133 protein-coding genes, 1 tRNA gene, 2 riboswitches and 1 other annotated feature (2 of these 137 cut by a window edge) are annotated in these 115,343 nt (G+C 44.7%); of the genes, 14 read left to right on the forward strand and 120 right to left on the reverse strand.

Going from position 1 to position 115,343, the window contains the following annotated elements; genetic code table 11:
* From trpA to GC098_RS12120, 48 genes are all read right to left on the reverse strand, one after another.
* Positions 1-644 carry the 5' portion of a tryptophan synthase subunit alpha gene (gene trpA, locus GC098_RS11885; protein WP_171643375.1) on the reverse strand. 172 nt of this gene lie to the left of the window's left edge, so 644 of the gene's 816 nt are visible here — the first part of the coding sequence; its start codon is at positions 642-644; its stop codon lies beyond the left edge, outside the window.
* 3 nt (positions 645-647) lie between these two features.
* Positions 648-1,844: a tryptophan synthase subunit beta gene (gene trpB, locus GC098_RS11890; protein ID WP_057301798.1), complete on the reverse strand. Its 1,197-nt coding sequence runs from the start codon at positions 1,842-1,844 to the stop codon at positions 648-650.
* Positions 1,841-2,539 (reverse strand): phosphoribosylanthranilate isomerase, encoded by a 699-nt coding sequence (locus tag GC098_RS11895; RefSeq protein WP_171643548.1) that lies wholly within the window; start codon positions 2,537-2,539, stop codon positions 1,841-1,843. The genes trpB and GC098_RS11895 overlap by 4 nt, the downstream gene beginning before the upstream one ends.
* 24 nt (positions 2,540-2,563) lie before the next feature.
* A complete protein-coding gene (gene trpC, locus GC098_RS11900) occupies positions 2,564-3,361 on the reverse strand; it encodes an indole-3-glycerol phosphate synthase TrpC (RefSeq protein ID WP_171643376.1) in 798 nt (265 codons plus the stop codon).
* Complete coding sequence (gene trpD, locus GC098_RS11905) at positions 3,351-4,391, reverse strand: anthranilate phosphoribosyltransferase (protein WP_171643377.1); 1,041 nt, start codon at positions 4,389-4,391, stop codon at positions 3,351-3,353. The genes trpC and trpD overlap by 11 nt, the downstream gene beginning before the upstream one ends.
* 27 nt (positions 4,392-4,418) lie before the next feature.
* Positions 4,419-5,966, reverse strand: coding sequence for an anthranilate synthase component I (gene trpE, locus GC098_RS11910; protein WP_171643378.1), 1,548 nt, complete (start codon positions 5,964-5,966; stop codon positions 4,419-4,421).
* A gap of 290 nt (positions 5,967-6,256) precedes the next feature.
* Positions 6,257-6,643 carry a chorismate mutase gene (gene aroH / locus GC098_RS11915; protein WP_171643379.1) on the reverse strand — a complete coding sequence of 129 codons (387 nt, stop codon included), beginning with the start codon at positions 6,641-6,643 and terminating at the stop codon, positions 6,257-6,259.
* A 3-nt stretch (positions 6,644-6,646) separates the two neighbouring features.
* Positions 6,647-7,741, reverse strand: coding sequence for a 3-dehydroquinate synthase (gene aroB, locus GC098_RS11920; RefSeq protein WP_171643380.1), 1,095 nt, complete (start codon positions 7,739-7,741; stop codon positions 6,647-6,649).
* 1 nt (position 7,742) lies between these two features.
* Entirely contained in the window at positions 7,743-8,906 is a 1,164-nt protein-coding gene (gene aroC, locus GC098_RS11925; RefSeq protein WP_171643381.1) for a chorismate synthase, read from the reverse strand.
* Between the two features lie 311 nt (positions 8,907-9,217).
* Positions 9,218-9,382: a hypothetical protein gene (locus GC098_RS11930; RefSeq protein WP_164826741.1), complete on the reverse strand. Its 165-nt coding sequence runs from the start codon at positions 9,380-9,382 to the stop codon at positions 9,218-9,220.
* Between the two features lie 132 nt (positions 9,383-9,514).
* Positions 9,515-10,297 carry a CheR family methyltransferase gene (locus GC098_RS11935; protein ID WP_171643382.1) on the reverse strand — a complete coding sequence of 261 codons (783 nt, stop codon included), beginning with the start codon at positions 10,295-10,297 and terminating at the stop codon, positions 9,515-9,517.
* A 217-nt stretch (positions 10,298-10,514) separates the two neighbouring features.
* Positions 10,515-10,958 carry a nucleoside-diphosphate kinase gene (gene ndk / locus GC098_RS11940; RefSeq protein ID WP_171643383.1) on the reverse strand — a complete coding sequence of 148 codons (444 nt, stop codon included), beginning with the start codon at positions 10,956-10,958 and terminating at the stop codon, positions 10,515-10,517.
* 124 nt (positions 10,959-11,082) lie between these two features.
* Positions 11,083-12,060, reverse strand: a complete 978-nt coding sequence (locus GC098_RS11945; protein ID WP_246358566.1) for a polyprenyl synthetase family protein — start codon at positions 12,058-12,060, stop codon at positions 11,083-11,085.
* A complete protein-coding gene (locus GC098_RS11950; protein WP_171643385.1) occupies positions 12,057-12,920 on the reverse strand; it encodes a menaquinone biosynthetic enzyme MqnA/MqnD family protein in 864 nt (287 codons plus the stop codon). The genes GC098_RS11945 and GC098_RS11950 overlap by 4 nt, the downstream gene beginning before the upstream one ends.
* Positions 12,901-13,512 (reverse strand): UbiX family flavin prenyltransferase, encoded by a 612-nt coding sequence (locus tag GC098_RS11955; RefSeq protein WP_171643386.1) that lies wholly within the window; start codon positions 13,510-13,512, stop codon positions 12,901-12,903. The genes GC098_RS11950 and GC098_RS11955 overlap by 20 nt, the downstream gene beginning before the upstream one ends.
* The gene (locus GC098_RS11960) at positions 13,509-14,384 is read right to left on the reverse strand and encodes a UbiA-like polyprenyltransferase (RefSeq protein WP_171643387.1); all 876 of its coding nucleotides are present in this window, start codon (positions 14,382-14,384) and stop codon (positions 13,509-13,511) included. Before GC098_RS11960 ends, GC098_RS11955 begins: the two co-directional genes overlap by 4 nt.
* Before the next feature lie 7 nt (positions 14,385-14,391).
* Positions 14,392-15,141: a demethylmenaquinone methyltransferase gene (locus GC098_RS11965; RefSeq protein WP_171643549.1), complete on the reverse strand. Its 750-nt coding sequence runs from the start codon at positions 15,139-15,141 to the stop codon at positions 14,392-14,394.
* A gap of 19 nt (positions 15,142-15,160) precedes the next feature.
* Complete coding sequence (locus GC098_RS11970; RefSeq protein WP_171643388.1) at positions 15,161-16,027, reverse strand: heptaprenyl diphosphate synthase component 1; 867 nt, start codon at positions 16,025-16,027, stop codon at positions 15,161-15,163.
* A 96-nt stretch (positions 16,028-16,123) separates the two neighbouring features.
* Positions 16,124-16,657 carry a hypothetical protein gene (locus GC098_RS11975; protein ID WP_171643389.1) on the reverse strand — a complete coding sequence of 178 codons (534 nt, stop codon included), beginning with the start codon at positions 16,655-16,657 and terminating at the stop codon, positions 16,124-16,126.
* A gap of 123 nt (positions 16,658-16,780) precedes the next feature.
* Entirely contained in the window at positions 16,781-17,029 is a 249-nt protein-coding gene (gene mtrB / locus GC098_RS11980; RefSeq protein WP_171643390.1) for a trp RNA-binding attenuation protein MtrB, read from the reverse strand.
* 78 nt (positions 17,030-17,107) lie between these two features.
* Positions 17,108-18,034: a phosphatase PAP2 family protein gene (locus GC098_RS11985; protein WP_246358567.1), complete on the reverse strand. Its 927-nt coding sequence runs from the start codon at positions 18,032-18,034 to the stop codon at positions 17,108-17,110.
* A 96-nt stretch (positions 18,035-18,130) separates the two neighbouring features.
* Positions 18,131-18,204, reverse strand: a tRNA-Pro gene (locus tag GC098_RS11990).
* A gap of 154 nt (positions 18,205-18,358) precedes the next feature.
* Complete coding sequence (hbs, locus tag GC098_RS11995) at positions 18,359-18,631, reverse strand: non-specific DNA-binding protein Hbs (RefSeq protein WP_029193008.1); 273 nt, start codon at positions 18,629-18,631, stop codon at positions 18,359-18,361.
* A gap of 246 nt (positions 18,632-18,877) precedes the next feature.
* Entirely contained in the window at positions 18,878-20,356 is a 1,479-nt protein-coding gene (spoIVA, locus tag GC098_RS12000) for a stage IV sporulation protein A (protein WP_056614411.1), read from the reverse strand.
* A gap of 304 nt (positions 20,357-20,660) precedes the next feature.
* Positions 20,661-21,410, reverse strand: a complete 750-nt coding sequence (locus GC098_RS12005) for a YphF family lipoprotein (RefSeq protein WP_312880071.1) — start codon at positions 21,408-21,410, stop codon at positions 20,661-20,663.
* 22 nt (positions 21,411-21,432) lie between these two features.
* Positions 21,433-21,780: a 2Fe-2S iron-sulfur cluster-binding protein gene (locus tag GC098_RS12010; protein WP_171643391.1), complete on the reverse strand. Its 348-nt coding sequence runs from the start codon at positions 21,778-21,780 to the stop codon at positions 21,433-21,435.
* A gap of 30 nt (positions 21,781-21,810) precedes the next feature.
* Positions 21,811-22,398: a nucleotidyltransferase family protein gene (locus GC098_RS12015; RefSeq protein WP_216625245.1), complete on the reverse strand. Its 588-nt coding sequence runs from the start codon at positions 22,396-22,398 to the stop codon at positions 21,811-21,813.
* Between the two features lie 27 nt (positions 22,399-22,425).
* Positions 22,426-22,719 (reverse strand): 2Fe-2S iron-sulfur cluster-binding protein, encoded by a 294-nt coding sequence (locus GC098_RS12020; RefSeq protein WP_171643393.1) that lies wholly within the window; start codon positions 22,717-22,719, stop codon positions 22,426-22,428.
* A 21-nt stretch (positions 22,720-22,740) separates the two neighbouring features.
* Positions 22,741-22,920: a DUF2768 family protein gene (locus GC098_RS12025; protein ID WP_047674167.1), complete on the reverse strand. Its 180-nt coding sequence runs from the start codon at positions 22,918-22,920 to the stop codon at positions 22,741-22,743.
* A 103-nt stretch (positions 22,921-23,023) separates the two neighbouring features.
* Entirely contained in the window at positions 23,024-23,305 is a 282-nt protein-coding gene (locus GC098_RS12030; protein ID WP_171643394.1) for a stage VI sporulation protein F, read from the reverse strand.
* 77 nt (positions 23,306-23,382) lie between these two features.
* A complete protein-coding gene (locus GC098_RS12035) occupies positions 23,383-24,426 on the reverse strand; it encodes an NAD(P)H-dependent glycerol-3-phosphate dehydrogenase (protein ID WP_171643395.1) in 1,044 nt (347 codons plus the stop codon).
* Between the two features lie 124 nt (positions 24,427-24,550).
* Entirely contained in the window at positions 24,551-25,153 is a 603-nt protein-coding gene (gene plsY / locus GC098_RS12040; protein ID WP_171643396.1) for a glycerol-3-phosphate 1-O-acyltransferase PlsY, read from the reverse strand.
* Positions 25,154-25,166: 13 nt separating this feature from the next.
* A complete protein-coding gene (gene der / locus GC098_RS12045) occupies positions 25,167-26,492 on the reverse strand; it encodes a ribosome biogenesis GTPase Der (RefSeq protein ID WP_171643397.1) in 1,326 nt (441 codons plus the stop codon).
* Between the two features lie 131 nt (positions 26,493-26,623).
* Positions 26,624-26,803 carry a capping complex subunit for YIEGIA gene (locus GC098_RS12050; RefSeq protein ID WP_171643398.1) on the reverse strand — a complete coding sequence of 60 codons (180 nt, stop codon included), beginning with the start codon at positions 26,801-26,803 and terminating at the stop codon, positions 26,624-26,626.
* Positions 26,804-26,809: 6 nt separating this feature from the next.
* Positions 26,810-27,715, reverse strand: a complete 906-nt coding sequence (locus GC098_RS12055; protein WP_171643399.1) for a YIEGIA family protein — start codon at positions 27,713-27,715, stop codon at positions 26,810-26,812.
* Positions 27,715-28,341: a YphA family membrane protein gene (locus GC098_RS12060; RefSeq protein ID WP_171643400.1), complete on the reverse strand. Its 627-nt coding sequence runs from the start codon at positions 28,339-28,341 to the stop codon at positions 27,715-27,717. The genes GC098_RS12055 and GC098_RS12060 overlap by 1 nt, the downstream gene beginning before the upstream one ends.
* A gap of 129 nt (positions 28,342-28,470) precedes the next feature.
* On the reverse strand, positions 28,471-29,529 hold the full coding sequence (gene fni / locus GC098_RS12065) for a type 2 isopentenyl-diphosphate Delta-isomerase (RefSeq protein ID WP_171643401.1): 1,059 nt from the start codon (positions 29,527-29,529) through the stop codon (positions 28,471-28,473).
* A 29-nt stretch (positions 29,530-29,558) separates the two neighbouring features.
* Positions 29,559-30,863: a 30S ribosomal protein S1 gene (gene rpsA, locus GC098_RS12070; protein ID WP_171643402.1), complete on the reverse strand. Its 1,305-nt coding sequence runs from the start codon at positions 30,861-30,863 to the stop codon at positions 29,559-29,561.
* A 151-nt stretch (positions 30,864-31,014) separates the two neighbouring features.
* Complete coding sequence (locus tag GC098_RS12075) at positions 31,015-31,596, reverse strand: lysophospholipid acyltransferase family protein (protein WP_171643403.1); 582 nt, start codon at positions 31,594-31,596, stop codon at positions 31,015-31,017.
* 1 nt (position 31,597) lies between these two features.
* Positions 31,598-32,281 carry a (d)CMP kinase gene (cmk, locus tag GC098_RS12080; protein WP_171643404.1) on the reverse strand — a complete coding sequence of 228 codons (684 nt, stop codon included), beginning with the start codon at positions 32,279-32,281 and terminating at the stop codon, positions 31,598-31,600.
* Between the two features lie 139 nt (positions 32,282-32,420).
* Entirely contained in the window at positions 32,421-32,645 is a 225-nt protein-coding gene (locus GC098_RS12085) for a hypothetical protein (protein ID WP_171643405.1), read from the reverse strand.
* Positions 32,646-32,714: 69 nt separating this feature from the next.
* Complete coding sequence (locus tag GC098_RS12090) at positions 32,715-33,377, reverse strand: flagellar brake protein (RefSeq protein ID WP_312880072.1); 663 nt, start codon at positions 33,375-33,377, stop codon at positions 32,715-32,717.
* Between the two features lie 95 nt (positions 33,378-33,472).
* Entirely contained in the window at positions 33,473-34,846 is a 1,374-nt protein-coding gene (gene ypeB / locus GC098_RS12095; RefSeq protein WP_171643407.1) for a germination protein YpeB, read from the reverse strand.
* A 109-nt stretch (positions 34,847-34,955) separates the two neighbouring features.
* Complete coding sequence (locus GC098_RS12100; RefSeq protein WP_162257309.1) at positions 34,956-35,111, reverse strand: hypothetical protein; 156 nt, start codon at positions 35,109-35,111, stop codon at positions 34,956-34,958.
* Between the two features lie 69 nt (positions 35,112-35,180).
* A complete protein-coding gene (gene prsW, locus GC098_RS12105) occupies positions 35,181-35,876 on the reverse strand; it encodes a glutamic-type intramembrane protease PrsW (protein ID WP_171643552.1) in 696 nt (231 codons plus the stop codon).
* A gap of 98 nt (positions 35,877-35,974) precedes the next feature.
* Entirely contained in the window at positions 35,975-37,477 is a 1,503-nt protein-coding gene (locus tag GC098_RS12110; protein ID WP_171643408.1) for a DnaB-like helicase C-terminal domain-containing protein, read from the reverse strand.
* A gap of 132 nt (positions 37,478-37,609) precedes the next feature.
* Positions 37,610-38,215, reverse strand: coding sequence for a genetic competence negative regulator (locus GC098_RS12115; protein WP_029192986.1), 606 nt, complete (start codon positions 38,213-38,215; stop codon positions 37,610-37,612).
* A 247-nt stretch (positions 38,216-38,462) separates the two neighbouring features.
* Positions 38,463-38,774 (reverse strand): hypothetical protein, encoded by a 312-nt coding sequence (locus GC098_RS12120; RefSeq protein ID WP_171643409.1) that lies wholly within the window; start codon positions 38,772-38,774, stop codon positions 38,463-38,465.
* Positions 38,775-38,940: 166 nt separating this feature from the next.
* Here GC098_RS12120 and GC098_RS12125 point away from each other — a divergent pair, with 166 nt between their 5' ends.
* Positions 38,941-39,786, forward strand: coding sequence for a polysaccharide deacetylase family protein (locus GC098_RS12125; protein WP_171643410.1), 846 nt, complete (start codon positions 38,941-38,943; stop codon positions 39,784-39,786).
* A gap of 58 nt (positions 39,787-39,844) precedes the next feature.
* Here the strand turns inward: GC098_RS12125 and GC098_RS12130 are convergent, their stop codons facing one another.
* Together GC098_RS12130 and GC098_RS12135 are read right to left on the reverse strand one after the other, a co-directional pair.
* The gene (locus GC098_RS12130; protein WP_171643411.1) at positions 39,845-41,500 is read right to left on the reverse strand and encodes a stalk domain-containing protein; all 1,656 of its coding nucleotides are present in this window, start codon (positions 41,498-41,500) and stop codon (positions 39,845-39,847) included.
* 431 nt (positions 41,501-41,931) lie between these two features.
* Complete coding sequence (locus GC098_RS12135; RefSeq protein ID WP_171643412.1) at positions 41,932-42,540, reverse strand: CPBP family intramembrane glutamic endopeptidase; 609 nt, start codon at positions 42,538-42,540, stop codon at positions 41,932-41,934.
* Between the two features lie 91 nt (positions 42,541-42,631).
* Here GC098_RS12135 and GC098_RS12140 point away from each other — a divergent pair, with 91 nt between their 5' ends.
* The gene (locus tag GC098_RS12140) at positions 42,632-43,552 is read left to right on the forward strand and encodes a hypothetical protein (RefSeq protein WP_171643413.1); all 921 of its coding nucleotides are present in this window, start codon (positions 42,632-42,634) and stop codon (positions 43,550-43,552) included.
* A 38-nt stretch (positions 43,553-43,590) separates the two neighbouring features.
* On the opposite strand, the gene GC098_RS12145 is transcribed toward GC098_RS12140, so the two are convergent.
* Entirely contained in the window at positions 43,591-43,872 is a 282-nt protein-coding gene (locus tag GC098_RS12145; RefSeq protein ID WP_216625246.1) for a rhodanese-like domain-containing protein, read from the reverse strand.
* 283 nt (positions 43,873-44,155) lie between these two features.
* Positions 44,156-44,387: a binding site (T-box leader), on the forward strand.
* Positions 44,388-44,461: 74 nt separating this feature from the next.
* Here GC098_RS12145 and serA point away from each other — a divergent pair.
* Positions 44,462-46,042, forward strand: a complete 1,581-nt coding sequence (gene serA, locus GC098_RS12150; RefSeq protein WP_171643414.1) for a phosphoglycerate dehydrogenase — start codon at positions 44,462-44,464, stop codon at positions 46,040-46,042.
* A gap of 134 nt (positions 46,043-46,176) precedes the next feature.
* Here the strand turns inward: serA and GC098_RS12155 are convergent, their stop codons facing one another.
* From GC098_RS12155 to GC098_RS12195, 9 genes are all read right to left on the reverse strand, one after another.
* Complete coding sequence (locus tag GC098_RS12155) at positions 46,177-48,063, reverse strand: HAMP domain-containing sensor histidine kinase (RefSeq protein ID WP_171643415.1); 1,887 nt, start codon at positions 48,061-48,063, stop codon at positions 46,177-46,179.
* Between the two features lies 1 nt (position 48,064).
* Positions 48,065-48,778, reverse strand: coding sequence for a response regulator transcription factor (locus tag GC098_RS12160; protein WP_171643416.1), 714 nt, complete (start codon positions 48,776-48,778; stop codon positions 48,065-48,067).
* 37 nt (positions 48,779-48,815) lie between these two features.
* Complete coding sequence (gene ccsA / locus GC098_RS12165; RefSeq protein WP_312880077.1) at positions 48,816-50,075, reverse strand: cytochrome c biogenesis protein CcsA; 1,260 nt, start codon at positions 50,073-50,075, stop codon at positions 48,816-48,818.
* Positions 50,072-51,733, reverse strand: coding sequence for a cytochrome c biogenesis protein ResB (resB, locus tag GC098_RS12170; protein ID WP_171643417.1), 1,662 nt, complete (start codon positions 51,731-51,733; stop codon positions 50,072-50,074). The genes ccsA and resB overlap by 4 nt, the downstream gene beginning before the upstream one ends.
* A gap of 35 nt (positions 51,734-51,768) precedes the next feature.
* Complete coding sequence (locus GC098_RS12175) at positions 51,769-52,302, reverse strand: redoxin domain-containing protein (protein ID WP_171643418.1); 534 nt, start codon at positions 52,300-52,302, stop codon at positions 51,769-51,771.
* An 85-nt stretch (positions 52,303-52,387) separates the two neighbouring features.
* Positions 52,388-53,134 carry a pseudouridine synthase gene (locus tag GC098_RS12180; protein ID WP_171643419.1) on the reverse strand — a complete coding sequence of 249 codons (747 nt, stop codon included), beginning with the start codon at positions 53,132-53,134 and terminating at the stop codon, positions 52,388-52,390.
* Between the two features lie 106 nt (positions 53,135-53,240).
* Positions 53,241-53,774 carry a spore maturation protein gene (locus tag GC098_RS12185; RefSeq protein ID WP_171643420.1) on the reverse strand — a complete coding sequence of 178 codons (534 nt, stop codon included), beginning with the start codon at positions 53,772-53,774 and terminating at the stop codon, positions 53,241-53,243.
* A gap of 6 nt (positions 53,775-53,780) precedes the next feature.
* Positions 53,781-54,380, reverse strand: coding sequence for a nucleoside recognition domain-containing protein (locus tag GC098_RS12190; protein WP_171643421.1), 600 nt, complete (start codon positions 54,378-54,380; stop codon positions 53,781-53,783).
* 102 nt (positions 54,381-54,482) lie between these two features.
* Positions 54,483-55,676, reverse strand: coding sequence for a D-alanyl-D-alanine carboxypeptidase family protein (locus tag GC098_RS12195; RefSeq protein ID WP_171643422.1), 1,194 nt, complete (start codon positions 55,674-55,676; stop codon positions 54,483-54,485).
* Between the two features lie 224 nt (positions 55,677-55,900).
* Here GC098_RS12195 and GC098_RS12200 point away from each other — a divergent pair, with 224 nt between their 5' ends.
* Positions 55,901-57,244 (forward strand): ArsB/NhaD family transporter, encoded by a 1,344-nt coding sequence (locus tag GC098_RS12200; RefSeq protein ID WP_376773864.1) that lies wholly within the window; start codon positions 55,901-55,903, stop codon positions 57,242-57,244.
* Between the two features lie 58 nt (positions 57,245-57,302).
* On the opposite strand, the gene ytfJ is transcribed toward GC098_RS12200, so the two are convergent.
* From ytfJ to GC098_RS12255, 11 genes are all read right to left on the reverse strand, one after another.
* Entirely contained in the window at positions 57,303-57,800 is a 498-nt protein-coding gene (gene ytfJ / locus GC098_RS12205; RefSeq protein ID WP_171643424.1) for a GerW family sporulation protein, read from the reverse strand.
* A 117-nt stretch (positions 57,801-57,917) separates the two neighbouring features.
* Complete coding sequence (locus GC098_RS12210) at positions 57,918-58,628, reverse strand: DUF2953 domain-containing protein (protein WP_171643425.1); 711 nt, start codon at positions 58,626-58,628, stop codon at positions 57,918-57,920.
* 143 nt (positions 58,629-58,771) lie between these two features.
* Positions 58,772-59,374, reverse strand: coding sequence for an SMC-Scp complex subunit ScpB (gene scpB / locus GC098_RS12215; protein ID WP_171643426.1), 603 nt, complete (start codon positions 59,372-59,374; stop codon positions 58,772-58,774).
* A complete protein-coding gene (locus GC098_RS12220) occupies positions 59,358-60,149 on the reverse strand; it encodes a segregation and condensation protein A (protein ID WP_171643427.1) in 792 nt (263 codons plus the stop codon). Before GC098_RS12220 ends, scpB begins: the two co-directional genes overlap by 17 nt.
* A gap of 16 nt (positions 60,150-60,165) precedes the next feature.
* The gene (locus GC098_RS12225) at positions 60,166-60,807 is read right to left on the reverse strand and encodes a site-2 protease family protein (protein WP_171643428.1); all 642 of its coding nucleotides are present in this window, start codon (positions 60,805-60,807) and stop codon (positions 60,166-60,168) included.
* Positions 60,807-61,277 carry a 6,7-dimethyl-8-ribityllumazine synthase gene (gene ribH / locus GC098_RS12230; RefSeq protein WP_029192962.1) on the reverse strand — a complete coding sequence of 157 codons (471 nt, stop codon included), beginning with the start codon at positions 61,275-61,277 and terminating at the stop codon, positions 60,807-60,809. The genes GC098_RS12225 and ribH overlap by 1 nt, the downstream gene beginning before the upstream one ends.
* 50 nt (positions 61,278-61,327) lie before the next feature.
* Positions 61,328-62,554 (reverse strand): bifunctional 3,4-dihydroxy-2-butanone-4-phosphate synthase/GTP cyclohydrolase II, encoded by a 1,227-nt coding sequence (locus tag GC098_RS12235; RefSeq protein ID WP_216625247.1) that lies wholly within the window; start codon positions 62,552-62,554, stop codon positions 61,328-61,330.
* Between the two features lie 129 nt (positions 62,555-62,683).
* Positions 62,684-63,355, reverse strand: a complete 672-nt coding sequence (gene ribE, locus GC098_RS12240) for a riboflavin synthase (protein WP_171643429.1) — start codon at positions 63,353-63,355, stop codon at positions 62,684-62,686.
* Between the two features lie 16 nt (positions 63,356-63,371).
* Entirely contained in the window at positions 63,372-64,481 is a 1,110-nt protein-coding gene (gene ribD, locus GC098_RS12245) for a bifunctional diaminohydroxyphosphoribosylaminopyrimidine deaminase/5-amino-6-(5-phosphoribosylamino)uracil reductase RibD (RefSeq protein WP_312880079.1), read from the reverse strand.
* 235 nt (positions 64,482-64,716) lie between these two features.
* A riboswitch (FMN riboswitch) is annotated at positions 64,717-64,899 on the reverse strand.
* 203 nt (positions 64,900-65,102) lie between these two features.
* Positions 65,103-65,534: a peptidylprolyl isomerase gene (locus GC098_RS12250; protein ID WP_171643430.1), complete on the reverse strand. Its 432-nt coding sequence runs from the start codon at positions 65,532-65,534 to the stop codon at positions 65,103-65,105.
* Positions 65,535-65,601: 67 nt separating this feature from the next.
* The gene (locus GC098_RS12255) at positions 65,602-66,534 is read right to left on the reverse strand and encodes an NADP-dependent oxidoreductase (protein ID WP_171643431.1); all 933 of its coding nucleotides are present in this window, start codon (positions 66,532-66,534) and stop codon (positions 65,602-65,604) included.
* Between the two features lie 144 nt (positions 66,535-66,678).
* Between GC098_RS12255 and GC098_RS12260 the strand changes: the two genes are divergently transcribed.
* The gene (locus tag GC098_RS12260; RefSeq protein ID WP_171643557.1) at positions 66,679-67,581 is read left to right on the forward strand and encodes a LysR family transcriptional regulator; all 903 of its coding nucleotides are present in this window, start codon (positions 66,679-66,681) and stop codon (positions 67,579-67,581) included.
* 77 nt (positions 67,582-67,658) lie between these two features.
* On the opposite strand, the gene lysA is transcribed toward GC098_RS12260, so the two are convergent.
* The 4 genes from lysA to GC098_RS12280 all read right to left on the reverse strand — a co-directional run bounded on the left by lysA (position 67,659) and on the right by GC098_RS12280 (position 71,897).
* Complete coding sequence (lysA, locus tag GC098_RS12265; protein ID WP_171643432.1) at positions 67,659-68,990, reverse strand: diaminopimelate decarboxylase; 1,332 nt, start codon at positions 68,988-68,990, stop codon at positions 67,659-67,661.
* Between the two features lie 161 nt (positions 68,991-69,151).
* Complete coding sequence (locus GC098_RS12270) at positions 69,152-70,861, reverse strand: spore germination protein (RefSeq protein ID WP_171643433.1); 1,710 nt, start codon at positions 70,859-70,861, stop codon at positions 69,152-69,154.
* On the reverse strand, positions 70,846-71,268 hold the full coding sequence (locus tag GC098_RS12275) for a stage V sporulation protein AB (RefSeq protein WP_312880081.1): 423 nt from the start codon (positions 71,266-71,268) through the stop codon (positions 70,846-70,848). Before GC098_RS12275 ends, GC098_RS12270 begins: the two co-directional genes overlap by 16 nt.
* Positions 71,265-71,897: a stage V sporulation protein AA gene (locus GC098_RS12280; RefSeq protein WP_171643434.1), complete on the reverse strand. Its 633-nt coding sequence runs from the start codon at positions 71,895-71,897 to the stop codon at positions 71,265-71,267. The genes GC098_RS12275 and GC098_RS12280 overlap by 4 nt, the downstream gene beginning before the upstream one ends.
* A gap of 178 nt (positions 71,898-72,075) precedes the next feature.
* Between GC098_RS12280 and GC098_RS12285 the strand changes: the two genes are divergently transcribed.
* Positions 72,076-72,285 carry a DUF378 domain-containing protein gene (locus GC098_RS12285; protein ID WP_171643435.1) on the forward strand — a complete coding sequence of 70 codons (210 nt, stop codon included), beginning with the start codon at positions 72,076-72,078 and terminating at the stop codon, positions 72,283-72,285.
* A 138-nt stretch (positions 72,286-72,423) separates the two neighbouring features.
* Here GC098_RS12285 and sigF read toward each other — a convergent pair whose 3' ends face one another.
* From sigF to GC098_RS12370, 17 genes are all read right to left on the reverse strand, one after another.
* Positions 72,424-73,179 carry an RNA polymerase sporulation sigma factor SigF gene (sigF, locus tag GC098_RS12290; RefSeq protein ID WP_029192952.1) on the reverse strand — a complete coding sequence of 252 codons (756 nt, stop codon included), beginning with the start codon at positions 73,177-73,179 and terminating at the stop codon, positions 72,424-72,426.
* Positions 73,180-73,190: 11 nt separating this feature from the next.
* Positions 73,191-73,637: an anti-sigma F factor gene (gene spoIIAB / locus GC098_RS12295; protein WP_171643436.1), complete on the reverse strand. Its 447-nt coding sequence runs from the start codon at positions 73,635-73,637 to the stop codon at positions 73,191-73,193.
* Positions 73,634-73,987 (reverse strand): anti-sigma F factor antagonist, encoded by a 354-nt coding sequence (spoIIAA, locus tag GC098_RS12300; RefSeq protein WP_047674049.1) that lies wholly within the window; start codon positions 73,985-73,987, stop codon positions 73,634-73,636. Before spoIIAA ends, spoIIAB begins: the two co-directional genes overlap by 4 nt.
* A 161-nt stretch (positions 73,988-74,148) precedes the next feature.
* Positions 74,149-75,324, reverse strand: coding sequence for a D-alanyl-D-alanine carboxypeptidase family protein (locus GC098_RS12305; RefSeq protein ID WP_171643437.1), 1,176 nt, complete (start codon positions 75,322-75,324; stop codon positions 74,149-74,151).
* A 160-nt stretch (positions 75,325-75,484) separates the two neighbouring features.
* Entirely contained in the window at positions 75,485-76,786 is a 1,302-nt protein-coding gene (locus GC098_RS12310) for a pyrimidine-nucleoside phosphorylase (protein WP_171643438.1), read from the reverse strand.
* Positions 76,787-76,904: 118 nt separating this feature from the next.
* Entirely contained in the window at positions 76,905-77,288 is a 384-nt protein-coding gene (locus GC098_RS12315; protein ID WP_029192947.1) for a cytochrome c oxidase subunit II, read from the reverse strand.
* A 179-nt stretch (positions 77,289-77,467) separates the two neighbouring features.
* Complete coding sequence (locus GC098_RS12320) at positions 77,468-77,905, reverse strand: flagellar protein (protein WP_171643439.1); 438 nt, start codon at positions 77,903-77,905, stop codon at positions 77,468-77,470.
* 152 nt (positions 77,906-78,057) lie between these two features.
* Positions 78,058-78,912 carry a purine-nucleoside phosphorylase gene (locus GC098_RS12325; protein ID WP_171643440.1) on the reverse strand — a complete coding sequence of 285 codons (855 nt, stop codon included), beginning with the start codon at positions 78,910-78,912 and terminating at the stop codon, positions 78,058-78,060.
* A gap of 18 nt (positions 78,913-78,930) precedes the next feature.
* A complete protein-coding gene (locus tag GC098_RS12330) occupies positions 78,931-79,758 on the reverse strand; it encodes a purine-nucleoside phosphorylase (protein WP_057306372.1) in 828 nt (275 codons plus the stop codon).
* A gap of 56 nt (positions 79,759-79,814) precedes the next feature.
* Entirely contained in the window at positions 79,815-80,990 is a 1,176-nt protein-coding gene (deoB, locus tag GC098_RS12335) for a phosphopentomutase (protein WP_171643441.1), read from the reverse strand.
* A 108-nt stretch (positions 80,991-81,098) separates the two neighbouring features.
* The gene (xerD, locus tag GC098_RS12340) at positions 81,099-81,995 is read right to left on the reverse strand and encodes a site-specific tyrosine recombinase XerD (RefSeq protein WP_171643559.1); all 897 of its coding nucleotides are present in this window, start codon (positions 81,993-81,995) and stop codon (positions 81,099-81,101) included.
* Positions 81,996-82,086: 91 nt separating this feature from the next.
* Positions 82,087-82,326 carry a DUF4227 family protein gene (locus tag GC098_RS12345; RefSeq protein WP_171643442.1) on the reverse strand — a complete coding sequence of 80 codons (240 nt, stop codon included), beginning with the start codon at positions 82,324-82,326 and terminating at the stop codon, positions 82,087-82,089.
* 57 nt (positions 82,327-82,383) lie between these two features.
* Positions 82,384-83,499, reverse strand: a complete 1,116-nt coding sequence (ald, locus tag GC098_RS12350) for an alanine dehydrogenase (protein WP_171643560.1) — start codon at positions 83,497-83,499, stop codon at positions 82,384-82,386.
* Positions 83,500-83,679: 180 nt separating this feature from the next.
* On the reverse strand, positions 83,680-84,165 hold the full coding sequence (gene fur / locus GC098_RS12355; protein WP_029192940.1) for a ferric iron uptake transcriptional regulator: 486 nt from the start codon (positions 84,163-84,165) through the stop codon (positions 83,680-83,682).
* A gap of 105 nt (positions 84,166-84,270) precedes the next feature.
* Positions 84,271-84,912: a stage II sporulation protein M gene (gene spoIIM, locus GC098_RS12360; protein WP_171643443.1), complete on the reverse strand. Its 642-nt coding sequence runs from the start codon at positions 84,910-84,912 to the stop codon at positions 84,271-84,273.
* 61 nt (positions 84,913-84,973) lie between these two features.
* Entirely contained in the window at positions 84,974-86,152 is a 1,179-nt protein-coding gene (locus tag GC098_RS12365; protein WP_171643444.1) for an endonuclease Q family protein, read from the reverse strand.
* A complete protein-coding gene (locus tag GC098_RS12370; protein WP_171643445.1) occupies positions 86,153-86,707 on the reverse strand; it encodes an NUDIX hydrolase in 555 nt (184 codons plus the stop codon).
* 90 nt (positions 86,708-86,797) lie between these two features.
* Here GC098_RS12370 and mciZ point away from each other — a divergent pair, with 90 nt between their 5' ends.
* Positions 86,798-87,004 carry a Z-ring formation inhibitor MciZ gene (mciZ, locus tag GC098_RS41550; protein WP_376773862.1) on the forward strand — a complete coding sequence of 69 codons (207 nt, stop codon included), beginning with the start codon at positions 86,798-86,800 and terminating at the stop codon, positions 87,002-87,004.
* Here the strand turns inward: mciZ and GC098_RS12375 are convergent.
* Together GC098_RS12375 and GC098_RS12380 are read right to left on the reverse strand one after the other, a co-directional pair.
* Positions 86,904-88,061, reverse strand: coding sequence for a DUF3866 family protein (locus GC098_RS12375; protein ID WP_171643446.1), 1,158 nt, complete (start codon positions 88,059-88,061; stop codon positions 86,904-86,906). The genes mciZ and GC098_RS12375 overlap by 101 nt on opposite strands.
* 111 nt (positions 88,062-88,172) lie before the next feature.
* Positions 88,173-89,303: a M20/M25/M40 family metallo-hydrolase gene (locus GC098_RS12380; protein ID WP_171643447.1), complete on the reverse strand. Its 1,131-nt coding sequence runs from the start codon at positions 89,301-89,303 to the stop codon at positions 88,173-88,175.
* Positions 89,304-89,368: 65 nt separating this feature from the next.
* Here GC098_RS12380 and prli42 point away from each other — a divergent pair, with 65 nt between their 5' ends.
* On the forward strand, positions 89,369-89,482 hold the full coding sequence (prli42, locus tag GC098_RS12385; RefSeq protein WP_312880083.1) for a stressosome-associated protein Prli42: 114 nt from the start codon (positions 89,369-89,371) through the stop codon (positions 89,480-89,482).
* Between the two features lies 1 nt (position 89,483).
* Here the strand turns inward: prli42 and GC098_RS12390 are convergent, their stop codons facing one another.
* The 4 genes from GC098_RS12390 to lpdA form a co-directional block, all read right to left on the reverse strand.
* Positions 89,484-90,839 (reverse strand): dihydrolipoamide acetyltransferase family protein, encoded by a 1,356-nt coding sequence (locus GC098_RS12390; RefSeq protein WP_171643449.1) that lies wholly within the window; start codon positions 90,837-90,839, stop codon positions 89,484-89,486.
* 55 nt (positions 90,840-90,894) lie between these two features.
* Entirely contained in the window at positions 90,895-91,875 is a 981-nt protein-coding gene (locus GC098_RS12395) for an alpha-ketoacid dehydrogenase subunit beta (protein ID WP_057306382.1), read from the reverse strand.
* A 3-nt stretch (positions 91,876-91,878) separates the two neighbouring features.
* Complete coding sequence (locus tag GC098_RS12400; RefSeq protein ID WP_171643450.1) at positions 91,879-92,889, reverse strand: thiamine pyrophosphate-dependent dehydrogenase E1 component subunit alpha; 1,011 nt, start codon at positions 92,887-92,889, stop codon at positions 91,879-91,881.
* Between the two features lie 108 nt (positions 92,890-92,997).
* Positions 92,998-94,422 (reverse strand): dihydrolipoyl dehydrogenase, encoded by a 1,425-nt coding sequence (gene lpdA, locus GC098_RS12405; RefSeq protein WP_171643451.1) that lies wholly within the window; start codon positions 94,420-94,422, stop codon positions 92,998-93,000.
* Between the two features lie 170 nt (positions 94,423-94,592).
* On the opposite strand from lpdA, the gene GC098_RS12410 reads away from it, so the two are divergent.
* Positions 94,593-94,850, forward strand: a complete 258-nt coding sequence (locus tag GC098_RS12410; protein ID WP_029192929.1) for a DUF2627 domain-containing protein — start codon at positions 94,593-94,595, stop codon at positions 94,848-94,850.
* A 9-nt stretch (positions 94,851-94,859) separates the two neighbouring features.
* Here GC098_RS12410 and GC098_RS12415 read toward each other — a convergent pair whose 3' ends face one another.
* Genes GC098_RS12415 through steA form a run of 3 tightly spaced genes read right to left on the reverse strand, consistent with a single transcriptional unit; the run spans position 94,860 to position 97,611 of the window.
* Complete coding sequence (locus tag GC098_RS12415; RefSeq protein ID WP_171643452.1) at positions 94,860-95,759, reverse strand: hypothetical protein; 900 nt, start codon at positions 95,757-95,759, stop codon at positions 94,860-94,862.
* Positions 95,729-96,460, reverse strand: a complete 732-nt coding sequence (locus tag GC098_RS12420; protein WP_171643453.1) for a glycosyltransferase family 2 protein — start codon at positions 96,458-96,460, stop codon at positions 95,729-95,731. Before GC098_RS12420 ends, GC098_RS12415 begins: the two co-directional genes overlap by 31 nt.
* Positions 96,457-97,611 carry a putative cytokinetic ring protein SteA gene (gene steA, locus GC098_RS12425; protein WP_171643454.1) on the reverse strand — a complete coding sequence of 385 codons (1,155 nt, stop codon included), beginning with the start codon at positions 97,609-97,611 and terminating at the stop codon, positions 96,457-96,459. The genes GC098_RS12420 and steA overlap by 4 nt, the downstream gene beginning before the upstream one ends.
* A 130-nt stretch (positions 97,612-97,741) precedes the next feature.
* On the opposite strand from steA, the gene GC098_RS12430 reads away from it, so the two are divergent.
* Positions 97,742-97,927, forward strand: a complete 186-nt coding sequence (locus tag GC098_RS12430) for a hypothetical protein (protein WP_171643455.1) — start codon at positions 97,742-97,744, stop codon at positions 97,925-97,927.
* Between the two features lie 82 nt (positions 97,928-98,009).
* On the opposite strand, the gene GC098_RS12435 is transcribed toward GC098_RS12430, so the two are convergent.
* Complete coding sequence (locus GC098_RS12435) at positions 98,010-98,195, reverse strand: hypothetical protein (protein ID WP_312880084.1); 186 nt, start codon at positions 98,193-98,195, stop codon at positions 98,010-98,012.
* A gap of 122 nt (positions 98,196-98,317) precedes the next feature.
* On the opposite strand from GC098_RS12435, the gene brfA reads away from it, so the two are divergent.
* Positions 98,318-98,566 (forward strand): ribosome rescue factor BrfA, encoded by a 249-nt coding sequence (brfA, locus tag GC098_RS42000; protein ID WP_512698996.1) that lies wholly within the window; start codon positions 98,318-98,320, stop codon positions 98,564-98,566.
* Here brfA and GC098_RS12440 read toward each other — a convergent pair.
* On the reverse strand, positions 98,518-98,772 hold the full coding sequence (locus GC098_RS12440) for a hypothetical protein (RefSeq protein WP_171643457.1): 255 nt from the start codon (positions 98,770-98,772) through the stop codon (positions 98,518-98,520). The two genes, brfA and GC098_RS12440, sit on opposite strands and share 49 nt — an antisense overlap.
* Before the next feature lie 180 nt (positions 98,773-98,952).
* On the opposite strand from GC098_RS12440, the gene GC098_RS12445 reads away from it, so the two are divergent.
* Positions 98,953-99,219, forward strand: a complete 267-nt coding sequence (locus tag GC098_RS12445) for a hypothetical protein (RefSeq protein ID WP_029192924.1) — start codon at positions 98,953-98,955, stop codon at positions 99,217-99,219.
* A 45-nt stretch (positions 99,220-99,264) separates the two neighbouring features.
* On the opposite strand, the gene GC098_RS12450 is transcribed toward GC098_RS12445, so the two are convergent.
* The 11 genes from GC098_RS12450 to GC098_RS12500 form a co-directional block, all read right to left on the reverse strand.
* Complete coding sequence (locus tag GC098_RS12450; protein ID WP_171643458.1) at positions 99,265-100,653, reverse strand: cobyrinic acid a,c-diamide synthase CobB; 1,389 nt, start codon at positions 100,651-100,653, stop codon at positions 99,265-99,267.
* Entirely contained in the window at positions 100,653-101,810 is a 1,158-nt protein-coding gene (locus GC098_RS12455) for a cobalt-precorrin 5A hydrolase (RefSeq protein WP_171643459.1), read from the reverse strand. Before GC098_RS12455 ends, GC098_RS12450 begins: the two co-directional genes overlap by 1 nt.
* Positions 101,807-102,583 carry a precorrin-4 C(11)-methyltransferase gene (cobM, locus tag GC098_RS12460; protein WP_171643460.1) on the reverse strand — a complete coding sequence of 259 codons (777 nt, stop codon included), beginning with the start codon at positions 102,581-102,583 and terminating at the stop codon, positions 101,807-101,809. Before cobM ends, GC098_RS12455 begins: the two co-directional genes overlap by 4 nt.
* Positions 102,584-103,294, reverse strand: coding sequence for a precorrin-2 C(20)-methyltransferase (cobI, locus tag GC098_RS12465; protein ID WP_171643461.1), 711 nt, complete (start codon positions 103,292-103,294; stop codon positions 102,584-102,586).
* Complete coding sequence (cbiE, locus tag GC098_RS12470; protein ID WP_171643462.1) at positions 103,287-104,522, reverse strand: precorrin-6y C5,15-methyltransferase (decarboxylating) subunit CbiE; 1,236 nt, start codon at positions 104,520-104,522, stop codon at positions 103,287-103,289. The genes cobI and cbiE overlap by 8 nt, the downstream gene beginning before the upstream one ends.
* Entirely contained in the window at positions 104,519-105,649 is a 1,131-nt protein-coding gene (locus GC098_RS12475; RefSeq protein WP_171643463.1) for a cobalt-precorrin-5B (C(1))-methyltransferase, read from the reverse strand. The genes cbiE and GC098_RS12475 overlap by 4 nt, the downstream gene beginning before the upstream one ends.
* A 5-nt stretch (positions 105,650-105,654) precedes the next feature.
* Positions 105,655-106,305, reverse strand: coding sequence for a precorrin-8X methylmutase (locus tag GC098_RS12480; protein ID WP_171643464.1), 651 nt, complete (start codon positions 106,303-106,305; stop codon positions 105,655-105,657).
* 4 nt (positions 106,306-106,309) lie between these two features.
* A complete protein-coding gene (cobK, locus tag GC098_RS12485; RefSeq protein ID WP_171643465.1) occupies positions 106,310-107,092 on the reverse strand; it encodes a precorrin-6A reductase in 783 nt (260 codons plus the stop codon).
* Positions 107,089-108,039, reverse strand: a complete 951-nt coding sequence (locus GC098_RS12490; protein WP_171643466.1) for a sirohydrochlorin chelatase — start codon at positions 108,037-108,039, stop codon at positions 107,089-107,091. The genes cobK and GC098_RS12490 overlap by 4 nt, the downstream gene beginning before the upstream one ends.
* Positions 108,040-108,058: 19 nt before the next feature.
* Positions 108,059-109,759: a precorrin-3B C(17)-methyltransferase gene (cobJ, locus tag GC098_RS12495; protein WP_171643467.1), complete on the reverse strand. Its 1,701-nt coding sequence runs from the start codon at positions 109,757-109,759 to the stop codon at positions 108,059-108,061.
* 141 nt (positions 109,760-109,900) lie between these two features.
* A riboswitch (cobalamin riboswitch) is annotated at positions 109,901-110,102 on the reverse strand.
* 42 nt (positions 110,103-110,144) lie between these two features.
* Positions 110,145-110,393 (reverse strand): hypothetical protein, encoded by a 249-nt coding sequence (locus tag GC098_RS12500; protein WP_171643468.1) that lies wholly within the window; start codon positions 110,391-110,393, stop codon positions 110,145-110,147.
* Positions 110,394-110,539: 146 nt separating this feature from the next.
* Here GC098_RS12500 and GC098_RS12505 point away from each other — a divergent pair, with 146 nt between their 5' ends.
* A complete protein-coding gene (locus GC098_RS12505; protein ID WP_171643469.1) occupies positions 110,540-111,118 on the forward strand; it encodes a guanylate kinase in 579 nt (192 codons plus the stop codon).
* Between the two features lie 66 nt (positions 111,119-111,184).
* Here GC098_RS12505 and GC098_RS12510 read toward each other — a convergent pair whose 3' ends face one another.
* The 3 genes from GC098_RS12510 to GC098_RS12520 form a co-directional block, all read right to left on the reverse strand.
* Positions 111,185-111,610, reverse strand: coding sequence for a hypothetical protein (locus GC098_RS12510; RefSeq protein WP_171643470.1), 426 nt, complete (start codon positions 111,608-111,610; stop codon positions 111,185-111,187).
* Positions 111,611-111,688: 78 nt separating this feature from the next.
* Positions 111,689-112,165, reverse strand: coding sequence for an SRPBCC family protein (locus GC098_RS12515; protein ID WP_171643471.1), 477 nt, complete (start codon positions 112,163-112,165; stop codon positions 111,689-111,691).
* An 8-nt stretch (positions 112,166-112,173) separates the two neighbouring features.
* Positions 112,174-113,130 carry an MBL fold metallo-hydrolase gene (locus tag GC098_RS12520; RefSeq protein ID WP_246358569.1) on the reverse strand — a complete coding sequence of 319 codons (957 nt, stop codon included), beginning with the start codon at positions 113,128-113,130 and terminating at the stop codon, positions 112,174-112,176.
* A gap of 382 nt (positions 113,131-113,512) precedes the next feature.
* On the opposite strand from GC098_RS12520, the gene GC098_RS12525 reads away from it, so the two are divergent.
* Positions 113,513-113,608 carry a YjcZ family sporulation protein gene (locus GC098_RS12525; RefSeq protein ID WP_171643473.1) on the forward strand — a complete coding sequence of 32 codons (96 nt, stop codon included), beginning with the start codon at positions 113,513-113,515 and terminating at the stop codon, positions 113,606-113,608.
* 154 nt (positions 113,609-113,762) lie between these two features.
* Here GC098_RS12525 and GC098_RS12530 read toward each other — a convergent pair whose 3' ends face one another.
* From GC098_RS12530 to spoIVB, 3 genes are all read right to left on the reverse strand, one after another.
* Positions 113,763-113,993, reverse strand: a complete 231-nt coding sequence (locus tag GC098_RS12530) for a helix-turn-helix domain-containing protein (protein WP_171643474.1) — start codon at positions 113,991-113,993, stop codon at positions 113,763-113,765.
* Positions 113,994-114,032: 39 nt separating this feature from the next.
* Positions 114,033-114,827 (reverse strand): sporulation transcription factor Spo0A, encoded by a 795-nt coding sequence (gene spo0A, locus GC098_RS12535; RefSeq protein ID WP_171643475.1) that lies wholly within the window; start codon positions 114,825-114,827, stop codon positions 114,033-114,035.
* Positions 114,828-115,060: 233 nt separating this feature from the next.
* A protein-coding gene (gene spoIVB / locus GC098_RS12540) for a SpoIVB peptidase (protein ID WP_171643477.1) crosses the window boundary here: on the reverse strand, positions 115,061-115,343 show its final stretch. The gene runs 1,058 nt beyond the window's last position; the window shows 283 of its 1,341 coding nt (coding positions 1,059-1,341); the start codon falls outside the window, past its right edge; the stop codon is at positions 115,061-115,063.

Below are 115,343 nucleotides of genomic sequence, written 5' to 3' on the forward strand. Positions count from 1 at the left end.
TTCGAAATACCGAAGCCGACGACAATCGGAACACTAGCAGCTTCCCGTACCGTTGCAAGGAAATCTTCGATGCCTCCGAAGAATTCGGCGCGCTCACCTGTTACACCTAATGATGATACACAATACACGAATCCGCGAGCTCCAGCTGCTATTCGCTTAACGCGCTCATTGGATGTTGGCGCAACTAACGGGATAAGATGGATACCATTAGCTTCAGCAATTGCTCTTGTCTCACTATCTTCTTCCAACGGAAGATCAGGAATAATAATTCCACTGATTTCATTCTCCTGCATCGCTTTGAAAATACGCTCCAGCCCAATTTGTAAAACTGGATTATAATACGTAAAAAGAATGAAAGGCAGCTTAGAGCCTCTGCTTCTAGCCTGACGAGCGACATCCATCACATCAAAGATTGAAATTTTGCGCTGTAAAGCACGTTCAGAGGAACGTTGAATCACAGGACCGTCAGCTAACGGATCAGAATAAGGAACACCTAGCTCGATCAAGTCGGCGCCTGCGCGTTCCATTTCCAGAATAAGCTCAAGGGATGCTTCAAGGGAAGGATCTCCGATGGTCAAGAAAGGAATCATCGCTGTTTCCCCGCGCTCTTTGAGCTCGGCAAATCGACTATCAATACGGTTCATCGCTTATTCCCTCCCCATGCCGAGATAGCTCATAATGGATTCAACATCTTTATCGCCACGTCCAGAAAGATTTACGATAATAATTTCATCTTTGGACATAGTAGGAGCTATTTTAACCGTTTGAGCAATGGCATGTGCACTCTCTAAGGCTGGAATTATTCCTTCTGTACGGCTAAGAAGTTGAAGAGCATCTAGTGCTTCCTGATCCGAGATCGGATAATACGTTGCTCGCTCAATATCTTTGAGGTAGGAATGCTCCGGTCCAATACCGGGATAATCCAAGCCTGCTGAAATGGAATGAGCCGGCAATACTTGACCATACTCATCCTGCAGCAAATAGCTAAGTGAGCCTTGGAAAACACCGGGAGTTCCCTTGGTCATTGTAGCCGCATGTTCCTCGGTATGAATACCGCGGCCAGCCGCTTCCACGCCAATGAGTTTCACTGATTCATCTTGGACGAAAGGGTAGAAAATACCCATGGCGTTACTGCCTCCGCCTACGCAAGCAATTACAGCATCAGGCAATCTGCCTTCGGTTTCAAGGATTTGCTCACGTGACTCATCGCCAATGACACGTTGAAAATCACGCACCATCATAGGGTAAGGATGCGGTCCTGTAACGGACCCTAGGATATAATAAGTATCCTGAACGTTGCTAACCCAGTAACGAAGCGTTTCATTACAAGCATCTTTCAACGTACGAGTACCAGACGTAACTGGAATGACATCAGATCCAAGCAATTTCATGCGGAAAACATTCAACTGCTGACGCTTCGTGTCTTCCTCACCCATGAATACTTTACACTCAAATCCCATTAAAGCAGCTACCGTTGCTGATGCAACACCATGCTGCCCAGCTCCTGTTTCCGCAATAATCTTCTTCTTCCCCATTCTTTTAGCGAGAACGGCTTGTCCAATGGTGTTATTAATTTTGTGAGCACCCGTATGGTTCAAATCCTCACGTTTCAAATAAATTTTGGCTCCACCCAAGAGTTCAGAAAGCCGCTCTGCATAATAAAGCGGTGTTGGCCGACCCGAATATTGCTTTTGTAGGTAGCGCACCTCGGCAATAAATTCAGGATCATCTTTATATTGTTCATAAGCTTCTTCAAGCTCAATTAGAGCATTCATCAACGTCTCAGGAACATAACGGCCGCCGAACTTGCCGAATCTGCCATGCTGGTCAGGTACTTGCGTCATTTTCGAGTCACCCTTTCCACAAATGCTGTAATTTTGGCTATATCTTTCACGCCATCGGTCTCAACGCCGCTGGAAACATCTACGCCATCGGGGTAATAGGCTGTTACTAATTGATCTACATTATCAGGTTGAAGCCCACCTGCTACAAGAAGCGCCACACCTGCTGAACGTGCCCACTCCTGATAAACAGGAATGCAGTCCCAAACAAAAGTTTTGCCTGATCCTCCCCCAAATATAGGGTCGAAGGTATCCAGTAAAACCGCATCGACAGTCCCTATATAAGGGTCAAGCTGAGCGGCTACATCCTCCATATTTGGGATTTTGTTTTCTGTTTTGGGAATCGAAACGGACTTGAACACCTTCACCTGAAAATGTTCGCGAACCCATCGGCAAAAGTCAGGTGTTTCCTGACTATGTAACTGTACGACATCAAGTGGAGCCACCGCTAGAATGTCGGTTAACTGCTCCTTGCTCGGATTAACGAATACCCCTACGGTTAATGGGATAGATATCCCTTTAGCCTCTTCTGATTTCAAAAAGGAAATCAGCTCTCCAGCCTTCTCTGCCGTAACTTGCCGCTTGCTCGGTGCAAAAACAAAACCGATATGTGCTATCGGCAAATGCACGATTGATTTTAACACTTCAACGCTTTGAAGTCCACAAATTTTTACCGTTGGAACCGTCCCCACAGCCATCAAATTCGCCTCTTTCTCCTCCAACTACTTCGCCCTTTGAACCCTCGTACCCATCAAATCATGAACGGCCTGCTCAACAATAGGCTGTCGCATGAAATGCTCGCCGATTAAAACGGCTTGAGCACCAACTTGGTGTAAATAAGCCATATCTTTGACGGTAGAAATGCCACTTTCACTGACGACAGTTTTCCCTGCGGGAATGAATTGAATCAGTTCTTCTGTCGTGCCTAAGTCGGTAACAAATGTTTTCAAATTCCGATTGTTGATGCCAATCAATTGCGTATCCAATTCAAGAGCACGTTCCAGTTCCTCGCGATCATGGACCTCAACGAGTGCATCTAGTCCAATATCACTAGCTAGCTTCAGGTACTGCTTCATTTGCTCTGTCGTTAAAATGGCAGCAATCAGCAAGATAGCATCGGCGCCAATCAAACGCGCTTCATAAATTTGCTTCGGATCAATTGTGAAATCCTTACGAAGCAATGGCACATTCACTGCTTTACGAACAGCCTTCAAGTACTCATTGCTGCCTTGGAAGTAGTCTACATCTGTCAGAACGGAGATACAATCTGCGCCTGCTCTTTCATACGCTTCCGCTAAAAGAACCGGTTCAAAATCATCGCGAATCAACCCTTTGGATGGGGAAGCCTTTTTCACCTCGGCAATTAAACCCATCGCACGATTTTTCCGTGTAGTTAACGCTTGTTCAAAGCCTAAACAAGGAGGCAGGTCCGAGATTAACTTCTCAGCATCCTTGATCGAAAAGCTGCTCATCGCTTCAACCTCTGCCCGCTTGGTGGCAACAATTTTATCAAGAAACATGGCATAATTCTCCTGTATATTGGATTAAATCGTTCAATTTTTGCTCAGCACGACCTGAATCAATGACATCAGCCGCTAATTTCACACCCTGTTGAAGGGTTCCGACTTGCCCTGTCACATAGAAGCAGGCCGCTGCGTTTGCAAGTACGATATCGCGATAAGGCCCCTTCTCACCAGCAAAAATATGACGAATGATTTCAGCGTTTAGAATTGCATCTCCACCCGCTACATCTTTGATGCTATGTGCGCGTAAACCAAGATCATCCGGAGTAATGGTGTAGGTGATTATGGTGTTTGCTTTCAATTCCGTTACTTTCGTAGGTGCTGAAATGCTGAATTCATCCAAACCATCCTCGCTTGCGATGACCAAAGCTCGTTTCAGTCCCAGAGCTTGCAGCGCTTGTGCGATCAGCTCAGTCTTCGTGCTGTCAAATACACCAAGCACTTGACGGTCTGCGCCAGCTGGATTGGTTAACGGCCCCAGCAGGTTGAATACGGTTCTGAAGCCCAGCTCGCGCCGAGGTGCAGCCACATGCTTCATGGATTGATGGTACGCTTGGGCAAACATGAAGCAGATGCCTGTTTTGTCTAAGCATTTAGCCGCTTGCTCACCGCTTAACGTAATCTTCACGCCAAGAGCTTCAAGGACGTCTGCGCTTCCGCTTTTGCTCGACATCGCCCGATTGCCATGTTTCGCTACGCGAATCCCCCCAGCAGATGCGACTATCGCTGCCGTTGTGGAGATATTGAACGTCTCTGCGCCATCTCCGCCAGTCCCGCATGTATCCAGCAGATCATTCTGGCGTACGTTGACCTGAACGGCTTTGTTCCGCATTGCTTCTGCGAAGCCCGTAATCTCCTCCAGCGTCTCTCCTTTGATGCGAAGTGCTGTAAGCAGGCTGCCGATTTGAGCGGGAGTCACCGCACCGTCCATGATTTCAGACATGACGCCGCGCGCTTCCTCACGCGACAAATGACTACCGCTAATGACTTTCCCGAGCGCTTGCTGTATTTGAATAAGTCCACTCATGACTAGAGTCTCCTCTCCTTCTCTCCCTTAAGAGTTAACAAAATAATCTTTGTTAATATCGCTAACTGGTCTAGGTTCAGGGCTGAACATGGCCTCTGCCATCCGAATTGATTTTAGCAAAGCTGTCGCTTTATTAACCGTCTCCTGGTATTCACTTTCAGGAACAGAATCCCATACAATACCGGCTCCGGCTTGCACATAGGCTTTGCCATTTTTGAAAATAATCGTACGGATTGTAATACAAGTGTCCAAATTCCCCGAAAATCCTAGATAACCAATCGCTCCGGCATAAGCACCGCGAGATTCTGGCTCCAACTCAGCAATAATCTCCATAGCTCTCAGCTTTGGCGCTCCAGACACCGTACCTGCAGGCATACAGGAAAGAAAAGCATCGAAGAAATCTTTGTCCTTTGCAATTTTACCAGAAACGTTAGAAACGATATGCATGACGTGTGAATACCGTTCAATGTCCATGAATGTATCGCACTTCACAGTTCCGAATTCCGATACACGCCCGATGTCATTGCGACCTAAGTCAACCAGCATCAAATGTTCAGCGCGTTCTTTCTCATCTGCGAGCAATTCTTTTTCCAGAGCAAGATCTTCTTCTGGCGTCTTCCCTCTAGGTCTTGTACCAGCAATTGGTCGCGTCTCTACCTTCTCTTCTTCAACGCGAACCAACAGCTCCGGCGATGTGCCAACGACGACTTCATCATCCATTTTGAGCACATACATATAGGGAGATGGATTCATCGTTCGCAGTACTCGATACACTTGCAAAGGCGAAACTGTCGTTTCCATTTCAAAACGCTGTGACAACACAACTTGGAAAATATCACCAGCTCGAATGTATTCCTTCGCTTTATTCACGTTTGCAATGTATTTTTCTTTCGTGATGTTGGATCGAATATCGCCGAGATCCGGTTCGGATACAATCGGATTGTGAGTCATTGTCTCGGAGCTAAGCGGACGCTTGATCTTCTCGATTGTGGCATCGATTTTCTCACAAGTCGCATGATACGCTTTTACAATGTCAGCATCTGTTGCAAAAGGTTGTACGTGCACATTGGCAATCACTTTGATTTGTTGTTTGAAATGATCGAAAACAATGACTTGATCGCAGAACATGAATTGAATGTCATTCATTTGCAAATCATCAATTTGATGAGCTGGGAGATTCTCGTAGTACTGAAGCAGATCGTATCCGAAGAATCCAACAGCACCGCCTGTAAAACGCGGCAAGTCCGCAAGCTGAGGACTGGAGTAGGATCTCAGATAGGCTTTCAACACATCGATTGGCTTCTCATCCAAAACCTTATTCTCGGATTGTGTTTCTACCATGGTTTTCCCATGCTTCGCTTTAATCATCAAGAAGGGATCGCTGCCTATAAAGGAATATCGGGCCCATTTCACGCCGCCCTCAACACTTTCTAAAAGGAACGCACGCGGTTCTTGGTAAAGATGTTGAAATACACGTATTGGGGTTTCAGTATCTGCTAACAAATGGCGCACAACAGGAATGAGATTATAATCTTTAGCCAAACGAATAACTTCTTGAATTTCAGGTGTATACATGGAAACATCCCCTCTCAGCTTGTGAGCAACTCGTGATCTCAGTGGTGCTCAAAACTCTATTCGAATGACAAAAAAACCTCTACCGAAGTAGAGGTTGACTTTAGTACAGTAGAAGTTCAAGAAGAATATGATAAAAGAAGCCATGGCTATGTATGAACAAACAGACGCCCTCGAATAGAGTCGCACTTATCTTCACACAAACCTATGTTACCTTTTCTCATCTCAACTGGGCTAAGCTCTACTCAACTAAATGCTTCTCTACTTACCTAAACTCATCTAATTACACTATACTACCGTGTTGCTTCATTTGTCAATTTAACAATATCAGGTCTCAGCGCTTTAGCTTCCTTCAAGTAAATATGGTTGATTTCTGCTTGGCTTTTGGTTGTGTTGACCTGCACCATTAATCGGATACACTTAGGCAATGAGTTCTCAACCGGAACTTCCAGTGAACACATTAGCGGGACTAGTTCCCAACCGATCATCGTGCGGATCGCCCGAGCCGGGAATGTAGCCGTAATATCCTCTGTGACTGTAATGAAAACGGAACAAATTTCTTCAGGACGAAAATCATTTGCCTCTACAATTGCTGCAAGCAGTTCACCAGTAGCGGTTAAAATCTCTTGAGCCTCATTATGTTCAACCGTCGTCGCTCCACGAATTCCCCTTAAGAACATCGGCTAACTCTCCCCTTTTAAAAGCTCAACAATTTGTCTTACTTGCTCTACCGTAACATCCTTACGAATTTCTACTTTACCGATTTCCGTCGGGATGATGTAGACCATTGTGCCTTCTTTGAATTTCTTATCGTGCATCATCGCGCCCAAGATACTATCCGTATCCAAATGAGAAGGAATGCTGACTGGCAATCCGTATTTCTCGAATAGCCCCTTCGTCACCGTATGGATGTCCTCAGCATAACCGAACTGCTGAGCTAACTTAGCAGCCCCTACCATACCAATTGCAATCGCTTCACCATGCAGCAGCTCGCCATATCCGGCGACTGCTTCCAAAGCGTGACCAATCGTATGACCGAGATTCAAGATGGCCCGTAAATCATTCTCGCGCTCATCCTGGGATACAACGATTGACTTGACTTTACAACCTATGTAAAGCGCATAACTGAGCGCTTCCGGATCTAAGGCCAGCAGCTTCTCCGCATTGTCGTCGCACCACTGCGTGAATTCAGCGTCCCAGATCAAGCCGTGCTTGATCACTTCCGAGAGGCCCGCCTTCACCTGACGGGGCGGCAATGTTAGAAGCAAGTCGATGTCGAAGAGAACGAGCTCGGGCTGGTGGAACGCCCCGATGATGTTCTTCGCTATCGGATGGTTGACCGCGACCTTGCCGCCGACGGAACTGTCGTGGGCAAGGATCGTTGTCGGGATCTGCACGAAGCGGATCCCGCGCATGAAGCTCGCCGCAGCGAAGCCGGCGAGATCGCCGACCACGCCTCCTCCAAGGGCGACGATCGCAGAACTGCGATCGAGGCCCGCCTGGAGGGCGGCGGTGACTATTCCCTCGAGCTGCGCGAGGGATTTGGAGGTTTCGCCTGCGGGCACGACGCAGGCTGTGGCGGCGAAGCCGCCCTCACGGAGCAGCGTCATGACGCGCTCCAGGTGCAGCGGAGCCACCGCGTCATCGGTGACTACGAGTAAAGGCGATTTGCGGCTAAGCTTCGCCCGGTCAAATAGAGCCGTGATATCGTTAAGAATGCCTTGGCCGATATAAATAGGATAAGACCGTTCTCCAAGATCTACGGTGAGCTCTCTCATATTAGTAGCTCTCCACTTGGGCTAAGAAGTTGGTTAAGTTCGCACGAATCTCCTCGATCGAGTCGCCGCCGAATTTATCCAAGAAAGCATTCGCTACTTCCCAAGCAATCACATTCTCCATAATTACGCCTGCAGCCGGGACCGCACAAGTGTCAGAACGCTCAACTTGAGCCGTGAATACTTCCTTCGTATCAATATCAACGCTTTGCAGCGGTTTGTAAAGTGTCGAGATGGGTTTCATCACACCGCGCACGATGATTTGCTCGCCCGTTGTCATACCGCCCTCAAAGCCGCCTGCGCGATTCGTTCTGCGACTAAAGCCATCTTCTTGCGTGTATAGAATTTCGTCATGAACATTGGAGCCTCTACGTTCTGCGGCTTCAAAGCCGATTCCGAACTCAACACCTTTGAAGGCTTGAATAGAGAGAACCGCCTGCGCAATTTTACCATCCAGCTTACGATCCCATTGGACATGGCTGCCAAGTCCTACAGGAACGCCTTCAATGATAACTTCAACGATCCCACCAAGCGTATCGCCATCTTCTTTGGCTGCGTCGATCGCGGCGATCATTTTGGCTTCAGCCTCTTTATCAACCACGCGTACCGGGGATTCCTCTGTGATGCGAATAAGCTCATCAACAGGAAGCTCTTGACGCTCTACTTCCACATCACCGATACGGATGACTTGTCCTGCCACTTTAATCCCGAACTCAGCCAACAATTGGCGCGCTACAGCACCAGTGGCAACACGCATCGTCGTTTCACGCGCACTTGAACGCTCAAGAATGTTACGTAAATCTTTTTGATTATATTTGAGTCCGCCATTTAAATCCGCATGTCCTGGACGAGGACGGTTAACACGACGCTTGCCTTCATTATCCTCTTCAACCGGCTCAACCCCCATTACCGATGTCCAGTGCTTCCAGTCGTTATTAACAACAACAAGCGCGATTGGAGCTCCTGTTGTTTTGCCATGGCGCACACCGCCTGCAATGGTCGCTGTATCTTTCTCAATCTGCATCCGACGACCGCGACCATACCCTTTTTGACGTCTATGTAATTGGAAGTTCAAATCTTCAAAGTTTAAAGTTACATTACTTGGAAACCCTTCAATAATCGCAGTGAGCTGTGGGCCGTGCGTTTCACCTGCTGTTAAATATCTCACAATCTGTTACCCCCTATGAGTTTTGCGAAGCATCACTAGCTTCGTAAGCATACACTTTTTGAGTATTACGAAATCATACTAACATCGTAAGTATTAACTATAAAGTATTGCTTAGCAATACTAACTTCATAAGCATCCGCTTTTGAATGGTTGCTTTTATCAAACACTTTAGCGCTTTGACGCGCGATTATCTTTTGTCATTATAGTATAGGTACTCGGGTTTGGCAACAGCACAAACGCAAAAACACGCTTCGCACGTAAGGGATAATCCCCTTAGCGAGAGCGTGTCTACATCTAGTCATGAGCAAAGATTACCCGTGCATAGGCTGCTTTTGGACGACTCGTGGGAGTTCGGAGAGCTGTGGATCATTCATGAGTCCCACGATTTGTGAGGAGTCGACTCCCAAAATCTGCGCACATTCCTGAATGGAGATCATTCCCCTGCGATATGCGGTAATCACTTTGCGTTTGTCCATAATTGCCTCCTAAGAGCTATTGCCTTAGCAATAACTTGCATCGTAAGCGTAACTGAGATTTCCGTAGCGTGAAAACTTGCATGATAAGCATATATTTCTGCTACATCTTAGTATTGGAAGATATGGAAGATCTTATACACCCTTTTTGCGATAAAAGAAAGTATCTGCTGGTTCTAGATCATACTGCCCTGGGGAGAAAATTTGCTCAGTAGAACCAACAAACAATAATCCACCTGGCTTCAGCGCTTTAGAAAATTTCTGGTACAGGACATGTTTTGCTTCTTCCGTAAAATAAATGATCACATTGCGGCAAACGATGAGATCATATCCCGTATCAAATGTATCGACAAGCAGGTTTTGCTTTTGAAATTTAATGGACTTTTTCAGATCGTCCGTAATATGATACATCATTTGTTCTTGTCGGAAATATTTCTTCGCGTACTTTTCAGGCACATCTCGCAAAGAACGATCGAGGTAGACTCCTTTGCGTGCTTTTTCCAAGGCGCCATCATCAATATCCGTCGCGTGTAAATGAGCTTCAATAAGCGCTCCTTGTTCGGCCAAAATCATCGCTAGCGTATAAGGCTCTTCTCCCGTTGAACAAGCCGCACTCCATACTTTTAAGCGTCTGTTCTTCTTCAACATCTCGGGTACAAATTTCTGCTCAACGAGCTCCCAACGATTCGGATTCCTCCAAAACTCAGAGACATTAATCGTCATGCGGTCCAAAAATTCATAGAATAGTTCTTTATCCTTCATCATCGCATCAAAAAAAGCGACGAACGTATTATAACCACGCTTCATCCGTAGAGTTGTTAGACGTCTTTTCATTTGCGCTTCTTTATAAAGAGCAAGATCAATGGACGTGTGTTCTTTTATTTTTTTAATAAATAACAAAAAATCTTGATCTTCCATGCTGTCCACCCACCTTGGTCAATTTCTGTTGATAAGAAAGTATACGTTTTATACTTTTGCTTCGCATCAACCTTGACAAACGCGCTCGTCCCTAGGACGACAAAGTCGTTTATCCTGAAGTAACATACATTCTGTAAGCAAATACCAAAATCCTTTATAATACGACAAAAAAAGAACCCGCATCCGGTAAGATGTCAGGTTCTTTGATTTCTGTGAACTAGATCCATTGTTGAATGACTTTATTGTATTCAAAAAGCTCGTCCGATTTAAAGAAATTGCTAATTTCGCGCTCAGCGCTTTCAGGTGAATCCGAACCATGAATCAGGTTTAAATGCGTATGTACGGCAAAGTCACCGCGTATTGTTCCCGGAGCGGCTTCAAGTGTATTCGTTTTCCCAATCATCGTTCGGGATAGAGGAATGACTTGTTCACCTTGCCACACCATCGCGAATACGGGTCCGGACGTAATAAACGTCACGAGTCTTTCGAAAAAATCTTTACCTTTATGCTCCGCATAGTGAAGTTCAGCTTGCTCCCTCGAAATAACAGTTAGCTTGCTGCCGATTAATTGAAAGCCCTTCTGTTCAAAGCGTTTTACTATTTCGCCTACAAGGCCACGTTGTACGCCATCCGGTTTAACCATCAAGAATGTTTTTTCCATGTAAGGACTTCCTCCTTATAGTTTCCATAAAAAAACTTGTGCATAAACTTACTCAGGTACAATCTATGTATTCTCCACTAGTTTACACTTATTGGCAGCTTTTCTCAAATCGAAGAACAATACATTAATAAGAACGATTTCCGATAAAATGTGCAATTTCAATGAGGTCTTTCTTGGCTTGACCATTTGGCAGCTTATCTAGAGAAGCTATAGCCTTATCAAGATACTTCTGAGAAAGTACCTCAGCTTTATCTATGCCTTCACTGCCACGGATCATATCCAAGAATCGACTTACATCTGTTTGTCCATCCAGCTTATGTATACGGTCTAATTCAGACAAAATGAGCGGCTTCAAGGATAGATCCTGCATAGCGAGCAGGACAGGTAACGTTATGTTTCCTTGTTTGACATCGCTGCCCGGCGGTTTCCCTATTTGCTTTTCCGTACCGATTAAATCCAGAATATCATCCCGTATTTGAAACACCATACCTATGTTATAGCCAAAAGCATATAGCTTTCTGCTTATCCAGTCGGGTGCATCTGCCGCCATCGCTCCTAATTGGCATGAAATGGCAATTAGGAGTGCCGTTTTACGTCTAATCCGTAATAAATAATCTCGAATTGTTTGCTCTGATTGGAAAAAGAAACGAATTTGTTCCATTTCCCCAATTGACATCTCTACGATGGCTTTAGACATAATTTGATGGACTGCTGGCTTATGAATTTGAGTAATGACTCCTAAAGCTTTGGCAAAAATATAATCTCCTGTGAACATAGCAATCCGATTATCCCATTTGGATCGGACCGTCAATTGTCCACGTCTTGTGTTTGCATCGTCAATCACATCATCATGAACAAGCGATGCCATATGAATGAGCTCGAGCGGTACCGCGACATGCTTCATCGTTTGGAGCTGATAGCTCCCAAACTCGCCTGAAAGCAGAACAAAGACGGGGCGAATCCGCTTCCCTCCCGCTTTCAGTAAGTGCATAGAAGTTTCTCGAAGCATCGCATGATCTGTATACACGCTTTCCTCGAGCTCTTTTTCAATTGCAGCTATATCCTTTTTCTTTCTTGTATAGATTTCCATTAAATTTTTCATTCCGTCACCCGTGCGTTCTTTTTCTCTGACCATAACCCAATGCTTACCGGCTTCGGAAGGAAACCAAGCTCATAGCAGTACTTGTAATACGTAGCAAGACCTTCCCACTGTTCCGATCCAAAATCATAACATAACGTATGAAAATAATGATGCCAATATTGAGATGTCCCACCAACCGTACTTTGTGCTTCGCGTATCATCTCTTCCGGATTTTGGTGTGCTTTGGCTTTACTAGCCATGAAGGCCTCAAAAGCCGCTGCAACTAATTCCGGATACTTCTGGGTCGTCTCCTTACGAATCGCCCATACGGCAAAAGACATCCATTGTCCTGTCCATTTGGCCCATTCTTGCCCAAGATCCGTAATCATATACGTTTTATTGCGCCAACTTTCTTTAATCGCATCGTCTCCGATCAATAAAGCTCCGTCCGCTTTCTCCATCATCTCTTCTAAATTGGGTTTCGCATATTCATAAGTCGGATTCCCATTATAAAATTTTTGGAGAATGACTTTGAGTAAATTCACCGACGTAGCTGAGGTAGTTGGCAGCACAATATGACCATTTGCAATTTCGCGTAACGGCTTTTCATGGAACAACAGAATGGAATTCACTTCTCCATAGGCGCTAACAGAAAGATCCGGGTAGAGTACATAATTTTCAAAGGATTCTCCGTAAGCAAAGGAAGAAATGGGCCCCATATCGATGTTCCCAGCAGCCATTTCTTGATTAAGTGAGGTAGGGACTTGTTCAATAATGTCAACCTCTAAGCTATTCATAAGTTCGGGAAAGTAATAGTAAATCGGCCAAACGTTTGTATAATTAATCCGGCCAATTCGTATTTTAGGGTCTAGGTTGCTCATTGTTATCTCCCCATCTTCGGTACAAGGAATGTTCAATGTCCATGCTATCTAGCACTTTACCCACCAAAAAATCGACCATCTCATCGATTGAGCGCGGACGATTATAAAAGGCCGGCATAGCCGGAAGCATGCGTACGCCCATTCTCGACAAGTTTAACATGTTCTCCAAATGTATGGCGTGTAAAGGCGTTTCCCTTGGAACCAGGATTAATTTTCTTCCTTCTTTGAGCATCACGTCCGCTGTTCGCTCCAATAAATTATCTGATGAACCATGAGCGATCCCTGATAAAGTTCCCATTGAGCAAGGAATAACAACCATGCCTTTGGTCCGAAAAGATCCACTGGCAACGGTTGCCCCAATATCAGCAATTGGATGATAGTTGAAGGAACCTGTTCGTCCGCCAAAATGTTCCTGCAGCATATCTTGGCGTTTGCTTACGTTCCAATCCAATTCATCATGCAGCACTCTCCAGCCTGCATCCGTAACGATTAGATGTACACTTAAACCTTGATCCAGCATTACTTGGCAGAGACGTACGCCGTAGATAGCACCACTAGCTCCAGTGATTCCTACTACCCAGTTCCCGCTCATGAATGCTGACTCACTATCACATCAAGTAACGTGAAGGCAAACATCACTAAGCTCAGTACACCGTTCATTGTGAAAAACGCTGTGTTTAATTTGGACAAGTCTTGCGGTGAAACAAGTCGATGTTCTTTATACAAAATAAAATAAGCGATAACGAGGCCAATTAAATAGAACCAGCTCAAATGTGTAATGAAAAACAAAGTGACTAAACCAACAGCTGTGAGCACATGCAGGACACGAGCCGTATTCAAAGCAGCCTTGATCCCAAATCGGCTTGGTAAGGAATGCAGACCTTCATTCCGATCAAACTCGGCATCTTGACAGGCATAAATCAGATCGAAACCTGCGCTCCAACATACTACCGTCAAGTAGAAAATGATAGAAGACCATGTAAATTGACCCGTTACGGCAACCCAGCCCCCAAGTGGAGCTAGTCCTAATGTCAAACCTAAGACAAAATGGCAAGTCCAAGTAAATCTTTTGGTGTACGAGTAAAAGACAAGAAAAAACACTGCAATAGGCAGCAGTTTCATGGATAAAGAGCTTAAATTAGAGGTTGCCCAGAAAAGCATTGCAAACGAAATAATAATATAAATAATAACCTGCTGAATGGAGATTAGCCCCGCGGGTATGGCTCGATTCTCCGTCCTTGGATTTCTTTTATCAATGGCTTTATCAATCACACGATTCAAGGCCATCGCTGCGGTTCTCGCTCCAACCATGGCTAGTGTTATCCAACCGATCTGAGCCCAGCTAGGCAAATGTCCATTTAATACGACTGAGCCTAGAATTGCTCCCATGAAAGCAAATGGCAATGCAAACACACTGTGTTCAAATTTAATCATTTCTAAAAATATTTTCAATTTAGTAAACATATGCTGACTACACTCCTGATTTCGTTTTCCCCTTGGTACCCATATGCAAAGCTGCAACCCCACCTGTTAATGGGTGTGCCTGTACATGTTCCAATCCTTGGTTCGTAAAAATAGCAGCCAACTGTTTATGATCCGGAAAATGGATTAATGATTCCGGCAGCCACTTGTACTGCTCGTACTTCTTTACAATTAGCTTGCCCAAAAAAGGCAGTACACGTTGGAAATAAAAATAATAAATAGACTTGAATGGCTGCCAAGTTGGTTTAGAGAGCTCTAAAGACACAACTAGCCCTCCTGGCTTAACGACACGCTGCATTTCACGGATGACTTGCTCCAAATCGGGAACATTACGAAGAGCAAATCCGATCGTTGCGTAATCAAACGTATTGTCGTCAAACGGAAGACTCATCGCATTACCTTGAATTAGCTGAATCTGCTGATCCAAGTGAAGCTGCTTGATTTTCTCTGCACCATAATCCAGCATGTTTTGGCTAAAATCCAGCCCAACCATCTTACCGCTTCCACTCGCCTGGGCAAGACTGATCGTCCAGTCGCAGGTACCGCAGCACAGGTCAATCGCAGTCTCCCCTGGCTTCACGTTCATTTTCTTCATAGTGAATTTGCGCCATGCTTTATGCCTACGGAAGCTTAGAATACTGTTCATAAGATCATATTTGGGTGCAATACTTTCAAAGACAGAGTGAACGAACTCTTCTTTGGTTTTGGTTGTTTTCGTGTTGCTATTTGTTTTTGTCATATTCATCTTTGATGTCACCTCAAATTTCTTCTAGCACTTTGGGCTGCTTTGCTGAGAATCGAAGAAACGGCTCTCCAATGTGAAACAGTTCACTTATTAGTTTATCCGATTCAAGCTGCTGTACTTTGGACTTTAGTTGCTTGGTGTGGGAGTCCAGCATCTGATAAAGCTGCGAAGTAATATTATATTTATGAATGAGTGTACGAAGTCTGGCTTGATCGGATTCTTCCGCATGCAGCTGCTTCCGTTCTTCTTTCGTACCATGCTGCAGAATATGCCAGAATCCCCAGCTGTCTCTGAAATTCACCGCAGATTCGACGCGGAAAATTTCTTCAAATATAACCTCACACCTTGCATAACTTCTCAGAATATCAGGCCATGCTTGATCATAGACCTCAGACATAAATTCAGAGAAAGACAAAAACAGCTGAGATTTAATTTCCACGGTTAGGTGGATGTAATCTTCTGCCGTCAATTTCAATTGCTTCATTTTCATGTAAATGTTCATCTTGAGACGGTTGACTTCACAAATTGCATTTGACAACTGTTTAATCATCTCGATCTGGCCTGCCTGAGCAAGGAGATTGTAAAATCGGGAACTGAAATAATCCCCAGCAAGAACTTTTAGCTGCCTTGATCTTGCCGCCTTTTTCTCTTTGATCTCATTGGAAGCTGTAACCAAATCATGGGTATCGAGCGCTAGTTGAACAAGCGACGTAGCTAGCGTATACAACTCGCTTGAAGAACTTAACTTACTGTTTCCGTTCAAGAATGCAAACAACAGACGTGTGCGAAGCTCCGGGAAATCGGGCAAGTCCGTGTGAATTTGAATCATATCATACTCTGTGTATTGCTTAGCGATCTCTGGGATCCGATAAGAATTCATGCAAAAGCCTCCGTAACCGTGTGCCAAATCATTTATGTTCAAAACATGCTCAATTCAAGTCATTATATCATAACACGTACATAGAAGCACAATTAATTATAAGGGATATCTTTGCTGCCATTTAGAGGTGTATGTGATACGAAAACGGTTTTGTAATTGCTGCTCAAGTTGAATAAGGCTGAGTTCATTCGCATTCTTCTCCATATCCTTCCCATTTTCACGCTGTGCAACCATCGCCAGCACAAGCTGTGTAGAAGTTGAATCTGTAACACCCGAATAATCAATGACACGAACCCATATTTGATTTACATTTTTCGTTTTCGTGATCATCGTTTGTGCGATTGTGTACAAATCTCGGTAGACGGCTGCAGAATCCGCGTTTTTCGGTAAGCTCAAATCAAGCGACATGCGGGAGTTGCTCAGCTCGACTTTGCGAATCCGCAGCTGAAGTGGCACTTGCACCAGTAAATCTACCATATTATTATCTGTGAGCTCCCCTGCGCGATTGCTTGACCAATTATAAGGCGAGCCTAACCCCGTGGATCGATCCATCTTTGGAAGTAAAGATAAACAAACGACCATAATAATAGATAGACCTAACGTCATCACAATACGCATCGACCACTTCATCGAACATGCACCTCCTACACTTTGCAAGCACAAAACGAATTGACTAAGCTTTCGATTGTTCCAAGCCCTATACACCATTCTACAAAGAAAAAAAGCAGGCTATGCCTGCTTTAAAAATTATAATTATTCTTCTGTGTCAATCGTACCGTACTTGGTCATAATAAGCGCCTTGCCTCTAACCTTTACTGCGGATGTATGCTCTGTGAACTGTGCAATCATGACTTCGCCCTTGTCCAGCTTTTCTGTATGATGAAAGCGAGTATCTTGACCACGAGTTAGACCGATAACATGTACACCATTATCCTTGGCTTTAACAACGAAATATTCATTGCCGTTCGTATTCGGATTATTTGATTTATTCGATTGTTCCATTTCCATCCTCCGTTCTTGCCCTAAACTACAATCCTATACTTCATCATGCCAAAAAAAGCATCGGGAAGTCAACCAGCCTCAAACTGTTAGTTCATTGGATGCTGTTTTCGTTCCTTTTTGGTAAAATTTCTTAAATGTGGTTGGCAGCATGTTTTTGGATCCTAAGCGAATGAGAAAATCAGATAGCTTGACTGTGCCATAAGCAAATAGCATACCAGCGAATACATCAATCAGCCAATGAATTTGTAAGTACAGGGTAGAGAAAATGATTGCCGCGCAGTATGTGACCATCATCGTTTTGAAAATACGGTCCTTTTCTCGCAGGGCCAGAAGAAGCATAGCAAAAGAGATAGATGTATGCATACTAGGGAAACAGTTCATTGTAGCGACAAGTAAAGAATTTTCATCCGCAAAAACTCGGTGTAATAAATCAGGCTGCTTATTCACATACCAAACTTCACGTAACAAAATTAAATTGTAAAAAGGCAAAATAAGTGGGAATTGCAGCATGTGACCCGATAATGCATAAGAAAGCATCTTTTTGATACTGCGTGTCCAGAAGCTCCGCACAATACAGATCCACAAAGATAAAACAAAGCCGTAATTATAAATCCAAACCATCGCTTTATCTAGAAAAGGAGATGCAATCCATCTCGCCCATCCGCCCGTATTCAACGGAATTGCGTTCATATAATCATCCCAATGCCACGGATGTCTGTTATTTTCAAACATCCAATTGGCGACTCTCCACCAGAAACCATTTCCCGTCCCGTAGAAGTAATAAAATACTCCAAGTAATGGAATACCAAATAGGAAGAATCGTTTCCAATCCACGTCAACCTGGTCTTTGCGGACACCTAGCAAACATATTAACAACAGGATCCAACATTCCTTACTCCAGTTCCCGACCGTACCGATGCGCCAAACCAAGTAAATAGAAGCGATAATGCCAAACATCGTCCAATCTTGCGATTTCACGAGCGCGTTCAGTTTCAACTTATACAAGACCGTTCCCCCTAAATCTTCTAAGAAGTTCTATCTGTTTTGGAACAAGCCTCTTCATGAGAAAAAGACATCGGACTTTCGATGTCTTTTTCATAATCGGAGTAACACGATTCGAACGTGCGACCTCACCCACCCCAAGGGTGCGCGCTACCAGGCTGCGCCATACCCCGTTTGTAGCTTAGGTTTACTTATTCACTTTTGTAATTATAGTAGGAGATTTTGGAATTGTAAAGGCATTTTCTATTAGCAATAAAGAAAGCCGCGACAGCTATTAGCGGTCACGGCTTTGTTGTTATATAACGTTCAATAGTATGTAAAACGCGATTATTGAATGCCATCTTTAAGTGCTTTACCAGGTTTGAAAGCTGGAATTTTGCTTGCTGGAATTTCGATCTCATCACCAGTCTGTGGATTACGTCCTTTACGAGCAGAACGTTCACGAACTTCAAAGTTACCGAATCCAACTAGTTGTACTTTATCTCCGCCTTGCAGCGCTTCGGAAATTGCATCAAAAACAGCATCAACTGCTTTAGTTGCATCTTTCTTGGAAAGCTCAGAGGTTTCAGCAACCTTGTTAATCAATTCAGATTTATTCATGCCATTCACCTCCCCCCAAGATTTCTCACTTCCGTTACTTCCTGTTTTCACCGTTTCTTCAGAAAATATACATTATCCATTGAAAAATCGTTGATTTTCTTAGTAAAAATGAACTTCGAAAGCAGACGAATAAATTTATAGTAATACACTCCGACAGCAATTTCAAGTATCGCTTTCCAATTTATGTGGGTATTTTGGCTATTAAACGACAAAAAACACTCTTTTGAGTGTTTTTTGTCTACATATTTACAAAATTATTGCAATTAAACCGCCAGATCCTTCGTTAATAATTCGGCCAAGCGTCTCTTGCAGTTTATAACGAGCATTGTCCGGCATCTGGGCAAGTTTCCCTTGAATCCCCTCACGAACAATCGAATGAAGCGATCTTCCGAATATATCGGACTCCCAAATTTTAAGCGGATTATCTTCGAAATCCTGCATGAGATAGCGGACAAGTTCTTCACTTTGCTTCTCCGTACCGATAATCGGTGAGAATTCCGACTCTACATCCACACGAATCATATGAATAGAAGGCGCTGTAGCCCGTAAACGGACACCGAACCTAGATCCTTGACGGATTAACTCCGGCTCATCCAAAGCCATCTCAGCGAGCGTCGGAGGCGCTATGCCGTAGCCTGTCGTTTTCACCATTTCGAGCGCCTCGGCGAATTGATCATATTCTCGTTTCGCATGCGTGAAATCCTGCATTAACTGAAGCAGATGATCTTTGCCGCGAATTTCTACCCCGACAACTTCGACCAGAATGCGGTCGTATAACTCATCGGGCGCAAACAGGTCGATCTCCGCTACACCTTGCCCCATATTAAGTCCAGCCAAAGCGGCTTTATCAATGAACTCATATTCGGCGAATTGACTGACGACACGATCAACGTCGCGCAAACGTCTAATATCTTGAACCGTATCACGTACGGAAGCTTCGAATTGAGTCCGCAGCCAATGATTCTCGTCCAGAACCATCACCCAGCTTGGTAAGTTCACGTTCACTTCATGAACAGGGAACTCGTAGAGCACTTCACGCAGCACAGAGACCATTTCTTCTTCGCCTGCGCTCGCTACACTCATCGTCACAACTGGGACGTCGTAGCGGCTTTGCAGCTCGCTTCGCAGCTCAAGCGCAGGTTCACTATTCGGTTTCTGTGAATTAATGATGACAATGAAAGGTTTGCCTACTTCTTTCAGCTCATTAATGACTCTTTCCTCTGCCAACACGTACGAAGACCTCGGAATATCAGAAATCGTACCATCGGTAGTTACAACAACACCGAGTGTCGAATGTTCCTGAATGACCTTACGTGTTCCAATTTCAGCTGCTTCCTGGAATGGAATCGGTTCATCGAACCAAGGTGTATTGATCATCCGCGGTCCGTTCTCGTCTTCATAGCCTTTGGCGCCATCGACTGCGTAACCTACACAATCAACAAGGCGAACATTCACATTCAGCCCTTCGGCCACCGAAATTTGGACCGCCGTATTCGGTACGAATTTCGGCTCCGTTGTCATAATCGTGCGGCCAGCAGCGCTCTGCGGGAGTTCATCGGTAGCCCGGATCCTATCCGCTTCACTTTGAATGTTTGGAAGCACTACAGATTCCACAAAACGCTTAATAAAGGTTGATTTTCCTGTCCGGACTGCTCCAACAACCCCCAGGTAAATGTCCCCTCCCGTTCGTTCTGCAATGTCCTTAAAGATATCCACTTTCTCCAAGAGAATCCCTCCTACAGTTTGGTCGTCAACTGACTCTTGTGACGGTAACAATTGACTACTCGTACATTCATTTGGACTAGTAAGAAATATATGTACTTTCGATAGAAATATGATAGATGCGTATAATCTTTTTTTGCCGCTCATATTTTATGAAGCACATACGGCTTTCCTTATAGAACCATATTTAGTGGACCTTTGACACTAGATCAAAGTCTCACCACATTGAAAAAATATATGATTGACTTGTATGGGTTATTCTGAAAATCCAAAAAAACCTCTTACAGATTTCTGTAAGAGGTCGCGTCTATTGTTTAATCTGAGGCATAGGCTGATTATTTTGCCATAAATACGGGTAGCTGCGTATAGGCACGAAATACGATTTATTCACGAGAATCTCTCGCAAATCCTGATCGGACTTCAATGTGCCTTCTAACGAATTGCTTTGGATTAGCTGCATAATGTCCATCGCATAATCAATCGCTACATCACCCGTTTGCTTGTTCACCAAATAGGATATGAAATTTTTGCGATTGTAAACGGACTTGATCTCGGGAGATTTCATGCCAAGCTTATCAAAATCAACATAATTAAAAGCTTCATTAATAGCAATGCCCGGAGGCAGGTTACCATCATGCTTCACCTTATAATCATTGATCTTTTTCTGGACATCCTCCACACTTTGATAAGCAGATAAATCCATCAACTTAACCACTGGCTTTGTTTCCACATCGACCAGCACGTAGATAAAAATGCCGCCGCTTTCGAACGCGTTTGCCGGAACTGTACTCAACAGATTGGTTTTTTTTAATTTGCCAAAATCAATCACGTATTTCTCATAGAGGGGCGTTGTCATATCACTATTCTTGATCGGAAGAACGCCGTTCTTTTCGTGGTAGAGATCAATGGCCTGCTGAACAACAGTAATGAACTCAGCTGGGTTAATTTGATTCTCTTTACGCATTTCCTTCGGGTAAGCACAACCACTGAGCAGCAGGACTATACAAAGAGTGATACATACCCATCTACCATGTAAAAGGTTTCGAGCTATTTTCACGACACAATCATCCTATCTTTTTCTAAAATAAATCGTCTTCCTGTGCCTGCCTCGCAAGTTGAGCACGTATGGCGGCCTTAAGAGGATCTTCTGGCACCGTTACCTGTACAGAGCCAATCACACGGGCCTGACAAGCAAGTCGATATCCCTCGTCAACCTGGGTGCCAAGCTTTAACCGTTCATTCACATTCATAGGTGCAAGACCACTAGGATCACTAACCTTCACCTTACACATAAGGCAAGCCGCCTTGCCATCGCAACGGGTACGTATGTGAACTTTAGCTTTTCGCCCTGCATCTAGCAAGGTCGTTCCTGGTCGAACACTTATTTTTTTGTCATCGGGCCAAAAATGCACTTCTGATCCATTCATCGCGTCCACCTTCTGATAGGCAATCTCCTGCTATTTGCTTGAATCTATCAACCGCTCCAGTTTCCGCTCAAACTCGCTTCCCCATCGATTTCTTTGCATTAAATCGCTTAACGCCTGCATATGCAGCTCTGGAAAAGCTTTCATGGTTTTCGCAATAGCCTCATAGCGATCAGGACGATTGCGAAGCAAATTAAAGAGGAGTTCATGGGCTAACGGCATCATTTTAACTTCCTGTTCGTTGATCGTGACCGAATGGCTATGATTTTCCCAAAGAAACGAAGCTTCCACCTGGTACAAAGAATGCAGGGCATTAACCCTGAAATCACCAACGACTTCCACGGCATTTCCATCGATAAGATAATGACTTAGGATTGAAGCATAGATGGGGGTTTCACTATATATCGGTGCATCCACCGAATAATCTACTAAGGAAGTATGTACAGCAGTTACATCGTTGTCATCTACATAGATGTCCAGATCTCTTGGACTTCTTCCAATATCTACGTTTTGTAAAAGCAGTCCGCAGCTTCCACCGATGAGCCATCGTACGTCTGGAACTTGCATTAATTGTGTATGGATGGTTGTAATCGTTGGTAGTAACGGCTCCAGCAGGACCAAGATGCCCACACCTTTCAGGCAGAAATTTTAGAAATAAGGCTTATGTGTAGCGGAAATATTTCCGGATTGCTTCACTACACACTGGCAAGCTAACCGATAGCCCTGCTCGATCTCCTCAGGCTCCAAACGGCTCTCTTCTTCATCCGAAGGCAATGACAGCAGTTCCCGGCCTGATGCAACATAACAACGACATCTGGCGCAAGTACCTCGTGTACACGAAAATCCCCAATCCAAATCTTCTTTGAGCGCGTGGTCCAGAATCGTTAATCCGGTAACCGGCTCTATCGTTTTCTGCGTTTTGCGTGTTTTTAATTCTAACATCGATATCTCGCCTCCAGGTTGCTAAAACAAAGATAGCAGCATGTAAAGTAAAATCGGAATAAAGAGGAAAAAAGCAATAACTGATAACACAACACGAAGAACTCCTGTGGTTCGAGTCCTTGCGTAAGAAATTAATAATGACGCGACTACCATGAGTCCGATCGCCACGAATGATGCCCACATTTTGTCTAAACTTGACATAATCTTAACTCCTTATGTATGAAACATTCAAATTGATCACCAGTAAGTATAGCATAGGATGAGAAAAAAAGCATAAAGGGGAACGATGTCCCCTTCATGCTTTTTATTTCTTACCCATCATCATGTTCATTAATTGCTGCATATTGTTGGAATCCAGTTTACTGCTTTTGACCGCTTGAACGATATCATTGATGGTTTCTTCGGATACCTTCACGTTCACTAAACCAGAAACTTGTTTGATTAGTTGGCGAAGTTGAACTTCACTTTGCAGGGTAGAAGGTTTCACACCGCTGGCCAGTTTCTCAATATCTTTAGCTGTTACGGATTTACCCGTTTTCTTTTTCACCACATTTAATACGTCTTTCGAAATATCCTTATTCGACAAATGTGCCGCCTCCCTATACCTTTGGATGACTGGATCTTCTAAGGTATAATATGAATGCGGATAGGATGTGGTGTAGGCTACTTCAATACATTTGTTACTGAGCCGCTGGCAACCTCTTCAATCTCATGGGTTCTGACGCGCCCCATCAGATCTTGTGCAGCTAGCTGAGGCGACTTCCCATCGAAGAGTACGTTGTATAACTCGTCTGTAATCGGCATGGTAACGTCAAATCTCCGGGACAACTCATAGGCAGCTTTCGTAGTCTTCACGCCTTCTACGACCATCCCCATCTCTTCAAGAACCTCGCCCAGGGGGATACCATTTGCTAATTTATTGCCAGCACGCCAATTCCTACTATGCTGACTCGTACAAGTCACGATCAGATCGCCAATCCCTGCTAAGCCGGAAAATGTAAGCGGATTAGCTCCCATTGCCGTGCCTAGACGAGCAATCTCGGCCAAACCTCTCGTCATTAGAGCAGCCTTTGCATTATCACCAAAGCCTAGACCATCTGTCAGACCTGCACCTAGCGCAATAATATTCTTAAGCGCCCCTCCAACCTCAACACCGGCAACATCCGGATTCGTATAGACGCGGAAGTAAGAATTAATCAGTAAATCCTGTGCGGCTTCAGCCGCTTCCAGGTCCTGGGCAGCGACTACGACAGTCGTCGGACATTTACGAATAACTTCCTCGGCATGACTTGGCCCGGAAAGTACGACGAGGCGCTTGGGATCTATTTCTGGAAGCTCATCAGTAAGAACCTCTGTCATACGCTTTAGTGTTCCCGTTTCAAAGCCTTTGGTCGCATGAACCACTAAAGTATCCTTCTTCAAAAAAGGGCGCATACGTGACGCTACTTCGCGCATGCCAGATGAAGGTACGACCATAATGATCGCATCTGCATCCTCTACAGCTTCCTGCAGCGAGTTTGTCGCTACGATTAACGGTGATAGCTCCACATCTTGAAGAAAGCGGCTGTTCCGATGCTTCTCATTTATTTCTTTAACCTGATCTTCATTCCGAGACCATAAAAGCACTTGTTTCCCATTATCCGCCAGTACCGAGGCAAGTGCCGTCCCCCAACTTCCAGCGACTAGGACCGATACTTTGTTTGACAAGGTTACCCCTCCTAAGAGTTTTGCTTTAGCAAAACTGGCTTCGTAAGCTTTACTGAGTTTTCATAGAAAACTTGCTTCGTACGAATTGCTGAGTTTTCGTAGAAAAATTGCATCGTGAGATTAGCTAAGCCCTTTTCTGACCCAGCTTGTTCTCTTTACCTTGAATAAGCTTCACAATATTCGTGCGATGACGCATAAAGGCAAATGCACACAGCAAAATGCTAATCCACAAAATTGGCAAAGGTCGGTCCATCCCCCAAATTAGAAAAGGTAAAAGTGCAGTTAGAATAAGGGAACCGAGCGATACGAATCTAGTGACCGCAATGATGACGATAGCTGTTAACCCAGCAATTAACGTTGGAATGAAGCAAAGCGTGGCCATAACACCGATGGTGGTTGCGATACCTTTACCACCTCGGAAGCCGAAGTAAACAGGCCAATTATGCCCGACGATGGCTGCGAGCCCACATAATACACGAATCCAGATGTCATCGGGTCCGGGAGCTGCCCATGTTCCAATCCACACAGCAGCAACTCCCTTCAAGGCATCAAGCAAGAGAACTAAGATGGCAGGTCCTTTACCCAGAACACGGAGCGTATTTGTCGCTCCCGCATTGCCACTCCCGTGTTTGCGGATATCAATGCCTTTGAACCATTTTCCGAATAAATAACTAAAGCTTATGGAGCCTAATAAATAACCCGCTACAATTGTTATTATCGAAAGCAATGCACAACATCTCCTATTCTTTGTCCGATGATTTCCTACGGCTTAAGATACGAATCGGGGTTCCTTCAAATCCGAAGGCAGCACGAATCTTGTTATCCAAGTACCGTTCATATGAAAAGTGCATGAGCTCAGGCTCATTCACGAAGAGCACAAAGACAGGAGGCTTAACTGCTACTTGTGTCACATAGTTAATACGTAGGCGTTTACCTTTATCCGTAGGAGGCGGATTGTAGGCTACAGCATCCGAAACAACATCATTGAGAAGATGTGTTTGTACACGAAGAGCATGATTCTCAGCAACTTGAACAATGACAGGCAACAGCTTGTGCAAGCGCTGCGTCGTTTTGGCTGAAACAAACACAATTGGAGCATAGCTTAGGAACAAGAAATGATCTCGTATGGTTTGTGTAAAATGCTGCATCGTTTTATCATCTTTATCGACGATATCCCATTTATTTACGACAATCACTATCGCTTTTCCTGCTTCATGCGCATAACCGGCAATATGCTTGTCCTGATCGATAATGCCCTCTTGACCGTCGATAACGACGAGCACAACATCAGCACGTTCAATCGCTTTCATCGCACGCATGACGCTATATTTTTCCGTGTTCTCGTAGACTTTACCTCGCTTACGCATTCCCGCCGTATCAATAATAACAAACTTTTGGCCATCCCGTTCAAATGGGGTATCGATCGCATCGCGTGTCGTTCCTGCCACGTCACTTACGATGACCCTTTCTTCTCCAAGAATGGCATTCGTCATTGAAGATTTCCCGACATTCGGGCGACCGATCAACGCAAATTTCACAACTTCCTCGCCGTATTCATCATCTTTTTTGTCAGGGAAAAGTGTACAAACGGCTTCAAGCAAATCTCCGATTCCGATACCGTGAGAGCCTGAGATTCCGATTGGATCACCGAACCCAAGAGAGTAAAATTCATAAATATCATCTTGACGCGCAAGGTTATCTACTTTGTTAACAGCAAGTACGATCGGCTTTTTGGAACGGAATAACAATTGGGCAACTTCTTCATCCGAAGGTGTTACGCCAGCTTTGGCATCCACCATAAAAACAATGACATCTGCCTCTTCAATAGCAAGCTCCGCTTGAATACGAACAGATTTGAGGATCGCATCCTCCCCATCAATTTCAATACCGCCTGTATCAATGACACTGAATGACGTATTGAGCCATTCTCCTACGCCATATAATCGATCACGTGTAACCCCAGGTTTATCTTCCACAATCGCAAGACGATCGCCTACGATCCGATTGAAAATGGTGGACTTGCCGACATTTGGTCGGCCAACAATTGCAAGTACAGGTCTAGCCACTACTCATTCACTCCTTCGAATTCCATGATCAGCCATGGAAAAATACGCAACTTACATCATAACAAAAAAGACACGACTTGGCTAATCTCATTTGAGACACCGCAAGTTATCATGCGGGCACACCAGCTATTTCAGGTATGCTTGACCAAAATCATCGTGCCATTTTTCAAATCGTGAGCATTAGCATCCAATATCTTTTCTAGAGAGAAAGAGACCTTTTGAAGCTCATCTTCCTTATCCACAACGAAGATTGGAGCACCTCCGCCTATTCGTTCCTTCGTCAAGGTTACAATAGCAAGGATTTGCGACATCCTGATTTAGGCCTCCTTCTTTTTGTTTACACCCGCTTCAGACGGCATACGAACTGCACTTTCCAACACGGGCACCCGATGAAGAGCAATATTCGTTTTCTCTACATCTTTCTCCTGCAGGAGGAGCAGAACGGCTAATGTGCCAGTATTCAAATCGAGCTTAGCCATCGGACGCAATGAAGGCTCTCCTTCATCTCGATAAGCACCAAACAGGGTTGAAATATCATGAAGAATAGCTTGTCTTTGGCCTAAATGAGCTAACGTTACGCGGGCATTGCGATTTTTGGGTTTAATTAAGAATCCTAGCCCGTGTTCAAGTATTTTGTCACGGGTGTCTGTGAGCCCAACGTTCATGATATAAACCGAGCCGACGAACAGATCCGGTCCATCCATCCGAATATCGGCAGGTTCAATGTCTGCAATTTTCGCTAGATTGTTACCTGATTTAAAGTAGTTAGCAATCCAAATGGACACAATCCCGGCAACGATCCCCCAATACCAAGCAAACAAAATACTGAATAATGAAGCAAGAAATGCTGAGAAAATAACAAGATAATTTCTTCCCTCAAACACCATTGCTATCCCTTCAATATATGCCGCTCCTCTTGGAACTAACTCTAATTCATCGACCTTGGATAGACTTTGTCTTTCCATATTGCGCACATCACGAAACTGTTGGGCAGCAAGCGACAAGAAAGTAACCGCCGTATAATTCTTGTCCAGCAAAGCAGGGACAGCCACGGCTCCTAGTGCTGCTGCGATGACACCAAGGGAGATATGTATAATCTTACCATGAGGATAGGTTGGATATTGCCTGTAGTCCGTTCTTAGCATATTCAGACGTGCCAGAATGCCAAAAACAACCCCCACGACAATACCTATCGTATAACGGTGCGAATAGAACCAATCCATTACTTCTTCCAGCCTCCTCTTCGGTCCATCCAGCTGCGAATGATACTTCGACAGCCATTATAAGCGGATTGAAGGATGATGGTCATCGTTCTTGCCGCAAAAACAGATAGCCACCATTGGTCTTGAAAAGTCGCCTTACCGACATAATGATAGCCATCTACTGGATGAATTCCCGCCTGATACATATCTCCTAGTAAGTAGCCAATCGATAGTGCTGCGATCTGCTCCCATGCGCTGCGCTGTAAAACGAGAGCTACAACGGCAAGCAATAAGGCCGTATCCCATTCCGAGTTACGAACGATAAGTATGGGGTCCATCTCAAGCAGCTGCTGCAACAAGAAATGAAGGGAACCTAATAATAGGCCGATGGAAAGTAAATGAAGCTTATGTATGAATCCTTTTGTCTTATAGAGAATACCCAGACTGATGAGCAGAACACAGACATAAACGAGCCCCACTTGAACATGCTGGATTGTTACGGTAAATCTTGAAAAAACAATCCATGAGACAAAAAAAAGAAGCATGCCCTTGTGCGATATACTTCTGATGTACAGTTCTTTCCATCCGCTGGCGAATAAGATCAACGTGATACAAAGGAGAATTAGAGACAAATAACCGGAGTTCATAATTGGACCACCCTACCATGCATAGGCGATCAGGTGACACACGCCACCGACCTGCCTGCGGATCTTCAGGCTTCCACTCCAACTTGACGAGGGAAGCACCGCCTGATCTTTAGTATGGCAATATTTCAATTATTTACTCCGACTGGCTCTTTCTGCATATGAAGTTAAGTTAATTCCTCTAGCCCGGCACCATTCTGCCGTTTCGCCCATAATGACAACTGGACAATTTCCCAATGCCTGAATCGTATTAGCGCCTAGCGCTGTCATAATAAGAATAAGTCCTTGATGAAGTTCATCAGCAAAATGGTGGAGTGCATCGACTCCCTCGCTGCGCAAAACCCTCAAGAATGCGCCAGCCATGCCGACCGCTGAAGCACCAAGGGTTAGCGCTTTAGCCGCTTCCAAAGCGTTCGTAATACCGCCAGAGGCAATAACTCCGCCTCGGGGATAAACCGAGAGTGCCTCTAACAAAGCAATGCTCGTTGGAGTGCCCCAATCGTTCAACCACTCCAAAGCCGCTGGACGTCTGGCATTCTCAATGGCAGCGAAATTCGTGCCACCCGAACCGCCGACATCCAAAAAGCGGACGCCGATGTTCTGCAATTGTTTGGCGTTATCCTTTAGGATACCAAAGCCAACTTCCTTCACGATGACAGGTACCTGTACATGCCGAACAATAGCTTCAATGCGGCTGAGCATGCCCACAAAGCTGCGATCCCCTTCCGGCATAATGAGCTCCTGCATGACATTCAAATGAATTTGAAGCGCATTCGCTTCAATCATATCGACGGCACGGACCGCTTGCTCGGTGGTCGCCTCGCTGCCCAAATTCGCGAACACGATCCCTTTGGGATTTTCGCGGCGAACAACTTGATAACTCGAAGCAACCTCACTGTTTTTAATTGCTGACATCTGGGAACCAACGGCCATAGCCATGCCCTTTTCCCTTGCCAAGATGGCCAAATCGCGATTAATACTTTCCGTCTCCTGAGCGCCGCCCGTCATTGCATTAATCAAAATCGGCGAACTCATAATGAGATCGCCGATTTCTGTAGTTAATGCTATATGATCCGTCGAAGTCTCAGGTAGACAGTTATGCACAAGCTTGATATCCGACAGCCCTTGCTGCCGTGATTGGCCAAGCTCCAGCGCGTAATGGACATGCTCCATTTTGCGTGAAATGCGCATCCTTATGCTCCCCCTAAGCGTCGTATCATTTACTTTTTAAATTTGGAAAGTTTATCGCCAAAACGCTCGCCAAGTGTCATGGACAGACCTTGATTGCTCAAGGACACGTTCTCATTACCAGCAATCTCTTTTTGGTGACTTGCGCTGTTTCCGCGGTCACGATCGCCTCTTGGTTGTCTTTCTCTGTCTGGTTTAGAAGCAGACGGAGCCGCTGCACCAGCCGGAGCTTCTGGAGCTTCCTCTGTATCTTTAATGCTTAAGCTAACGCGTTTCTCAGCCGTATTGATTTCCAAGATTTTCACTTGAACTTCTTGGCCTTCTTTCAATACTTCATGTGGAGTACCGATGTGACGGTGTGCAATTTGGGAAATATGCACAAGACCTTCAACACCAGGAGCCACTTCAACGAATGCACCGAAAGCTGCAAGACGTTTAACTGTACCTGTTACGATATCGCCTGCTTTGAATTCACGATCCACATTGGACCAAGGACCTTCTTGCGTTGCTTTGATGCTCAAGCTGATTTTATCATTGGAAGGATCAAGCTTAAGGATTTGCACCTTCACTTTATCGCCTTCTTTGACTACATCAGAAGCTTGTTCTACATGGTGCCAAGCTAACTCGGAGATGTGTACAAGACCGTCGATACCGCCGATATCAATAAACGCACCGAATTGTGTCAAGCGTTGAACAGTACCTTCTAGTACTTGACCCACTTGAAGACCCTCGATGATTTTCTTTTTGTTAGCTTCGAATTCTTCATCTAGAACATCTTTTTGAGACAAGATCACTTTGTTTTTCTCGCGATCGATTTCTTTCACACGAAGACGCAATGTGCGGCCTTTGTAAGAGGAGAAATCTTCAACGAATTGACGCTCAACCATGGAAGCAGGTACGAAACCACGTACGCCGATATCCACAACAAGTCCGCCTTTTACAACTTCAGCTACAGTAGCTTCAATGATTTCTTTGCTATCCAACTGACCTTGTAGTGACTCCCATACTTTGCTGTTGTCAACAACACGTTTGGAAAGAACCAATGTTTCTTTCGCATCATTGATTGAAACAACTTTCAATTCAACTTCTTGTCCAAGTAGTGTTGCTTCTGCATCGGAAGAAAGCTCACGAACTGGGATAACACCATCGTATTTGTAACCGATATCCACGAAGGCTTGATCTGCGTCTACCTTAACGATTTTACCTTTAACGGTAGCGCCTTTCTTCAGCACAGCAACGTTGTTAAGAGCGTGCTCAGCTTCTGCTTGCGATACGGCTGTTTCTTGTGCTTCTTGTACTTCTTGCGTTTGATCTTCAACTTTTACTTCATCTGACATGGGATTACCCTCCTCTAATTACAACCAACAATAAATAATTTATAAGTCACAAAGCAGTATTGTAAGCTTCTACTCTGTTTCAAACAAAACAATAACTTCCATTCGCTTTACAGATAGTATAATTCCAAGCTTTCGATTCCATACATTCTTGTTAACCTTTGCTATAAGCAGTATGTAATCGGCGAATTTCTTTCATAATAGCTTCCGTTGCCTGCTCCAAATCCTCGGAGCTTGCACCAGCAAATGGGCTTAGGTCAAGCGGCTTTCCATACACAATCGTCATGCGGCGGAATAAGGAATAATTGCCTATAATAGCCACAGGAACTACGGCAGCTCCAGATTTCAATGCAAGACTGGCTGCGCCCTTCTTGCCCATCCCCCCGGCGTTGTTCCGTGATCCTTCTGGGAAAACACCCAACATGTTACCATCGCGAAGCAATTGTACCGCGAGACGGATCGATTCTCTGCTAACACCACCGCGTTTCACAGGGAAAGCACCGACTCTAGAAATGATGGAACCCAACACAGGGATATCAAACAGCTCGGCCTTCGCCATGAAATGAACCATACGCTTAAGCGGAGTTCCTAACAATGGCGGATCCAATAAGCTGGTATGATTTCCGCAAAGTACGACTGCTCCATGTGTAGGGACATTCTCCATACCTAGGGCTCGCAAACGGAAAAACAAGATAAACATAAAACGAAATAAGGCCCTGCCGATGCGATAAAGCATCTTATTTGCCACCTCCGACTTTGTCTTTGCAAAGCCCAAGGATTTCGTCCACAACTTCCTCGATGGTCATTGAAGTACTGTCCATTAAAACAGCATCATGAGCTCGTCTTAGCGGTGAAATCTCTCTATCCTGATCCAGTTGATCGCGACGAGCGATGTCCTGTTCGAGTTCGGAGAGCGTTAGGGTGCAAGTCCCGCTGTTTTGCATCTCTTTGAATCGACGCTCTGCTCTTTCCTTTACGCTAGCTGTCAGAAAAACTTTGATTTCAGCATCTGGCATAACATGAGTACCGATGTCGCGGCCATCCATGACTACGCCTTTGGATATAGCCATTTGCTTCTGAAGTGTAACCAGGAGCTGGCGTATAGCTCCGTAGCTAGCGATTTGGGAGACATGATCCGTTATGGCAGTCGTACGGATTTCTTTGGTCACATCGACGCCATCTACGATAACCTGTTGTCCTTCTTCGCGAGGAATGAGCTCAATCTGCATGCGATTCGCCAAGGCAGCCACTTCTTGTTCTTGATCAGGTAGCAGCCCTTCTTGCTGTACTTTCCAGGTTACTGCCCGATACATGGCTCCTGTATCCACGTAAACGAATCCAAGTGCACCAGCAACTAGCCGTGCAATGGTGCTTTTACCGGCTCCAGCAGGACCATCTATGGCAATATTGAACTTTTCCAAGCTGCTGTTCCTCCTAACAATACCTCACAGTACCTTACGAACAAAAAAGCAGGCACTGCCTGCTAATTAATTGAAATTATAGCACATTAAATAGGCATATGCAAAACATGGACGTATATTGGATTGCGTTTAGATGTGGCTAAGAGCGCTCTCCATTCCCATTTTGAGGCCATACATAGGGCTTTCCCTCTAGTGGTTCAACACGGGTAAAATGCTTACGTATGTAGGGAATTTGAAGCATCGCTTGAACACAAATAAGTAAAACGAAAAATACGAGCGTTGTCCGAATGATCACCTTCTCTACCTTCGCAGAAAAGAGGATAAACAGCTGCTCGTATGACTTTTGCTCCTGATCTCTTGACATGAGATGCCCCACCTGCTCACATTGACATATTGCTTGGTAGTATGCCCATGCAGGTGAAATCTCATGCGTTTATCGCTTACGGAAATCCATTTGTCGCTCGAAGCAAAAGCGAATTAATTTCTGACGTTCACGATCGGCTATATCAATAAATCTAATCATTGCCAATTGCTTGCCAGTCTCGAGCTGTTTAACGCGGACAACCTCGCCAGTAAACGGAATATGCTCAATATTACCATTCTTGTAGGGTACAAGTACCCAACAAGAAATACTGGCATTCATTCCGATTGGGATATGTCCCTCACAGATAAACGAAATCCCGCCACCGCCGACATCTTCTGTCACGCCAATGAATTGAATTTGATCTGACAATTTAACGGCAATTTCAAGTTCAGCCAGAACCCTTAGAAAACTTCTCCGTTGAACTTGCGTAATGGCTTCTGGCTCTGGTTTACGCAGTTCCACTAAGCGAATCACATCATCTCTGAAGCCTGTAACCGAAGTTGTGAAATAGTGTTTTACTCCACCTTGACCTAAATAGAATGTGCTTAACTCATCACCTTGATAAAGCTTCTTGAGTCGGCCTGTTTTCTCATTCAGAGGGATCTCAATGGCAATCACACTATCCGTAACGTCAGCTATTCGCGACTTGTACTCAATTTTGGACTCTTCATCGTCGATGCTATTCACTTGCATATGTAATATCTGGTTGACTTTAGGAAGCAATTTCTGCACCTCCGAGACGTAATATATTTTAATTATACCAATGACCTATTAATTATGATAGCAAAAAAAAAGAAGCTAGGATTGAACCTGCTTCTTCTCTATGATTATTTCTTTACTTCAGCTGCTGCTTCTGCTTGTTCGGGGCGAATGGTCTCAATTTTCTCTTCCATCCCATTCTCACTATTCATATAAACACGATAAAGATTGTTATTCATCTTCCCGATAAATTCATGGCAAAGCACTTCTTCGTCTAATTCATTTTTGATAATCGCCAAAGACTCGCCAGTCACTTCCATTTTCGGGCTAAGCTGCTTACGCGCTTCGGCTGCAGTCATTTTGGGCTGACCAACCGTTCGCTGTTTTTGACCATATATATAGTCCGTTGCCTGCACGCCAATGACTTCAAGCGTGTCCAAAGCTACTTTAACACTAACCTGTTGGGGATAAATCGTAACATCCTTTTCTCGCTTAGCGAAAATAATGTTAGCGATATTTTGATATTGATCATAGCTAACAGCGCTCATATCTTTATATTCATGTTGATCTAAGAACTCATTAGCAATATCTCGCGCATGTCTAAGATCAAACTTGGATTCTTTTACGGTTCGCGGTTTCATAAAATAAATGAGATGACCGCCTTTTTTTGTAAAATCCATCTGAATATCATTTTCACTGCCATCACCGCCTGGAACTACAACACTAAAGCTTTGAAATTCTGGCGCACTGCCACCATTCTCAACTACTTTCATATTCGTTGTATCATTTACTCCCAGAAACTGCGCTGCTTTTTGTTTAATTTGATCAGCCGTCATATCGTTCCCTGACAAGGCGCTAACATCATTTTTGGAAAAAATACTTAAATTCCCAGGCCCCCAGTTTAGTTCCTCATAGGCTCCAACTTTTTTGTCAACGGTAGAAAAGCCATCAATGATCGCATTATCATGGGGTTCATTTTTAGAAGCTAGGGCGACCTCGACGTCCATCCATCGCAAGTTTTTGGACAACACCTTCTCCTGAACACCGCGTATTTCCTTCGTTATCTCGGAGGAATGATCGTAAAGAGCGTTCAACGTTTTTATTTCTTGCTCATTAAGAGGCTGCTTCGTCATGTCACGTACGGACATTCGGTATGAGAAATTAGCCATATTAGCTAAGAAATCTTCCGTTTTATTGAATGGAAGCAGTGTTAGCGGGAGCTGTGTAATATCGCTTTGCGCTTGGCTCGTTAGCCGCCACACATTCACCAGTCCCTTCCGGTAAGAAGGCTCCGAAGTTGCGTTAACAGCCAATGTATTACCAAGCTCTGTATGAAGCTTATCCACATGGAAAGAAAGATCATGGAACGCACGTTGATATTGATTCTCTGCTTTGATCAAGATCGTATTCTTCTCCTGGTGTTCCAAGTATCCCCACACTGAAGCACCTATCAAGGCAATCAAGAGGAATGGAAACATGACTATACTTAATCTTTTATACACGCGACTGCTCCTTTCGTACCCAAACTTGCGCTTAGTTTTTACGTGGGGAGACAGGTTTATACAAGATTGACAACAAAAAGAGGCCGATTCTTAAAAGAATGGCCTCACGCTAATCTTCGGTCTCTACTTCAAAGTCTTGTTCATTGCTACAAATACACTGACGGAATCCCGTTTCAATTTTCCCTTTTTCTTTCTTGCCCTTCAGCACAAACTTTTCGCCGCATAACCGGCAGCGGATCTTTACTTTGACTCTTGTCGTGGACATGTACACCCTCCCGGTAGTTCCGGGCTTACAGCCAGGAATCGCCATCTATACTGTCCATTATGACCTATTTTAGCTCACTTTAATCTTCTCATCTGCTCTCACGATGCGTAGTGGGGAATGAGCATTGGCACGGTCAACCCGCCAAATCGTGCGGATCCAGAGAAAAGACATGACTGGAATCATGATCCAAACCCAGTTCGTTTTGAAAATAAGCAAAATATAATCAAACAATCCATGCCACAAAATAGGCAGCAGCAAGGATATCCATAGATACCTTTGCGCTTTGTGTGGAATGAATTTAGCCTTACCCAAATAGTAGCCCATCATGACACCGAACAAAGCATGCGCTGAAACAGGCAGCAGAGCGCGAATCATTAGCGCAGAGAAAGACGACGCATTAAGGAAAGCATAGATGATATTTTCCAAAGTCGCATAACCTAAGCTTACTGCCACTGCATACACAATTCCGTCATAGGGTTCATCAAAGGCTTCATGCCTAAAGATTAAATGATAGAGGATGAACCATTTCAGAAACTCTTCAACGCCACCAGATAGGAAAAAGGCTGAGAAAAATGTACCCTTTCCAAACTCTTCAATCAACGCATTCTGCAGTACCATCGTAGGGTATACAAGCAGAACACCGAACAAGAACATTCGGATAACTAAATGAATCGGTTCCGTTTCATATCGGTCCTTCAAATAAAAGTACGTTAGCAATGAGAGACCTGGTGCTATGGCTGCCATAATAATTGGCAGAATTTGCAAATGCAGCTCCCCCTTTTCATTCAATACCATGTAGAACCACAAAGCGATTCCATGCTTAATATTAACATTATAGCATTTTCAAATGACTTTTCTATGTCTTATTCGGTGAACAACGCACGATCATTATGGAAAATGAGAGGGATATTCCCTGTTGTGCCATTTCGATTCTTCTTCAAAACAAGCGATATAGACTGCTGTTGATCCTCTTCTGTTTCATTAGGCTGCATAATCATGACCACATCTGCTGAAGCTTGCACATTGTCAGGCACGTTATCTTGGCCAAGCTCTAAAGCAGTAGCAGCGATAATCGGGCAATTCCATTCTCTGGACCATTGTTTAAGCGTATAGGCGATTGCAGCCTGCTGCTGTTCCCAGGTTAGCGGTGTTACCCCTTTAGCTGCAGGAATACGCTGCAAATGATCAATGAAAATTACGGGCTCTTTTCCGACCACAACCGCAATCCGTTCAATTGAAGCGGCTACTTGATCGAGCGTTGTATCCATCGTACACTCAAGCATCCAAAGCATTTTACTTATTTTTACGTACTGCTTGTTAGCCTCTGCTACCTGCTCGGGCTCAACTTTGCCCCCGAGTACTTTCTGAGGAGCTATCCCAATAATCCTTGCAATGCTGCGTGCCCATAGTTCGAAATTCGTCATATCCCATGACACAAAAATAACCGGATTCTGCTGAAAAGCAAGTTCATCAGCTATTTGCTTAAGCAGCATGCTCTTGCCAATGGAGCCTGAACCTGCTAGTAAATACAAACCATTTCCAAAGCCGCCGAAAAGTAAATGGTCCAGCTTAGCAAAGCCAGTGCGGATACTAGCAACTTGACCGCGGAACCGTTTCATATATTCTTCTAAATAAACGGTGCTATTTTTGATATCTGGAGCTACAGGGGCTAGCCTTGTTTCCTCAACGGTTTGATTTACTAGTGCAAGAAAAGTTTCAACCGGATTCTGAGCTCTAATGAACAAATCGTTAATATCCCGAATGGTTTCGGGCAAATTAATAATATACGTCTCATTGCCCTGTTCCCTTAGTAAGGCTTCTATACGTGTAGAATCCCTTCTTCCGGCCTCATCATTCCCCATGCAAATATAAACCCGTTTACCAGCAAATAATGACATATGTTGTTCTTTAAACATACCGTTATCTGGTACACAAACAGCTGGCATCTTGGCTTGAGTTAACGTTAGGACATCGAAAATCCCGTTGCAAAGAACAACTTCATCTGAATCTTCAAGTGCGGAATAATTAAATAGATACTGATCTAAACCGTACAAGGGTTTATATTTGGGTTCTCTATTGTCTATCGAGCGTCCGATTAAGTCGACAATTTCGCCGTCGTAGTTCCGAATAGGCACAATAACTCTATGCTCGAAGTAATCACCTAGCTGATTCTGATTTACATAGAATCCTATCTTGCCAATTTCAAAGCCGATGCGGTACTGTATAACCGTTTCTTCCGTTATCCCTCTTTTTTGTAAATAAAAATAAGCCTCCTCGCGGAGCTGTTTTTGGTAATAGGCCAATAACCCGTCCAAATCAACAGCAGCCAGAGCAGGCGCCAGTCGTTTGCGATCTATGCTAGTCATCTAGGTGTCCCCCATTATCTCTTCGCTAGGTTGATAAATGATCACGATTAACCAACAAAACAAGCATCCACAAAAACAATCGTTTTTGAAAATGCTTGTTTCATTCTACATCAAAAAGTAAGGAGGATGACCTTATTTGAAATGACGGCAGAGCACCTTAACTGCATCGTCTGCAATGATTGTCTTCCCATACTCTTCAAGCACAGCTTGTGTAACGGAAGCGGCTTCGCCGAATTCAGATAAGACAGCAATTAACGCCTGGTATTTCGTTTCTTCGAGGTCAACTGGCTCGAGTTGTAAAATATATTTCCCTTTGTATGAATAAAGGGTACCGCCTTCCATGAGAAGGGGATTAATTACTTTGGATACACGCACTAGGTCTTCAAAATCACGGAAAGCATAGGAGACTAAATCGCTTTGTTCAAGCGTTACTTCCATTTCATACACTTCTTCAGCTTCGTGATCGTCATATGCATCTGAGTTTGCATACAAATCAAGCTTACCTCTGGTCACAATAACAACCATTCCTTGTGCTGGAAGTGCAAACACCTCAACAGCAAGCGGGCCGGACGGGTCAAATCCGAGCTCTGAATAGGCTTGATCCATCATTTCACTAAATAATTCGTGTACTTTGGGAATTTCTCTCCACATGTCGTCCTTTTGAATACCGCGTTCAGTTAAGTCATCGAATGTTAGGAAAATCCGTATCTTATCCTGACTTAAGCGTTCTATTTTCATGATAGGATCCTCCTTTGAGCTTTCCGACTGGAAAGCTTGCATCGAAAGCATGGTCATCTTATTAAAACAGAATATGATAAAAAAACAAAAAGGTGAACCTTTGAGAACGAAAATGGACATGCATCTTGCTTTCGTTTTCACCTATCATGTTAACATTAATTGCGTGCAATTGCACGCGCAAGTTATGTATAAAAAGAAAAGCACAGCCTGCACCTTGGGTAGGCCAGACTGTGCTTAATACTTATGTTCATTGGATCGTCGATGAGCTTTCTTTATTTTCACGCATGATTTCGTTGACAGTTGCTTTCAAATGAGGATCTTCTTTCACAATTTTTTCAACTTGATTCAGACCATTCGAGTTTGATGTCGAGAAACTTTTGGCTGATGAATCTTGAAATGATTTGTTCACAAACGAGTCTTTTGCTTTATCAACCACTTTACCCATCGATTCACTGGACGAACTGAATGCTGAGAACAACATTGATTTACTTTTACGATTGAGATATATAACCGCCGCCGCACCGGCAATACCGCCGAGCATAAATGTACCTATCTTCATTGGGTCTCCCTCCATGTCAAGTAGTATGAATCCTTCATAGGTTATGCGAGTTTCTAAGAGGGCATACGTTAAGACGAGAGGAAAACAAAGGAGATATGTTATCTGCGAAATGTGGTACTATAGGAAATGACCTACAAGTATAAAGACCTGAGGAGAACGAAGGATAATGAACAAAAAAGCCAGTGTACTAATGATGAGTGTTATGATCTTATTAGCTGCCTGCAGTGCGAACCAAACAAAAGTAAGTCCTATCGCAACAACGAACTCTACACCAGTAGCTGTCGCCACAATTACACCGAGTCCTGTACCTATGGCAACACCCGTTTCAACTCCCGTCCCAGCAGCAACAACGCCAGCTCCAGAGGTCGTCAAAAAAGAATATCATATGAACAAAAACTATGATATTGTACCAAATGATCCCAATGGAAACAAAAAGATCGTCCTTTTAACTTTTGATGACGGTCCTAAGGAACAAGCCATGAATCAGGCGTTAATCGACATTCTAAAAAAACATAATGCCAAGGCAATCTTCTTCTTGAATGGTTATCGAATCAAACAAAAGCCCGAACTTGTCAAACTCATTCATAACAGCGGTAATCCTATTGGTAACCATGCCTGGGACCACGAAAACTTGAAAAGCATGACGAATGAAAAGATTGACCAACAAGTTGATGATGTCCAAAAAATAGTAAAAGAATTAACAGGCGAATCGCCTGTATTTTTCCGACCTCCTTTTGGTTCGGGTAATGATTATTTGAAAGCTAAAGTGAAAGACAATAAGATGCTTTATATGACATGGTCCAACGGCTCGTTAGACTGGGATATGACTAATAAAAATAACGATTCCGGTAAAGTGATCGAGAATGTGATGAAACAATTGCATGGCGGTAGCAATATTTTGATGCACGAGCTGCCTTGGACAGTGAAAGCCTTAGACACATTGCTTACCAAACTTGAGGAACAAGGATATTCTTTCGTAGATCCGAATGCCATTGAGCTAGAAATGAAATAAAAAAAAGAGCCTTGCATTTCCTACACGTTAGGTGTCGGTGCTGCAGGGCTCTTGTTTATTAATAACTAATATTCACTGTTCTTGTACTTTCCTCATAGGTCACTTTCGCTCCAAGAGTTTCAGAAAGCAGCCGGACCGGAATCATTGTTGTTTCATGGATGAGCTTTGCAGCAGATTCTGTCGTATGCTCTACACCATTCAAACTATACGCATTTCGGTTCGTATAAAAGATAATCGTCTTGTCTTTCTTTTTGTAAACAGCAGCTTTCTGGTTATCGTCCCATTCAACAGTTGCACCTAATGCCGCGGCCAGGTCTCTAATGTAAAGATACGAAGTCCCCTCTTGAATATATGGCTTTTGCTTCATTGGATACGGGATTAAATCAAGTAGATACTTGTCGTCATTTAATCCGAATGAAACCATGTGAGTGCGGTTTAGTCCGAAATTAGCCATTTGCAGTGTGTAAGCAACAGCATCCTTATGAAGTTTAAGTACACCAACACCAACCCGAGGTTCCGTGCGGAATGTCCATTCTTTCGAATAAGGTCTTGTACTTCCATCTTCCATGATAGCTGTCAATTTGATTTTGGCTTTATAGGTTGTATCCAATTCCAATGGTTTCGAAGGCATAATGATCACTTCGTTATCCAGATGATCATCTTTACCCGGCTCATTCTTCAGTAGTGTCACTGAATTACCGCTCTCATCTTTTAACTCCGCCTCAACCAAACTCACCTTTTTAACTCCGGGCCCGTTTAAGGAAGCCATGATCGGATAACCAACCGGATATTCAGCCTCTGAATGAAGGCGAATCGGATCCGGGGTCTCATGACCATCAAAAACGGTTGGTACGTACACATCATTGCTTCCTGGAGAAACGACTAGTTCTGGTGCAATCCCGTCTGAGAAACCAAATTCAATAACATGATAATCACCATCTCTAAATACACCGATTTCCACGAGTCCTGGCACCATGAATGGTGAACGATGGTAAGGAGCATCAAACAGACTATCTACTGCCTCAACAAGGGTAACCCGATTATAAGCTACATCCTCACTGCTTGAACGCGAGTAACCGATAAATTGTACCCGCTCTCTTAATGACTTACCGATGTAACCAGGCAGCGCTGGGTCCTCATCATGCAAAGAAACAGACGTCCGAATAGGATCTATTTTATTTTGGGATAAATACTGCGCATGCTTCTGGGCCGCTGTATTCAAAGCATTACTGAATTTGACCTTCGACAGTCCCAATTTAGCCCGATAATCATTGATCGCCCGAAGTCCATCCTCCTGCTCTTTGCTCGTTTCAGACGTTAACGAAACCGCACCTTTAATAATAGTAAATTTCCAACTAATTGTAATAGGTTGATAGCCATTAAAAGACAGCACTAAACGAGCATTATAGTCCCCAGGCAGTAAATCAGCCGTAGGACGATATACAAATTTAACGGAAACGGGATCGTAGCTAACATTTAATTCCTTATCGTTTAAATAAAAATGATAGCTTTCCGGCGTTTTTCCTTCACTAAGCTCAAGAGTCACTCCAATGTCTGGACGCAACAGCCCAACATCGCCTTGCGGATAAGATAAGGTTCCATAAGACAAAGCATATGACGGTTTCGCTGACCAAAAGATACTTGAAAATAATACAAATATAATAGCAATTAATTTCACTTTAAACATCCATCTTGATGCGTGGTTCACTTCCATATCGCTGCATCCTCCTGTTAAAAAGAAACTGTGATGAGAAAACCTCTACCCTCGGCCATTCAAAGATGAGCGACCGCGTTTAGATGTAGGTTTTATCGCCAATAAGAAAGCAGTTTTCGGGAACTAAAAAATTATACTTTCTTATGTGGTAAAAAATGAAAGAAACTATGAATCTATCATAGCTTCTCCACTTCTTTTACACAACTTAGGTTGATTGGTATATTAAGTCGTCTACGAGTAATATTTAATGCCCCAAACCGTTAAACTAACCACAAGAATAATGAATAACCACAGTAAAGTTAGATAGAATATACGCGTCCACTTTCCTCGCTCAGAGGGATGCACAGCATTACGCGGCGGTAAATATGTATCGTCCTCCTTTACCTCTATTGGCCTCCGATCAGACCGTAAAGGTGATCTTTCCCCTACACTCATGTGCCCTGTTCTTCCTCCTTGCTGTATCGAAGTATGCAGCCCATTACAAAATCAATGATAAAATGAGCGATTATCGGAGTCCATAGACTCCCGGTTTGAATGTAAATCCATCCCAGGCCATAGCTTATACTGAAAACCATTCCTGTCATTAACCAATGCTGCAAATACCGGATATGGATTGCTGCAAACAAGATACTAGTCCAATAAGGGCCCCATGCATGCTGAATCGCCCCTCGAAACAGCACTTCTTCACAAATCGCAACTATGAGTGAAATCAAAGCGATATGCCATACAGGTCGATTCCCGAATAACATTTGATTAATTCCACCGTCGTCAGACACTTCTTTGGGTACCCACCTAGAAATTAAAACGTCGATCCCAAGGACAAGTAGAGCAAACAAACTTCCCCATATGAGAATCTTCCAGCCCCCATGAATGGTGAACATGGAAAGAATCTTATGATTACTCTGAAAAAACAAGATGATAATACCGATAATAAGGGTAAGAAGTTGAGTTATGTAAAGATTAAGCAATAATGTCCGGTCATTTAATTCATTGACATCAACTTTCCCGAAGCGAATGTTCTTAAAATCGAATTTTTTCAAGGAAGCAGCCTCATTTCCTCACATATTCCCTTTTATAGCTATTTCCCCTATACTAAGTTAAAAGAAAAAGAGAGAATAAGGAGCTTTAATTATGGATAAACGTCTAACCCGCACTGATTATTTATTCGCCCTCATGTTTATCTTTATGCTTGTTTGTATACTTGGCGCCTTTTTCTACGGTTTAAGAGTCGGCCAGGAGAAATCAGATCAAAAATACGATAAAATCTTACACGCTGACAAGGCTGTCATTCAGGAAATTGGAGCCTACGACCAACAAGTACTCGTATCTTATTACCATACCATCTTTTTGCCCTTTAGGGAATTTCAGAATAAATGGTTTGAGTTGATGAGTCAAATCGAACTAGGCAACTCTACAGTAGATGCCTCTGCCGTTCTAAAAGAGTTGTACAAGCTCGCTGATGAGAAATATAGTGAATTGCAAAAAAAGAGCATGCCGGCTTCATCACCGCTGCTTGTGCAGTCTCACCAGGGTTATCTCAAAAGCCTGAAGCTTTTTGCTGACACGTTAAAAAGTTATCAGAGCAAGGCCAACGGTCTTACTAGCCCACAACTGCTCGATGTCATTCAAAAGGATGCTTACTTCCTAGAAGCGAAAACACAAGCGTTGACAGCTCAGAAAAATTATTTTGATTCCATCGTTGCTTGGAACGGAACGATCGATAACGATATTGAAAATTTTGATCCAAACAATAATGCCAATTTGGATCAATGGCGTGCGATGAACATTAACGTCAAAAATCATTACATAACAGCAAAATTACTTAAAAATAAAGCATTTGCTCCTTTTTACCCACAGGATTTGACGATACGTATTGATGAATTCATTGCCTCAGGTCAAGCTAAGAAAATGAACGTGAATGATGTTAATCAAACGATGGATCTGCTGCTAAGTACAAATGCCGTTCGTCCAGGAGACTTTGTCAAAGGGAAATCAAAGTGGTATGCCAACGAACTGCTTCCACAGCTTCCATTTTTCTCAGATGTGAATTAAATGAAAAAGCCGAGCGCAGATGCGCTCGGCCTTTTCATTTAATCATATTGGAAACCGCGAAGCATGGCGACCGCTGCCATCCCTCCATCTACATTAATGACTCGGTCAAATCCGTTCTCTAGCAAATACTCAGCAACGCGATAGCTGCGCACACCATGTGCACATACGAGATAAATATCCCGATCCTCTGGCAGCTCACCTAACCGATGAGGGATTTGCTGCATCGGTATAAGCTGTGCTTCTTCCAGATGATAATACTCCCACTCATGAAGTTCCCTTACGTCGATTATGATGCTATCTTTCAATTCCAGTTGATCCAATGCTTCTAGGAATTTATTGGGATGAATACTCGTTATGTCGATGTCGGCACTTCCTTCCTTACTTGCTGCAAGAGCAATATCTATTTAACGAGTACATTAGCGAAAATCAGGCTAAAATACAAGTGAAATAGCATTGCTTTCTAAGCGTCCTTGCTTTAAAATAAACGAAAAGCTTTGGAAAATCAGTCGTTCAAATATCAATTATGACTTTCATGTGAAATTGATTCGACATGTATTGACACGATTTCAAACGCATGGTAATCTAATGAAAATTCTATATCACAGTACAGCGTTGACGGAGCCAAGCAAGTAAAGTAGCTTTCAGAGAACCGATGGTAGGTGCGAATCGGTAGCGAACATTTTGCGGAGCACTCCAGAGTTATTGCATTGAATGAAGTAGATGCAATCGGGATAGGAACACGTTACAGTTCCAGGTCGCAAGACCAATTGAGGCTTCCCGTGCGAATGGGCAGCGAACTAGGGTGGTACCACGAAAGCAATCTCTCGTCCCTTTGGCTACAGACATACGTGTCTGTACCTGAGGGTTGGGAGTTTTTTTTATGTTCATATTCTAAGGAGGGTTCGAATTATGTACAAAGTTCTAGTATCCGATCCAATTAGTGACATGGGAATTCAAATGCTTTACGATGCAGCCGATGTTGAAGTGGTTAAGCAATCTGGTTTATCCGAAGATGAGCTCATTGCCATCATTGGCGACTATGACGCGCTTCTAGTTCGCAGCCAAACCAAAGTAACTGAGAAAATTATGAATGCGGGCACGAAGTTAAAAGTTATTGGCCGCGCAGGTGTCGGTGTTGACAATATTGATTTGGAAGCAGCAACTAAACGCGGAATTATCGTCATCAACGCACCGGACGGAAATACGATTGCTACTTGTGAGCTTACATTTGCCATGATGATGTCAACAGCACGTATGATCCCGCAAGCATACAAGAAAACAGTTGGCGGCGAATGGGATCGGAAATTTATCGGTGTTGAGCTTCGAAACAAAACGCTCGGTATTCTCGGTATGGGACGTATCGGCAGCGAAGTGGCCAAACGGGCTAAGGTGTTCGGCATGGAAGTTATCGGGTATGACCCTTTCTTGACGGAAGAACGCGCTGAGAAAATTGGCGTTAAGCTTGGTACTGTCAATGAAATTGTTGCAAAAGCAGATTTTATCACGGTTCATACACCACTTACACCAGAAACGCGCCACCTGATCTCCAAACCACAATTCGATATTATGAAAAAAGGTATGCGCCTTATCAACTGTGCACGCGGCGGTATTATTGATGAAATGGCAATGGTTGAAGCGATTGAACAAGGAATTGTAGCTGGAGCGGCTTTCGACGTGTTCGAAGTAGAGCCTCCTCAAAAGGATCATCCTTTCTTGAATAACCCTAAAGTCATTGTGACCCCTCATCTTGGTGCATCTACTATTGAAGCTCAAGAAAACGTAGCGATTGACGTTTCTGAAGAAGTTCTTCACATCCTGCGTAATGAACCGTTCAAAAATGCAGTTAACTTGCCGCCTGTACCAGCCAATGTATTGAACAAACTTCAACCGTACTTTGGACTCGGTGAAAAAATCGGCTCCATTCTTGGTCAAATCGCACAAGGCGCTGTTTATGAAATCGTTGTAAACTATGCAGGTGATTTGATTGATGTAGATACAAGTCCATTAACACGTTACATTGTAAAAGGTGTGTTCGAGAACCAACTAGAATCCATTAATATCGTGAATGCCATGCATTTGGCTAAATCACGTGATGTGAATATCGTTGTTCAAACGTCAAACACATCCAGCAGCTTTACAAATCTAGTTACCGTTACCGTAAAAACGAAGCAAGAAGAGAAAACACTTGCTGGCACTTTACTGGCTGGTTACGGAGAACGTATCGTTCGTATCGATCAATATCCAGTTGATTTCGCTGCTGAAGGTAACCTGTTGTTGATTTCTCATAACGACAAACCAGGTATTATCGGCCGCGTTGGTACGCTTCTAGGAAGCAATAATGTGAATATTGCAACGATGCAAGTAGGCCGTAAAGTCATTGGAGGCTCGGCGATCATGGTCCTAACCATTGATAAATCCGCTCCTGCTGAAGTATTGGCTGACCTTACAACACAAGCCGAAATCGTGAATGTTCGTGCGCTTACGGTATAACCTAATAACGATTTGGTAACAAAGTGTTTCACGAACAACAAGATTTTGTCTGAATATTCTACAAATTCAAAGGCGTTTGCTGTGAGTTTTCTCAGCAAACGCCTCTTCTTATGTCGAATTTCGTTATTTATAGCTTATTTAAGCTCACACGGTAAAAGTAAAGTAAAGGTTGTTCCCAGTCCTAAAGCACTTTGTACAGTTACACTGCCGTGATGCGCATCTACGATATTTTTCACGATGGCAAGTCCAAGCCCTGTACCACCCGAAGAACCGCGCGTTCGGGCCTTATCCGCCTTGTAGAAGCGTTCAAATATGAACGGCAGGTCGTCGGCAGGAATCCCCTGCCCCTCGTCGGAGACCTCAATGCGGATCGCCGGCTGATCCTTGTAGACGGCGGTCTCAGCCTTAATGGCAATACGTGCCCCAGAGGCCGTATGCCGAAAAGCATTGTCGAGCAGGTTCGTTAACACCTGCTCAAGCCGGTCCTCATCCCCCCGTCCAAGGATGAGGGGCTCCTCAGGCAGCGCAGCAGTTAGCGTGATGCCGCGCTCTTTGGCCATCACCGCGAATTTGCGATGCATGCGTCTCACCAGGGAGTCGAATTCAACCTCCCCGAAGATCAGCTCGAGATGACCGGCTTCCATCCGCGCCAGATCGAGCAGGTCTCGGACGAGGCGCCCCATGCGGAGCGACTCGTCGTGGATGACCTGCACCAGCTCCAAGCGCTCTTCCGGCGTGGAGGGGATGTCATCCAGCAGGGCTTCGCTGTAGCCCTGCAGCATCGAGATCGGCGTGCGCAGCTCGTGCGACACGTTCGCCACGAAATCCTTGCGCAGCTTATCGAGGCGCTCCTCCTCTGTGATATCACGGAGGACGGCCACAGCGCCGCGCACTTGATCGCTCGTGTATAACGGTGTCATCGCGACGGACCACACGCCGTTTTGCACGTGAAGTTTCGTAGCGGCTTCCGACGATTCGTCCACGACAGCTTCAAATAGCGGTATCAGCGGTACAGGGATCGGACTCGAGTAGGGATTGCTGTAGCTCATTAATCCCCAATCTCCGAGCGCCGTATCCGGCTTGCGGAATCGTCTCGTCTCCTCATCATCCTCTGACCACTCAATCGTGCTCCACTCTTGTACAATTCGCTCACCCTGCGGGTTGGTCAGCATAACAGATCCGTTCGCGTCGAGCGTGATCACGGCATCGGTCATACTTCGCAATATACTGGACAGCTGCTCTTTCTCTTGACTAAGAGCACGAATGCTCTCCTGCATCTTCTCCCCCATGTGGTTGAACGTTTTGGCCAGTTCGCCAATTTCATCCTTGGATTGAATCGGAACACGGGTTCCATACTCCCCCATTGTTATGAAATCTGCTGCTTTCTTCAACTGCTGTAGCGGCCGTGTAATGCGAGAGAACAAGAAAAATGCGAAGAAAGTTGTCATTAGAAAGCCGACAATAGATACATAGACAAACAATCTCAACATGTAAGACTGTGTCGCTTCGAGGGATTGCAATGATTGGTAGATGATCGTTGCGCCAACGATATTACCTTGAAGATTTTTTAAAGGCACAGCAACAACAAGGTACTCATCGCCAACCTTAAAGCGACTTATGCCAGACTTATTGATCTGTTTCTTTTGCATCTGGCCTGTAAAAACTTGACGAAGCTCAGCCTCCGTAAAGAAGTCAGTTGCATGGAAATCGACTAATTGACTAGCCTTTGTAGACGGAATGAGCATTTCTTTCAAGTCAGTAGAAATAACCAGCATCTTTGCATCCTGAAAGCTTAACACTTCATTACTCAATTGATAAAACTGTTCATTGTACATGTGATGCGATGCTTCATCGGAAAAGTTGAGCGCCAGCTTCACCATGTTTTCCTTTTGATCATTCGCTTGAGAAAAATAATTTTCCATATAATTCACAAGAAAAAGACCCAGTATGAGCAGTACAACCCCTACTAGGCCAATAATTGTTAACCAGAGCTTACCTACGATACTTCTGAAAATAAACACGTTATTTAGGCACCTCTAGCTTATAGCCTACTCCCCATACAGTCGTGATCATTGCCGCTGCATCAGGGGATACTTTGTTTAATTTTTCACGGAGTCTTTTTACATGGGTATCTACGGTACGTAGATCTCCAAAAAATTCATAATTCCAAACGTCCTTAAGTAGTTCTTCACGAGAGAACACTTTATCCGGAGATACAGCCAAATAGTGCAGAAGCTCATATTCTTTCGGAGTCAAAGCTACTTCCTGTCCACCAGCTGTTACCCGATGAGCATCATGTTCGATGATTAGGTTAGGAAATACAATATTGTTACTCGAACTCGCATCCTTAGACAAGTATGCAGTCGCTGAGGAACGACGCAGAATCGCTTTAACCCGGTAGATGACTTCACGGGGAGAGAACGGTTTGACGACATAGTCATCAGCTCCTACTTCAAATCCACTAACTCGGTTCGTCTCTTCTCCTTTGGCTGTCAGCATAATGACAGGCGTTGACTTCACTTGACGAAGCCGTGCACAAACTTCAATCCCATCAATACCTGGCAACATCACATCGAGCAGCACTAAGTCATAGTCCATTTCTGTGGCCATTCGCAGCGCTGTCTCACCGTCTTCTGCTTCTTCAATGATATAGCCCTCTTTTTCCAAATACATTCTAAGTAGTCGACGAATACGTTCCTCATCATCAACAACGAGTATGCTAGCTTTCATTTCCATGGAGCTTCACATCCTTATCTAATTAAGTTCGAATGATTTATACACCTGCATAGGAGTGAAGACCTGCTATGACAAGGTTCACACCAACTAACGTAAACATAACAACAATAAATCCAATAACAGTCAACCAAGCTGATTTCTTACCTTGCCAGCCCTTCGAGAGACGAAGATGTAAAAACACCGCATAGAACAACCAAGTAATTAAGGCCCAAACTTCTTTGGGATCCCAACCCCAGAAACGGCCCCATGCTTCTTGAGCCCAGATCATCGCAAATATCAATGCGCCTAATGTGAAAATCGGATAGCCGATCGCAATAGCACGATAGCTGATTTCATCCAGGTCTTCCGGGTCCATCCCTTTGACGATGGGTCCAATCGCTGCTCCTAATGGCTTTCGTGCAACAACACGTGCGAGTCCATAGAGCAGAAGACCTCCAAGTATCGACCAAATGACCGTATTCAACTTACGCCCTGCACTTGCACCCTCCATCCAAGAAGGAGCAGTGAATAAAGGCTCTGTCATACCCAAGAATGGCTTCATTTCTACAAGCTTCGTATCATAAGGCTTAACAATTGGAGGCAATACATAAGTTTCGTTATGAATGCTCGTTTCTTGTTGGCTTTGTGCATTGATCGTGATGACTTCTTTGGAGAAAACGGCTTTATAGCCAGAACCATTAAATGTAAAGATGGAAGCAATGAAGGCGATTAACATCAGAATGAAAAAGATCGTAAGTTCCACGCCTCTTTGTTCACGCTTATCCACTTTGGATGTGCCTTTGTAATCGACTGCTCGAAGCAGATACATCAGTCCGCCGGCAAAGCCAACTCCGAAGAAAGCTTCTCCTGTAGCTGCGGTTGTTACATGGATTTTGAGCCAGTAACTTTGCAACGCCGGAATTAAGGGTTGTACTTCACTCGGGAAAACAGAAGCATAAGCAATGATGATAAAGCCTATGGGTAATGCGAATACACCAAGGACAGGTGTGCGATAAATGAGATACACGATCAAGAAGGCAAACATGATCATCATACCAAGAAAGGTCATGAATTCGTACATATTCGATGTCGGGATATGATTACCTTCCGCCCATCTGGTAAAAAAGAAAGTCACGTGACACGCGAATCCAACTAATGAAGCAATGAAAGCAACAAAGCCCCATCGCTTCGTATGTTGTTCTGGGTCCCGGTTACTCCATTTCCTACCGGTTATAGAGAGGACAAACAATAAAAATGCAGCGAGGTAAACGAAAAAAGCTATAAGTAAAAAGGTGCTGCTCAGTGAGTTAACATTCACCCCTGGTCCCCTCCAATATCTAATGATTTCGGTGAAACTTCCATATTGTTCTTCTTGAGTGCTGCTGCTACTTCATTCCGAAGTCCAAACCAGTTCTTATTCGTATGACCGCCTAAAGTTAGCTTCCCGCTATCAATTCGAATCCAGATGCGGCGATGCTGCCAATAGAAGCCCATAATCACACCAATCATGAATATCGCAGATCCTACCCAAATATACGGCATAGCCTTGTCTACGCGAATATTCAGATAGGTTGTATAATTGGCAAATTGAACACCTTCCATGGAGCCGACAGAAAGCTTCAGCTTTTGGCTTATTGGGCCGTTAATTGTATCTTGTGAGAACGTTTCTTTATCTATTTGTCTTGGGAAGTACAGGTAAGGTACACCGTTTGCTGCTAGATCGGGACCTGTGATGCTAAATATAAATGCAGGTGCTTTGGGCTCATTCGACTTGCTGATGGGCTGTCCCTTTTCAAGACCAAACTCGGGGAAATACCCTTTCAGTGTCAGCTTGTAAGGACCTACTTGATATTCATCCTTAGGATTATTCATCGGCAAATCAAAGCTTCCATATGACTCACCTGTTGCAGGATTGCTAAGTGTAGGCTTCACGGAGATGAGCATTGGTGTAGATTTATAATCGAATTGATAAGCTTGAAGGCCTTTGTAATCAAGTGGATGATTCACGATAATGTTCTGTTTGTGCACTTCGGTAAGTACCGGTTCTTTGGATGAATCATCACAATTCGCAGAACAATGATACAAAACTGCCTGAGTTTCATAGGTTTTCGGGACAATTTGTCCCTTAGCCTTAATACTTTCTGGCAAATCTTTCTCGTCGTACAGCTCCAACGTGAACTTTTCATTTTTGATGAAATAGGAAGTGTGAGGGATTTGCTTGGTTTCCCCTTCCAGAATACCCATGTACTCATCCATATGCCAGCCTGGAATGCTTCTCATTAACACACCGATCAGAAAAATAATGAGACCAATATGATTGATATAGGGGCCCCAGCGGCTAAAACGGTATTTCTCAGCTAGAAGCGCGGTTCCATCTGTATGTACGCGGTAATTTTTTTTACGCAAAAGCGCACCAAGCTTATATGTCCATGCTTCCTCATCCGTACCCGTCGGCAGTTCGGCAACGAGCGTCACTTTCTGCCTCGTGAGAAAATTCAAGTGCTTGCGAATTTGCTGCTTAGATAGCGCGCGATATAGTGGCAATACCCGATCCAAACTACAAATAACTAGAGATGTTCCTATCATGAATAGCAGCGTGATGAACCACCATGAACTAAACGTGTGGGAGAAGCCCAGAAAGTGATAAATGGTCCCCAGTGTACCATAGTTTTGAGAATAATACTCGGCAGGATCCATATCTAAGAACGTATTTTCTTGAGGAAAAATAGTACCTACGGCAGAGGCAACGACCGTCCAAATAATGATCCATACCGCTATTTTAACCGAGGAAAAGAAATTCCAGACTTTATCCAGCAAAGAAGGGTTGGATTTCTGAGAGCGACGGGCCATACCGTCGTATCGCATTTCCAGTATATCTCTGCCCTCCGTGTCAATCAGCGGATTACCACAAGATTCACAAAGCGTAGTACCTGTGGGATTCTGATGCCCGCAATCGCATTTGGTGTTGTAGAACATGATGACCTCCTGAAAACTTTAAGCATTCGTTCATTTTAAGATTTGTTAACTAACTTCGCGATCGATTCATCGATAAAAGTTTCAGTCATCTGGCCGATTTTTTTGACGCTCACTTTGCCGTCTGCTCCAATAAAGAAGGTTGTCGGATAATCCATGACGCCATACTGCTTACGTACGACTTCTTTGGCATCCAGGAGCACTGGCATATTCAACTTATACTGATCCATGAAGCTTTGAACTGTTACTTTATTCTTATCAACGTTGACCTCTAAGAAAACCACGCCTTCTTTGCTCCATTTATCATATTGCTTTTGGAGAGCAGGCATTTCTTCTTTGCACGGCGGACAAAAAGTTCCCCAGAAATTAATCAAAACCGGTTTTCCTTTATAATCCGATAATTCATGCGTTTTACCATCCAATCCGACCAAGGAGAAATTCGTCGCTTTGTCGCCTGTTTGGGGATACTTCTTGCTGTCAGAAGCTGACAAATTCGTAATAATGGTAAACACGCCAATAATAAGCACGACCGCAAAAATCCCAATCTGTACCCATTTCTTATTTGGACCCACGTATAATCACCTTCGCTTTTTTTGACAATGTTAGTTTTTTCACATAGGTTTATACCTTATATTATAACGAAAAGAAGGCCAATTCTTATTGGCCTTTTTGAACGTTATGTGTCTTGAGAGCTTCGTTCCTAAGCTCCTCAACCTCTTTTGGCGTCAAGTGACGATACTTGGCTCTTGGCAGGCCAGTTAAAAAGATTGGACCGAATTTAATTCGTTTTAATTTGATCACAGGAAAGGAGATTGCCTCGAACATACGTCTGACTTGTCGATTCCTGCCCTCATAGATCGTAATTTGAATGATGGACTCATTCTTTTCCATATTCACATCCGCATATTCAACCTCAGCTGGAGCTGTCATGCCATCCTCTAACTGTATACCCATTTTTAGCTTGTCTAATAACGTTCCGTGCGGTACCCCTTTTACAGTGGCTTGATAGGTTTTAGGTACGTGATGTTTAGGATGCGTAAGTAAATGAGCAAATTCACCATCATTCGTCAGAAGGAGTAACCCTTCCGTATCATAATCCAGTCGTCCGACCGGATAAACGCGTTCTCTAATCCCAGGTAAGAAGTCAGTTACTACTTTACGTCCCTCTGGGTCCGTAGCACTTGTAATAACACCTTTGGGCTTATTCAAAATCACATAGATCTTCTTTTGTTGACCAATAGCACGTCCATCAACTCTAATTTCATCTTCTTCCGTGTTTACTTTCACGCCAAGCGTGGTGACGACTTCACCATTCACTTGAACACGCCCCGCTGTGATAATTTCCTCACATTTCCGACGGGATGCGATCCCCGCTTCGGCTAATACTTTTTGCAGTCTTTCCATGATCCGCTTTCACCTCAAGCTAATGATAACGGAGTTCCATGTAAATCTCAAGAGCGAAGACATATTGTGATTGTCACGGGTTGCAAAGCTCGATAAAATAATCATTCTATGTGAATACCAAAAAGCAGATGATGATAGAAGCTACAAAGCCGACAAAGTCAGAAATAAGTCCTACTTTTAGCGCATACCCAGCTTTCCGAATGCCGATAGCACCAAAATATACCGTAATCACATATAAAGTCGTATCCGTACTCCCTTGAACCGTCGAAGCGATGCGGCCAATCATGGAATCTGGACCAAACTGCTCGATAAGATCCGTTGTAAAAGCAAGCGAACCCGCTCCAGTAATCGGACGCAGAATGGCCAATGGCAGCACTTCAGTTGGAACGCCGATGCTTTCAAAGAATGGTCGCATCCAGCCGATTAATAAATCCATCGCACCGGAGGCACGGAAGACAGATATGGCTACCATCATCCCGACTAGATGGGGGATGATTTTGATAGCTGTATCAAAGCCCTCTTTTGCTCCGTCAACAAACGATTCGTAAACAGGTACCTTTCGGTAGGCCGCGAATAAAGGAATGAAGACGATCATGATAGGGATAGCCCATGCAGAGATGAGCGAAACGAAGGCATACATTCGAAATCATCCTTTCAAAGGAGGGATGGGGGAGCGTGACCTTCGATACCATCGATCCACAAAAATAGCCGCGGCCGTCGAAATGATAGTGGCAATGAGCGTTGTGCCGACGATTTCCGCAGGATTTAAAGAATTGTAATTCATCCGTATGGCGATTAACGTCGTAGGAATAAGTGTAATGCTTGAGGTGTTAAGCGCTAAAAGTGTACACATAGCCGTGCTAGCCGTATCTTTATCGGGATTCAACTTTTGCAGTTCCTGCATCGCCTTAATTCCCATAGGTGTAGCCGCGTTCCCAAGACCAAGGATATTGGCACTCATGTTGGACATGATGTAGCCGATGGCTGGGTGATTCTTAGGAACACTAGGAAATAAAAATCGAACCGCCGGCTGCAATAATCTCGCAAGTTTGCTAAGAAGACCAGCATCCTCGGCTATCCGCATCATTCCCATCCAAAAGACCAGCACACTAATTAATCCAAAGCAGACCGTTACTCCGCTCTTAGCACCATCGAAAGCTGCTTGTGTGACAGTTTCTATATTCCCATTAAATGCAGCCACGCCAAACCCAACGACAATAAAAAATAGCCAAATCCAATTCACCATATCGAATGGCCTCCTAAGAGTTTTGCTTTAGCAAAACTAGCATCGTAAGCATAACCTTGAGTTTTGCTTCAGCAAAACTGGCATCGTAAGCATAAGCTGAGTTTAATCCGCCCATTGTGATTCCGAGACTGTAAACAGGCTCTGTACTAACAATCTGCATATGTATCCGTAGTGTGAAAGCCATGTTTCTTGATACGCATTGCCTTCTTTAAAGGAGAATGTGGATTGACTGGTGGTTTGCATTAACGGACTTGTAGCATCATAGATGGGTACTGTTTGAATGGACTTCTGGTTGAGTGAAAATTGCAGCATCCCTCGTTCAGCTAACCGGTATTCCATAGATGCAGGATCGACTAGTGTTACTTTCCGAGTCAGTTGAGCAGCTTCACCTTCAGCTAATGGATAGGAGAATGTCCTCCCCACGACCCACGGAGTGCCCTCCACGAAATCACCCTTCTTGGCAATCGTTTGTAACGGATAATATTTAAAACCATATTGAAGTAACCGAGCATGATCCCCCCAATCATCCGGATCATTGAGCGTAACAACGGCGAGATGCTGGCCGTCTCTGGTGGCCGATGAGACCAAACAGCGCTTGGCAAGCTTCGTATAACCCGTTTTCACACCGTCGGCACCTTCAAAGAGAGACAACATCTTATTCTTGTTAAGCCATGAATAATCCCAAGCTTCATTCGGGTTCGGTACTTTCTTGATTTTCGTGGAAACAATGTCTTGAAATACGGAATTTTTTAGGGCATAAGCCGTCAGCTTAGCCATATCGTTCGGACTGGAGCGATGACCTTCTCCATCATCGAGGCCCGAGGGATTCGTGAAATGCGAATGATCCATACCGAGCATCTTCGCCTTCTCATTCATCAAATAGACGAAGCCTTCCACACTTCCTCCTATATGCTCAGCGATAGCGGTTGCTGCATCATTTCCGGAGCGCATCATCAGACCATACAGCATGTCGTGAAGACGCATTTCTTCCCCTAGCTTTAGATAAATGGAAGAACCCTCTTTGCCAAACGCATTTTTACTAACCTTGACTTTATCCGTCAATTTACCTTCTTCTATCGCGATGATAGCGGTCATAATTTTGGTCAAGCTGGCTATTCGCATAGGCGTGTCCCCTTTTTCACTATAGAGGATACGGCCTGACTCCACATCAATAAGGGAAGCACCCACAGCATTCGTATGGATACCAGGCGGTGCTGCCTCCACTTGTCCAAATGGTGCCCACAGTAAACTAATGATCGCACTCCATAATAGGATAGACCTGACTCTTATCTTCATCGTTTTCCCCCTACACAAAAGAACTTGTACCTTTTTGATTTGACAAAACTTTGTACAAGTATATGCTTATGGAATGGGGATATGTCCAAGTCTTCTTATTTACAAAACAGAAATCAGTCGGTATAATGAGAACTAATTTAATACGGAGATCACCGGAGGAGCCTGCCACTGCAGGCTTCTTTTTGCGTTTTTTGGGGTTCTCCTTGAATTTGGACATAATAATTATTACTTACAAAGTCAGTCAAGCAAAAGCTTACTGCGAGGAGGAAAACATGCTAACTTGGGTTGCCTTACTTATTTTTGTAGTGACTTATGCGCTTATTATTTCTGAGAAAGTTAATCGAGCGGTCATCGCCTTACTCGGTGCTGTGATCATGGTTTTTGCCGGTATTCTAGATGTTCACAAAGTGTTTCAACAGTATATTGAATGGGAGACCATCACTCTTCTTATTGGCATGATGATTCTCGTAGGAATTACGAATCAAACGGGTGTATTTCAGTTCGTCGCCATCCGTGCCGCGAAAGCTGTGAAGGGGGATCCCATGCGAATATTACTCGTACTGTCCGTTTTAACTGCTATTGGCTCAGCCCTCTTGGATAACGTAACAACCGTTTTATTGGTCGTCCCGGTCACCATTGCAATTACTCGGATCCTGGAAATTAATCCCGTCCCTTTCTTGATGTCCGAAATCATTGCTTCCAATATAGGAGGTACAGCTACACTCATTGGAGATCCTCCCAACATCATGATTGGATCTGCCAACCCGCATTTAACCTTTAATGCCTTTCTGCTCAATTTAGCACCTATTACGATCCTTATATTCGGTGTAGCTCTTTTCATGTTGTATATGATGTATAGAAAGCAGCTGCGACCTAATCCTGCTCTGCAAACTAAACTCTTAGAGCTGAATGAACGCGATTATATCAAGGATAAGCTGCTAATGAAAAAATCTTTACTAATTTTATCACTGACTATAATCGGATTTATGCTTCATGCCATTATTCATGTTGATGCCGCAGTTATCGCGATAACTGGCGCAATTTTACTCATGCTTTTCGGTCTCAAGGAACACGATGTCGAAAAAGCCTTTGATTCTATTGAGTGGGTAACGATATTCTTCTTTGCTGGCCTTTTTAGCTTAGTCGGAGGTTTACAAGAGGTTGGATTAATTAAATCTCTAGCCATGAAAGCTCTAGATGTAACGGAAGGAGACATCACCACCGCTTCATTATTGATTCTCTGGGGTTCTGGTCTTGCATCAGCGACCATTGACAACATTCCATTCGTTGCTACGATGATCCCCTTAATTAAAGACATGGCCGTGGGGCTTGGACTTGCCGTTGATTCAGAGCCTATCAATATCCTTTGGTGGTCGCTTGCTCTAGGGGCTTGTTTAGGAGGAAATGGCACAATTATTGGCGCTTCCGCCAATGTTATCGTTGCCGGACTCGCCGCCAAAGAGGGCAAAGGCTTCAGTTATATGGAATTTCTGAAGGTGGGGGCTCCTATAACCCTTGTGTCTCTGGCAATAGCCCATGTTTATATCTATCTCCGCTATCTACTGTAAGAGGATAAGACATAAAAAAAGCTGTCCACAAAGGACAGCTCTAACGAAGGCCAATCAGCTAAACAATGAAATTTTGATTCTCGATATTGGTTACATTTGTTCCGTTCGTGCCTACAGTGCTGGCAGGTGTCTTGGCTCCTAAGCCTTTGATCATGCTTTGAATTCTGTCAACCACTTGCGGTGCGGAGTCAATGAGGCGTTCAAGAATATGTGTTTGGTTGTCCAGTGGAACAACCTTCACACCATTTTTCCCTACGACGAGGAAAGCAATAGGTGTAATGGATACCCCTCCGCCGCTACCGCCACCGAAAGGAAGAACAACCTTTGCATTCAGCGCATCGCTTCTACCTGCAGAACCGCCTTCGATTTCAATTTCGGAATCTGTCACGAATTCGCTGCCTCCTGCGGCAAAACCGAAACCAACTTTGGATATCGGCATAATAACACTACCGTCCGGCGTTTCAACAGGATCACCGACAATCGTGTTAACGTCGACCATTTCTTTAATATTTTCCATGGCGACTTTCATGAGGCCTTGAATCGGGTGTTCGGACATGATCGTATTCCTCCTTAGAGTTTTTAGCCAGATAAACTGGCATCAAAAGCACAAGCGTCAAAAAGCAATAATGGTTCATTTGTAGAATGCCCTTAGTGGAATATCGTTATGTACAGTTCAAGAAGCCGTTTTAACTCGCGACCTTATCTTCAGTGTCTTCAAAACGATTTGAATCCATGTACGAATACCACCTTTTACTTTGGCCGCTCTGCTAATCAAACGCACTCCTGCAACTACTACAAACCAAATACGGATACGTCCTGCAAAACGAAATTCGGTTGAAAATTGCTTTTCATTATATTGCGGAATAACATCGATGTGCGGTTTCCCCGTTAAGTTCACATAGCGAATGGAAAAGCCAAGCAGCGAAGATTTGATTCCCCATATTGCCCCTGTTGTAATCGCTGTTTCAGGAGCATCACCTACGCCTACGCGAGTTATCCATTTCAAATCGGTACACTCTACTTTCGCTAATGTCTGCTTCGTCCAATCATAAAGGTTTAATGTATGTACAAGTGCTTCCTTTGCTTGATTGTAAACGTAGAGTATTTTTTCTTTCGTGATATGATCCTTGGTTTCATCTTTAAGTTTGGAACTGGCTTTGGTTACAATTTCCGATTTAATCAAAATCCCCTTCGTAAAGCCTTTGAATTGTATGATTGGAATAACGTAACGATAGCGTATAAGCCCGAATAACGCCCGCATTTCCACTGATAGCGTATCATTGTCCTTCACTCTGGAGAAGTTGAATTCGCCACGAATGAAACTGAATAGGAAAACAATGATCACAAAAATGATAAAAAGACATACAATCCCCAGCCACAACAACTTAGAATCCCTCCTAATATAGGGATCTTTGAGCGTAGCTCAAAGTCTCTCCGCCTAACAAAAAATCCACCTGCAAGAAAAAGTCTTCTCGTAGGTGGAGTTAGTATGACCTTAAAAAGGAAATGAAATGCATGTGCGGGTACTCATTCAGTTTCATCACTTACATCTTCAAGTGTAATCTGCTTCTGATCTCCGCCTAATCGGTCAAATAATAGACGTGTCTCTTCTTCCAGATCGAAATTCCCTTGGAAGCTTGCCGAATCTGGGAGCTCCGTAATCGAGCTAAGCCCGAAATATTCTAGAAATTGCTTGGAGGTTCCGTACAATATCGGTCTACCTACCGCATCGGCGCGTCCGACTTCTGTTATCAAGTCTTTGCCGGTTAAGGTCGCTAAGGCTCGATCGCATTTTACGCCGCGGATCTCCTCAATTTCGACTCTTGTAATTGGTTGTTTATACGCAACAATGGACAACGTCTCTAACGCGGCTTGCGATAGGGACGATCGCGATGGCGAATAAGCAAGACGTTCAAAATAGGGCGCATGCTCAGCTAAGGTTGTTAATTGATATGCTCCAGCTACTTCCACAATCTGAACGCCACGACCCTTTCGTTTGAACTCCGTTCTCATATCTTTGAGTAGATCACGAACCAAATAAAGATCAAGCTCCATGACTTCAGCTAATTGCTTGGCATCCAATCCTTCGTCGCCAGAGGCAAAGAGCAGTCCTTCAATAATTGATTTCATCTGTTGAAAATTGAGTGTCAATGTCAGAATCCTCCTCTTTGGCTTGGATGACGATGTCTTCAAATAGCTTGTACTGATAACAAACCACTTTTTTCATTTTCATTAATTCGAGAATCGCTAAGAAAGTCACAACTATTTCTTCACGTGTCATTTCGTAGTCGAATAGCTTTGAGAAAAGCAGCTTGCCGCCTTTGAACTTAAGTAAGTCAATTACCTCACGGATGCGTTCTTTAACGGAAATTTCATCTCTACGTATTCTTGTAACCACATTGCGGTTAGCCAGCTTTCTTAACGTTCGCTGAAAGGCAAATAAGAGGTCTGCGACATCAAGCCCCTCAACAGGATTCTCGTGAATATCAGGCAGGTAAGACGTTAAATCCTCAGGTTCACGTGTATAAACCAGACTACGTTCTACTTCTTTATCCCTAAGCATATCGGCAATCGATTTGTACTTCCGGTATTCAATCAGCTTCGCAACAAGCTCAGCGCGAGGATCTAGAGAGTCGTCCATATCATCAAAATATTCATCAAATTCAATAACAGGCGGCTTAGGCAATAGCATTTTGCTCTTGATAGAGAGAAGTGTTGCTGCCATCACAAGAAATTCACTCGTAATATCCAGCTCCAATTCATGCATAGCTTGCACATAACCCAAGTACTGGTCTGTGATTTCTTTGATCGGAATATTATAAATGTCAAGTTCATTTTTATCGATAAGATGAAGCAATAGATCAAGGGGGCCTTCAAATGCTTCTAGCTTATAGGTTACTTTCATTTTGTTCTCCCCCTTGTCATAGTGAAAATAGATTCATCACAAACTGCGCGGCAAACGGATAAATATGTCCGAGCGCCCATTGACCAACCGGTGTAATCAGTAAAACAATAACTAGAATAAGTGCATAACGTTGATTTCGTGTAAACCATCCCTGCTTTTTGTAAGGAAAAAGTCCTTTCAAAATATGCCATCCGTCGAGCGGATAAAGGGGCAGCATATGTATAAGACAAATCATTAAATTGACGATGACGCAGTACTGCAAATAGACTCGCCACTGTTCTACGGTAATGGACTCAGTCCCTCCACCTACCAAAGCCGGAAGAAAGAAATAAAGCCACCAGAAGAACAAAACGAGCAGCAAATTCGTAAAAGGACCCGCTAAATAAACAAGTGTGTGGGATAGCCTCGGTCTTTTCTTAAATCGTAATTCATCTACCGGTAATTTCTTCGACCAACCATAGGGCCCGAAAATGATCATAGCTAGCCCCAAGGCATCTAAATGTGCCAAGGGGTTTAGCGATAACCGTTTGCTTTCTCGAGCTGTCCGATCTCCGAGCAGCCAAGCTACCCCCGCATGAGCTGCGTCGTGCAGCGTCATTGCGATCAGAAAAGCGAACAACCTGGGCAGCAGTGTTTCCAGATGATAATAAGAAAGCATTACGAAGTGAATTGCTTCGTCAAATTCGCCATTTCAATCGCTGTTACAGCAGCTTCCCAGCCTTTATTTCCAGCTTTGGTACCCGCACGTTCTACCGCTTGCTCAATGGAATCTGTTGTTAAAACACCAAAAATCGTAGGAACGCCTGTTTTCAGGTTTATAGCAGAAACGCCTTTCGCTACTTCGCTGCACACATAATCAAAATGCGGAGTTGATCCTCGAATTACCGCACCTAGTGTGATAACAGCATCGTACTTTCCGCTTTCAGCCATTTTTTGAGCGATTAGCGGAAGTTCAAATGCTCCTGGTACCCAAGCGATATCAACTTCATCTTCATTTACGCCATGACGTTTCAGAGCGTCCTGTGCGCCACCCAACAATTTGGATGTAATAAATTCATTGAAACGACCTACAACGATACCATATTTCAAGTTTTGCGAAATTAAATGTCCTTCAAAAATGTTAGCCATGGTGAGATTCTCCCTTTCCTATTTGAACAAGTTATTTGATTTAATTAGATTTAAATACCGCTGCCCGAGTCTTGAAAACTCAGCATATGGCCAAGCTTGTTTTTCTTCGTTTGTAAATAATTAAGGTTATCAGCTTTACTGTCCATTTGAATGGGTACCCGCTCAACCACTTCAAGGCCGTATCCTTCAAGACCTTTAATTTTGCGTGGATTATTCGTTAAAAGACGAAGCTGCGTGATGCCAAGATCTTTCAAAATTTGCGCCCCAATCCCATAATCCCGAAGATCAGGAGCAAAGCCTAGCTTAATATTCGCTTCTACGGTATCTAATCCCTGCTCTTGCAAGGCATAGGCCTTCAATTTATTGATTAAACCGATTCCGCGACCTTCCTGTCGCATATATAATAATACACCATTGCCCTCTTCATCAATCTGTTTTAATGCGGCATCCAGTTGTGGACCGCAGTCGCAGCGATGAGAATGGAAAACATCCCCAGTCAAGCACTCGGAGTGCACGCGTACCAACGTTGGTTTAGAAGGGTCAATTGTCCCTTTGACAAGGGCTACGTGTTCTTTGTTATCAAGCAGGTTCGTATAAGCAATAGCCTTGAAAACGCCGAAGTCGGTAGGAAGTTTAATTTCAACCTCACGTTCAACTAATTTCTCCTGCTGATTCCGGTAATGTATTAAGTCCTGAATCGTGATAATGCGCAAGTCGTGTTTCGCTGCAATTTCCATCAAGTCCGGTACACGTGCCATCGTCCCGTCTTCCTTGATGACTTCACAAATGACTCCTGCTGGGTAAGAGCCACACAAGATTGCTAGATCTATCGTCGCTTCCGTATGTCCCGCTCTGCGAAGGACACCGCCCTTCTTTGCAATCAGAGGAAAAATATGGCCAGGTCTGCGGAAATCCTGCGGTTTTGTTGCGGGATCAATCAAGCCCATAATCGTTCTTGAACGCTCATGCGCAGATATCCCTGTGCTTGTATCCATATGGTCAACTGAAACGGTAAACGCTGTTCCGTGATAATCCGTATTCCGAGCGACCATGGGAGGCAGCTCAAGTTCTTGTGCACGTTCTTCCGTTATAGGTGCACAAACGAGTCCGCGTCCCTCTCTGATCATGAAATTAATGACCTCTGGCGTAGTTTTATCAGCAAGTGCGATAAAGTCGCCTTCGTTTTCACGATCCTCATCATCTACAACAATAATGACTTTACCTAGTTTAAGATCATTCAGCGCTTCTTCTATGGTATTGAAGATTATTTGTGTCATATTCACCTCTCCTTAGAGCTTTGCTTTAGCAAAACTGACTTCGTAAGCATAAGCCTGAGCTTTGCATTAGCAAAGCTTTCTTCGTAAGCGTAAACTTGAGTTTTGCTTTAGCAAAGATTCTTCAAGCTCCTACATAAAACCGTTATCGGCAAGGAAGCTCGCAGTTAGCGTACTTTTCTTTTTCCCGTTTCCATCCGAAGATTCAGATGGACCGAACTTTAGCAGGCGCTCCATATATTTGCCTAGTACGTCACATTCTATGTTGACCGTATCTCCGGCCTTTTTATCATGCAGAACCGTCTGAGCAAGGGTATGCGGGATGATGGAAACCGCCACTTCATGATCATTGACATCAACAACAGTAAGGCTTATGCCGTCAATTGTGATGGAACCCCCGGAAATGATATATCGGAAAATGTGCTTGTTCTCCGGTTCGAACCGGTAAACGACGGCATTCTCTTCGGGTATTCGTGAAAGGATCGTTGCGGTTGCATCCACATGCCCTTGAACAATGTGCCCGCCGAACCGGCCATTCGCTGCCATCGCTCGCTCCAAATTCACGCGTGTGCCTGTTTGTAGTTTGCGAAGATTCGTCTTACGGTATGTTTCTGGCATAACATCCACGGAAAATGAGTCGTTATCAAAGGCTATGACCGTTAAACAGACGCCATTTACAGAAATACTGTCACCGAGGTGGACATCTTCAAGCACTTTCTTGGCAGCGATGGTCAATACCATCGCTTGCCCTTGACTATGAATGCGGCGCATGTGGCCGATTTCTTCGATAATTCCGGTAAACATGCAAGTCCTCCATTCGTTAGCTCTTATAATTCGGGTAGCCGGTTATGCAAATATCCGGTCCGAACTGCTCGACCTTGAGTCGGTCGAGCGTAATCGCATCATCCATCTTCGCGAAGCCATCGAAGTTGATGTTTACAGGTGCTGCAGAGCCTCCGCCGATAATTTTCGGCGCAAACATCAGCACCAGCTTATCGATCAGGCGCTGCTCCAGCATAGCGCCGTTGAGCTTCCCTCCACCCTCTAGGAGGATGGAGCCGATCTCGCGCTCGCCGAGCTGCCGCATGGCGAGCGTCAGGTCCACCTGCGGGCCGTCCCCGCAGGTGAGGACCGTGATGCCGCGCGCTTCCAGCGCGGCACGCCGTGAATGGGGCGCCTGTGCGCTCGCGAGCAGGATCGTCGGCTGACGATCCTGCTCCGTGAGCACCCGGGCGCCCAGCGGGACTCGCAAGAGCGAGTCCGCGACGATCCGTACCGGCTGCACAGCCGGTACGTCACCGCGCGCGCTCAGCAGCGGGTCGTCGGCGATGACCGTGCTGACGCCGACCATGATACCCTGGTGCCGATGGCGCAGGGTATGAACAAAGGCACGCGACGCTGGCGACGTGATCCACTTGCTGTCGCCGGTCTTCGAGGCAATGCGGCCGTCAAGCGTGCTCGCTGTCTTCATCGTCACATAAGGCATGCGGGTGACGATGTATTTGTTGAAGGCCTCGTTCATTGCCGCGGCCTCCTCTGCAAGCAGCCCAACCGTCACGTCGAGACCATGCTCACGCAGCTTTGCGATGCCTGTCCCAGCAACCTGCGGGTTCGGATCAGTTCCAGCGACGACAACCCGTGACACGCCGGCCTCAATGAGTCGGTCGCTGCACGGTGGCGTCTTGCCAAAGTGACTGCACGGCTCTAATGTCACATAAGCTGTGCTGCCCTTAGCTTCCTCGCCTGCCATTTGCAAGGCGAGAACCTCGGCATGGCCATGTCCGCGCTTTAGGTGCGCTCCCATGCCAACGATGCGTCCATTTTTAACAAGAACACACCCTACTACAGGATTAATTCCCGTCTGACCAAGAGCACTTTCTGCCATTTGCAGAGCAAGCCTCATGTAGGCTTCGTCATTCAGTACATGCACGAAGTTCACCGCCTTTCAGGTCCATTCCAAAATTTGAATGCAAAAAGGCCCCTCCGTGTATCGGATAGGGGCCAGAGATTGTCTAGATAACACGAAGAAGCTTCATCCATTCATACTTGCCGCATTTTTGATCAAATCAAACAACAACGACGTATCTGCTTCAAAAAACAGACCTGCCGAATTTTTGTTTACGTGAAAAAATGTACAAGCATGCATAGCGAAATCAGATGTTCGCGTTTTCCTTCTCCCATCCAGACTATACTGTCGGTTCCGGAATTGCACCGGATCAGCCGTAGCGAAGCTGTGTGTCAGGTACCGCTAGCTTCAAAACGGGTCACGGACTTATCGACATCATGTAACGGGTACATGCTATCGAATCACCGCCGGTGTGGAATTTCACCACGCCCCGAAGGTTTTGCATACATATAAAAGTAACTTACAACTAAGAACTAGCTAAAAATTACTTTGGTAATGAAAAATTTATCACTCACACTTACAAAAAGCAAGTGCTTTTTTCCTTTTCACATTAATTTCTTACTTTTTCTATGAATTCACTCGGAATTAGATTGAAAAAGAAACCTATTGAAATTAATCAACAGGTTTCTTTTCGATTATGCCAAATTATACTTCTACAACTTCAACTTTCTCCATCAAATCTTTGCCTTTGAAAGCGTCGACTAATTCCATACCTTTGGATACTTTACCGAATACAGTGTGCCCACCATCCAAATGCGGTTGCGGTTGGTAAGCAATATAGAACTGGCTTCCACCTGTATTTCTGCCTGCATGAGCCATTGCTAAGGAGCCGCGCTCATGTTTGTTTGGGTTGATTTCACAGTTGATTTGGTAACCAGGGCCACCAGTTCCTGTTCCTGTAGGACAACCACCTTGTGCTACGAATCCTGGAATAACACGATGAAAAACAAGTCCGTTGTAGAAACCGGAGTTTGCTAATTTTTCAAAGTTAGCAACGGTATTCGGTGCATCGTTTTCGAAAAGATCGATAACAACTTCGCCGCCACCTGCTAGTTTAATTTTTGCTTGTTTGGCCATTTGTGGTCCACTCCTTTAGGAAATAATATCTTATTCTACTATGAAAACTTCCATTTCACAAACTGAGCTATATTTCTAACACAATTCTCCCCCGACCATGTCCTGTTTGACTCTGAATATGCGCATCCCGCGCTGCGTGAAGTGGATAAGAATGGCTAATGATTGCTTTCACATGGCCATCGGCCATAACCTGTGCGATTTCCTGCATCGCTTCTGCAGATAGCAAGGTATTAGAAAATTCAGCTCGAATACCTAGCTCACGAGCCTTTTCGGGTGATATTTGTCCTGCGAAGGACAAAAGTACGCCGCCTCTTTTTACAACGGCATAAGAACGTTCTAGCGCGTCACCGCCAACCGTATCCAATACCATATCCACTTCCTGCACAATGTCTTCGAACTTACACGACGTATAGTCAATAACTTCTGAAGCTCCTAATGCCTTAACCATTTCCACATTCGCTGCGCTGCAAGTCCCTATAACTTGAGCCCCTTGCCATACAGCCAATTGTACAGCGAATGAACCAACGCCCCCTGCAGCACCATGAATCAACACTCGTTGACCCTTCTGGATATTACCATTGACAAATAAAGCTTGCCAAGCCGTCGTTGCCCCTCCAGATATGGAAGCTGCTTCTGCGAAGCTAAGCTCTGGCGGTTTGATAGCTAACCGTTCGATGTCCGTCGTGATGTATTCTGCATACGCACCGGCCGAGCTGCGCCCAAACACTTCTTGCCCTATTTGAAACTTCGTAACATGTTTGCCTACACCCTCAATAATTCCGGCTATCGCCGACCCCGGTATATAGGGGAACTGCATGGGTCGCAGATGTTTGAAAATCCCCTGCCGCTGCTTCCAATCAATGGGTAATACGCCTGCTGCACACACTCTAATCAGTACCTCGTTGTCACTCGGTCTTGGGCATTCGATTGACTCCAATTGCAATTCTTCGACTCCTCCGTATTGATGTACGCGTATGGCTTGCATCTTTGACGTTTTCATCCTTATTTATCCCCTCTCTGGTCATGCACGCTCTTATTTACTTCCTTCTTCTCCTCATTGTAAAATGAAAATTATATAAAAAATAATATATCTTTAGTTATCTATTCATATCTTTAAGTATATGGATTAGGAGGGCGATATGTGATGGAGATGCTTCAGCTTCATTATTTTCAAACGGTTGCAAAGTTAGAGCATATGACGAAAGCAGCGGAGATCCTCCAAATTGCTCAGCCAGCGCTTAGTAAAACCATAGCTCGCTTGGAGGCCGATGTTGGGGTGCCTTTGTTTGATCGGCAAGGTCGACAAATCAAGCTTAACCAATATGGCAAAGCCTTTTTAGTTAAAGTAAATTCGTCTCTTCGTGAGCTGGAGGAAGGTAAGCGCGAAGTTGCCGATATGGCTGGACTTGAGCATGGGCAGGTTTACATCGCGACGACGACGATAAGCCGGTTTTCGGATCTCTTCGGCTCCTTTGCTTCTTCACACCCGTCCATCAATTTTAAACTTACTCAAGCTGCCTCTGAAGAGTCCAAGATGCATCTGCTGCTAAACGGTGAAGTCGATCTCGCCATCACGTTCTGCTTACCTTCCGACTCCGAAAGCAAGGGGATTACAAGTATTCCTTTCTTGACGGAACAATTGTGGTTAGCTGTTCCACCAGGCCACCGACTTATTGGGCGTGAAAGTATTCACTTACAAGAAGCAGCTAATGATGCATTCATCGTCTTAAAGGAAGGACATCGCTTTCGGCAGAAAACAGATTCGTTGTGCCATCAAGCTGGATTTTCACCTAAAATCATCTGTGATGTGAATGACTATTCCGCGATTAGCAGTCTTGTGCATGCGGGAATGGGAGTTTCTTTGGTGACCTCCTCTTCAAAGGGGAAAGAAAACTCACCCCATTTGCTTCGTATACATGAGCCTATTTGTGAACGTACTTTTCAGCTTGCTTGGCTGCAGCATCGGTACCTATCGAAAGCGGCTCAATTGTTCCGCGACTATGTCACCACTTATTTTCCAGACAAAAAGCCTCGAGGCTCGAACTGACATTCCATTTCGATAAAAATACGCAAAAAGGAAACCCCGTGAAAGCTGAGGTTTCCTTCTTTTTTATTTAAACCAATTTAAACGGTCTCACTCATCTGTTTCATTCTTGCAGGAATGATGTCATTACCAACGATGTTATCGAACGTTTCGCGTTTCACGACGAGATCACTTTGACCATCTTTCACGAAGACAACGCCAGGACGACGGATACGGTTATAATTGCTTGCCATTGCATAATTGTAGGCACCTGTACAAGATACAGCGAGAACGTCTCCTGAACTTACTTTTGGCAGGTTCAGATCCCAAATCAGCATATCGCCGCTCTCACAGCATTTCCCAGCAATAGATACAACCTCTGTCTGTTGTTCTGTAGCGCGGTTAGCCAACATCGCCTCATACACAGCCTCATACAAAGCAGGACGTGGGTTGTCAGTCATGCCGCCATCTACGGCTACGTATTTACGCACCCCTGGAATATCCTTTGTTGTACCTACTGTGTACAGCGTAGTTCCCGCGTCACCAACGATGCTGCGGCCTGGTTCAACCCAGATTTCAGGCATTGGAAAATCATTGCTGCCGAAATTGTCTTTAATCGCATCTGTAATAGCTTTAACGTAAACGGCAACCGGAAGTGGGCTATCTTCGCTCACGTAACGAATTCCGAAACCGCCGCCAAGGTTAATGACCTTGAACGTAACGCCTATTTCTTTACGAACTTGAACGGCAAAGCCAGCCACTTTCTCAGCTGCCATGCGGAAGCCTTCTACTTCAAAAATTTGGGAACCAATATGGGAATGAACACCCAAAAGCTCCACGTTGCTTAATTGCGAAGCTTCTTGAACAGCACGGAATGCCGATCCATTGCCCATGTCGAAACCGAATTTGGAATCCGTCTGGCCTGTAGAAATATATTCATGCGTATGTGCCTCAACGCCCGGTGTAATACGCAATAAAATCTTCACCTTTTGGCGCTTCTCTCCGGCAATCGCATTCAACATTTGAAGTTCGATAAAGTTATCTACGACGAAACAGCCGATTTTGGCATCGATCGCCATTTCCAATTCAGAGATTGTTTTATTGTTGCCATGGAAATGAATTCGGTCCGCTGGGAAGCCTGCTTGCAGCGCCGTATAAAGCTCACCATCGGAAACAACATCAAGTGACATTCCCTCTTCATCTACAATTCGGCACATGGCCATTACGCAGAATGCTTTACTTGCATAAGCCACTTGGAATTTCAGACCGGATGCCTTGAAAGCTTCTACGAATTCACGGCAGCGTCCACGTACTAGCGCTTCGTCAAATACATATAAAGGAGTGCCGTATTCTGCAACCAATTTTGTTGCATCGACACCGCCGATTTCGAGGTGGCCTTGGTCGTTTATTTTACTAGTACCATGTAAATACATAACTTTATTTTCCCCTCTCCCTGAACCATCTTCTTGCTATATGCCGCCAAAGAGGTTAATGTACATTACTATTAAAAGTACCATATGCCATGCGCTTTTGACAATACACGCTACGACATAAAATCAAAAAAGGACAGGAGGATTCCCTGCCCTTTTTTCTGTTATTTGGATTTTGGTTGACGCGTGCCGTCGATCGGCTTTGTAATACTAAGCCGCGTTTTGCCAGCTAATACTGGACGACGAACCAGGATGGCAAAGAAGCTTTTGGCGTTAAATGGAATAAAGGGCCACATATAGGGTGCATTAAAGGATTTCCTTGTGGCCAGCAGAATCAACCATACCGTTGAGCCCACTACAAATCCGGGGACATGGAAGATCGCTACGATGATTAAGAGAGCCAGTCTTACTATTCGATTAGCTAGACCCAATTCATAGCTCGGTGTCGCGAACATCCCTATAGAGGCGAGTGCCAAATACAGGATAACCTCATTGATAAAGAGTCCTGTTTTTACGGCGATATCTCCAACAAGAATGGCCGCCACCAAACCCATTGCGGTAGCAAGAGGTGTAGGTGTATGAACGGCTGCCATTCGCATGAGATCAATCCCTATATCCGCTAACAAGAACTGAACCAATAGCGGCAGTGTTCCTTCCTTTTGCGGACCGAGGAATTCTAGCCCCGCCGGTTTTAAAGAAGGATCCATAACCATCATAAACCAAAGCGGGAGCAGGAAAATCGAAGCCATAATGCCAGCAAAGCGCACCCACCTTAAATAAGTACCGATGAATGGCGTTTGTCGATATTCCTCAGCATGCTGCACATGATGGAAAAACGTTGTCGGCAGAATCATAACGCTCGGTGATGTGTCTACAAAAACACATACATGTCCTTCAAGTAAATGAGCGGAGACAACATCCGGCCGTTCCGAATACCGAACCATCGGGTACGGGTTCCAACCCTTATTCACAATCACTTCTTCCAGCTGTTTTTCAGCGAGAGGAAGGCCGTCGATTTCAACATTCTTTATTTTATCTTTCACGGCTTGGACTAAGTCCGCATCAGCTATATCGTTGATATAAGCCACACAGACATCTGTCTTGGTTCGTTTACCGATTTGCATGATTTCCAGCTTAAATCTTTCATCGCGAATTCTTCGTCTGACTAATGTCACATTCAATAAAAGAGTTTCCACGAAGCCATCTCGTGAACCTCGAACTACCCGCTCCAAGTCAGGTTCAGCGATCGAACGAATGGGAAAACTTTTGGCATCGATCGTAATCCCTGCCGTCTCACCTTCAATGAAAAACGCCGTTCCGCCCATCAATACTTGCCCTACGATTTCAGACATTTTCTTGTAGGTCTTCACTTGAATGTGCGGAATTAATTTCTCAATGAATGCTTCCAATGTATGATGTGAGACGGATTCTTCGTCCGCATAAGTGAGACGTGTAATAATATCGGTTAACACCGTATCTTTGGCAAATCCATTGCAATAGAAGATGCCTACGCGCTTGGATCCGAATACCATTTCTCTGAGGATGAGATCGAAGCTTCGATCGAGTCCTACTCGTTCCTCCAGCACCCTTCGAACTTCTCGAATGCTCCTTGGAATATCTTCCTGAATTTTGAGTGCCTTTTCCTCAGGCGTCATGTCTGTTATTGGATTGTAAGCAGATAGATTCCCTTCCTCATCTATGGCCAGTTTCTCATTCTGTTCCTGTGATTTGTTCGATTCGTTTGATTCGTTTGGTTCGTTTGGTTCGTTCGAGTCATTTGATTCGTTCGAGTCATTCTGATCGCTCCCGCTTCCCTTTTTCACAATAAACTTCACTTGCGCGCCTCCTTCAACACACGTTAATAAAACAACCATTCAAACAAGGATCCAAATACTTTACCGAAAATCATCGCCATTAGAAGCAAAATCATATAGGATCCCATTCCAACACGCTTCGCGAGGATGGGCAGCACGTTAATGATTTCCGTTAGCGCAGCCGCTAGCATGCCAACAAAACAACCGGCAAATATACCTACCACTGCTGTTCCCATCGGAAAGAGGTCCAATTTAACATCGCTGAAATCAACCCATGTAAATAAGAGTGAACCCAACACAACAGCCGCTTCATAAGCATGTATTTTTGAAAACGAACGTGTGATCTGGGCAAGTCTTGGAATAATATCCAGAACCACGAGAAAAGCGACCATGCCGCTACCAACAGCGATTCCACCAGCTAACCCGATAAACGCCGCCAAGAGGGCTTCCCCAAATAGGGTAATCACGCCCGGTCTCCTTCCTTATGAATTTTGATATATTCTTCTGTTATCACATAATGGTTTATATTTTCCTGGTACATGAACATTTCCACTTCCAGCGGGCTTGGTTCTTCATTGAATTTCTTCTTGAACAGATGGTTGAAAAAAATGACCATTCCAACACCAATCCCTAGGGAATAAGGAATTTGCAAAATGAGCGGATGCTCCACCTTTTTCCCTGTCATCAATTCATAAATACGTTGGTGAACTTCCATCATGGAAACATCCGCATGAAAATTCATGATGGCCAGTCCCGAACCGATGAACAAGAGCAACCAAACCAAACCGATAAGTATTGGACTTGGCTTTCTAGGATCGGAAATAATCTCGAGAAGCACATGAGGTTCTCCGAAATGCTCAATTTGCAGCTGTGGATAAAGATCTTTCACTTTACGAACGATCATCATCATGTCAATGAGAACACGATTGCCATCCTCTTGTTGAGGATGATGAATGATCAACTCGTTCAGCACTTGCTCATATTCAGGCTCCACGAAAATCTGAGCGATATGACGTAAACACACAACATTCCCTTTACGAACGCTAACTTTTCGACGAAGCCGAATGTATAGATATGGTTTTCCTTCCTCAACCATGGTTTCACTCCCCTCAGTGCTTTACGGTGAATCATCCATGTATAGGAGTAGTATGCAAAATCTTTCCTTCCCATAAACACCTGATAAGATGGTAAATTCTCCAGGAATAAAGTGATCTTCGTTAAGGCATAGTAAGATTGAATAACGATAACTTATTCCATATAAAGAAGGTGATAACATGGCAAAATTCGCGTTAACACTAGTCATTATTGGTGCGCTGAATTGGCTCTTGGTTGGGCTTTTCCAATGGGATTTAGTTTCTGCTTTATTAGGAGGAGATTCTCATCGTGCATCTTCAGGTATAAGCCGCATCGTTTATACGGTCGTGGGCTTATGCGGAATTTACTGCGTGAGATTTTATTCAGTCGACAGGTACTCTGCCCGATAAACATGTTCGTGATTACAAAAAGCCGCAAACTACCCAGTGAAGAATCCTGGTAATCAGCGGCTCTTTTTTATGCCTATGTCTCTACATAGACAAATAACCGTTCCTCCTAAGAGAAACGGTTATCTAACTCAAAACCTGTTATTGAGCAATCTGATCTTTAATCGATTGCAAAATTTTCTTTTCCAATCGTGACACCTGTACTTGGGAAATACCTAACCTACTTGCGACCTCGGATTGCGTTTGATCCCGGAAATAGCGGAGATAAACAATGAGTCGTTCTCGCTCCGAAAGCGTTCCAATGGCTTCATTAAGAGCAAGCTTCTCGAACCACTTCTCGCCAGACTCATCCGAGATTTGATCCATTAGCGTAATAGGGTCACCATCGTTCTCAAAGACGGTCTCATGGATGGAAGAGAGAGGTTTATTCGCCTCTTGCGCGAAAACAACTTCCTCCGCCGTTATCATAAGCTCCTCTGCGACCTCTTTGATCGTAGGCAATCGGCCAAGCCGCTTCGACAGTTCATCCTTCGTCTTGCGAATCTTATTCGCCAATTCTTTGAGGGAACGGCTTACTTTGAGTGTTCCGTCATCGCGAAGGAAACGTTGAATTTCACCGATAATCATCGGTACCGCATAGGTTGAAAACTTCACATCATAAGATAGATCGAATTTGTCTACGGACTTCAGCAGTCCGATACAACCGATCTGGAACAAGTCTTCGGCTTCGTATCCCCGGTTCAAGAAACGTTGAACCACAGACCAAACCAATCGGATATTGCAGCTGACAAGTGTTTCTCTAGCGAGTCCATCTCCGGATTGGCTGAGGGCGATTAACCGTTTGACTTCCGAATCGTCTAAATAACTATGAGAAGCATGTTTCAGATCGACATCCATAGATCAAACCCCTAATTGTATAAAGCTTTTTTAGATTCAATTCGCTTCAACATGTTTATTTTGGTTCCGATTCCGACGGCCGTCACAACTTCTACTTCGTCCATGAAATTTTCCATAATCGTGAAACCCATGCCAGAGCGTTCCAACTCTGGTTTGGATGTATATAGTGGCTGTTTCGCCTGTTCTAAATCAGCAATACCTGAACCCTTGTCTTCGATCGTAATCCGAACCACGTCGTCATCAATTTGCGTCGAAATGGTGATAACGCCATCCGTTCTATTGTTATAACCATGAATAATCGAATTCGTTACCGCTTCAGAAACAACCGTCTTGATATCGGTCAATTCATTCAGCGTAGGATCCAATTGAGAGACGAAAGCAGCAACGGCTACACGAGCAAAAGCTTCATTCTCCGAGCGACTGGCAAACTCAAGTGTCATAAAGTTATGTTCACTCATAATGCAACCTCCAAACTGGACATTGCATTGCGTTCGTTGTCCTGTATAGATACAATCTTGAACATTCCAGAAAGCTCGAACAAGCGGTAGACAGCAGGAGCAACGTCACAAACGACCATTTTGCCGCCTTTACTCGTAATCTGCTTATAGCGGCCGAGAATGACGCCAAGACCTGAGCTGTCCATGAAGGAGAGATCCTTCAAACTAAGGATTAAATGGCGCGTATGCTCTTTGGCAATCGCTTCCTCCATCCTCGCCTTCACAACATCGGCTGTGTGATGATCCAACTCGCCTTTCAATCTAACAATCAGCGCTCTTCGGCCTTGCTCGAATTCAATTTGCAGGCTCAACATGTTCACTCCTCTCAGCTGAGAGACTTTGAGCTTACTCAAAGATCCCGTCATGAAACTTAAGTTTCTACAGCTGAGATGGAATCTCCTGCACCCCGACAAAACTAGAAGAAAACTGCTAAAACTAGAAGAAAACTGCGCTTATTCGCGAATTCTCACCATTAATCCGTATGGAATAGATTCGATGTGGTTCGCTTAAATAGCTTCCACCAGGACGCTTTATCTACGGCAACAGGAGACTCAAGCGGGTATTCAGCAAGCAAACTATCGCCATTGTAAACAACAATTCTTCCGATAGGTTGCCCCATTGAAATCGGTGCTTTAATGTTTGGATCGAGTTTCAGTTCATGTCGAATCTCCCCAGTCACGGTGCCCTTTTTCATTAAAATACTATAATTTTGCTTCGCAACTAACGGCACTGTCGAAACCTGGCCTTTATTAATCGTAAAATTTCCAAGACTGTCGCCTGACTTAAACAAAGGATAGTTCGTAAATTGCGCAAAAGCGTAATCAAACAGCTTCGTTACTTCAGCATTTCGTGTTTTTGTATTCGGTTCGCCAAGCACCACGGCAACGACGCGTAAATTTTCCCGTTTGGCCGTTGCAGATAAGCAGAATTTCGCTTCGCTTGTGTATCCTGTTTTCAAACCATCTGCACCGCTGTAGAAGCGCACCAACTTGTTCGTATTCACGAGCCAGAATGGAGATGCCGTTTCTTTTCGTAGATAGTCTTGATAGGCTCCTGTAAATTTAGTAATCCCTTCATGCTTGAGCAGCTCTCTCGACATGACGGCAATATCATTCGCTGTTGTATAATGATTGGCTACAGGCAGTCCGTTGCAGTTTGAAAAATGGGTGTTATTCATGCCTAACTGCTGTGCGCGTTCGTTCATCATTTGCACAAAATTCTCTTCCGAGCCAGCGATTTTCTCGGCCATCGCCACAGATGCATCGTTGCCGGAAGCCATGGCAATCCCCTTCAGCATTTCCTCAACCGTCATCTCTTCGCCAGGCTCAAGGAAAATTTGCGATCCACCCATGGAAGCCGCATATTCACTAACCTTGACCTTCTCATCCATTTTAATGTTGCCTTTGTCGACAGCTTCCATAATGAGCAGCATCGTCATTATTTTCGTAATACTGGCCGGAGGAAGCTTGGCATCCTTATTCTTTTCGGCAATGACCGTGCCCGTGTCTGCATCCATTAACACTGCGGACAGTGCATTCGGTGTCAAATCGACCGAAGGCGCCTTCTTTTCTTCCGCATACGCGGCCGGTATGAGCAGCATCAAACATAGCTGTAAACAGATTAAACTTATTAGCCCTTTTTTTCGCATAGCAATTGTACCCCTCCTGTGATGTATGAAGTGAAAGCCTGACACTTGCAGCTTGAATGACTGCTAATCAGTCTTGACGATTTCCGCACAAAATATTCCAACAGGAAGAAAATAAAAAAGGCACTTCCCATGTGGAAAGTGCTTAGGCAATCATTTGGCATTAAACGATGACATCATAAATTAATTGAACGGGAGCAGGCTTGCTATTCTCGATGCGATAGGCACCTTGAATCATGGTCTCAACTGCCTTCACATCCTGTTGATTCGCATGAATTGTACAGATGGATTCGCCAACCTGTACCTCGTCACCGATTTTCTTATTCAAAGTAAGACCAACTGCATAATCAATCTGATCTTCCTTCTTGGCGCGACCAGCACCAAGCAGCATCGCAGCAATACCGATTTGTTCCGCATTGATCTGATTGATAAAGCCATCTTTCTCAGCGAGCACTTCGAAATGATAAGCTGCCGTCGGAAGGAGCTCTGGTTGGTCTACCACGTTCGGATCGCCACCCTGGCTTGCTATGAAGCGTTTGAATGTCTCTAAGGCCTTACCGTTCAAGACAATATCGCGGACAGCCACCTGAGCCTCCTCGAAGCTCTCAAACACTTTACCCAGCAGCGACATGTAGGCTGCAACCGAGATCGCTACCTCAGTTAACTCCTTATCCCCGGTACCGCGGAGCACTTCAATAGATTCACGAATCTCATTTGCATTCCCGATTTCACGTCCGAGCGGCTGCTCCATATCCGTAATCATGGCGATCGTGTTCCGCTTCAATTGCGTTCCGATATCGACCATCGTACGAGCCAAGGCTCTTGCATCGTCCACTGTTTTCATGAAAGCGCCTGAACCGATTTTCACGTCCAACACGATGGCATCAGCTCCGGAAGCAATCTTCTTGCTCATAATTGAGCTTGCGATTAAGGGAATTGAATCTACCGTTGCTGTTACGTCACGAAGTGCATACATCTTCTTGTCAGCAGGAGCTAAGTTACCACTCTGGCCAACGATGGCAATTTTATTTGTATTTACCGCATGAATAAAATCTTCTTTAGACAATTCAATCTGAAAGCCTGGAATCGACTCCAGCTTATCTACCGTACCACCCGTATGTCCTAATCCTCTGCCAGACATTTTGGCAACAGGAATTCCAAGCGAAGCAACAATAGGTCCAACGATTAGGCTTATTTTGTCCCCAACCCCACCCGTTGAGTGTTTATCCACTTTAATCCCAGCAATCTCCGATAAATCGATCATTTCTCCTGAGCCTGCCATGGCTAACGTGAGTGCAGAGATCTCTTCACTTGTCATCCCATTGAAGAAAATAGCCATCAATAATGCTGACATTTGATAATCCGGAATGTCTCCACGTGTATATCCGCTAATGATATACGTAATTTCTTGCTCGCTAAGCACTTCACCAGAACGTTTCTTATGGATTAAATCAACCATTCTCATGTGCATTCCTCCTTAAGATTACCTAAGCGTTTTCGTTAGAAAACTTGCATCGTATGCATACTCTTCAAAATCGAAAAAAGGGAGCTGCTAGAGCCCCCTTTGATACTACCATTATTGGTTAAGAAACAACTAATTTGGATTTCATTTTGGCATGACCTTCACCACAAGGAAGGACACACTGAATTTCATAAGTGCCTGGTTTATCAAAAGTTATTTGCTTGGAAGGATTCTCTTTATCCAACTTGATATCCAGTCCTACGATTTCAATCGCATGTACACCTTCTTTTAAAGACAAGGAAACTTTCGTAGGCTCACCGCTTTTAACCGTATAATCTGCAGAATCGAACTGCCAGTTAGAAGCTGCAATTTTAAGCTGTTGACCTTTGCCAGCGGCAGCCTCTGCTTCCTTTGCCACTTGGCGGTTAGAAATATCTTGAAAGAGGACTCCCAGCCCCAATGCGCCCGCAAGTATAAATAACACAAAGAAAATCCACTTTTGCATGCATATCCCCCTCATAATGTGTTCACTTCATCTATTCTACCTAACATCTTCAGACAATCCCATACATGGTCAGTGGCAAATCCTTGAATATTTTGTGACAAAATTGTGACTGAGCCTTTCGTAAAAACATCCCCCTTATCGGGGGATATCACCATTACTATTGCCCATTTTGCTATAAATTACACACCACTAAGTCTTTCACGTATTTGGAAACCGCCAGTTGATACTGTTTGTTTTTCTCTGAGGAGCGGTTGAAAAGATCGGTCTTTCTCTTTCAGTTCTCTAATATCCCGATTAATTCGGTACGTGCAATCCGAGCACAGCTTTTGCCCACGAATTGGTTTCGAGCATGAAGCACAGGGATAGTTCAAATTCGGATAATCCGAAAGCAGCAGCTTTCCCTCTTTGATCCAAGTATGCATCTGCTCTTGTGAAACACCTGTAGCTTCGCTGAATTGCATATTTGTTGAGCGATGATTTTTACGTAGAAATTCAAGACTGCTCATGAGCATGGAATCCATGCTTCGGCTGCAATCTGAACATTGGTTTCGCAAATTTTTCTGGAACACTTTCCCGCATCTAGGACAGTTAGCGACCATTAATTGTTGGACAGACATGCTCCATCACATCCTTGTTATGGAATGGGTATCCGTATCTACGAAACCCTCAAATATAGTTCTAATTAACTATATATTAGCATGACTTCCGCCGAATTCATAGGTCTCTAGAAGCTTATTTTCATTAAAAGTTCATAAAAAATACAGCCAATTTATCCCAAACGAACCTCGCGAACAAAGGCCTTAACAAGAGCGATGAACTTCGGTTTCGTCCGATTGGCTACAGCCACAACCTGCTCATGCGTCAATGGTTCCAGTTCTTCGCCTATCGCCATATCGGTAATGCACGAAATCCCTAGTACCTTAAGACCTGCATGCCGTGCCGCAATAACTTCACCCACTGTGGACATACCAATCGCGTCGCCACCAATTCGAGCTAACATCGTAAGTTCAGCTGGCGTACAGTAGGTTGGTCCTGTAATCCCTGCATAGACCCCCTCCTGCAGCTTCAGCGGCACGCCATCTTCTCCTACGACCGTTTGTGCCAACTCATGAGCCAGCTTGCGGTATTCGCGGTTGTACGCTTCCGACATGTCTGGGAAACGAACACCGAGATCCGAATGGTTAGGCCCGATAAGCGGGTTATCGCCGGTCATATTCAAATGGTCGCTAATGACCATAAGATCTCCAGCTTTGAAATCTCGATTCATGCCGCCTGCCGCGTTCGTCATCACAACTGTCTGAACGCCAATAGCTTTCATGACGTAAACAGGAAATACTACCTTTTTCAAATCGTAGCCTTCATAATAATGAAAACGTCCCTGCATAACGATGACTTGCTTACCTTCTAGTGTACCTACAACAAAACGACCTTCATGACCTTCAACGGTTGAAACGGGAAAGTGAGGAACCTCGCTGTAATCGATGGCTATGGGCAGCTCAACCTGATTAGCCATATCTCCCAAGCCTGATCCCAAAACTAATCCAATAACAGGCTTAACACTGCCTAAACGCTGCTCAATAAAGCTCGCTGCTTCTTTGATTTTCTCTATGTAAGTCAGTTCCATTTTGTTCTCCTCTTCTAGTTAAAGTGCTTCAATAATGCCTAGTACTAATTTTAAAAACTTAGGCTTTACTTTCTCCGTCGTTTCCATGACTTCTGCATGGGAGAGAGGCTGGTCCAAAATACCTGATGCCATATTCGAAATACAGGAGAAACCAAGCACTTCGATTCCTGCATGACGTGCTACGATCACTTCGGGTACCGTCGACATACCAACGGAATCGCCACCAAGTGTGCGGAACATGCGAATCTCTGCAGGAGTTTCATAGTTAGGACCGAGGAGTCCAACATAGACGCCTTCTTGTAAGTGGAAGTTCTGTGAAGCCGCCACTTCGTGCGCTAATTTACGCAGACGTTTGCTGTAAGCTTCAGACATATCCGGAAAACGAACACCTAAAGCAGAGTCATTCGGTCCGATAAGCGGATTGCGGTATGTCAAATTCAGATGATCACTTATGACCATTAGATCGCCAACCTGATAGGATTCATTAATTCCACCAGCTGCATTCGTTACGATCAACGTTTCTACACCTAGTTCTTTCATAACTCTTACTGGAAAAGAAACCGTTTCCGCGCCATAGCCCTCATAAGCATGAAAGCGACCTTTCATTACCAGTACTTGCTTGCCTTGAATAGTACCAACGACCAATTCTCCGGCATGCCCTTCCACAGTAGACACCGGGAAATGAGGGATTCTCGAGTAGTCTACAACGATTGGCTGCTCAATAAGATCAGCAAGAACGCCAAGTCCTGAACCTAGAATCAGTCCAATTTGGGGTTTAATATTCGTTTCCTTGCTAATAAAGGCAGCTGCTTCTTGAATCTTTTGAATCATGGACGTATCGGACATGGATATATTCCTCCTAAGCGATTTCAGTTCACATAAACTGAGTATTTCGTGATTATTTATTTTAAAAGATGTAAGAAGCTCTCGCCTTGATCGGTTGCACTCACGCCGAAATTATCTGCGATGGTTGCTCCCAGATCAGAGAAGGTTCCGCGGACACCAAGTGAAGCAGGTGACTGGAAGCTTGGGCTGTATAGTAAAATAGGAACGTATTCGCGCGTATGGTCAGTACCCGGATGCACAGGATCATTGCCATGGTCCGCAGTAAGGATTAATAGGTCCTTCGGTCCTAAACCTGCTTTGAGCTGAGGCACATAAGCATCAAATTCCTCCAGAGATCTTCCATAGCCCTCAGGATCACGGCGATGCCCAAATAGCGAGTCAAAATCCACAAGATTCGTAAAAGCCAGTCCTTTGAACGAGGAGCCAAGTACCTCTATTGTCTTCTGAATACCATCTAAATTACTTTTTGTTGATGTGGCTTTTGTAACACCTTCACCATCAAAAATATCATTGATTTTCCCAATCGCAATCACATCTAATCCAGCATCCTTCAAATGATTCATGACCGTAGGCGCTGGCGGCTTCACGGCATAATCATGGCGATTCGGAGTACGTTTGAAAGCACCCGGCTCCCCGAGGTACGGTCTTGCAATTACTCTGCCAACAGCAAACTCATCCTGCATGGTCAACCTTCTGGCAATCTTGCATGCCCGATACAGCTCTTCTAGCGGAATGATATCTTCATGCGCAGCTAATTGAAATACACTATCGGCAGATGTATAAACGATCCAAGCCCCTGTTTTCATCTGCTCTTCTCCGAGCTCATCTAAAATTTCAGTGCCTGAGGCAGGCTTATTTCCAATGACCTTACGTCCAGTCTCCTGCTCAAATTGAGAAATCAATTTTTCGGGAAATCCATCGGGGAATACATTAAATGGTGTAGTGATTCGAAGCCCCATCAATTCCCAGTGTCCAGTCATTGTGTCTTTCCCAACAGACACCTCAGCCATTTTTCCATAATAGCCTTCTGGCGAATCTGTTGCAGGAAACCCTTTAATATCAGCTATGCTCCCTAGTCCCATTCGTTGTAAATTAGGGAGTGCAAATCCGTTTACTTTCTCTGCAATATGTCCTAGTGTGTGAGCGCCACTGTCGCCAAACTGCTTGGCATCCGGTAATTCGCCGATGCCTACGCTATCCAATACAATTAAACATATACGTTCAAAGCGCACTCTTGTCCCTCCAAATCAATTCCAAATGTCATCCACCCACGATTATCTCACTTCCACTCTATGAATGCAAAACAGCAGCTTCCCCCTAGGGGAAATGCCGCTGTGAGGTTATAATTTCGCTCTTGGGTGTGCAAGGTTATAAACGTCTTTCATTTTGAGCTTGGTGACTTGAACATACATTTGTGTCGAGGAAATATCGGAATGTCCTAGCATTTCTTGAACAGATCTCAAATCCGCACCATTTTCAATTAAATGGGCAGCGAAGGAATGCCTCAAGGCATGAGGTGTGATCTCATTCGCGATATTCATCTCATTTGCATATTTTTTCAAAATCTTCCAAAACCCTTGCCTTGTCATCCTGGTTCCCAAATGACCGATAAATAAGGCTTCTTCATCCGCCGTTTTTTTTAACAACTTCATCCGATAATTATGTATATAAGTCGTTAAACACCGAATGGCGATTGAACCTATAGGAATATTACGTTCTTTATCCGCTTTCCCCATACAACGGATGAAACCCATCTGCAAATTGATGTCCGTTACATTCAGAGATATGAGCTCTGATACTCGAATCCCTGTCGCATAGAGCAATTCCAGCATAGCCTTATCACGCGCGCCGCTTACAAGCTCAGGCTGTGGTGCTTCGAGGAGCTTCTCTACCTCTCCAATCGACAGCACTTTAGGAAGCTTTTTTTCCAACTTGGGGGCATCCACATAAATACTTGGATCTGAATCCATTACGCGTTCTCTCACTAAAAATTGATAAAGCGCTCGAATGGAAACCATATTGCGAGACAAGGTTGCTGATGCTCGTCCGAGCATTTTCAACTGTGATAAGTATCCTGTAATGTGAGTTTTGCCTGAATCTCTCCAAGCTGTGATGCCTTGCTGCTGTAGATATTCAACAAATTGCTGTAAGTCTCTCTCATAGGATTCCAGCGTATTCCGCGATAGTCCCCGTTCAACTGATAAAAATCGGATGAAGGATTGCAGGTCATTCGTCATCATGCCGATATACTCCTTCGTATCATGCCATATCTTCATACCGAATAGCATTCAACGATTCCAGTGAGAAATCCTCTTTTTTACGCTTTCTTTATTCCCCATACCAATAAAATAAACGTAAACGGTCACTCATTTTACCTGTATCCGAAACCGTAGCATGCTCGTGTTGGCCAAACACCTTAACGGACTTTCCCGTTGGTGTTCTGTACTTGTTCACAGGTTCAATCCAACCCGTTAGTACAAGCATAACTTGATATAGAATCACAGTCAAAGTCATAAATAGTAAAATAAAGCGCAAGCGAACAACGAGTTTTCGATATGAAAATATCATAGCCAGTCCTCATTTCTATCCCCTTTTTATGATCAGGATATGAGTCTTGGTCTCTGATTATGACAGATCGGACAACTTCACATACGGCATACCCAGAGCTTCAGCAACTGCTGGATGCGTTACGCTCCCCTTGTACGTATTCACGCCTAATTGTAGTGCGTAATTAGCAGCTACGGCCTCTGTAAAACCTTTATTGGCAAGCTCCATTGCATAAGGTATCGTCACATTGGTTAACCCCAGTGTTGATGTTCTCGGAACGGCACCAGGCATATTGGCAACAGCATAATGAAGTACACCATGTTTCTCGTAGGTGGGATTGCTGTGCGTTGTCACACGGTCAATCGTTTCAATCGATCCACCTTGGTCCACGGCAACATCCACAATCACAGCGCCTGGCTTCATGCTTTGAACCATAGCTTCCGTTACTAATCTTGGAGCTCTAGCTCCAGGGATAAGAACAGCGCCAATTAATAAATCCGCTTTCTGTACAGCACTCGCAATATTATGAGGATTAGACATCAATGTTCGCAGTCTTCCCCCGAATATGTCGTCCAGAGCTCTCATCCGATCGGCACTCCGTTCAATAATGACAACATTAGCTCCGAGACCTAGCGCCATTTTGGCCGCATTCGTTCCAACGATGCCTCCGCCCAAAATAATGACATCGGCTGGCGGCACACCGGGTACGCCACCCAATAAAATCCCCCGTCCCCCATAGAACTTTTCCAAAAAGTGAGCGCCGATTTGTACCGACATCCGGCCCGCGACTTCACTCATCGGTGTCAAAAGCGGAAGTGAGCCATTCGGAAGCTGAATCGTTTCGTAGGCAATCCCTGTCACTTTCTTACTAACCAAATGTTCAGCCAAATCTCCTGCTGCAGCCAAATGTAAATAAGTGAACAGCATCTGCCCCTCCCGGAAATAACCATACTCCGCAGGTAATGGTTCCTTGACTTTCATGATCATATCACTGAGCGCCCACACCTCAGCTGCATCCGCGACAATAACGGCGCCTTCTCGAGCATAGTCCTCATCCCCGAAGCCGCTGCCAACACCAGCTCCAGACTCAACAAGCACTTGATGTCCTGCCACCAAGAGCATACCCGCTCCTCCAGGCGTTAAAGCCACTCTGTTTTCATTGTTTTTGATTTCTTTAGGAACCCCGACTACAATTGGTTGTTGAGTCATATTTGCTACCTTCTTCCTTATTATCACTAAACATAATGTGCCATGCTTCTGAGCTAATTATGTGAGTAAATATCCGACTTTCTTATTCTTAGTATATGAAAAGAACACAAAAACGCCTGTATGCACAAGGTGATCATACAGGCATTTTCATTGTATAAACAGCTTCTATTCAGAAACTGTTATTTTAGATTTGTCCAATGAGTCCGGTTTTCCTCGATCGTTACAGCGATAGCATATACCTTGAAAATCAAGTCGATGATCTAGCACTTGAAAATGAAAATCTTGCTCTAACCGTTCTTCCAAAGGTCCGAGCCAATCTTCCATAATTTCATCCACGGACCCGCATTGCACGCAGATTAAGTGATGGTGATGATGACGTGTACTGTCGTCACGTAAGTCGTAACGAGCGACACCGTCGCCAAAATTCATTTTCTCCAAGACATGCAGCTCACTCAGCAGCTCTAAAGTTCGGTAAACTGTCGCCAGTCCGATCTCTGGAGCCTTGTCCTTCACAAGCATAAACACATCTTCAGCACTTAAATGATCTTGTTCATTCTCTAAAAGTACGCGTACTGTCGCTTCCCGTTGAGGGGTTAGTTTGTACCCTTGGGATTGCAATTGCTGCTTAATCTTCTCGATCCTTGCTTCCATATGCCTCCCCCTCAGAAAGGTGGGCATCCAAGCCCAGTTTTAGCCACTCTTTTTATTATAGGGGGAGCTGACTGACAAAGTCAAACAGAAACATAAGCGGATCTGTTATCCATACAGGCCAACAAGCATAGGCGTTACCCATCTCATCATCAATTGCGACATATATCCTTCCCAAAGCGCTGCTCCAAGTAGGAAAACCCCCATCAGGAGAGTAAGCGTTGTATAACGCATAAAGGGCTGGTATATGTTTCCATTACGGCTCATAAAGCGATTTTTGATCATATAGATCGAGAACGCCATAGCAGCTACACTACAGAATAGGATAGCCGGAATTACAATCAGATTCTGAGGCGCAACGGAAACAAGTGCAAATAACATGCCCTTCCAAGACATTTGGCCGACAAGATACCCAACCGTAAACCCAATTAACACACCTTTGAGAAAGTCCAAAACGAGAATCAATGGCAGCCCGACAATAGACAAACCAAAGAGCCATATCAACAAAATCCACTTCATATGCATGCCGAAAGCTTGAACGAACGATTGCTGGCTGTCAAACTCAGCGCCTTCATTAATTTCATGAAAGAAACTACCCAAATGACGAGTCATTTCTTGTTTTTGTTCCAAAGAAAGTGCATTCACCATCACGGCGCCGAACACGACCCCTATGATGAAAAGTACGGAGACGAATATAAATAGCGGCAAATTATCCTTCATATATTGTTTCATCGTTAGGTTCCTATTCATCTCGCAGCTCCTTCCTTGTGTCAACCTCTACAAAGACAAGCTTATGAGCGAGTGCTGGAAACTATGAACGATTTTTAACTTTGCCGTACCTACCCCCGCCTCCAACCTCAAGCTGTAAGGTGCCTTCTCGCGCCTTTACAATATAAGAAGCAATTTCTTCACCAATTTCACTTGCAAGCACATCTGGTGTGGTGCGATGCAGGACATTCATTTCCGTTCCGAAGCGGCGAAGCAATTGATCAAGCTTTTTAGGCCCTAGACCTGGGATAAATTCTAGTGGAACTTGAAAATGATACGGAGGTCGATAAGGAGGGAGGTAAGCCATTTCACGGTCCGCTAAGTTCAGAATCCGATCCATGACTCCTCTGACGATTTTATTGCTGCCACAGTCGGCACAGCGCTCGGCGGTCGTTTCACTTTCATCCAGAACGGATTCGCATAAGCTGCAATAAGTTCGGTGGTATTTCCCAAGACGAGGATTAAGGCCGTAGTTGGCAATTATACCGCGTTCCTCTTGACGATGCAGCGCTTTAACGAGCTCCTCATATGTAGGGGCAGCCAGCCTCATCTCGTTATACTCACGTCCAATTTTACCAAGAGAGTGCGCATCTGAGTTCGTGACGAATGTGAATGGATCAAGCTCCGAAATTAAACCAGCCATATCGGAATCAGCACTTAGTCCAAGCTCAACAGCAGAGATGCCTTTAAGATCAAGAAGGTGCTCCATCTTAGTAGACGCACTTCCGTACACACTTTTGTGCGGAGTGAAAATATGCGCGGGAATAAGGATGCCACCCCTGCCGAGCACCTCATCTTGAAGTACGCGAGCAGGTACATAAATGCGCTGAGAGCTTAGCTCCACATTTTTCATGTGACCCTTCATCCATTGAGTGAACCCCTGCATCACCGTAAGATTAGGCATATAGGCAAGCAAATGGGCCGGGCCCATGCCAGGATCGCGCACCTCTATTTCACTGCCCAGCATAATCGTCGTGTCCTGATAGCGGATGCCGCCGCCCTCCAACTCCACCATCTCACCCCGATCCAAGTACGCCATGATGTCATCCTGTACAGAAGGCGAGTGACAATCGATAATACCGATGATCTCCATTCCTTTTCTGACGGCAGCTTCCTGCGCAATATTGAAGAATGTCAGGTCATTCGCAGCGCTGATCTTCACCGCTTGTCCCTTCTCCGATCGACCTATGTGAATATGGAGATCAACATAATAAGATTTCATTTAGATTTGACCTGTTAAAAGGTACAGCTGCCAGGCGTAAACAGCCATAATCGTCTTCGCATCGCTAATTCGACCTTCACGTATGTACTGCTGAGCTTGTTCCAAAGTAATCGCTTCGCATTCCAGGAATTCATCCTCATCCGGATTCGCTTCGCCCTTCACCAAATTTTCTGCGATATAGAGATGAATGATTTCATCCGCGAAACCTGGTGAGGTATAGAAGGAGCTGACTAACTTGATATTTTCAGTCCGAAAACCCGTTTCTTCCTCTAATTCGCGCAAGGCTGCCTTAAGCGGCTCTTCTCCTGCATCCAGTTTGCCAGCTGGGATCTCGACTTGGCTTTTCTCGAGCGGTTTTCGATATTGTTCCACAACGATCATTTTATCCCCTAGCAGAGGAATAACAGCCACAGCGCCAGGGTGCTTCACGATTTCACGTGTTGCGGTTTCCCCATTTGGCAGCCTCACATGATCCACCTGCAGCGAAATGATTTTACCTTTGAAAATAGGTTCGGTCTTAATGGTTATTTCTTCGAATTTTTTGTGTAATGTCATACGAACACCTCATCCTTGTTAAAGTTGGTCTAACTTGTCCCATTCACGCATATCGTTCATTATATCAAAATTTCACCTGAAAAGAGGAAAATGGATATGAAGAGCTATGTAAATGACCGTCAAATTCGACTTGTAGGGAAAGCCTGGGAAATCAAGCGTCAATTGCAGCTCATGCTGCAGCAAGGTGGAAATACCATTACCCTAATGGATTATGTAACTGGTTTGCACAATCCGCAGCCGCACAAATCGCTTGGAAATAAGCCGGGTCCTGCGATAATTCCCTTCCCATCGAGGTAATGGGCTGTGGATACATGGAAAAAGCTTCAGTGATTTCTGCAATCGATGGGCTCGGCATGCCTACAATTCGGTGCAGCTGCAGATTCTGCGCTTGTTTCTGTACAACAGCACTTTCTTTCGCTTCCAAAAGTGGGAGAGGCACTACAGCCGGACATCTCGCTGCCAGCTGCAGCGCAGTAAGCGTATGATGACTAATGCCCTGATGCCGAATCCTTGGATCAGCAAAAGAAATTCTCGGAATGACCACTGGAATCCCACCAAGAGCGTATACAGCATTTACGAGCTCACCAACCTCAAGACCTGAAAAACCGTATCGGGTATTCGTTCCCACGATGCCTGGCCCCATGGTTACAACACTGATATCTGCCTTGACTATATGCTTCGCTGCAACTAATGCGCTATATTTGTTAACCGCCTCCACCTTACCTCCGTAAGCTTGACCATAAGTAATGGTGGTTTTAAGCCATTCCATATTCTCAAGTATGGCCACATGCTCACTCCATGCAAGTGGAAGAGCCCCCCCATCTGTCATGATATAGGCCACCTCCAAAGCACGATCAGATGATTTTCTTTGTTGATGTCGATATCTGAGCCAGCACATCACGACAGGCAGCATACTGTGCAATTCTCCCAGTAAGACGGGCATCCCCTCTAGATTCATGTCACCTTGAAACACAGAATGAAACGAGCTGGCAGGCTCTTCAATAGCGAACACACTTCGCTGCATCGGGGTATATTTGAGCTTCATGATGTGTCCATTTGAAGGTTTAGATGCTACATGGTGATCCGATTTTCGGTTACGAATTGATATTACGATATGAAACCCCCCTGAACCTAACCTCAACTTCATGGCTGTTACATTTAAATTAACCACGTCCCCTGGACTTAACAAAGGCATAGTATCGGTGTAGTGTACAGCGCGCTCAAGCGCACCGCTCCGCATCCATACCGTAACAATCTGTAGTCCCTCTCTGACCGAAACAATATCCGCAACCGTACCCTCATCCCGCATCATCAAGCCAGTTTCCCCTTCCTGGACGTGTCTTACTCGAAGCATATGTGGATTGTTTTCGTTTTACCCCACTATATCGGGTGAGTGAATAAAAAAACCGACCAGCCCTGCCATGAAAATTGGCACAGACTAATCGGTTTTCTAGAAAATGGTGAATTAAACTTTCGCAGCTTCCTTCACGAGAGCAACGAGTAATTCAGCCGTTTTGACTAAATCACTAATGGCAATATGTTCTTTTGTTGTATGGATTTCATGATAACCAACAGCGAGATTAACCGTTGGTATGCCCATTCCGTTGAAGATATTCGCATCACTGCCGCCACCGGAGTGGAATGTTCGAGCTGTCAATCCCATTGTTGAGAGTGCTCTAGCGGTCAATTGTACAATCGGAGCAGTGTCATCATGCATATAGGAGGCATACACAATATCCGCGTTAAACTCGCATGTGGTGCCAGCATCAGCTGCAGCTGATTCACAAGCCTCTTTCATCGCTGCGATTTGCGCTTCCAGCTTATGCTGAACGATACTGCGTGCTTCCGCTTCCATTTTCACTTTATCGCACACAACATTCAAAGGACCTACGCCTGAGAAACTGCCAATATTCGCAGTCGTTTCGCTGTCAATTCGACCGAGCGACATACGCGAAACCGCTTTACTCGCTACTTGGATGGCACTGATGCCATCTTCAGGATTAACACCGGCATGAGCCGATTTTCCGTGGAATATAATTTCTATTTCTGCACGCCCAGGCGCTGCTGTTGCAATATCGCCAATGGCGCCGTTAGAATCAAGTGCAAAGCCGAACTCAGCTTCCATAACGCTGCGATCCATCGCGCGGGCGCCTTTCAGACCGCTCTCTTCCCCTGCCGTAATAACGAATTGAACGCGGCCATGTGGGATGTTTTGCTCTTTTAACACTTGAATGCCTTCGATCATCGCCGCGATACCCGCTTTATCATCGCTGCCAAGAATCGTAGTTCCATCGCTGCGGATATAGCCATCATCGCCAATTTGCGGTTTGATACCTTTCCCAGGAGCTACCGTATCCATATGAGAAGTGAAGAAAATAGTCGGAATTGCTGCGTTGCTGTCGGTTGCTTCAAGTGTACAGATCAAATTCCCTGATCCGTGGCCGCTTTTCGCCATCGAATTATCTTCCACAACATGCAACCCTAAACGACTGAACTTTTCTTTAAGAACGACACAAATCTCTTGCTCAAATCGGGTCTCGCTGTCTACTTGCACAAGGGAGATGAACTCTTCCACCAAACGATTTTGCTGAATCATGTACTTTCCTCCGATACACTCTATGAGTTACAATAAAACCGTACAAGCTTTTTCACGAAAAAGGAGTGAATCTTTTGTTACAGAATAAGCGTTGGTTTAAAATCGTGATTTACCTAATGCTGATCACGATGGTGCTATCAAGCATATTGTTTACTGCGGGATTATTTTTTGATTCATAGTTTAATAAATCTTTGTATCTGCGTTATAGCTTTCTAAATTTTCTTTCACTCTCTGTAAGAACCTGCCACAGATGACACCATCAAGAATACGGTGATCCAGGGACAAACAAAGGTTAACCATCGAACGAACCGCAATCATATCTTGAATAACGACAGGCTTCTTCACAATCGATTCGAAGGTCACAATAGCTGCTTGTGGGTAGTTGATGATCGGGTAAGACAGAATCGAACCGAAGGAGCCTGTATTATTTACAGTAAATGTCCCGCCAACCATATCATTCAGCGATAATTTCCCCGCGCGTGTCTTCTTCGTCAATTCATCAATTTCTCTAGCTAGTCCTGCGATATTTTTTTGATCCGCTTTTTTGATAACCGGAGTTAAGACCGAATCTTCCGTTCCTACGGACAACGAAATGTTAATATCGCGTTTCACGATAATTTTATCGACGGCCCATACGGAGTTGATGATCGGGTAATCCTTAATGGCATTGACAACCGCCTTCAGCATGAATGCCAAATACGTTAAGTTAATGCCTTCTCGGCGCATAAACTCGTCTTTCACTTTATTCCGCAGAACAACAAGATTCGTTACATCGACCTCAATCATTGTCCAAGCATGCGGAATTTCTGTTACACTCTGGCGCATTTTTGAAGCAATGGCATTGCGCATTGGCGTTACGTCAATGAAATGCTCATTGCGAGCGTCTAATGAATGTCCTTCCGCTTCAATCAGCGGCGTTTGTGGATTAGCTGACAGATGGATGCCAGAGCTGCGAACAGGCTGGTGAGCCTGCTGCGAATCTGCTTGTGCAGCGGTTTGAGGAGCAACTGCAGCTGCCGGTTGATTTGTTTGCACTGCGGCAGGAGCTGCATTCGCTCCACCGGAGGCGATGAATTGCTCAACGTCCTTACGCGTAATTCTTCCGCCAAGACCCGTCCCCGCAACGCGAGACAAATCTACACGATTGTCTTGCGCAAGCCTTTGCACAGCTGGAGAATAACGACCACGCATGCTTTGGTCTGAGTCTTCCGCCAGCGCGGTTCCAGCATGACTAGCAGCTGCAGCTCCTGCGGTTGATGCTCCGTTCGCTAAAGCTGCACCCGGCTCTTCAATCAAACAAATGGCTTCGCCAACAGCAGCTGTCTCGCCATCGCCGACAATAATTTTTACAAGTGTACCTTCAATTGGTGAAGGCATTTCCGTATTCACTTTCTCTGTGAAAAGCTCACAAAGCACATCGTATTGTTCAATATAATCGCCAGGCTTCTTGAGCCATTTGCCTATTGTAGCCGAAACGAGGCTCTCCGCTAGATGCGGGACCGTTACCTCGGTTAGTCGGCTGTTGGTTTGGTTCATGGGTGTACCTCCTAAGTTCAGGAAATGATCAATATAAGGAATTTAGATATGTAAATTAGAACATAGCAAGCTGGTGCATGGCATCCTTCAGCTTATCTGCATTGAGAAGGAAAAATTTCTCCATGGGTGGATTGCTGCCCACTGCCGGAACGTCTGGGCCACAAAGTCTTGCGATAGGCGCATCTAGTTCGAACAGCATTTCTTCGGCGATAATCGCCGACACTTCTGCGCCAACGCCACCAGTTTTGTTGTCTTCATGGGCGATGAGCACTTTGCCTGTTTTCCTAGCAGCCTCCAAAATAGCCTCTTTGTCAAGTGGCTGTAGGGAGCGCAGGTCAAGTACGTGTGCGGAAATACCTTCCTTCGCAAGCTCTTCAGCTGCTTGTAAGGCATAATTTACAACCATGCCGTAGGCGATAACTGTAATGTCTGTGCCCTGACGTTTGATGTCGGCCTTGCCGATCGGCACGATATAATCGTCATCTGGTACGTCCGCAGATAGTGCCAGATAGCACTTCTTGTGCTCGAAGAATAACACAGGATCAGCATCTCGGATTGCTGCCTTCAGCAGACCCTTAGCATCATATGGATTCGAAGGCGCTACGATCTTAACACCCGGTGTGCCAAAGAAAACAGATTCCGGACATTGGGAATGGTATAAGGCACCTGCTCCGGTCGCACCGTATGGAGCACGAATGACAATTGGGCATGTCCAGTCATTATTAGAACGATAACGAATCTTAGCTGCTTCACTAAGAATTTGATTCGTTGCTGGGAAGATGAAATCAGCAAACTGAATTTCGGCGATCGGTTTCATCCCATACATCGCCGCACCAATAGCCACACCTACGATGGCAGACTCTGCTAGCGGCGTGTCAAGTACACGCTCTTCACCAAACAAATCACGCAGCCCTTTGGTCGTGTTCAAGACACCACCTTTACCAACATCTTCACCGAGTACGAAGACGTTATCATCCTGCTGCATTTCCTCCTGCATGGCAGAGCGGATTGCTTCCAAATATGTAATTACAGCCATAATTTATTGGTCATCTCCTTCCGCGTAAACATGAAGGAGCGTATCTTCCGGTTTCGGATAAGGCGCGAGATCCGCATACTTTGTAGCTTCATTAATCTCTTGCTTTTGCCGTTCCTGAAGGTCACGATCTTGATCTTCACTCCATAGTCCGCATTCCATTAAATATTCTTTGAACTTAAGGATGCCATCTTTTTGACGGTTCTGTTCTACTTCTTCTTTCGTCCGGTACAGCATGTCATCATCCGACGTTGAATGAGGCATGAGTCGATAGGAAATCATTTCGATGAGCGTTGGACCTTCGCCACGAGCTGCTCTTTCTCTTGCTTCCTTCGTCACCCGATACATTTCTAATACATCACTGCCATCTACTTGAATACCTGGGAACCCATACCCCAGCGCACGATCAGCGATTTTCCCTGCCACTTGTTTATGAAGAGGAACGGAAATCGCGTATTGATTATTTTCACAAACGAAAATAACAGGCAGTTTATGTACACCCGCGAAATTACAGCCTTCGTGGAAATCCCCTTGATTGCTTGAGCCTTCGCCGAAGGAAACAAATGTGACGAAGTCTTGCTTTTTCATTTTGGCTGCAAGTGCGATACCAGCAGCATGCGGCACTTGGGTCGTAACAGGGGACGACCCTGTAACTATATGATTTTTCTTATCGCCAAAGTGACCAGCCATTTGCCTTCCACCACTGTTGACGTCTTCTGCTTTGCAAAAAACCGCAAGCATTAAATCCCTCACCGTCATGCCTACAGAAAGTACAAACGCATAGTCACGATAATAGGGCAAGAAATAATCTTTTTGCGCTTTCATCGCAAAAGCCATCCCTACCTGACCGGCATATTGTCCCATTCCAGATACGTGAAAAGGTATTTTACCTGCGCGTTGAAGCATGAAAGCTCGCTCATCATATTTAGCAGCAAGACTCATGACTGTATACATACGAACGGCTTCGTCGTCAGACAAACCTAAACTTCTATGTTTATATAGTTGACCAATAGACATGGAGGTTGCCTCCTTTAGAAATTTTAGGTACCACATAAATTTATTACCTGGTCCTAGTACTTGACTCTATATGCTTATTATAAACGCAAATGTTTATGATTACAATTTTTATCCGCTAATTGCAATCCCATCGACGGCCAGCATCGCTTCTCCTAATGCTTCCGACAAAGTTGGATGTGGATGGATGGTTTGGCCCACTTCCCAAGGCGTCGCATTCAGCACCTGGGCAAGCGCTGCTTCGGATATGCTGTTCGTCACATGCGGTCCAATCATGTGTACACCCAGAATGTCATTCGTTTCGCTATCTGCTATCACCTTTACGAAGCCATCTGTATCTCCATATACAAGTGCTTTTCCAATCCCTTTAAAGCTGAATTTGCCAATTTTCACCTTGTGTCCTTGATCGACAGCCTGTTGTTCGGTCCAACCAACACTAGCGATCTCTGGTCTTGTATACGTACATCTTGAAACGAGATGCGCTTGCAGCTCATGCGGAGTTTGACCGGCCAGGTGCTCCGCTGCCAAAATCCCTTCATGACCGGCCATATGCGCCAGCATGAGTCCCCCAATAACGTCGCCAACCGCATAGATGTGTGATTCTGTCGTTTGCATGAATCGATTCACACGAATGACGCCTTTATCTATTTTAATATCTGTATTTTCAAGCCCGATTCCCTCAATATTGGCTACGCGCCCAACAGATACAAGCACCTTATCTGCCGTTAATTCAACGATCTCTCCTTGCTTGTCCGCTTGTAATGTAACACTGCCTTCCGTCACCTTCACGGAATCAGGAAGCACTTTTGCACCAGTAACCAAGTTAATGCCGCGTTTCTTAAACAAACGCTCCAGCTCTTTGGAAATATCCGCATCTTCTAAGCTCACTAATCGTTTATCCAGCTCAACTATGGTAACCGCTACGCCGAAATCGCTCAACATCGAAGCCCATTCTACACCGATCACACCACCACCGACAATAATGATTGACTTTGGAAGGTTCTCCATACGCAAAGCGTCTTCACTCGTTAAAATATGGGTACCATCGATCTCTAATCCTGGTAAACTACGCGGTCTGGAGCCTGTAGCAATGATCAAATTACTCGATAAAAGCGTTTCGATATCCCCGTCTTCCTTCTCTACAGAAACAGCACCGCTGCGTGGAGAAAAGATAGAAGGTCCAATTATGCGGCCATTGCCGTAATGGACCGTGATTTTATTTTTCTTCATCAGGAATTGCAGTCCTTGATGCAGTTGATCAACAATACGTTGTTTACGGTTAAGCACACTATCAAACTTCACTTCAATGGACTCAGCAGAAATGCCATAATCCTCACTTTTCTTCATTGTTGCGTAGACTTCAGCACTTCGAAGGAGAGATTTACTTGGAATACAGCCTTGATGTAAACAAGTGCCTCCAAGCTTGTCCCTTTCCACGACAGCCACCGTTTTCCCTAATTGTGCAGCCCGTATAGCCGCGGTATAACCTCCAATACCACCACCAAGAACTACGACATCATATCTATGTTCACTCATTATGTATTTCCTCCCTATTAAACGATTACTACCTCATATGTATACACTTCTCTCTATTATATTACCCTTTTTTGGTTACCAAATCATAGTCTTATTTGTGAATTAGACACACTAACAGATTCAGAGTATGATGATAGAAAAACATGTATCATGCAAAGTAAGGAGCAGCTATGAGAGCACCATTTTATCGATTTATTGCTATTCTTCTTCTCGTTATTCCCGGTTTGACAGCGACCTATGGATTCCTTGCCATGAAGGACGCCTTTTTCGCTCAATTCGATACGGACGGTCATATCCTGTGGGGAAAATTTATCCTTGGGCTTATTTTGTTTCTTCTAGGTGTTGCTTTTATTGGGGGATGGACGTTTTTCCGTGATCGTAAACGAAATTATGTAGCACCCAGATTTAAACCAAACCGCCGCAAATAGACCGAACTTTCAAGTCCGGCCTAAACGATCTAACCAATGAAGGAATCGGTTCTGTTCAATCATTTGCGTAATGGAACTCACCTCCGCTTGTTTATGAAGGAAGCCGATTACAGCTACAATCACACATTGTGCTTCCCAAGGCAAGATCATGATGATTCCATAACCTAATGTAAAACCAAGTAGATTCGATCCGGCATCACCAAGCATCACTAGGCCTCGAATATCAAGGCTATAAAGAATCAATCCACCCATGCATACCGGGATCATTGGAAAAAACACACTCGTTTCCAAGTCCAAAAAATACAAGCCCACGAACAATACCACACAAGAACTACCCAAAAATGCTTTTAATGAACGCCCTGGACGAACGTCAAGCAAATTCAAGGTATTCGTCATGAGTATCAGCAGTATTAGCTCAACCCCCATCTGCCAGATGGGGGTTTGATCGTTTCCAACCGCTACAACAAGCCATGCGGCAATTGTTACTGTGCCTAACGCCTTAACGGCTCCCATCGATAAAGTCTTTGACTCCATCCAATATTGGAAGTGTCCCTTTAGACCTTTTACGGCTTTACTGCCTATTAAATCATCTGTCCAACCTAATAAAAAAATGAATGTAGCAGTAAAAGTGAATACTCGATTATTCACTTCAAGGGAACTAATCTCTTTCAGGAATGAACTTTCGCCCATCAAGCCTGAAGATTCTAACCTTACAGCACCTTGAAGAACCAGCTCCTGAAGCCATAAGAGCAACCAAAGTACGCCCCCCATCCCGCGAGGGATGGGGTGACCAAGATAGTTCGGCCCCACCTGCCCATGGGCCTCCAGAAAGCGCCTTACATGCGGCAGCATCCACCACCCTGCCGCTCCAAGCACAATCAGATCGAGGATCGATCCGATGATAACCATACCCGCTTCCTCCCTTTCCAGCGAGTCAGCAGCGTCAAACCAACCTCGGCGAACTGCTTGCCGCGGTGCACGCACCCGTGCCAATCCCGCCCCGTTTCACGGTGCGTGATGGGCACATCCAGCTCCACGATGCGCAGGCCATGCCGCACCGCATCGATCGTTAGCGCGACTTCTACGCCGAAGCCGTGCGCGAACCCCCCAAGCTCCCGCAGCCGATCAGCACGCACCGCGCGCTGTCCCGACAAGGGAGCTTCGGTCTTATAGCCGCTGAGCCGGTGAATACCGCGGCGGGCCATACCCTTGACCAAGCCGAAGCCTGCTTTGGCGGTGGACGGCGGCAGCTTCGCTATCGCCATATCCGCTTCGCGCCGCAGCAGCGGCTCGATGAGGACGAGCGCCTCTCCGGCCGTATCCTGCAGGTCGGCGTCAAGGAAGAGCAGCAGGTCGCCGCGTGCCTTGGCGACACCTGATTGCATCGCCGCTCCTTTGCCGCGGCGGCGGTCATGCTTGATCAGCTTATCCACCCAAGGCCAAGCAGCCTCGTAGGTATTATCGACGCTGCCATCGTCGACCACAATAATTTCGAAGCTCATCCCCGCCCCTCTAATGAAGTCCGACTGATTCAACAGATGTTGAAGTGTACACGGAATCGTGCTTGCTTCATTCCAAGCTGGAATAATGATGGATAGATATGGTTTCATCCTTCACCTCCAAGCTTCCAAACAACGTGAGTAACTCGTTTCAAAATCCAGTGAAGCTGAAAAAGCCCTAAAGCAATAAAGAAAAGTGAAAGAAACAAAGTGGTACCTGCCTCTTTCGTCCATAGATAGGGCTGCTTATACAAGGCGCCTACACTTTTGATATCGACCAAACGTGCCCCTACCTTCATCCGAACAAGAAGTGTGCTTCCCATGCCTTCCCTTCCTTTTTCCAGAAAATCAATCATGTGGGTATGTGCACCAACCGTAACTAGCCACTCCCCCCGCTGCTCAAAGGCAAGTAAGAGCGCCGCATCCTCACTAGTTCCGAAGCAAGGCAGTACGTGCGCGAATAACCCTAATGCAGTCAATCTAGCCATTCCCGGTGCCGTTCCATTCGGGTAAGCATGGACAATTAGCTCCGCACCGCACGAAAGTGCTCGATCCGTCACACTGTCCATATCGCCTACGATAAGATGCGGCTGATAACCGCACTCCAGCAGTGCGTCGGCTCCCCCATCCACCCCAATCAGAATCGGATTGACCATTGAGATAAAAGCTTTTGCAGCTAGCAAATCCTTCTTATACCCCTTCCTTCTGGAAACAACCAACACATGCTTACCCTCGCAATTCACCCTTAGGGGTAATGAGGGCAGTGGCTCCATAAGAGCTCGCTTCTCCCGAATTGCATAGGTTAACGTATTATCAATAAATTGCTCTAACAGCCTTGACGATTGATCATTCGCAAGCTGCTGCAAGCTCATCCAATTCTCACGTGTAAATGCGGTACAGGAGATATGCTGATCTTCGACGATGATCCTATCCTCATAAATCGCAATCTCCTTATTCGATTCAAAAACTTCGAACGCTGACGACTCCACTTCCCAAATCGGTATATGCTGCTGCAGCAGCAACAGGGGTCCTTGGGTCGGATATGTGCCACTCATCGTTTGGTGGCAATTAATGATCGCTTTGACTTTACGATCGATGAGTTCCTGTGCAATGACTTCATCCAAGTCACGGTGCTGAAGAACAACGATTCGGCCTTGCGGCAAATCACGCAGCAATACTTTCGTAATCGCCCCTACGCTAATCTTCCCTTTGCAGAGCGGCAGCGGCTTCGAAGAAAACAATGACAACGAGGGCCAATTCATGATAGACACCGACTTTCCTTTCGTCTCTTGGCCCACTTATTTTGCCCTTTGCCACTATATTCTATGTATATTTTACCCATCCAATGGCAAGTATTGGGTTATATTCTTATCGAAAGGAGATCAAACATCCATGGAGCTAAACATGAGCGCAGACGAAGTGTTAGGCCACATTGTACAGCTTCACAACACCGGGGAGTCGCTAGCCAAAAAAAATGTGAAGAAGCTGCATCCTGACCTTATGAAAAACGCCCTGTATTACTACCCTAGCTGGGAGCACGCCTTGCAAAAAACAGGAGTGGGCAACATCATTCACTAAACATACATAAAATTGCACACAAAGAGCTCCGAAGGGGATTCACCCACTTCGGAGCTCTTTTCAATCAAAGTTCCATGCTTCGTTATTCAAGAACTTCCCATTCAACTTGCACCATGCGATCTACCCATGTGCGGATTTTTATTTCAATCGCACTCTCGATTTCTTCATCCGTCATTTCACCAAGTTTATATTCCGCAATTTCAAGTACATCCTGCTTAACCAATTCGCCTGATACGGCTAGTTGAATTTGAATACGCAAAGCTATCACCCTTTTCTAAAATGAGTTGAATTTATAAGTTATAAGAAAACTTTCCATTGCTCTTGGCCAAATGATTCTTTAAAATTAACTTGAATGACAATCAAATTTATAAAAGGAAAAGAGGAATCCTAATGTCACGAACTCAAGCACAAAAAAATCGACAACGAAGTTTGCGCGAAGGCAAGCTCGATCCTGCTATCCATCGGCTGCATTGGCATGGAGTCAACCCAGTAACCAAAACGACGCCTACATTGAAACAATTACTAACTAAACAAAATGATAAACACAAATCAAGGAATTTGAACCATTCGCATGGTGACGATTCCTTTTTTCATGCTTCATTAAGCTCATGGATCGTGATTCCTTGTTCGGCTGCATAACGGACTAACGCTTCTCTTTCCGCAGGACGAAAGGTATAGTTACAGTCAAACCCGTTAAAGAACAGCTTCCACTCCCTTACAACTCCGTTATCTCCTAGCTCTAACTCCGCTACATATAAGGAATCTGGCTCATCTTCAAATTGAAGGCCGATGTGCAGCTGTACCTTGCCTTCAGTCATTTCCTGCTCACAATAGTCCATAATCACGAGTGTTGGCCCTCCTATTGAATTAAATCTTTTTTATTTATATAATATACTAATGCGCACAAGCTAAACAACGAGGTGAGACTTTGATCGCAGGTCAAAGATCCCTATACGAAAATGCTAGTTTATGCTTAAGCTTACGTAGAAAGTTTTGCTAAAGCAAAACTCTTAGGAGGAATTACCATGGCATACGATCCGCAGGTAGTAGATGCAACAATAGTTAGTGATAACAAAAAAAATGGTCTTTTCGAAGTCGTTGTCTCACTGAAAGACCGCAATAAATGCCGTCTTTTCTTCGAAAGAGATTCCGAAACCGGTATCGGCAAAGTGACTGATTTGAATAGATTGATGAAAGAACCTTGCCCGATCTGTCGCAAAGATTACCTTTGCAACTGTCTTGACCGTTACAAATATTCAATTGCGGATCAAGCTCTTACATTCATAAAATAATGGCATGACGAAACCCCCTAGCTAACTAGCTAAGGGGTTTCATTGTTATTTACGATTTTGCTGATACTGCTTACACGCATGAATCCATTCCTTCACCATGTTCGGATTAGATGCGAAATGCAAATGTGTATAGCCGGCAACAAGATTCCCGGTGAGATACCCATCTGCTTTGGTTCCAAGCCTGCCCTTCGATTGAAAGGCAGCTTTCACATCCGCACCCTCTTTAGCTTGAAAAGTTGAATAATGAAATTCATGGCCGCGAGCCTCTTCACCTAAGGGCAGCAAAAAGTTTCCCTCTACACCAGCAGCCTCGCGGTAACCTAAAGCTGCTAACTTCGTCTGCATGTTGACTTTTCCGGGGATCATGCCAACCATTGGAAATTCATTTCCTGTCGTATCTACAATTTGTTCCGTGAGGAACATAAATCCACCGCATTCAGCGAGTGTCGGAATTCCTTCCTCAATTCGGCTGCGGACAGACGCCTTAACCCCTTCTTCGGCAGCTAATCGCTCTGCGAATTCCTCGGGAAACCCTCCACCAATGTAAAGTCCATCCGCATCAGGAGGAACCTCTTCACCTGCAAGCGGTGAAAAGAAAACACATTCCGCGCCTCCCGCCTCTAACAGTTCCAGATTTTCCGGATAATAAAAGTGGAATGCGGCATCTTTGGCGATCGCGATTTTAACCCGTTTAGGTTCCTTAAGTTGATCATTGCTTGTAAACAAAACGGATTTACAATCTATCGGCTCAGCTGCGGCTAAATCCAACAAAAGGTCCAAATCTATATGTGCCGTCACTTTGTCAGCCAAAAGCTCAAAAAAAGGTTGGAGCTCGCCTCGCTCAATCGATGGAACCAGACCTAAGTGCCTTTCAGGAAGTTCAATGTTCACGTCGCGAGGCAGAAACCCAAGGACAGGAACACCGCATTCCTGTTCGATAGCTTGCTTAACCATCTTATAATGCCCTTCGCTGCCTGCTCGATTGGCAATGACACCTACAATATTATCGCCTTGACCAAACTGCTGAAAGCCTTTCACGATCGCAGCGGCGCTTCTTGCCATACTGGCAATGTTGACAATTAACACGATCGGAGCACCTAGAATGCGTCCTATATCCGCGGTACTGCCTTCGTCAGTCATTGGGTTTTTGCCATCAAACATCCCCATAACACCTTCGATAATTGAGATATCTGAAGCTTGACTTCCTCGCTCAAATATTTCCTTCACCGCTTCACGCCCAGTCATCCATGAATCCAAGTTGCGTGAAGGCCTTCCTGTCACTGCCGAATGATAGGTTGGATCAATATAATCGGGACCACACTTAAATCCCTGAACCGTAATTCTTCGTTTCTGTAAAGCAGCCATAATACCGATGGTCAAGGTGGTCTTCCCTACACCACTGCCTGTGCCTGCAATGACAATCCGCCGATCCATCACAAGCCACCTCGTTCAAATGGAGCAGAACCAGTAAAGTCGAGTAATCCCACAGAAATTGTGACATTTCCTGATTTCTTCTTAACTAATGCTAGTTTATCTTGGCCCGTGTAAAGCTTAACAGCCGGCTCACTTACCGCATACGCTCCAGTAAACTGATACACAGTCTCGGAAGGTGCCTCCACGGTCACGGTGTTCAACTCTTCAGGTGTATAGGTGATGAACTCCCAGCCATGATTACGAGTAACCTCGAGCAAGCCTAATTCGTCCTTCTTCAAATCGATCGTACAGACTGCTTTCACGCTTCGTATGGAAAATGATAGCTCTTCAAGTGTTAATTGTATGACTTGTTCAATTTCATCAGCTGAAGTACCGCGGTTACAGCCTATTCCTAGAATAATAACTTTCGGCCTGTACAGCACACCGTTAGTTAGAATGCTTTCCTCCTCTAGCCCCAGAAGTCGATGCGTGATGAGCAGGACGGCATTCGGCTCGCTTGCTCGACCTTCCGAAATCGATGTAAACCGCCTAATATTGGCGGGTATAGGTCGCTCATGCGTCCACCAATTCGGTTCACCCGATTCCTGAATAACAGCAATTCGCTCTTCATTAACGACAGCAGCGCTGACCGGGGTCAGTTTATCTGCCGATTCCCAAACCCAGCCGAAACGACGGCCGAAGAGATCAACAGGAATCGTTTTCTGAACATCCGATGCCGTAGTAATCACAGCCCTTGCATGAATAGCAGCTGCAACCTCATGAGTTAGCTCATTTGCGCCACCCAAATGCCCAGAAAGCACGCTGATGACATGCTCCCCATTATCATCAATAACAACAACACCAGGATCTTTCTTCTTATCTTTCAGTAATGGAGCAATCATACGAACAACGGCTCCTAGGGAAATGATGATAATAAGTCCTTGGTATGCGGGAAATAGTGCAGGAAATAATAAACGAACACTGCCCTCAAACATTTGTATCGAGCGCTGCTCTTCATCACCTTTGACGAATTTGCTCATGTAATAGACATCCGTGCCGCTCATTTGCTCATTCAGCTTACGTGCAATCTCGACACCATGCTTCGTAATAGCTACGATCGCATAGTCATTTTGTTGTCGTATAACAGGAATGACTCCCTCTTCAAGACTAATCGTCATGGCTTAACACCTCTGCGGAAACGGTGTGTAAATGATTTATCGTATAATTTGGAGCGATACTCCTCTTTGCCGTGAATTTCCGGATCCAACGCCCAGCCTGCCAAAATCATCGCATGCGAACGGATACCACGGCTCCGCATATCCTCTTCCAGCTTTCCTACCGTTGTACGAACAATTAGCTGATCCGGCCACGTAGCACGCTGAACGACCGCAACAGGTGTCTCCTCGCTCCACCCTGCCTCAATAAACTCGCTAACTACTTTCTTGATTAAAGTAGCACTCAGGAACAAAGCGATTGTACAATGATGTGCAGCAAGGTCGCACAATTTCTCAAGCTCCGGCACTGGCGTACGGCCTTCCGCTCGAGTTAGAATAACCGTTTGGGTAAGATCTGGAATCGTGAGCTCTGCGCCAACAGCCGCGGCTGAAGCGAAAACAGAGCTTACGCCTGGAATAATTTCATAGCCAATGTTTTCTTTACGCAGCAGAGCAATTTGTTCCATCGTTGCACCGAACATAGCCGGATCTCCGGTGTGCACGCGCACGACCATCTTCCCCTGTTTAAGGCGGTCGACAATGATGCCAACCATTTCCACCAGCTCCATGCCCGAGCTTTTCAGTACTTCTGCTTCAGGCTTCGCTTTAGCGATCAATTCTTCATTCACAAGCGAATCCGTATACATCACAACATCTGCTTGTTGAAGAAGCTTTAAGCCTTTCACAGTGATCAAATCCGGATCTCCCGGTCCCGCGCCAATAATATAGAGTTTCATCTATTTTCTCACCACCATTAGGGTTAGATATTCTAATTCTCGTCCTTGCAACTCTTCCACATTACGCCAAATTTCTTCCTCCGAGGAAGTGACTTTGGTTAAAACAGATGCTTTATTTACGAGTCCGAGATCACGAAGTACGGATAGCATCAAATCTATCACTTTAGCAACCTTGATGAACACGACACAATCATGTTCTTCAATGGCCTTGCGCATCTTGTCGTAGTCGTCCACAGCCGGGACGATGGCAATTTGCTCATCACCATCCGCTAAAGGGATGCCCAGACGGGAAGCAGACGCGTTAATCGAGGAAATCCCTGGAATGGAGACAGCCTTTACTTCAGGATGGCTTTCGTTCATAAGACGCATCAAGTGAATGTAGGTGCTATAAATCATCGGGTCGCCCTCCGTCACGAAGGCAACATCTTTCCCTTGAACCAAATGTGCCCAAACACTTTCAACCGTCTTCGTCCACTGTATTTCAAGCGCTTCTTTATCCCTTGTCATTGGAAAAGTGAGCCCCATCATTTCTTTTTGCTCCGTATTCACGTACAGCTCCGTAATCGCTAGCGCATAGCTCTTAGCTCCACGCTTCTTTCTTGGGTAAGCGATGACCGGACATTCTTTTAACAATCGAAAAGCCTTGACCGTAATTAATTCCGGATCGCCTGGGCCAACACCCAAACCATATAGCGTGCCAAGATTACTCATCGCCTGTACCTCCCTCAATATCTGTCTGCTTGCGCTGTGCTGTGATGATGTAGATCGGATTCAGTGCGTCGAATCGTTTCATATGAAGGATAGGCTTGCTGCGCGATACTTGTACAAGCGATATCTGCGTTGTGAACCCGACCTTCGTAAACGTCTTATCGGCCTCATATAACGTCTCTATCGTCGCTGCATTCAACACAATCCTGCCGTTCGGCTTCAGTCTCGCTGCACATATTTCTAGCAGCTCTTGCATCTCTCCACCGCTTCCGCCAATAAAGATGGCATCCGGATCTGCGAAAGTATCGAGACCCTTTGGTGCTCTGCCGTGCACAGCTGTAAGATCAACACGAAACTTGGCGCTGTTTTCCAGGCAATTTTGGAGATCGTCTTCGTTTTTCTCGATGGCAAATACGGCGCCTTCACGAGCTATACGTGCCGCCTCAATGGCTATGGAGCCTGTACAAGTTCCAATATCCCATACGACACTATCCACTTGTAGAGCTAATTGACTGATGCTTAATACACGAATTTCTTTTTTCGTTATTAGCCCTTTATCCGGTTTGCGTTGGGCGAACTGATCATCTTCAATGCCAAGCGGCCAAACTGGACCTGGGACTTGTTTTTTCAAAATAACCACATTGAGTGGTGAAAATGTTTCCGTGGCCAACTGGTCCAAATCGTACCAACCACAGCGTTCTTCGGCTCCTTCCAAATTCTCTGCCACAAAGGCACGATATTCGGTCATGCCAAAAGAAAGCAAATAAGCCGCAATCGCACTCGGTGAATTCGTTTCATCCGTGAGCAGGGCCACTTTGTCTTTCCCATCTATTCGCTGCGCCAAGCCTTTGATGCTCCGTCCATGAACGCTTGTGATATAAGCATCGTGCCAGCTTTCCCCCATCCGGGCAAATGCCAGTTGAATCGAGCTAACAGCCGGGTAAATTTGCACACCTTCCAGCTTCTTCTCTACATAACCGCCAATCCCATAAAAGAGCGGGTCGCCCGAAGCCAAGATGACAATGGAACGTTCTTCTTTTTGAAGTTTACTCATGAGCTCTGGCAAGCTGCCTTTTATGACGATTTTCTCGCCTTTATATTCAGGAAAAAAGGCAAGATTCCGCTCTCCGCCTACAAGTACTTCACTTTCATTAATCCATTTGATATATAAAGGGAGCAGGCTCCCTTGTCCGTTATCGCCAACACCAATCACTTTCACATTTCTACTCATTCGTAAGCCATCTCTCCATTCTCGCTCCGCTTCACCATCGCCGATTTCCCTAAGAGTTCAGCTTTCATTGAAATGATCGCTGTTTCTATGAAATCAAACCCGTCTCTCGCAACTTCTTCTAGTCCAGCTAGGTTGCAGCGCTCGCATAATCGCTCAAAATAACGCAAATTCCCCGTAGAAGCCATTAAATCTCCAACCTGCGAGGCAGTGTTGGCACCTCTAATTTCTTCAACAAGTGCATCGGACGCTTCCGATTCGATCGCGACCTGTGCTAGAAACCCAAAATCAACTGGAGCACTCTTCGAATGCACCATCATCACACCTTGTGCCACCTTAGAGAACTTGCCCATCATGCCGACCAACGTCACCTTACGGATGCCTTGTCTTTGGGCTTGTATTAAAGAAAACCCGACGAAATCGCCCATCTCGATAAAAGCTTCCTCCGGAAGCTCGGGATACATATTAATCCCGAATATTTCCGTCCGGCCGCCAGTCGAGAGCACGAGATGCTTGCAGCCGCATTTCACGGCAACGCGAATCGCTTGTGCGACACTGGCCTTGTAGGCCGCACTCGAGAATGGCACCACCGTGCCACGGGTGCCGAGAATCGAGATGCCGCCGAGGATGCCAAGACGCCCATTCAGCGTCTTCTTGGCGATTTCTTCGCCGGCGGGCACTGATACGAGCACGTCTACACCGTGCACGATCTCGTAATGGTCAAGCACTTCCTGCACGGTTTCGCGGATCATCTTCCGCGGGACCGGGTTAATCGCTGCTTGACCGATCTCGACTGGCAGGCCGGGCTTCGTCACGCGCCCGACGCCAATGCCTCCATCGATGCCGGCGCCAGGCTCGGCACGGAAGCTTACGCGCACGATGATCTCCGCACCGTGCGTCGCATCGGGATCATCGCCGCCGTCCTTGATGAGGGCGGCTTCGCCCCACAGCTCCGTGAACGTGCAGCTGTGCAGGGCAAATTCAACCGTCTCCCCGATGGGGATACGGATGTGCACGTGCGTTTGTGGCGCTTGCTCGATGAGCGCCACTAGTGCTGCTTTGGCTCCTGCGGTTGCGCAGGAGCCGGTGGTGTAGCCGTGGCGCAGTGGCTTGCCCGGTACTTCCTCCATAGGCGCTACTCCTTACGCGCCGCCATAATCGACAGCGCGTTGACGGCTGCAACGGCAACAGGACTGCCGCCCTTGCGGCCAATGTTCGTGATGAACGGGATGTCCAGCTTGGCCAGTTCATCCTTCGATTCCGCTGCGGAAACGAATCCAACCGGCACACCGACGATGAGCCCTGGCTTCGCGATTCCTTCTTTGACGAGTCGAATCAGCTCCAGCAGGGCTGTCGGTGCATTCCCAATGGCATAGATAGCTCCATCCGCTTCCTTAATCGCTTTGCGGATGGAAATAATCGCTCGTGTCGTGTTCAGACGCTTGGCTTCCTCCATGACATCCTTATCCGAGATATACACTCTCACATCGCCACCGAATTGCTCAATACGCGGCTTACTAATCCCGACTTGTACCATCTGAACGTCGGCCACAACGATTTTGCCAGCTCGAATGGCAGCAATCCCCGCTTCGATGGCTCTCGGATGAAAGACAAGACTTCGTCCTAATTCAAAATCCGCTGATGCATGAATTACACGCTGTACAACTGGGTATTGCTCCGGAGTAAACGTATGCTCGCCTAATTCTTCTGTAATCATCTCAAAGCTTTTCTCTTCAATTTCTTGTGGTTGTACCGTTAATGGCTTAAAATCCGTATGAAAATCCATCTATTTAGTCCTCCTTATGAATGTGAATGCTATCGTTTATAAATTGTATAACGCCTTGAAAGTCAGAATAGAGCGTCCCATATTCAAGTTCCGGTCTACCTATCACAATACTCGGAATACCCATTTCCAGTGCTGCTTCAAGCTTCTCATCCACGGCTCCGACTTTCCCGCTTTCTTTCGTTATCATCAAATTAACTTTGTAATGGTCATAAAGAGCTTTATTTAACTCTTTGGAAAAAGGGCCCTGCATAGCCACAATATTTTTCTGCTCAATGCCCAGTTCTTCGCATTTCTCCATATTATCTTGGCGCGGAAGCATCCGCGCAATGAGCCTCGTATCGGGAAGCCCAATCAGACGATCAGCAAAAATCTTCAACGTTTTGCTGCCGGTTGTCAGCATAATGCTGCCACGCTTCTCAGCTGCTAATTCTGCAGCTTGTTTATAATCATCAACTGTCGTAACAAGTGCACTTTGTTCGATGGACAAGCTCTGACGTTCGAAACGCACATAAGGAACAGCCGCCAATTTAGCAGCCGCCATCGCATTCTTCGACGCTTCCTCAGCAAAAGGATGGGTCGCATCAACGACCACGCGTAAGCCTTTATCTTGAATTAGCTGATTCATATCTTCCGCTGTTAAGCGACCTGTGAGTACCGCAAGTCCTTCCGCTTCCATGCTCTTCGCTGCGCTTTCGGTCACAACCGTTGTGAGCACAACATAACCTGCTGCGCGAATTCCTAACGCCAACTCCCTGGCGTCACTCGTACCTGCAAGAACGAGAATCATCGTTTGTCACCTCTTGAATGAGCATGGTCATGATCATGGGCGTGATGATCGTGATCGTGGTCGTGTTTATGCTCATGTTCATGATGGTCATGATCGTGGTCGTGATGGTGATGATCGTCATGATCATGATGGTGATGATGATCGATATGCTTCATCGCCTCTAGACGATATTGGCACATGTCGCAGTTCATCTTCACTTCATCTTGAAGCGCTTCCTGCGCGCGTCCAATCAGAATCTCTTGAAGCAGCGGATGGAAGCCGAAATAAGGAGCCATCTGGAATTGTTTATCTGGATATGTCTCCCGATACCCTTGAACCATTTGTTCCATGCGCCCAATCAAAACGCCTGTGAACAGGAAATAGGGCAAGATGATTACCTTCTTCGCGCCGAGCAGCAAACAGCGCTCAATCCCAGCATCCATCAGAGGTGCTGTAACTCCAATAAAGGCTGTTTCCACCCATTTCACCTGAAGCTTCTCCCAGAATAAGCGAGAGATTTTAAATAGATCGCTATTCGCATCTGCATCACTGCTTCCACGCCCAACAATAAGTAAAGCTGTTTCACCTAAGTCCTCTTTCACTTGAACTCCGAGATCTTCTACCCTGGAGGATAAAATATCGAGAATTTGTTCGTGTACCCCAATAGGTCTACCGTATGTAAATTTCAGCAAAGGATATTTTAATTTCGCATCATCAATAGCGGATGGGATATGAATTTTCGCATGCCCGGCCGCAAATAAGATAATTGGAATGACCACAATATGAGTAGCCCCTAGTTCTACACAGCGATCAATTCCTTGCATGATCGTTGGTTGAACAAATTCCAGGAAACAGGTCTCCACAATTTGCTCTTTCATCTTACTCGCAATTTCTGAAACAAAAAGGCGTACTTCCTCATTCCCGCCTTCTTCCCGACTCCCATGACCCACAAATAAAGCAGCATTCATCCTTTATTTCCCCCTAATTCTAATCGCCGCAAATGGCATTTTCGATAACGAAACCTACCATTTCTTGATGGCGGTAGCCTTCAATTTCTTTGACACGCTTGAAAAATTTATGAAACCGTTCGTTCGGATGTCCTTCTTTTTGGTAACGTTCCACGATTCTGCCGACTAATTCTACAAGCTCTGCAGGGTCAATTCCTTCTGCAACAGGCTGAGCCGCATGTGCATTTCGTCCTACTGTTTTTCCGCCAAGAAAAAGATCGAATTTCTCTTTGCGGTAGACAATGCCGATATCTTGCTGAACAGCCCCATAACAAGCCATTCCACACCCGTTGAACCCAATTTTCAACTCTTTAGGTACTTCTAGATTGCCAATTCGATGATGGATGGCTTCCGCATAAGGAATAGATTCACCTTTTTCTAAATTGCAAAAGTCGCATGCTTTGATTTGGGCAACATCGCCAATCGGTGATAACAATAAACCAAGTGCACTTAGTTCGGATGTAATCTGCTTAGGGTTTTTGGTTTGCACACGAACAATCAGTTGATGATGCGGTGAGTATTCAATATCTCCACGATCTCCAACAATCTCGCCTAATGCACACAGTTGGGCTGCTGTTAACTTTTTATTAGCGATACCTGGGCTTACCGCAAACTCAAAGATAGATTGGGTCGCAGTCAGCTTCTCATCAAATTCAAATGGCACCACTTCATTCCCTTTGGATACTGATACTAGCTGCAAAGCTTCCATTGCAAGTTGCAAGGAGTTACTAGGCGACAAATTCGGCGATGACTTCAGCTGGGAAGGTTCTTTCATTTCTGTAACCTCACCATCCAAGAGTTTATCTTCTTCATCGAACTCCTCCATGGAGTCATCCCAATCCTGTTCATCCAATTGTTCCAAAGCCCAGGGCTCAGCCTCGGATTTCAACCTTTGATGTGGTTTGAGCGGCTGTGTTTCAGCCCCTAATGTGTATTTCCGCTGATAACCGCGTGGTGTAATGATGAGACCGTCATACAGCTTGGTTGCGGAATTACCAATAATAATGGTCGTTAACATGCCAATATCATGATTCAGCATATCAGCAAGCGTCGTCACAACAACATGTTGACGATCTCGATACGCGCTTTTGACAATCCCAACAGGTGTTAAAGGAGAACGATACTTAAGGAGGATGCGCTGAGTCTCAACAATTTGTCTGGTCCGTCTACCGCTTCGCGGGTTATAGAGGGCAATAACGAAATTAGCCATTCCCGCTGCCTCAACCCGCTTCGCAATCAGCTCCCATGGTGTAAGATGATCACTTAAGCTGATGGTGCAAGAATCATGCATAATTGGAGCACCTAGCAGAGATCCAGCCGAATGAACAGCTGAAATGCCAGGAATCACTTCTACTTGGACGCCATCCTCGCGGGTCCAGCCTTGTTCCATCAACACCTCATAGACAAGACCTGCCATCCCATATACGCCGGCGTCTCCACTGGAAATAACGGCAACTTTCTTACCCTGCTTCGCTTGCCGCACAGCCTCTTGCGCACGACTCACTTCTTCCGTCATGCCTGTTCGAACTACTTGCTGTTCGGTTAACAGACCTGCAATAAGATCAACATAGGTGTTATATCCGATGATAACTTCACTCTCTTGAATCGCTTCCCGTGCACGCTTCGTAATATGTTCAAAACTCCCCGGCCCAAAGCCGATAATGAGCAGTTTTCCTGACAATTTGTATCACCCTTCCCCATAATTACACAAACAAAAAAAGCATCCCTAACATAAGTCATGTTAGAAATGCTTGGTAAATTACTACAGTTAATAAAACCAGAAGTAACCGCTCTCTAACACTCCCTAATTCCTCGTAGGGTTATTGTGTTGTTGAATTAGGCAGGTCTCCTGACTTAATCATCCCCTTGCACCTTCCCAGGTTGTTACCCAGTGGTATGTTGCATGGAGTTACCGTAATAAACGGCGATTTTTACAGTGGCGGGTCCGTGCCGGTATTTCACCGGTCTTCCCTTTTAACCATACACCCGAATGGATCTATGGCACCTAATTCCTATGATATGCAATTACGATCATCCTACCATCTATCGATAGGGTTGTCACGTATTTATTCATAGATGGCCTGGTAGAGTCCTTCCATCAAACTCTGGTAACTGCTTGGATTATAGGTCACTTCGGCAAATGAAACTTGAATGACCTTGTTGATCGTTTTAACGATAAAAAAACTATCCTCCCCACGCTCCGGGTCAATATAAGTGTAGCACTCTAAGTGACTGCTTCCCGTTTTTTGACGTAAAAATTCCGTTGCTTCCGCACTCAAATTCGCATATTTAGGCATAGTTAGTTTCCTTTCCATTTAAACGAAGTGATGCTATCTATTATAGCGTATTTCAACTCTTTGATTCCTATCAAAACGAGAAAGTATTTCTTTAATTTTCAGAATTTTCGTACTATAATGAATCTATCAAGATATCGCTTTCATTATATGAAGGAGGAATTGATATGAGCAGTCATGAAACGAATGGATTGGTGTTTGTCTTTACTGGCACTAGCGGTTCTGGTCGTAAAACAATTGCCCATCACATTGCCAAAGAGCTTGGTTTCTCATCTGTCGTCTCCTACACAACTCGAATACCTAGACCCAAAGAAATCAACGGGAAGGATTATAATTTCATCTCACGCAAAGTATTCATCGATAGTGACATTGCAGGTGAATTTTTTCAAACTGTTGAAATTGACGGGAATTTCTATGGGATTAAGAAAGCGGACATCGATGAAGCGCTTCGCAAAGACGGACTTATCTATGTCATTGTGAATCGTTATGCAGCTAATCGTTTCAAGTATACATTTGGAGAAAGAGCCATCCGCTTGTTCATCTATGTCAACAAACAAACGATCATGGAACGCATGCTTGCTCGAAATACACCTACTGACGTCATTGACCACTACATGAATCACTACATAGAGGAAGTCTCCTACCGGAAGGATTGTGAGCATGTTTTTGAGAATATGAATTTACAAGAAACGATCGACAAAGTGAAGGCAACCATGCTCGCCCACATGCTTACTACAACTAGTTAAATAAGCTAATAACGCCAAGAGACCCGGTGATCGACATCACCGAGTCTCTTTTTTACGATCCAACATTCATTTTAATGGGGCTTTTTTCCTCTTCAAGGCCACGAATCCGCCTAATAGTGATACCGGTACGATGACGACAAAGCCAATCAACTCATACCATAACGGAATACTATGATTGGTTAACATGGAATCAAATCCGATTGCAGCGCCGATGACACCAATAATGGCCGCATTGAAATATTCGGCACGCTTCGCAACCTTAGCGGCGATGTATCCGCCAAGAAACGACCAGAACAAACCAACTACCAAAAGCAAAAGTAATAGGCCTACATTTGTATATATAACACTTACATCCTGCTCATCCACCGGGCGATTAGCAAAATATATACCACCAATTAAAGCAGTCGATATCAAAGTCCCCAAGTTATCAACCGCTACACCGAGCAGTACACCCAGAAAATGAAATTTCCGTTCACTTTTTTGTTCAACCATAGATTCTTCTTCTCTCCTGATCGCTTCGATCTACCAGCCTTATCCATAATACCATGTGGCCGCCTTAGTATCCAGTTCTTACCTTGCAGACCTTACAGAGTTCGCTGTCTCTTCAGCAATCTTCTTCAAGTAGTCATTGCGCTTTTCAAGAAATCGAGTCATATATTTGGCTAAAAACAAGTGATCGACAAGCTTCCCCAATCCTCCTAAAGGTGAGGTGTAATCAAACGTATCCACCATCAAGGTGCCTTGTTCTACAGTTACAAATTCATGTGTATGATGAAATCGCTTGAACGCCCCTCTTACCATTTCATCTACAAAGTAATGCGGCTTATCCATCTCCGTAATCTGGGCAGTCAATTGCTGCTTAATACCAAAATGGTAAGCTTCCCAAGTCACTCTTTCTCCACGCTCAATCAAACCTTGTGTCCTGCCTGCTATCGCTCTTTCCTTCGTTTGGGAGGTTGATTCCGCATGGATATCTATACTCCTTGCCAAATCAAAACAAACCTCGATAGGTGCATGAATAAGTAACTCCTGTCGTATCGTTGGCATGGATCCCTCTACTTCCACCAAGTTTCTATTGGGTGATCCGCAGCATTCACAATAACAGTTTGCCCTATTTTCGGTGTGACAATTGACACTTTGTTAGCATGAGCTGCCCTTGTAGCACGCTCTACAGGATCTGTCCAGTCATGTAAGGCTAGCGTGAATGCTCCCCAATGTATCGGTATCATCAGCTTCCCATTCACATCCATATGGGCTTGAACCGTTTCTTCCGGCATCATATGAATATCAGACCAGCGATCATCGTATTGACCGCACTCCATCAGAGTAAGATCGAACGGACCATATTTAAGCCCAATTTCTTTGAAATGAGAGGAATACCCACTATCACCACTGAAGAAGATGCTGGACTGCTTTCCTTTGATCACCCACGAGCACCATAAGGTTGCGCCGCGATCCGTCATGCTTCTCCCCGAAAAGTGTGTAGCTGGCGTACAGGCCAACGTTAAACCTTCAAACGTAAACTCATCCCACCAGTCATACTCTTCGATCTTCTCAGGCTGCACACCCCATCTGATCAGATGACCGCTAACCCCAAGCGGGACAAAAAACTTGTTCACTTTATGTTTTATTTTCATGATTGTTCCATAATCCAAATGATCATAATGGTCGTGTGACAGAATAACGGCATCAATCACTGGCAGCTGCGTAATTTCAAAAGGCAAGCCCCCGCTATATCTTCCCTTCCCGAACCATGGAAATGGCGAAGGAGCTTTGCCGAGCATGGGATCTAATAATAGGGCTTTTCCATCGATCGTAAGTAAGGAAGCCGAATGACCAAACCAAGTCACTTTCGTTTCCAGATCCTTGATCAAATTGGGGCTTCCCATCGCAAATTGTTTCTTTGGACGTCGATTAGGACTGCTTTTCGCAAAATCAAGCAAGATCCCCACGGTATTCATGAAGCCCATATTCATCATGGTAGGAACAGGGTTTTCGAACTTCCCATTCAAATACTGAGAGGATCGAGAGAATGCCAGAGTCTTCTCCTTCGATGGTCTCCGTCCAAAAACAGGATAAACATTCATAAAAAGAACAATAACGCACACAATTCCAACTACTATACTCGTCAATATAAGTAACAACTTCTCTGCCTCCATGTTTAAACTTAATGGGATAGTCTTTTACGACTAGATGTATTAACGTAAAACCGCATCGTATGGTTCCAAGATTTGATTAACCCTCATGGGCAATGCTCCTTAATCGTCTAGAAAGTCTGGATTTTTTTCAAGAATAGGGACAATAGCACAATCAGTCGATTCGCCCAAACATTCCTCCAAAATAGTCATAAGCTATCTCGAAACACAAACCACTTTCAGTTGGAGGTTGATTCGGATGAGTTGTGGAACTGGCGTAGGTTACACTTCTTCAACAGCAATCTTGGTACTGTTCATTTTACTGGTTATCATCACTAGCGCTTTTGTTTGGTAATTTAGAAAACAAATATAGAAGGGCTACCTATCAGCATAGGTAGTCTTTTTGTGGTCAATTATATCAAAGAATTGTTCATTTTAAGTTTTTAATAAACATAAAAAAGAACGCTCTGGATAAGAGCGCCCTCTTTTAATATATAGTATTGCAGCCATCAATTCAAAACGTTGGACTCGATCGTGACCAATTCATACAAATCATTCACATCACACCCCAAGGTGTCAGCGATAGATATAGCAGACTTAAGCGGCATGATTCTTTTGTTTTCAACAAAGTCGGTAATTCGCTCTGGCTTGTAAAGCAAAGTTCGAGCGAGTTCAGAGGCAGTCATGTTGGATTCAAGTAATCGCTCACTAAGTAGGCAGCGACCGAGCTCATATTTCATTCTGATGACCTCCGAGACACTACAAAGATTCTAACCCTCTCAAGAAACCTTATGCTCGATGCGAAGCTTATCAGCAACCATCGCGATGAACTCCGAATTTGTCGGCTTGGACTTCGAGATGTTAATCGTGTATCCGAAGATAAACGAAATGGAATCAATGTTGCCGCGCGTCCAAGCGACTTCAATCGCATGACGGATGGCGTGCTCAACGCGACTAGGTGTAGTCTTGTACTTCTCAGCAATAGCTGGGTACAAAGTTTTGGTGATCGCACCAAGGATTTCGATATTGTTGTAAACCATCGTAATCGCTTCGCGAAGATATTGATATCCTTTAATATGTGCAGGAACGCCGATTTCATGTATGATGCTGGTGATATTAGCATCTAAGTTTTTACCTTTAGGCATATGCACAATATTTGCACGTGATGTTGAAGTCGTTGCGGATGCTTGATTGTTACCAACAAGCTGGCGAATACGGTTTGTTAGCGTATCCATGTCAAAAGGCTTGAGAATGTAGTAAGAGGCTCCAAGTTGCACAGCTTTTTGAGTGATATTTTCTTGCCCAAAAGCGGTTAGCATGATGATTTTCGGTTGTGTGGGAAGATTCATCTCACGCATTTTCTCGAGTACACCCAGACCATCCAAGTGAGGCATAATAATATCTAAAATGAGTACATCCGGCAAATCACGTTGTTGTTCAAGAAAACGAAGAACTTCGTTACCGTTGTACGCCACTCCTACAATTTCCATATCCTCTTGCTCACCAATGAACTCTGATAATAAATGGGTAAACTCACGATTGTCATCTGCTAGTAACACTTGAATTTTTTGCAACTTAAAATCCTCCTTTAGCTACTCATACAAGTTGGTGTTTCTCTCTTAAGTAAAGGTATTCGACACCTCAACTTAAATTCCTTCTGTCGAATATTATTTTTCTTTTCTTTTATTTCACTTTCTTATATAATAATATATTTATCTTCTGTTTCCAACATTTTTCGACAAATTCACATAAAGCCGTGTTTCCCCTTGTAGAATGAGGTTAAAATAAAATAAAGAATCAAAGGCTTCTAGCTCGCCTTTGATTCTTTGTAAGAGGCTCCTGAAGAAGGTCTAAGGATAATACCTGAGTCCTGAAGCATCCATTCTATGAAACAACCGTAACCACTTGTAGGATCATTCACAAATACGTGTGTAACGGCTCCGATTAACTTGCCATTCTGGATAATAGGGCTGCCGCTCATTCCTTGAACAATACCGCCTGTTTTATCTAACAACCGCGGATCAGTGATTTTAATCACCATACCTTTTGTTCCTGGAATGTCTTGTTTGGACACGTGGACAACTTGAATG

This window comes from Paenibacillus phytorum, assembly GCF_013141715.1.
GTDB lineage: Bacteria > Bacillota > Bacilli > Paenibacillales > NBRC-103111 > Paenibacillus_E > Paenibacillus_E phytorum.

Coding starts and splice junctions, on each gene's coding strand:
- trpB (WP_057301798.1), bottom strand. CDS start 1,844: ATGACGCAAGTACCTGACCAGCATGGCAGATTCGGCAAGTTCGGCGGC.
- GC098_RS11895 (WP_171643548.1), bottom strand. CDS start 2,539: ATGGCTGTGGGGACGGTTCCAACGGTAAAAATTTGTGGACTTCAAAGC.
- trpC (WP_171643376.1), bottom strand. CDS start 3,361: ATGTTTCTTGATAAAATTGTTGCCACCAAGCGGGCAGAGGTTGAAGCG.
- trpD (WP_171643377.1), bottom strand. CDS start 4,391: ATGAGTGGACTTATTCAAATACAGCAAGCGCTCGGGAAAGTCATTAGC.
- trpE (WP_171643378.1), bottom strand. CDS start 5,966: ATGTATACACCTGAAATTCAAGAAGTTATTCGTTTGGCTAAAGATTAT.
- aroH (WP_171643379.1), bottom strand. CDS start 6,643: ATGTTCTTAAGGGGAATTCGTGGAGCGACGACGGTTGAACATAATGAG.
- aroB (WP_171643380.1), bottom strand. CDS start 7,741: ATGAGAGAGCTCACCGTAGATCTTGGAGAACGGTCTTATCCTATTTAT.
- GC098_RS11930 (WP_164826741.1), bottom strand. CDS start 9,382: ATGGACAAACGCAAAGTGATTACCGCATATCGCAGGGGAATGATCTCC.
- GC098_RS11935 (WP_171643382.1), bottom strand. CDS start 10,297: ATGGAAGATCAAGATTTTTTGTTATTTATTAAAAAAATAAAAGAACAC.
- ndk (WP_171643383.1), bottom strand. CDS start 10,958: ATGGAAAAAACATTCTTGATGGTTAAACCGGATGGCGTACAACGTGGC.
- GC098_RS11945 (WP_246358566.1), bottom strand. CDS start 12,060: ATGAAAAATTTAATGGAAATCTATACAAGAAAGAAAAAGGATATAGCT.
- GC098_RS11950 (WP_171643385.1), bottom strand. CDS start 12,920: ATGAGCAACCTAGACCCTAAAATACGAATTGGCCGGATTAATTATACA.
- GC098_RS11955 (WP_171643386.1), bottom strand. CDS start 13,512: ATGAGCGGGAACTGGGTAGTAGGAATCACTGGAGCTAGTGGTGCTATC.
- GC098_RS11960 (WP_171643387.1), bottom strand. CDS start 14,384: ATGTTTACTAAATTGAAAATATTTTTAGAAATGATTAAATTTGAACAC.
- GC098_RS11965 (WP_171643549.1), bottom strand. CDS start 15,141: ATGACAAAAACAAATAGCAACACGAAAACAACCAAAACCAAAGAAGAG.
- GC098_RS11970 (WP_171643388.1), bottom strand. CDS start 16,027: ATGAATTCTTATCGGATCCCAGAGATCGCTAAGCAATACACAGAGTAT.
- GC098_RS11975 (WP_171643389.1), bottom strand. CDS start 16,657: ATGAAGTGGTCGATGCGTATTGTGATGACGTTAGGTCTATCTATTATT.
- mtrB (WP_171643390.1), bottom strand. CDS start 17,029: ATGGAACAATCGAATAAATCAAATAATCCGAATACGAACGGCAATGAA.
- hbs (WP_029193008.1), bottom strand. CDS start 18,631: ATGAATAAATCTGAATTGATTAACAAGGTTGCTGAAACCTCTGAGCTT.
- GC098_RS12010 (WP_171643391.1), bottom strand. CDS start 21,780: ATGAATGGATCAGAAGTGCATTTTTGGCCCGATGACAAAAAAATAAGT.
- GC098_RS12020 (WP_171643393.1), bottom strand. CDS start 22,719: ATGTTAGAATTAAAAACACGCAAAACGCAGAAAACGATAGAGCCGGTT.
- GC098_RS12025 (WP_047674167.1), bottom strand. CDS start 22,920: ATGTCAAGTTTAGACAAAATGTGGGCATCATTCGTGGCGATCGGACTC.
- GC098_RS12050 (WP_171643398.1), bottom strand. CDS start 26,803: ATGTCGCAAATCCTTGCTATTGTAACCTTGACGAAGGAACGAATAGGC.
- GC098_RS12055 (WP_171643399.1), bottom strand. CDS start 27,715: ATGGATTGGTTCTATTCGCACCGTTATACGATAGGTATTGTCGTGGGG.
- GC098_RS12060 (WP_171643400.1), bottom strand. CDS start 28,341: ATGAACTCCGGTTATTTGTCTCTAATTCTCCTTTGTATCACGTTGATC.
- fni (WP_171643401.1), bottom strand. CDS start 29,529: ATGCGCATTTCACGCAAAATGGAGCATGTCCATTACGCGCTGGAGCTT.
- rpsA (WP_171643402.1), bottom strand. CDS start 30,863: ATGTCAGATGAAGTAAAAGTTGAAGATCAAACGCAAGAAGTACAAGAA.
- GC098_RS12075 (WP_171643403.1), bottom strand. CDS start 31,596: ATGCTTTATCGCATCGGCAGGGCCTTATTTCGTTTTATGTTTATCTTG.
- GC098_RS12085 (WP_171643405.1), bottom strand. CDS start 32,645: ATGTCAAGAGATCAGGAGCAAAAGTCATACGAGCAGCTGTTTATCCTC.
- GC098_RS12100 (WP_162257309.1), bottom strand. CDS start 35,111: ATGTCCACGACAAGAGTCAAAGTAAAGATCCGCTGCCGGTTATGCGGC.
- GC098_RS12110 (WP_171643408.1), bottom strand. CDS start 37,477: ATGACTAGCATAGATCGCAAACGACTGGCGCCTGCTCTGGCTGCTGTT.
- GC098_RS12115 (WP_029192986.1), bottom strand. CDS start 38,215: ATGAAAATAGAACGCTTAAGTCAGGATAAGATACGGATTTTCCTAACA.
- GC098_RS12120 (WP_171643409.1), bottom strand. CDS start 38,774: ATGAAGATAGGTACATTTATGCTCGGCGGTATTGCCGGTGCGGCGGCG.
- GC098_RS12125 (WP_171643410.1), top strand. CDS start 38,941: ATGAACAAAAAAGCCAGTGTACTAATGATGAGTGTTATGATCTTATTA.
- GC098_RS12130 (WP_171643411.1), bottom strand. CDS start 41,500: ATGGAAGTGAACCACGCATCAAGATGGATGTTTAAAGTGAAATTAATT.
- GC098_RS12140 (WP_171643413.1), top strand. CDS start 42,632: ATGGATAAACGTCTAACCCGCACTGATTATTTATTCGCCCTCATGTTT.
- serA (WP_171643414.1), top strand. CDS start 44,462: ATGTACAAAGTTCTAGTATCCGATCCAATTAGTGACATGGGAATTCAA.
- GC098_RS12160 (WP_171643416.1), bottom strand. CDS start 48,778: ATGGAAATGAAAGCTAGCATACTCGTTGTTGATGATGAGGAACGTATT.
- resB (WP_171643417.1), bottom strand. CDS start 51,733: ATGTTCTACAACACCAAATGCGATTGCGGGCATCAGAATCCCACAGGT.
- GC098_RS12180 (WP_171643419.1), bottom strand. CDS start 53,134: ATGGAAAGACTGCAAAAAGTATTAGCCGAAGCGGGGATCGCATCCCGT.
- GC098_RS12185 (WP_171643420.1), bottom strand. CDS start 53,774: ATGTATGCCTTCGTTTCGCTCATCTCTGCATGGGCTATCCCTATCATG.
- GC098_RS12190 (WP_171643421.1), bottom strand. CDS start 54,380: ATGGTGAATTGGATTTGGCTATTTTTTATTGTCGTTGGGTTTGGCGTG.
- GC098_RS12195 (WP_171643422.1), bottom strand. CDS start 55,676: ATGAAGATAAGAGTCAGGTCTATCCTATTATGGAGTGCGATCATTAGT.
- ytfJ (WP_171643424.1), bottom strand. CDS start 57,800: ATGTCCGAACACCCGATTCAAGGCCTCATGAAAGTCGCCATGGAAAAT.
- scpB (WP_171643426.1), bottom strand. CDS start 59,374: ATGAAATCAATTATTGAAGGACTGCTCTTTGCCTCTGGCGACGAAGGA.
- GC098_RS12220 (WP_171643427.1), bottom strand. CDS start 60,149: ATGAAAGTAACCTATAAGCTAGAAGCATTTGAAGGCCCCCTTGATCTA.
- GC098_RS12225 (WP_171643428.1), bottom strand. CDS start 60,807: ATGCTTTCTTATTATCATCTGGAAACACTGCTGCCCAGGTTGTTCGCT.
- ribH (WP_029192962.1), bottom strand. CDS start 61,277: ATGGCTAACATTTTTGAAGGACATTTAATTTCGCAAAACTTGAAATAT.
- GC098_RS12235 (WP_216625247.1), bottom strand. CDS start 62,554: ATGACACAAATAATCTTCAATACCATAGAAGAAGCGCTGAATGATCTT.
- ribE (WP_171643429.1), bottom strand. CDS start 63,355: ATGTTTACCGGAATTATCGAAGAAATCGGCCACATGCGCCGCATTCAT.
- GC098_RS12250 (WP_171643430.1), bottom strand. CDS start 65,534: ATGGCCAAACAAGCAAAAATTAAACTAGCAGGTGGCGGCGAAGTTGTT.
- GC098_RS12255 (WP_171643431.1), bottom strand. CDS start 66,534: ATGAAAACGTCAAAGATGCAAGCCATACGCGTACATCAATACGGAGGA.
- GC098_RS12260 (WP_171643557.1), top strand. CDS start 66,679: ATGGAGATGCTTCAGCTTCATTATTTTCAAACGGTTGCAAAGTTAGAG.
- lysA (WP_171643432.1), bottom strand. CDS start 68,990: ATGTATTTACATGGTACTAGTAAAATAAACGACCAAGGCCACCTCGAA.
- GC098_RS12270 (WP_171643433.1), bottom strand. CDS start 70,861: ATGGTTGTTTTATTAACGTGTGTTGAAGGAGGCGCGCAAGTGAAGTTT.
- GC098_RS12280 (WP_171643434.1), bottom strand. CDS start 71,897: ATGGTTGAGGAAGGAAAACCATATCTATACATTCGGCTTCGTCGAAAA.
- GC098_RS12285 (WP_171643435.1), top strand. CDS start 72,076: ATGGCAAAATTCGCGTTAACACTAGTCATTATTGGTGCGCTGAATTGG.
- sigF (WP_029192952.1), bottom strand. CDS start 73,179: ATGGATGTCGATCTGAAACATGCTTCTCATAGTTATTTAGACGATTCG.
- spoIIAB (WP_171643436.1), bottom strand. CDS start 73,637: ATGAGTGAACATAACTTTATGACACTTGAGTTTGCCAGTCGCTCGGAG.
- GC098_RS12305 (WP_171643437.1), bottom strand. CDS start 75,324: ATGCGAAAAAAAGGGCTAATAAGTTTAATCTGTTTACAGCTATGTTTG.
- GC098_RS12310 (WP_171643438.1), bottom strand. CDS start 76,786: ATGAGAATGGTTGATTTAATCCATAAGAAACGTTCTGGTGAAGTGCTT.
- GC098_RS12315 (WP_029192947.1), bottom strand. CDS start 77,288: ATGCAAAAGTGGATTTTCTTTGTGTTATTTATACTTGCGGGCGCATTG.
- GC098_RS12320 (WP_171643439.1), bottom strand. CDS start 77,905: ATGTCTGTCCAACAATTAATGGTCGCTAACTGTCCTAGATGCGGGAAA.
- GC098_RS12325 (WP_171643440.1), bottom strand. CDS start 78,912: ATGGAACTGACTTACATAGAGAAAATCAAAGAAGCAGCGAGCTTTATT.
- GC098_RS12330 (WP_057306372.1), bottom strand. CDS start 79,758: ATGTCCGATACGTCCATGATTCAAAAGATTCAAGAAGCAGCTGCCTTT.
- xerD (WP_171643559.1), bottom strand. CDS start 81,995: ATGACGAATGACCTGCAATCCTTCATCCGATTTTTATCAGTTGAACGG.
- GC098_RS12345 (WP_171643442.1), bottom strand. CDS start 82,326: ATGATATTTTCATATCGAAAACTCGTTGTTCGCTTGCGCTTTATTTTA.
- fur (WP_029192940.1), bottom strand. CDS start 84,165: ATGGAAGCAAGGATCGAGAAGATTAAGCAGCAATTGCAATCCCAAGGG.
- spoIIM (WP_171643443.1), bottom strand. CDS start 84,912: ATGAATAGGAACCTAACGATGAAACAATATATGAAGGATAATTTGCCG.
- GC098_RS12365 (WP_171643444.1), bottom strand. CDS start 86,152: ATGAAATCTTATTATGTTGATCTCCATATTCACATAGGTCGATCGGAG.
- GC098_RS12370 (WP_171643445.1), bottom strand. CDS start 86,707: ATGACATTACACAAAAAATTCGAAGAAATAACCATTAAGACCGAACCT.
- mciZ (WP_376773862.1), top strand. CDS start 86,798: ATGGATATGAAGAGCTATGTAAATGACCGTCAAATTCGACTTGTAGGG.
- GC098_RS12375 (WP_171643446.1), bottom strand. CDS start 88,061: ATGCTTCGAGTAAGACACGTCCAGGAAGGGGAAACTGGCTTGATGATG.
- GC098_RS12380 (WP_171643447.1), bottom strand. CDS start 89,303: ATGATTCAGCAAAATCGTTTGGTGGAAGAGTTCATCTCCCTTGTGCAA.
- GC098_RS12390 (WP_171643449.1), bottom strand. CDS start 90,839: ATGAACCAAACCAACAGCCGACTAACCGAGGTAACGGTCCCGCATCTA.
- GC098_RS12395 (WP_057306382.1), bottom strand. CDS start 91,875: ATGGCTGTAATTACATATTTGGAAGCAATCCGCTCTGCCATGCAGGAG.
- GC098_RS12400 (WP_171643450.1), bottom strand. CDS start 92,889: ATGTCTATTGGTCAACTATATAAACATAGAAGTTTAGGTTTGTCTGAC.
- lpdA (WP_171643451.1), bottom strand. CDS start 94,422: ATGAGTGAACATAGATATGATGTCGTAGTTCTTGGTGGTGGTATTGGA.
- GC098_RS12410 (WP_029192929.1), top strand. CDS start 94,593: ATGAGAGCACCATTTTATCGATTTATTGCTATTCTTCTTCTCGTTATT.
- GC098_RS12415 (WP_171643452.1), bottom strand. CDS start 95,759: ATGGTTATCATCGGATCGATCCTCGATCTGATTGTGCTTGGAGCGGCA.
- GC098_RS12420 (WP_171643453.1), bottom strand. CDS start 96,460: ATGAAACCATATCTATCCATCATTATTCCAGCTTGGAATGAAGCAAGC.
- steA (WP_171643454.1), bottom strand. CDS start 97,611: ATGAATTGGCCCTCGTTGTCATTGTTTTCTTCGAAGCCGCTGCCGCTC.
- GC098_RS12430 (WP_171643455.1), top strand. CDS start 97,742: ATGGAGCTAAACATGAGCGCAGACGAAGTGTTAGGCCACATTGTACAG.
- brfA (WP_512698996.1), top strand. CDS start 98,318: ATGTCACGAACTCAAGCACAAAAAAATCGACAACGAAGTTTGCGCGAA.
- GC098_RS12445 (WP_029192924.1), top strand. CDS start 98,953: ATGGCATACGATCCGCAGGTAGTAGATGCAACAATAGTTAGTGATAAC.
- GC098_RS12450 (WP_171643458.1), bottom strand. CDS start 100,653: ATGGATCGGCGGATTGTCATTGCAGGCACAGGCAGTGGTGTAGGGAAG.
- GC098_RS12455 (WP_171643459.1), bottom strand. CDS start 101,810: ATGACGATTAGTCTTGAAGAGGGAGTCATTCCTGTTATACGACAACAA.
- cobM (WP_171643460.1), bottom strand. CDS start 102,583: ATGAAACTCTATATTATTGGCGCGGGACCGGGAGATCCGGATTTGATC.
- cobI (WP_171643461.1), bottom strand. CDS start 103,294: ATGAGTAATCTTGGCACGCTATATGGTTTGGGTGTTGGCCCAGGCGAT.
- cbiE (WP_171643462.1), bottom strand. CDS start 104,522: ATGAGTAGAAATGTGAAAGTGATTGGTGTTGGCGATAACGGACAAGGG.
- GC098_RS12475 (WP_171643463.1), bottom strand. CDS start 105,649: ATGGAGGAAGTACCGGGCAAGCCACTGCGCCACGGCTACACCACCGGC.
- GC098_RS12480 (WP_171643464.1), bottom strand. CDS start 106,305: ATGGATTTTCATACGGATTTTAAGCCATTAACGGTACAACCACAAGAA.
- cobK (WP_171643465.1), bottom strand. CDS start 107,092: ATGATTCTCGTTCTTGCAGGTACGAGTGACGCCAGGGAGTTGGCGTTA.
- GC098_RS12490 (WP_171643466.1), bottom strand. CDS start 108,039: ATGAATGCTGCTTTATTTGTGGGTCATGGGAGTCGGGAAGAAGGCGGG.
- GC098_RS12500 (WP_171643468.1), bottom strand. CDS start 110,393: ATGGAAAGGAAACTAACTATGCCTAAATATGCGAATTTGAGTGCGGAA.
- GC098_RS12505 (WP_171643469.1), top strand. CDS start 110,540: ATGAGCAGTCATGAAACGAATGGATTGGTGTTTGTCTTTACTGGCACT.
- GC098_RS12510 (WP_171643470.1), bottom strand. CDS start 111,610: ATGGTTGAACAAAAAAGTGAACGGAAATTTCATTTTCTGGGTGTACTG.
- GC098_RS12515 (WP_171643471.1), bottom strand. CDS start 112,165: ATGCCAACGATACGACAGGAGTTACTTATTCATGCACCTATCGAGGTT.
- GC098_RS12525 (WP_171643473.1), top strand. CDS start 113,513: ATGAGTTGTGGAACTGGCGTAGGTTACACTTCTTCAACAGCAATCTTG.
- GC098_RS12530 (WP_171643474.1), bottom strand. CDS start 113,993: ATGAAATATGAGCTCGGTCGCTGCCTACTTAGTGAGCGATTACTTGAA.